Source organism: Rhodococcus sp. NPDC049939 (assembly GCF_040656415.1).
Taxonomy (GTDB): Bacteria; Actinomycetota; Actinomycetes; order Mycobacteriales; family Mycobacteriaceae; genus Rhodococcus_F.
Map to the genome: position 1 here is coordinate 1596747 of NZ_JBFAMC010000001.1, position 97865 is coordinate 1694611.

The 97865-nt window shown below is 63.7% G+C and carries 83 protein-coding genes and 6 tRNA genes (1 of these 89 only partly in view); 56 read left to right on the plus strand and 33 right to left on the minus strand.

Annotation, left to right across the window (positions count from 1 at the left end; genetic code table 11):
* From AB0I57_RS07335 to AB0I57_RS07345, 3 genes are all read right to left on the minus strand, one after another.
* On the minus strand, positions 1-13 hold the 5' end (the start) of the coding sequence (locus tag AB0I57_RS07335; RefSeq protein ID WP_358331882.1) for a thiolase family protein. 1196 nt of this gene lie to the left of the window's left edge; 13 of the gene's 1209 nt are visible here — the first part of the coding sequence; the start codon lies at positions 11-13; its stop codon lies beyond the left edge, outside the window.
* Between the two features lie 168 nt (positions 14-181).
* Positions 182-1468: a ribonuclease D gene (locus AB0I57_RS07340; RefSeq protein ID WP_358331885.1), complete on the minus strand. Its 1287-nt coding sequence runs from the start codon at positions 1466-1468 to the stop codon at positions 182-184.
* 48 nt (positions 1469-1516) lie between these two features.
* Positions 1517-2920, minus strand: a complete 1404-nt coding sequence (locus tag AB0I57_RS07345; protein WP_358331888.1) for a wax ester/triacylglycerol synthase family O-acyltransferase — start codon at positions 2918-2920, stop codon at positions 1517-1519.
* 165 nt (positions 2921-3085) lie between these two features.
* Here AB0I57_RS07345 and AB0I57_RS07350 point away from each other — a divergent pair, with 165 nt between their 5' ends.
* Positions 3086-4348: an alpha/beta hydrolase gene (locus tag AB0I57_RS07350; protein ID WP_358331892.1), complete on the plus strand. Its 1263-nt coding sequence runs from the start codon at positions 3086-3088 to the stop codon at positions 4346-4348.
* A gap of 4 nt (positions 4349-4352) precedes the next feature.
* Here AB0I57_RS07350 and AB0I57_RS07355 read toward each other — a convergent pair whose 3' ends face one another.
* Positions 4353-4946 (minus strand): DUF3000 domain-containing protein, encoded by a 594-nt coding sequence (locus AB0I57_RS07355; RefSeq protein ID WP_358331895.1) that lies wholly within the window; start codon positions 4944-4946, stop codon positions 4353-4355.
* A 161-nt stretch (positions 4947-5107) separates the two neighbouring features.
* Here AB0I57_RS07355 and hemE point away from each other — a divergent pair, with 161 nt between their 5' ends.
* The 4 genes from hemE to AB0I57_RS07375 are packed head-to-tail and all read left to right on the plus strand — an operon-like array spanning position 5108 to position 10593.
* Positions 5108-6175 carry a uroporphyrinogen decarboxylase gene (gene hemE, locus AB0I57_RS07360; protein ID WP_358331898.1) on the plus strand — a complete coding sequence of 356 codons (1068 nt, stop codon included), beginning with the start codon at positions 5108-5110 and terminating at the stop codon, positions 6173-6175.
* Complete coding sequence (locus AB0I57_RS07365) at positions 6172-7533, plus strand: protoporphyrinogen oxidase (RefSeq protein ID WP_358331901.1); 1362 nt, start codon at positions 6172-6174, stop codon at positions 7531-7533. Before hemE ends, AB0I57_RS07365 begins: the two co-directional genes overlap by 4 nt.
* 4 nt (positions 7534-7537) lie before the next feature.
* A complete protein-coding gene (hemQ, locus tag AB0I57_RS07370) occupies positions 7538-8233 on the plus strand; it encodes a hydrogen peroxide-dependent heme synthase (RefSeq protein WP_358331904.1) in 696 nt (231 codons plus the stop codon).
* Positions 8234-8289: 56 nt separating this feature from the next.
* Entirely contained in the window at positions 8290-10593 is a 2304-nt protein-coding gene (locus AB0I57_RS07375; RefSeq protein WP_358333279.1) for a molybdopterin-dependent oxidoreductase, read from the plus strand.
* On the opposite strand, the gene msrB is transcribed toward AB0I57_RS07375, so the two are convergent.
* From msrB to AB0I57_RS07395, 4 genes are all read right to left on the minus strand, one after another.
* Entirely contained in the window at positions 10553-10993 is a 441-nt protein-coding gene (gene msrB / locus AB0I57_RS07380) for a peptide-methionine (R)-S-oxide reductase MsrB (RefSeq protein WP_358331907.1), read from the minus strand. The two genes, AB0I57_RS07375 and msrB, sit on opposite strands and share 41 nt — an antisense overlap.
* Positions 10990-12333 (minus strand): glycosyltransferase family 87 protein, encoded by a 1344-nt coding sequence (locus AB0I57_RS07385; RefSeq protein WP_358331910.1) that lies wholly within the window; start codon positions 12331-12333, stop codon positions 10990-10992. The genes msrB and AB0I57_RS07385 overlap by 4 nt, the downstream gene beginning before the upstream one ends.
* Before the next feature lie 72 nt (positions 12334-12405).
* A complete protein-coding gene (locus AB0I57_RS07390; RefSeq protein ID WP_358331913.1) occupies positions 12406-13968 on the minus strand; it encodes an alpha/beta fold hydrolase in 1563 nt (520 codons plus the stop codon).
* A gap of 23 nt (positions 13969-13991) precedes the next feature.
* Positions 13992-14759, minus strand: coding sequence for a pyrimidine reductase family protein (locus AB0I57_RS07395; RefSeq protein WP_358333281.1), 768 nt, complete (start codon positions 14757-14759; stop codon positions 13992-13994).
* 36 nt (positions 14760-14795) lie between these two features.
* Here AB0I57_RS07395 and zapE point away from each other — a divergent pair, with 36 nt between their 5' ends.
* Positions 14796-15812 carry a cell division protein ZapE gene (gene zapE, locus AB0I57_RS07400; RefSeq protein WP_358331916.1) on the plus strand — a complete coding sequence of 339 codons (1017 nt, stop codon included), beginning with the start codon at positions 14796-14798 and terminating at the stop codon, positions 15810-15812.
* Between the two features lie 9 nt (positions 15813-15821).
* Here the strand turns inward: zapE and AB0I57_RS07405 are convergent, their stop codons facing one another.
* A complete protein-coding gene (locus AB0I57_RS07405; protein ID WP_358331919.1) occupies positions 15822-16352 on the minus strand; it encodes a GNAT family N-acetyltransferase in 531 nt (176 codons plus the stop codon).
* A gap of 535 nt (positions 16353-16887) precedes the next feature.
* On the opposite strand from AB0I57_RS07405, the gene AB0I57_RS07410 reads away from it, so the two are divergent.
* Positions 16888-17388, plus strand: a complete 501-nt coding sequence (locus AB0I57_RS07410) for a 2-isopropylmalate synthase (RefSeq protein ID WP_358331922.1) — start codon at positions 16888-16890, stop codon at positions 17386-17388.
* Positions 17389-17457: 69 nt separating this feature from the next.
* On the opposite strand, the gene AB0I57_RS07415 is transcribed toward AB0I57_RS07410, so the two are convergent.
* The 5 genes from AB0I57_RS07415 to AB0I57_RS07435 form a co-directional block, all read right to left on the minus strand.
* Positions 17458-17532 (minus strand) — tRNA-Val (locus AB0I57_RS07415).
* A gap of 16 nt (positions 17533-17548) precedes the next feature.
* Positions 17549-17621 (minus strand) — tRNA-Gly (locus tag AB0I57_RS07420).
* 55 nt (positions 17622-17676) lie between these two features.
* A tRNA-Val gene (locus tag AB0I57_RS07425) sits at positions 17677-17751 on the minus strand.
* 1 nt (position 17752) lies between these two features.
* A tRNA-Cys gene (locus AB0I57_RS07430) sits at positions 17753-17823 on the minus strand.
* A 24-nt stretch (positions 17824-17847) separates the two neighbouring features.
* Positions 17848-17920 (minus strand) — tRNA-Gly (locus AB0I57_RS07435).
* 241 nt (positions 17921-18161) lie between these two features.
* Between AB0I57_RS07435 and AB0I57_RS07440 the strand changes: the two genes are divergently transcribed.
* From AB0I57_RS07440 to AB0I57_RS07485, 10 genes are all read left to right on the plus strand, one after another.
* Positions 18162-18233: transfer RNA gene (locus AB0I57_RS07440), tRNA-Val, on the plus strand.
* A gap of 236 nt (positions 18234-18469) precedes the next feature.
* A complete protein-coding gene (locus AB0I57_RS07445) occupies positions 18470-18862 on the plus strand; it encodes a TIGR02611 family protein (RefSeq protein ID WP_358333284.1) in 393 nt (130 codons plus the stop codon).
* Between the two features lie 94 nt (positions 18863-18956).
* On the plus strand, positions 18957-21014 hold the full coding sequence (thrS, locus tag AB0I57_RS07450) for a threonine--tRNA ligase (protein ID WP_358331925.1): 2058 nt from the start codon (positions 18957-18959) through the stop codon (positions 21012-21014).
* A 5-nt stretch (positions 21015-21019) separates the two neighbouring features.
* Positions 21020-21601, plus strand: coding sequence for an HIT domain-containing protein (locus tag AB0I57_RS07455; RefSeq protein ID WP_358331928.1), 582 nt, complete (start codon positions 21020-21022; stop codon positions 21599-21601).
* Positions 21602-21672: 71 nt separating this feature from the next.
* Complete coding sequence (gene pgsA / locus AB0I57_RS07460; RefSeq protein WP_358331931.1) at positions 21673-22338, plus strand: phosphatidylinositol phosphate synthase; 666 nt, start codon at positions 21673-21675, stop codon at positions 22336-22338.
* Positions 22335-23237 (plus strand): phosphatidylinositol mannoside acyltransferase, encoded by a 903-nt coding sequence (locus AB0I57_RS07465; RefSeq protein WP_358331933.1) that lies wholly within the window; start codon positions 22335-22337, stop codon positions 23235-23237. The genes pgsA and AB0I57_RS07465 overlap by 4 nt, the downstream gene beginning before the upstream one ends.
* Positions 23234-24361 carry a glycosyltransferase family 4 protein gene (locus AB0I57_RS07470; RefSeq protein ID WP_358331936.1) on the plus strand — a complete coding sequence of 376 codons (1128 nt, stop codon included), beginning with the start codon at positions 23234-23236 and terminating at the stop codon, positions 24359-24361. Before AB0I57_RS07465 ends, AB0I57_RS07470 begins: the two co-directional genes overlap by 4 nt.
* Entirely contained in the window at positions 24358-25380 is a 1023-nt protein-coding gene (locus AB0I57_RS07475) for an NUDIX domain-containing protein (RefSeq protein ID WP_358331939.1), read from the plus strand. The genes AB0I57_RS07470 and AB0I57_RS07475 overlap by 4 nt, the downstream gene beginning before the upstream one ends.
* Positions 25381-25530: 150 nt before the next feature.
* Positions 25531-26433 carry a pyridoxal 5'-phosphate synthase lyase subunit PdxS gene (pdxS, locus tag AB0I57_RS07480; RefSeq protein WP_358331942.1) on the plus strand — a complete coding sequence of 301 codons (903 nt, stop codon included), beginning with the start codon at positions 25531-25533 and terminating at the stop codon, positions 26431-26433.
* Between the two features lie 80 nt (positions 26434-26513).
* Positions 26514-27335: an acyl-CoA thioesterase II gene (locus AB0I57_RS07485; RefSeq protein ID WP_358331945.1), complete on the plus strand. Its 822-nt coding sequence runs from the start codon at positions 26514-26516 to the stop codon at positions 27333-27335.
* Positions 27336-27379: 44 nt separating this feature from the next.
* On the opposite strand, the gene AB0I57_RS07490 is transcribed toward AB0I57_RS07485, so the two are convergent.
* Positions 27380-28003, minus strand: coding sequence for a hypothetical protein (locus AB0I57_RS07490; protein ID WP_358331948.1), 624 nt, complete (start codon positions 28001-28003; stop codon positions 27380-27382).
* A gap of 57 nt (positions 28004-28060) precedes the next feature.
* On the opposite strand from AB0I57_RS07490, the gene AB0I57_RS07495 reads away from it, so the two are divergent.
* Both AB0I57_RS07495 and pdxT read left to right on the plus strand, forming a co-directional pair.
* Positions 28061-28285, plus strand: coding sequence for a hypothetical protein (locus tag AB0I57_RS07495; protein WP_358331951.1), 225 nt, complete (start codon positions 28061-28063; stop codon positions 28283-28285).
* The gene (gene pdxT, locus AB0I57_RS07500; protein ID WP_358331954.1) at positions 28282-28890 is read left to right on the plus strand and encodes a pyridoxal 5'-phosphate synthase glutaminase subunit PdxT; all 609 of its coding nucleotides are present in this window, start codon (positions 28282-28284) and stop codon (positions 28888-28890) included. Before AB0I57_RS07495 ends, pdxT begins: the two co-directional genes overlap by 4 nt.
* A gap of 8 nt (positions 28891-28898) precedes the next feature.
* Here the strand turns inward: pdxT and AB0I57_RS07505 are convergent, their stop codons facing one another.
* Entirely contained in the window at positions 28899-29822 is a 924-nt protein-coding gene (locus AB0I57_RS07505; RefSeq protein ID WP_358331957.1) for a hypothetical protein, read from the minus strand.
* On the minus strand, positions 29819-30175 hold the full coding sequence (locus AB0I57_RS07510) for a GntR family transcriptional regulator (RefSeq protein ID WP_358331960.1): 357 nt from the start codon (positions 30173-30175) through the stop codon (positions 29819-29821). Before AB0I57_RS07510 ends, AB0I57_RS07505 begins: the two co-directional genes overlap by 4 nt.
* Before the next feature lie 143 nt (positions 30176-30318).
* On the opposite strand from AB0I57_RS07510, the gene AB0I57_RS07515 reads away from it, so the two are divergent.
* The 11 genes from AB0I57_RS07515 (at position 30319) to AB0I57_RS07565 (ending at position 42610) form a co-directional block, all read left to right on the plus strand.
* Positions 30319-31071, plus strand: a complete 753-nt coding sequence (locus tag AB0I57_RS07515) for a YebC/PmpR family DNA-binding transcriptional regulator (RefSeq protein WP_358331962.1) — start codon at positions 30319-30321, stop codon at positions 31069-31071.
* 123 nt (positions 31072-31194) lie between these two features.
* Complete coding sequence (gene ruvC, locus AB0I57_RS07520; RefSeq protein ID WP_358331965.1) at positions 31195-31764, plus strand: crossover junction endodeoxyribonuclease RuvC; 570 nt, start codon at positions 31195-31197, stop codon at positions 31762-31764.
* The gene (gene ruvA / locus AB0I57_RS07525) at positions 31761-32363 is read left to right on the plus strand and encodes a Holliday junction branch migration protein RuvA (protein WP_358331968.1); all 603 of its coding nucleotides are present in this window, start codon (positions 31761-31763) and stop codon (positions 32361-32363) included. The genes ruvC and ruvA overlap by 4 nt, the downstream gene beginning before the upstream one ends.
* On the plus strand, positions 32360-33466 hold the full coding sequence (gene ruvB / locus AB0I57_RS07530) for a Holliday junction branch migration DNA helicase RuvB (RefSeq protein ID WP_358331971.1): 1107 nt from the start codon (positions 32360-32362) through the stop codon (positions 33464-33466). Before ruvA ends, ruvB begins: the two co-directional genes overlap by 4 nt.
* A gap of 134 nt (positions 33467-33600) precedes the next feature.
* Positions 33601-33954: a preprotein translocase subunit YajC gene (gene yajC, locus AB0I57_RS07535; protein WP_358331974.1), complete on the plus strand. Its 354-nt coding sequence runs from the start codon at positions 33601-33603 to the stop codon at positions 33952-33954.
* A gap of 135 nt (positions 33955-34089) precedes the next feature.
* Positions 34090-35784: a protein translocase subunit SecD gene (gene secD, locus AB0I57_RS07540; protein WP_358331977.1), complete on the plus strand. Its 1695-nt coding sequence runs from the start codon at positions 34090-34092 to the stop codon at positions 35782-35784.
* The gene (gene secF / locus AB0I57_RS07545) at positions 35781-37019 is read left to right on the plus strand and encodes a protein translocase subunit SecF (protein WP_358331981.1); all 1239 of its coding nucleotides are present in this window, start codon (positions 35781-35783) and stop codon (positions 37017-37019) included. Before secD ends, secF begins: the two co-directional genes overlap by 4 nt.
* 2 nt (positions 37020-37021) lie before the next feature.
* Positions 37022-38764, plus strand: coding sequence for an ABC transporter substrate-binding protein (locus tag AB0I57_RS07550; protein WP_358331984.1), 1743 nt, complete (start codon positions 37022-37024; stop codon positions 38762-38764).
* A gap of 167 nt (positions 38765-38931) precedes the next feature.
* Entirely contained in the window at positions 38932-41307 is a 2376-nt protein-coding gene (locus AB0I57_RS07555; RefSeq protein WP_358331987.1) for a RelA/SpoT family protein, read from the plus strand.
* A gap of 208 nt (positions 41308-41515) precedes the next feature.
* Positions 41516-41842 carry a putative quinol monooxygenase gene (locus AB0I57_RS07560; RefSeq protein WP_358331990.1) on the plus strand — a complete coding sequence of 109 codons (327 nt, stop codon included), beginning with the start codon at positions 41516-41518 and terminating at the stop codon, positions 41840-41842.
* A 120-nt stretch (positions 41843-41962) separates the two neighbouring features.
* Positions 41963-42610 carry a nucleoside/nucleotide kinase family protein gene (locus AB0I57_RS07565; RefSeq protein ID WP_358333287.1) on the plus strand — a complete coding sequence of 216 codons (648 nt, stop codon included), beginning with the start codon at positions 41963-41965 and terminating at the stop codon, positions 42608-42610.
* Here AB0I57_RS07565 and AB0I57_RS07570 read toward each other — a convergent pair.
* Entirely contained in the window at positions 42588-44063 is a 1476-nt protein-coding gene (locus AB0I57_RS07570) for an FAD-dependent monooxygenase (protein ID WP_358331993.1), read from the minus strand. The genes AB0I57_RS07565 and AB0I57_RS07570 overlap by 23 nt on opposite strands.
* Positions 44064-44173: 110 nt before the next feature.
* On the opposite strand from AB0I57_RS07570, the gene AB0I57_RS07575 reads away from it, so the two are divergent.
* Positions 44174-44734 carry a TetR family transcriptional regulator gene (locus AB0I57_RS07575; RefSeq protein ID WP_358331996.1) on the plus strand — a complete coding sequence of 187 codons (561 nt, stop codon included), beginning with the start codon at positions 44174-44176 and terminating at the stop codon, positions 44732-44734.
* Between the two features lie 101 nt (positions 44735-44835).
* Complete coding sequence (locus tag AB0I57_RS07580; protein ID WP_358331999.1) at positions 44836-45912, plus strand: M48 family metallopeptidase; 1077 nt, start codon at positions 44836-44838, stop codon at positions 45910-45912.
* Between the two features lie 6 nt (positions 45913-45918).
* Here AB0I57_RS07580 and AB0I57_RS07585 read toward each other — a convergent pair whose 3' ends face one another.
* The gene (locus tag AB0I57_RS07585) at positions 45919-46503 is read right to left on the minus strand and encodes a TetR/AcrR family transcriptional regulator (protein WP_358332001.1); all 585 of its coding nucleotides are present in this window, start codon (positions 46501-46503) and stop codon (positions 45919-45921) included.
* 102 nt (positions 46504-46605) lie between these two features.
* Between AB0I57_RS07585 and AB0I57_RS07590 the strand changes: the two genes are divergently transcribed.
* The 10 genes from AB0I57_RS07590 to AB0I57_RS07635 all read left to right on the plus strand — a co-directional run bounded on the left by AB0I57_RS07590 (position 46606) and on the right by AB0I57_RS07635 (position 58661).
* Complete coding sequence (locus tag AB0I57_RS07590) at positions 46606-47748, plus strand: acyl-CoA dehydrogenase family protein (RefSeq protein ID WP_358332003.1); 1143 nt, start codon at positions 46606-46608, stop codon at positions 47746-47748.
* Positions 47749-47984: 236 nt separating this feature from the next.
* Positions 47985-49616, plus strand: a complete 1632-nt coding sequence (locus AB0I57_RS07595; protein WP_358332005.1) for a methane monooxygenase — start codon at positions 47985-47987, stop codon at positions 49614-49616.
* Positions 49617-49702: 86 nt separating this feature from the next.
* Positions 49703-50746 (plus strand): 2Fe-2S iron-sulfur cluster-binding protein, encoded by a 1044-nt coding sequence (locus AB0I57_RS07600; RefSeq protein WP_358332007.1) that lies wholly within the window; start codon positions 49703-49705, stop codon positions 50744-50746.
* A gap of 50 nt (positions 50747-50796) precedes the next feature.
* Positions 50797-51903, plus strand: coding sequence for an aromatic/alkene monooxygenase hydroxylase subunit beta (locus AB0I57_RS07605; RefSeq protein ID WP_358332010.1), 1107 nt, complete (start codon positions 50797-50799; stop codon positions 51901-51903).
* A complete protein-coding gene (gene mimD, locus AB0I57_RS07610) occupies positions 51900-52244 on the plus strand; it encodes a propane 2-monooxygenase effector subunit MimD (protein WP_358332013.1) in 345 nt (114 codons plus the stop codon). Before AB0I57_RS07605 ends, mimD begins: the two co-directional genes overlap by 4 nt.
* 59 nt (positions 52245-52303) lie before the next feature.
* On the plus strand, positions 52304-53350 hold the full coding sequence (locus AB0I57_RS07615; RefSeq protein WP_358332016.1) for an amidohydrolase family protein: 1047 nt from the start codon (positions 52304-52306) through the stop codon (positions 53348-53350).
* Positions 53347-54093, plus strand: a complete 747-nt coding sequence (locus AB0I57_RS07620) for an iron-sulfur cluster assembly protein (protein WP_358332019.1) — start codon at positions 53347-53349, stop codon at positions 54091-54093. Before AB0I57_RS07615 ends, AB0I57_RS07620 begins: the two co-directional genes overlap by 4 nt.
* Positions 54090-55115: an NAD(P)-dependent alcohol dehydrogenase gene (locus AB0I57_RS07625; RefSeq protein ID WP_358332022.1), complete on the plus strand. Its 1026-nt coding sequence runs from the start codon at positions 54090-54092 to the stop codon at positions 55113-55115. The genes AB0I57_RS07620 and AB0I57_RS07625 overlap by 4 nt, the downstream gene beginning before the upstream one ends.
* A gap of 42 nt (positions 55116-55157) precedes the next feature.
* Entirely contained in the window at positions 55158-56807 is a 1650-nt protein-coding gene (gene groL / locus AB0I57_RS07630) for a chaperonin GroEL (RefSeq protein WP_358332024.1), read from the plus strand.
* 102 nt (positions 56808-56909) lie between these two features.
* On the plus strand, positions 56910-58661 hold the full coding sequence (locus AB0I57_RS07635) for a helix-turn-helix domain-containing protein (protein ID WP_358332027.1): 1752 nt from the start codon (positions 56910-56912) through the stop codon (positions 58659-58661).
* Positions 58662-58699: 38 nt separating this feature from the next.
* On the opposite strand, the gene AB0I57_RS07640 is transcribed toward AB0I57_RS07635, so the two are convergent.
* The 6 genes from AB0I57_RS07640 to AB0I57_RS07665 all read right to left on the minus strand — a co-directional run bounded on the left by AB0I57_RS07640 (position 58700) and on the right by AB0I57_RS07665 (position 64468).
* Positions 58700-60055 carry an MFS transporter gene (locus tag AB0I57_RS07640; RefSeq protein WP_358332030.1) on the minus strand — a complete coding sequence of 452 codons (1356 nt, stop codon included), beginning with the start codon at positions 60053-60055 and terminating at the stop codon, positions 58700-58702.
* Positions 60056-60090: 35 nt separating this feature from the next.
* Positions 60091-60603: an RpiB/LacA/LacB family sugar-phosphate isomerase gene (locus tag AB0I57_RS07645; RefSeq protein WP_358332033.1), complete on the minus strand. Its 513-nt coding sequence runs from the start codon at positions 60601-60603 to the stop codon at positions 60091-60093.
* Positions 60600-61541 carry a ribokinase gene (locus AB0I57_RS07650; RefSeq protein ID WP_358332036.1) on the minus strand — a complete coding sequence of 314 codons (942 nt, stop codon included), beginning with the start codon at positions 61539-61541 and terminating at the stop codon, positions 60600-60602. The genes AB0I57_RS07645 and AB0I57_RS07650 overlap by 4 nt, the downstream gene beginning before the upstream one ends.
* Complete coding sequence (locus tag AB0I57_RS07655; RefSeq protein WP_358332039.1) at positions 61538-62560, minus strand: LacI family DNA-binding transcriptional regulator; 1023 nt, start codon at positions 62558-62560, stop codon at positions 61538-61540. Before AB0I57_RS07655 ends, AB0I57_RS07650 begins: the two co-directional genes overlap by 4 nt.
* Before the next feature lie 182 nt (positions 62561-62742).
* Entirely contained in the window at positions 62743-63534 is a 792-nt protein-coding gene (locus AB0I57_RS07660; protein ID WP_358332042.1) for a peptidylprolyl isomerase, read from the minus strand.
* A 55-nt stretch (positions 63535-63589) separates the two neighbouring features.
* Positions 63590-64468, minus strand: a complete 879-nt coding sequence (locus AB0I57_RS07665; protein WP_358332044.1) for a peptidylprolyl isomerase — start codon at positions 64466-64468, stop codon at positions 63590-63592.
* 197 nt (positions 64469-64665) lie between these two features.
* Between AB0I57_RS07665 and AB0I57_RS07670 the strand changes: the two genes are divergently transcribed.
* The 3 genes from AB0I57_RS07670 to AB0I57_RS07680 are packed head-to-tail and all read left to right on the plus strand — an operon-like array spanning position 64666 to position 67255.
* Positions 64666-65346 (plus strand): MBL fold metallo-hydrolase, encoded by a 681-nt coding sequence (locus AB0I57_RS07670; protein ID WP_358332046.1) that lies wholly within the window; start codon positions 64666-64668, stop codon positions 65344-65346.
* Between the two features lie 15 nt (positions 65347-65361).
* Positions 65362-66636: a histidine--tRNA ligase gene (gene hisS / locus AB0I57_RS07675; protein WP_358332049.1), complete on the plus strand. Its 1275-nt coding sequence runs from the start codon at positions 65362-65364 to the stop codon at positions 66634-66636.
* Positions 66623-67255 carry a hypothetical protein gene (locus AB0I57_RS07680; protein ID WP_358332052.1) on the plus strand — a complete coding sequence of 211 codons (633 nt, stop codon included), beginning with the start codon at positions 66623-66625 and terminating at the stop codon, positions 67253-67255. Before hisS ends, AB0I57_RS07680 begins: the two co-directional genes overlap by 14 nt.
* 12 nt (positions 67256-67267) lie before the next feature.
* On the opposite strand, the gene AB0I57_RS07685 is transcribed toward AB0I57_RS07680, so the two are convergent.
* Positions 67268-68602 carry a hypothetical protein gene (locus AB0I57_RS07685; protein WP_358332055.1) on the minus strand — a complete coding sequence of 445 codons (1335 nt, stop codon included), beginning with the start codon at positions 68600-68602 and terminating at the stop codon, positions 67268-67270.
* Positions 68599-68925, minus strand: coding sequence for a type VII secretion target (locus tag AB0I57_RS07690; RefSeq protein WP_358332058.1), 327 nt, complete (start codon positions 68923-68925; stop codon positions 68599-68601). Before AB0I57_RS07690 ends, AB0I57_RS07685 begins: the two co-directional genes overlap by 4 nt.
* Before the next feature lie 307 nt (positions 68926-69232).
* On the opposite strand from AB0I57_RS07690, the gene AB0I57_RS07695 reads away from it, so the two are divergent.
* Together AB0I57_RS07695 and AB0I57_RS07700 are read left to right on the plus strand one after the other, a co-directional pair.
* On the plus strand, positions 69233-70153 hold the full coding sequence (locus AB0I57_RS07695; RefSeq protein ID WP_358332061.1) for an HNH endonuclease: 921 nt from the start codon (positions 69233-69235) through the stop codon (positions 70151-70153).
* A 115-nt stretch (positions 70154-70268) separates the two neighbouring features.
* Positions 70269-70511 (plus strand): hypothetical protein, encoded by a 243-nt coding sequence (locus AB0I57_RS07700; RefSeq protein WP_358332064.1) that lies wholly within the window; start codon positions 70269-70271, stop codon positions 70509-70511.
* A gap of 167 nt (positions 70512-70678) precedes the next feature.
* On the opposite strand, the gene AB0I57_RS07705 is transcribed toward AB0I57_RS07700, so the two are convergent.
* From AB0I57_RS07705 to AB0I57_RS07715, 3 genes are all read right to left on the minus strand, one after another.
* Positions 70679-73657, minus strand: a complete 2979-nt coding sequence (locus AB0I57_RS07705) for a Z1 domain-containing protein (protein WP_358332067.1) — start codon at positions 73655-73657, stop codon at positions 70679-70681.
* Positions 73658-73730: 73 nt separating this feature from the next.
* On the minus strand, positions 73731-75263 hold the full coding sequence (locus AB0I57_RS07710) for an ATP-binding protein (protein WP_358332070.1): 1533 nt from the start codon (positions 75261-75263) through the stop codon (positions 73731-73733).
* Between the two features lie 494 nt (positions 75264-75757).
* Positions 75758-76264 (minus strand): N-acetyltransferase, encoded by a 507-nt coding sequence (locus AB0I57_RS07715; protein WP_358332073.1) that lies wholly within the window; start codon positions 76262-76264, stop codon positions 75758-75760.
* A gap of 261 nt (positions 76265-76525) precedes the next feature.
* Between AB0I57_RS07715 and recC the strand changes: the two genes are divergently transcribed.
* The 3 genes from recC to AB0I57_RS07730 are packed head-to-tail and all read left to right on the plus strand — an operon-like array spanning position 76526 to position 85157.
* Positions 76526-79792, plus strand: a complete 3267-nt coding sequence (gene recC / locus AB0I57_RS07720) for an exodeoxyribonuclease V subunit gamma (protein WP_358332076.1) — start codon at positions 76526-76528, stop codon at positions 79790-79792.
* Positions 79789-83172 carry a UvrD-helicase domain-containing protein gene (locus AB0I57_RS07725; RefSeq protein ID WP_358332079.1) on the plus strand — a complete coding sequence of 1128 codons (3384 nt, stop codon included), beginning with the start codon at positions 79789-79791 and terminating at the stop codon, positions 83170-83172. The genes recC and AB0I57_RS07725 overlap by 4 nt, the downstream gene beginning before the upstream one ends.
* On the plus strand, positions 83169-85157 hold the full coding sequence (locus tag AB0I57_RS07730) for an AAA family ATPase (protein ID WP_358332081.1): 1989 nt from the start codon (positions 83169-83171) through the stop codon (positions 85155-85157). The genes AB0I57_RS07725 and AB0I57_RS07730 overlap by 4 nt, the downstream gene beginning before the upstream one ends.
* A 5-nt stretch (positions 85158-85162) precedes the next feature.
* On the opposite strand, the gene AB0I57_RS07735 is transcribed toward AB0I57_RS07730, so the two are convergent.
* Positions 85163-85846, minus strand: coding sequence for an SIMPL domain-containing protein (locus AB0I57_RS07735; protein WP_358332084.1), 684 nt, complete (start codon positions 85844-85846; stop codon positions 85163-85165).
* A 192-nt stretch (positions 85847-86038) separates the two neighbouring features.
* Here AB0I57_RS07735 and AB0I57_RS07740 point away from each other — a divergent pair, with 192 nt between their 5' ends.
* From AB0I57_RS07740 to AB0I57_RS07760, 5 genes are all read left to right on the plus strand, one after another.
* Positions 86039-87088: a LacI family DNA-binding transcriptional regulator gene (locus tag AB0I57_RS07740; RefSeq protein ID WP_358332087.1), complete on the plus strand. Its 1050-nt coding sequence runs from the start codon at positions 86039-86041 to the stop codon at positions 87086-87088.
* A gap of 93 nt (positions 87089-87181) precedes the next feature.
* On the plus strand, positions 87182-88801 hold the full coding sequence (locus AB0I57_RS07745) for a CoA-transferase (RefSeq protein ID WP_358332090.1): 1620 nt from the start codon (positions 87182-87184) through the stop codon (positions 88799-88801).
* 29 nt (positions 88802-88830) lie between these two features.
* Positions 88831-89634: an enoyl-CoA hydratase/isomerase family protein gene (locus AB0I57_RS07750; protein WP_358332093.1), complete on the plus strand. Its 804-nt coding sequence runs from the start codon at positions 88831-88833 to the stop codon at positions 89632-89634.
* 52 nt (positions 89635-89686) lie between these two features.
* Positions 89687-91135 carry an MFS transporter gene (locus AB0I57_RS07755; RefSeq protein WP_358332096.1) on the plus strand — a complete coding sequence of 483 codons (1449 nt, stop codon included), beginning with the start codon at positions 89687-89689 and terminating at the stop codon, positions 91133-91135.
* A gap of 123 nt (positions 91136-91258) precedes the next feature.
* A complete protein-coding gene (locus tag AB0I57_RS07760; RefSeq protein WP_358332099.1) occupies positions 91259-92293 on the plus strand; it encodes a LacI family DNA-binding transcriptional regulator in 1035 nt (344 codons plus the stop codon).
* A gap of 49 nt (positions 92294-92342) precedes the next feature.
* On the opposite strand, the gene AB0I57_RS07765 is transcribed toward AB0I57_RS07760, so the two are convergent.
* Positions 92343-93500, minus strand: coding sequence for a dihydrodipicolinate synthase family protein (locus AB0I57_RS07765; RefSeq protein WP_358332102.1), 1158 nt, complete (start codon positions 93498-93500; stop codon positions 92343-92345).
* Positions 93501-93652: 152 nt separating this feature from the next.
* On the opposite strand from AB0I57_RS07765, the gene AB0I57_RS07770 reads away from it, so the two are divergent.
* Complete coding sequence (locus AB0I57_RS07770) at positions 93653-94411, plus strand: SDR family oxidoreductase (RefSeq protein WP_358332105.1); 759 nt, start codon at positions 93653-93655, stop codon at positions 94409-94411.
* A gap of 380 nt (positions 94412-94791) precedes the next feature.
* On the opposite strand, the gene AB0I57_RS07775 is transcribed toward AB0I57_RS07770, so the two are convergent.
* The coding region (locus AB0I57_RS07775; protein ID WP_358332108.1) for a tetratricopeptide repeat protein at positions 94792-97865 on the minus strand (3074 nt) is incomplete at its 5' end.

Consider the following 97865-nt stretch of genomic DNA (forward strand, 5'->3'; position numbering starts at 1 on the left):
TGGATGGAGCCACGCGAATTCCTCCTGGTGGAGCAGTTTGGTCCCGGATCACGACAAGGTGTCCGGCCTCCTGGCCAGCTTACCCCTACCTTACCCGCGGGTAACTTGGCGGGGCGCTGCCGGAAACCTCAACAGCGTACCGAGCATCCGTGTCGGGCGACCAGTGCGCCGCTATCGGAATTCAGCTGCCCTCGGCGCTTTTCGGTTGGGTGGAGGCGAGCGCTGCTCCCAGTACGGGGACAGTCAGCCGGCGTTGCCACGGCCGCGCACGGCCGGCAGCGACAACCTGCTCGATCGCGGCCTCGAAGTCACCGTTCTCGGGTGCCGTCCAATCCCAGCAGAGCCGTCGGACGAGTTCGGGCGAGAGCAGATTCTCCACCGGAACCGATACGTCTTCAGCAAGTGCCGAGAGGGCGGTTCGGGCGGCTGTCAGTCTCTCGGCCGCATCCGGATTGTGCCGCGCCCACCGGCTTACCGGCGGCGGACCCATTGAAGGTGGGTTCTTGGTCGGGAGTTCGGAGTCGGGCAACGCCCGGGCGGCTTCGAGTGCCTGAAGCCAGACTCGGGACAGTCGCCGTTGACGGGGGCCGCCGAACACCGGCAGGGCTCGTAGGGCCGCGATGGTCTGAGGATCCTTGCCCGAGGCTTCGATGATCGCCGAATCCGGCAGGACCCTGCCAGGAGAAATGTCGCGTTTTCGGGCGAGGTCCTCCCTTGCGTGCCACAGCGAGCGAGCGGAGGCGAGTTGCCGTTGCGTCTTCAGCGACGTGATGTGTGACGTGCGCCGCCAGCGATCGGGTTTAGGCCTCGGCGGCCCGCCGAGTCGGACGTGCTCGAACTCCTGCTTCGCCCAATCGCTCTTGCCCTGCTTGTCGAGTTCAGCGGCCATCTCGTTTCGTAGTTCGACGAGCAATTCGACGTCGAGTGCCGCATAGTTCAGCCACGACTCTGGTAGTGGACGCTTCGACCAGTCCGCAGCTCCGTGCCCCTTGCGAAGTTCGAAGCCCAGCATCCGATTGACCATCGCGGCGAGGCCGACCCGTTCGAAACCGGCCAGGCGCCCCGCGAGTTCGGTGTCGAACAGGGTCGCCGGTGCCAGCCCCAGCTCCGCAAGGCCCGGCAAATCCTGGTCGGCGGCGTGCAGGATCCACTCGAGCGGGTTGATCGCCTCGGCGAGCGGGGCGAGATCATCGGCGCAGGGTATCGGGTCGAGGAGAATGGTCCCGGCGCCCTCGCGCCGCAGTTGCACCAGGTACGCCCGCGACGAATACCGAAAGCCCGATGCCCGCTCGGCGTCGACCGCCAGGGGGCCGGTGCCCCGGTTCAGTGCCGAAGCGGCTTTCTCGACCGACTCGGCGGTGGCCACCACATCCGGCGCGCCGTCCCTCGGAGAGAGCAAGGGTGTGATGAGTCGGCCTTGCTCTTCGTAGGGATCGTGTGACGGGCTCTCGTCGGTGACTTCGGGCATGGAAACTGACTCTACGTCCCTCCGGAGCAGCCGCATGAAAGGTTGGATTCACACACAGGCCTGGGTGGCCTCCAGGAGTTCGTCGAGCGCGGCAGGAAAAGCGTCGACCAGATCCCACAGGTGCGGAGCGAGTTCGGGGCAACTCATGAGGCCGACGTTGAGCTGACCGTCGAGCGACATCACCGTCACGTTGAGAGCCGCGCCGTGGAAGATCGGACCGAGTGGATACATGGCCTTGATCAGGGCGCCGAGGAAATACATCGGGACAGGTGGTCCGGGCACGTTGGAGATGACCAGATTGTGAACCACGGGATGTCGTTCGGCCAGACCGAGCGTCGAGTAGAGGCGCATAGCGGTGCCGAACACCGCCTGGCCCGCGAACTGGGACCAGTCATGGAGCAGGCTCGCGCCGAGCTCGTCGTTGTGCCCCTTGGAGGTTGAGTTTCCTTCTGCGATCTCCAGTAGGCGTTCGACGGGGTCCGCCATGTGGGTTCCGAGTTCACTCAACATCACGGATACCTGATTGGTTCCGGGACGGTCTGTCTTTCCGTGCACCGAGACAGGCACTGCCGCGACGAGCGACCTGTCGGGCAGCTCCCCCCGATTCTCGAGGTAATGACGCAGGGCGCCCGAGCACATGGCGAGGACCACGTCGTTGACTTTGACACCGAAGGCATCCTTCACCTTCTTGACCTTGGCGAGGTCGACTTGGGCGAATGCCATGTTGCGGCGGCCGGTCAGTGTTCCGTTCAAAGAGGTACGCGGCGCGGTGAACGGCGCGGGCATCGCATCCCCGCGGCGGGCGCGGTCCATCCAGCGAGGTAGTACGGCGAGGCTCTCCGGGAGGATCCTGAGCAGCTTCGCGGGCCGTGAGGCCACCGCCAACAGTCCGTCGAGGGCGATGTCGAGAGTGCTCGCCCGGCCTGTGCCCCCCGAGTTCTCCGGAGACTCATCGGGGCTCGACCACGCCGCTTCCGGAGAGAAGCCGCACAGATGGGCGATCATGTTCGCGCCGCTGACACCGTCGACCCCAGCGTGGTGCATCTTCGCCATGACAGCGACTGAGCCGTCCTCGAGCCCCTCGATCACCCACATCTCCCACATGGGCCGAGTGCGGTCGAGTTGAATCGCCGCGATCTCTCCGCACATCCGGGCCAGCTCGTCACGGCCACCAGGGGACGGAAGGGCGACTTGATGGAAATGCCTGCCGATGTCGAAGTCGGTGTCCTCGACCCACACGGGATGATCGAGGTTGAATCGGGAGTCCTGCAACTTTCGGCGGAACGCCGGTATGCCTCGGATGCGCGCGGTGAGTTCGACCTCGAGTTCGGCGAACGAATATCCGCCCGGAATCGTAGAGACGTCGAGAACGACGAGCCCGCACACATGCAGCGGTTGTGTCGACGTTTCGAGGTAGAGGAAGGATGCGTCGAGTCCGCTGAGTCGTTGCATGACCCAAATAGTAGAACACGTTCTAGAGAATGGTCCAGTCCGATGGAAAATTCAGTGGTGAAAGCACGATTTTCTACTTGAACCCCTGGGCCTTCTTGTTCTCGATTCGTGGCGGTATCGCAGGCTGCACATTCGAGAGATCGGAACATGTTCTACGGTGAGGGCATGATTCGAGGCTTCGTTCTCCGGCAGATGGCCGGGGCAGCGCTCACGGCCAACGCTTTGCGTCCAGTGCCTGGTGCGCCCGCGTCGGTGGTCGCATTCTTTTCGGGGTGGCTGACCACGGAACTGGCACCGCATCTGCTCGTGGCGACGGCCGCGGACGCCGCCCAGCACGCCGCCCGACGCGGGGCACGAACCCGCGCCGACCGTGTAGGGCTCGCGCTGGCCGGGGCATCTGTGGCGGGCCTCGCCGCGGTCATCGCCACTGGACGGGGTGCCGGTCGGGAAGCTGAATCGGCGCTCGTCGATGCACTCGGCGAGGGCTACGCGGATCGCGACGGCGCCGTCGGACGCACGGGTCGACCCATCTGGCGTCAGCTCCTCAATCCGTTCTGGATGCGGGACAAGACGGTCACAAGGGTCAGAGACATCGCGTACCTGCCAGGCGGACGAAGGACTCGTCTGGACATCTACCACCGGCACGATGTGCCGACGAAGAGTCCCGTACTTCTGCAGATTCACGGTGGGGGATGGGTTTTCGGCAACAAAGACCAGCAGGGACTGCCGCTCATGCTCGAGATGGCTTCTCGGGGATGGGTCTGCGCAGCCGTGAACTACCCGTTGTCACCGAGGGCGAAGTGGCCGGCGCACCTGATCGCGATCAAGCAGGCGCTTGCCTGGCTTCGGGAGAACGTCGAGGAGTACGGCGGCGACCCCGATTTCATCGCGGTGACCGGCGGGTCGGCAGGTGGCCATCTTGCGGCAATGGTCGCGTTGACGGCCGGGGACGCGCGGTTTCAGCCGGGATTCGAGGATGTCGACACCTCGGTGCAGGCGTGCGTGCCCTACTACGGCGTCTACGACATCGCCGGCGATACGGGAATCAAGCTGGTTGTCCAACGCGTGCGCTCGGGCCTGATGCCGATGGTCTTCGGCAAACGGGCGAGGTTCCCCGAGGACTACAGGGCCGCATCGCCGCTGTCCCATCTACGGGCCGACGCGCCGCCGTTCTTCGTGATCCATGGCACGAGCGATTCGCTGGTGCCGGTCGAAGAGGCGCGGGTGTTCGTCGACGAGTTCCGGAAGGTGTCCGGCAACCCGGTCGCATATGGTGAGCTGCAGGGGGCGCAGCACGCGTTCGACGTCTTCCCCTCGATCCGCAGCATCGGTGTCACACGTGCCGTCGGTCGCTTTCTCGAGTGGTCACGTAGAGGGAAACCAGCGCCTCTGGCAGCGGTGACCTCCACGGAGGCGACGTCCGCGTAGCGGACTAGTGGTCGCCGGGCGTGTGCAGTTGCGCGGTGCCTGCCGGTGGCAGGCCTGCGGCATATGCCAGGACCTCGCAGAATGCTTCGACGTGCGGTTCCAGTTCAACCGACGTCGCAGTCCAGGAGGCCCGCAACTCCAGTTGGTGAGCTTTCGGAGGCCCCACGATGTCGCCGTAACGGAACGACGCCGTCGCGGTCACGGTTCCGCCGAGCGCATTGAGGGGTTCGTTGCGTGACTCGAGCGCGTCCACGAGCCAACTCCACGCCACCTCCGGAAGAAGCGGATCCTCGGCCACCGCAGCATCGAGGTCGGCCTGAATGTAGGCGACGAGCCGCATCGTTCCATTCCAGGCTTCGTCGCCTTCGGGATCGAAGAGGAGGATCAATCTGCCGAACGCGTCACTGTCGCCCTGCCCGACGACATCACCGCTGTCGGCATGACCGACCTCTGCCATTAAGGCGTAGCTGTGCGGCGCAAGGCGCTGTGGGGGCCGGGTGGGGCCGATGTCGATGTCAGCACGAACTCGAGCCGAGTTCATCGCGGCGACGGCGCTGCGGAACTCGGCCGGTTCGACGGGCGATCCCGAAGTCGTCACAGTCCGCGACGGTAGACCCGGATACACCCATCTGGTCGGAGGCGCGCCGAGTGGGGCCGATCCGAGGCGAGGTCCCGGCATGGCAGCATGAGAGCCGCCGACAAAGAGTTGGGCAGAGAGTGCGAGGGTCGATGAGCGGGTTGGAAAATACCAATGCGGGCATGAGTGAGCGGGCGGTTTACGCCTCGAAACGGGTGCTGTCGGATTCGCCATTCCTGGCGGCTGCGGAAGGCCGTACTCCTCGCCACCGCCCGGTGTGGTTCATGCGGCAGGCGGGCCGATCACTTCCCGAGTATCGCGAGATCCGTGCAGGGATCGGCATGCTCGAGTCGTGCTTCGATCCGGCGCTCGTCTGCGAGATCACGATGCAGCCCGTGCGCAGGCACGGTGTCGACGCGGCGATCCTGTTCTCGGACATTGTGGTGCCGCTGAAGGCTGCGGGCATAGACCTGGACATCGTTGCGGGAACCGGACCGGTCGTCGCGAACCCGGTTCGGTCGATTTCAGATGTCGCCGGGCTGCCGCGCCTCGTTCCAGAGGAGGTTGGGGCAGTCGAGCAGGCGGTGCACTTGCTCACCGAGGAGTTGGGCTCGACGCCGTTGATCGGTTTCGCGGGGGCGCCCTTCACCCTGGCCTCTTACCTCGTCGAGGGTGGTCCGAGCCGCAACCACGAGCGCACGAAGGCGCTCATGTATTCCGACCCGAAGACGTGGCACGCGCTGCTGGGCACTCTGGCCGACACCACCATCACATTCCTTCAGGCCCAAATCCGAGCGGGAGTCGACGCGGTACAACTGTTCGACTCGTGGGCAGGAGCGCTGTCCTTGGCCGACTACCGGGAATTCGTTCTTCCGCATTCCGAGCGAGTGTTCGTCGAGTTGGCGAACGCGAAGGTGCCACGCATCCACTTCGGTGTCGGCACCGGTGAACTACTCGGCGTGATGGGTGAAGTGGGAGCGGACGTGGTGGGCGTCGACTGGCGGATTCCCCTGGACGTGGCGGCCCGCAGAGTGGGCCCCGGCAAGGCGCTGCAGGGCAACCTCGACCCCGCCGTGTTGTTCGCCGGGCCGTCCGCCGTCGAAAAGCAGGTCCGCCGCATCGCCGCCGAGGCAGATTCCGCTCTTGCCGGCGGAATGACCGGTCATATCTTCAATCTCGGCCACGGGGTCTTGCCGGACACCGATCCGGGAGTGCTGACCGCAGTCGTCGAGTTGGTGCACTCGTTGTGACCGCGACGTCGCCGAATCTGCTCGTCGTCGGTGGCGGTGTGTCCGGGCTCGTTGCCGCGTACCGACTCCGGAAGAGATTCGGCGCGGCGGCCCGCATCACTCTGGCAGACGGTGCGGCCCGACTCGGCGGCAAGCTGCGCACGGTAACGATGGCGGGCGGACCCGTCGACGTCGGTGCGGAGGCGTTCATCGCGCGTCGCCCGGAGGTGCCTGCTCTTCTGGACGAACTCGGGCTGTCCGATCAATTGGTCTATCCGGCGGGGCTGCATCCGCTCATCTGGTCCGAGAACTCGCTACACCCCCTGCCGCAGAACACCTTGATGGGTATCCCTGCCGACGCCGACAGCCTCCGTGGCCTCGTCGACGAACGGGCACTCGAGCAGATCGCGGGTGAGCGGGCGTTACCCCTCGACTGGACCCCAGGTTCGGATATGTCGGTTGGCGCCCTCGTGGGCGAACGGTTCGGTGCCCAGGTGGTCCGACGGTCCGTGGATCCGCTTCTCGGCGGGGTCTATTCAGGTCTGGCAGACACCATCGGCGTGCGTGCTGCGATACCGACCCTGGCCGAGGCCCTCGACCGCGGTGCCACGAGCCTGTCCGCAGCCGTGGCCGACGCACTGCCCGCTCCGACTGCAGGTCCCGTGTTCGGGACCTTGCGCGGGGGCTACGAGGTCCTCCTGGAGGCGCTGTCGGCGGCTGCTTCGGTGGAGTTCGTGCCCGAACACATTCGTTCGCTTCGGCGAGACGGGGAAGGCTGGCGGGCGGACCCGGTAGGACGAGTGGACGGAGTGATCCTGGCCGTACCTGCCACCCAGCTGAGCGGCTTGCTCGTCGACATCGCTCCGAAGGCCGCCGCTGCGGCCGAGAGAATCCCACTGGCGTCGTCGGCGGTGGTTGCGTTGGCACTTCCGATCGATGTGAACGTTCCACCCAACTCGGGGATCCTCGTCGCCACCGACGCGACGCTCGAAGCGAAGGCATTCACGCTGTCGAGTCGCAAGTGGGCACACCTAGCCGAACGTGGGGTGACATTGGTGCGGGCGTCCTTCGGGCGGTTCGGCGACGCCGGGATCGTCGATGCCACCGACGAGGACTTGGTCGCCGCGGCCCGACGTGACCTCGCAATCGTGACCGGTGTGTCCGACATGCCCGTCGCTACACACGTGCAGCGTTGGCACGGCGGGCTACCGCAGTACGGTCCCGGTCACCTCGACCGGGTTGCGGCGATCGAAGAGGAAGTGGCAGGTCTCGACGGTGTGGAGGTGGCGGGGGCTCTGCTGCACGGGGTCGGTGTGCCCGCTTGCATCGCCGCTGCCACGACGGCCGCGGCGAGGCTCTCGGGGCGAGTGGCACCATAGACCCATGGCACGCCTCGACTTCGACGCATTGAACTCTGAAATCCGCTACCTCATGTTCTCGGTCTTCCAGGTGCAACCCGGTGTCCTCGGGGACGATCGGGAAGCTGTCGCCAAGGAAGCACGGGTCTTCTTCGAAGGACAGGCAGAAAAGGGTGTCGTGGTACGCGGTCTCTATGACGTAGCCGGACTGCGTGCCGACGCAGACTTCATGATCTGGACTCATTCGGGAAGCATCGAGGCGCTTCAAGCCGCCTACTCCGATTTCCGCCGTACGACCGCGCTCGGGCGCGCGAGCGCCCCGGTATGGAGCAACGCCGCGTGTCATCGACCCGCGGAATTCAACAAGAGTCACATCCCCTCGTTCATCGCGGGCGAGGATCCCGGTGACTACGTCTGCGTGTACCCGTTCGTCAGGTCCTACGAGTGGTACCTGCTCCCGGACGAAGAGCGTCGCAAGATGCTCGCCGATCACGGTATGGCAGCTCGTGGATACAAGGACGTGCGCGCCAACACCGTTCCGGCGTTCGCGCTGGGCGACTACGAATGGATTCTCGCGTTCGAAGCCCCCGAGTTGTATCGCATCGTCGATCTCATGCGTGATCTGCGCGCCACCGAGGCACGACTGCACGTGCGCGAAGAAGTGCCGTTCTTCACCGGCCCGCGGGTCGACGTGGACAAGCTTGTCGCCACTCTTCCGTGATCGGCGAGACAGTGCCGGACGCTAACCGGGCACAGCAGGTGGTCCGCCGCCAACATATGTCGCACTGGGGCATGTTCGAAGCCGAGGCGGCGGGGGGTGAAGTCGTCGCCGCGCACCCGCACACCGGCGACGCGGACCCGTCACCAGTGCTCGGCAACATAGCCGGGTCGGTTCGTCACAAGGCGCGGATCACGGGGCCCGCAGTGCGTCGGGGCTGGCTCGAGAACGGTCCGGGACCGACCAGCGAACGCGGCAGCGACGAGTTCGTGTCGGTTGAGTGGGAAGAGCTGACCGAGCGCCTGGCGGACGAATTGCGAAGGGTCGTAGACACTCACGGCAACAGCGCCATCTACGGCGGTTCCTACGGCTGGGCCAGTGCGGGAAGGTTTCACCACGCCCAGAGTCAGGTTCACCGGTTCCTCAACACCCTGGGCGGTTACACCCGTTCGGTCCACAGTTACTCGTTGGGTGCGACGGGTGTCGTCATGCCGAGAGTCGTCGGCACGCACTGGAAGATGTTCGCCCGCTCGACATCCTGGAAGATCATCTCTGCGCACACCGATCTCATGGTGTGTTTCGGGGGCGTCCCGCTCAAGAACACCGGCGTCAATCATGGTGGCACCAGCGATCACCCCACCCGTGGTGCGCTCGATGAGCTTCGCCGCCGTGGTGGGTCCATCGTCTCTTTCAGTCCGTTGCATGACGACCTGCACGGAGCCGGAGAACGGCACACCCCGGTGCCAGGGACCGATGTCGCAATCATGCTCGCCCTCGCTTACGTCCTCGCGACCGAAGGCCTGTGTGACGCGGCCTTCCTGGACAGTCACTGCGTCGGCTACGACCGCTTCGAGCAGTACCTGCTCGGGCGCACCGACGGTGTACCGAAATCACCGAAGTGGGCCGAGCGGATCTCCGGGATCGGCGCCGCGGAACTGGTGGCACTCGCCCGGCGAATGGCGGCGGGACGCACGATGGTGACGGTTACGTGGTCCCTGCAGCGCGTCCGGCATGGTGAGCAGGCGCCGTGGATGGGCGTAACACTCGCGGCGATGCTGGGTCAGATCGGTCTTCCAGGCGGCGGGTTCGGCCACGGCTATGGTTCCATGAACGAACCCGGGCTGGCGCCCGTTCCCTACCCACTGCCTACGCTTCCGCAGGGGCGCAATCCCGTCAGCGACTTCATTCCGGTGGCCGCCGTCTCCGACATGCTCCTCAACCCTGGTGCATCGTTCGACTACGACGGCCGGCGGCTGACGTATCCCGACATTCGGATGGTGTACTGGGCGGGCGGAAATCCATTCCACCACCACCAGAACATCGGACGACTGCGCCGTGCACTCGCCAAGCCGGACACGATTGTCGTCCACGACCCCTACTGGACGCCGATGGCCAGACACGCGGACATCGTGGTCCCGTCCACCACTTCCCTCGAGCGGAACGACATCAGTTGCACCCGCAACGACCCCCTGCTCGTTGCCATGCATGCCGCGGTCGAGTCGTACGCCGACGCTCGAGACGATTACGACACGTTCGCCGGCCTGGCCGAAAGACTCGGGGTGGGTGAGAAGTTCACGGAATCTCGGTCCTCCGAACAGTGGCTCGAGCACCTGTACGGTCAGTGGCGGGACTTCGTCCACGCAGACGGTGTATCCGCGCCGAGTTTCGACGAGTTCTGGGCTCGGGGACACGTGCGGATGAGGACCGAGGACGATCTGATCCTGTTCGGTGACTTCCGGTCGGATCCGGAGCGCAACCCCCTCGACACCCCCAGTGGGAAGATCGAGATCTTCTCGGAAGACATCGACGGGTTCGGCTACGAAGATTGTGCAGGCCACCCTCGCTGGTACGAGCCGGAAGAATGGCTGGGAGGTCGTCGGGCACAGCACTTCCCGCTGCACCTGATCGCCAACCAGCCACGCACCCGTCTGCACAGCCAACTCGACCACGGCACCGCCAGTCAGAAGTCGAAGGTCCGGGACCGTGAACCGCTACGGATCCATCCCGACGACGCCGAGGCCCGGATGCTCGAGACCGGAGACGTCGCGCGCGTGTTCAACGATCGCGGTGCGTGCCTCGCCGGTGTGATCGTCGATGACGGGGTCCGCCGCGGTGTGGTGCAACTGTCCACGGGCGCCTGGTACGACCCACTCGACCCAGGTGACCCCGATTCACTCTGCGTGCACGGAAACCCGAACGTGCTGACTGCGGACGTGGGGACGTCATCGCTTGCCCACGGCAGCACGGGTCAGCATGTGCTCGTCGAGATCGAACGATACGAAGGCGAATTGCCGCCGATCCGCGCGTTCGACCCTCCCACGATCATCGGCCGGTCGGCTGTAGAACCAGTGAGATCGAATTGATGCAGTACCGCTGATCTGTGGGGGTGGGGTAGCCCTCTCCCTCGAAGACGTGCCCGAGGTGGCTGTGACACCTGGCGCAGACCACCTCGGTACGCCTCATGCCGAGCGAATTGTCCTCGCGGAGGACGACCGCATCCGAGTCCGCGGGATCGAAGAACGACGGCCAACCACAGTGGGATTCGAATTTCTCCGTGCTGCGGAACAATTCGGCGTCACACGCCCTGCAGCGGTAGACGCCCTCCGTCGTCGTGTCGGTGTACTCGCCGACAAAGGGGCGCTCGGTACCGGCCTCGCGTAGCACCGCGTACTCTGCGGGCGTCAGTTTCTCGCGCCACTCACGGTCGGAGAGGACGATCTCCGGAGACGACTGCGCGGAGCCGTCCTGCGGCTTCGAAGTCATGGTTCCACGCTAATACTTTTGGCGGCGCTCGGCTGTTTCTCCGAGCTTGCCTTCGACGATGGCTGGTCGCCGGCCGACTCGGCTGCGGGCTGTTCGCCCGTTTCGGAGGTGCGGTGCTTCTCGTTCGGTTCGAGTAAGAAGGCCGGGTCGATTCCCTGGTCGAGTCGACCTTCACGCCGCGCGAGGACATAACGGACGCCCAGCACGCCGAAGATCACCAACAGAAGCAGGCTCCACCCGAGTGTGGTCTTCATGTACTCGGCAGTACGACCGGCTTCCGGGAACCGATTCGACAGCCAGCTGTCATAACTCATGAACCCGTATACCGCCAGCCACGCCGGCCAGTTCCGCATCACCGAATTCTTGAGCACCACTGACATCAGGAGTGGGAACAGCATCATCGAGTAGTACATCTGGCCGAGCGACAAGAGCAGGAACGACGCCGTCAGTAGAACGCCCGACGTGGTGACCACGAAGAACAGTTCGTCGTGTCGGTAGTAGCGGTAGAGCAACCACAGAGACGCGAGCACCATGGCGGCGAAGGCGCCGCGGAGTCCCCAGATCATGGCGGTGGGGAGGCCGTAGTACTTCCCGTTGCCGACTATCGAGCTGTTGAAGTAGTCGCGCGACTCCATCAGGTACGGCAGCGTGTGGCGCACGAAGTCCATCGGATCCGCGGACAGCGGCCACGCCACGGCAGTGAGGATGACCGGGATGCCGATGGCGGTGACGAAGACCTTCCACTGCCCCCGTACCAGTGGTAGGAGCATGAGCGGGGCCAGGATCGGTTTTACCGCGAAGGTCAGCCCGATCGCCGCCCCGGACCAGAGGTCCTTCCGCTTCATCAGCAAGACGAGGAATCCGATCTCGCCGAGCAGCACGAGGCCGTTGATGTTGGTGAAGACGAGCGTGTTCGTGACCGTCTCGGAAGAAAATGTGCCGAGCAACAGGATCGGGGCCGCAATAGAGTCCAAACCCAGGCCGAACATGCGCAGAAGCAGATACAGGGCGATGAGAATGGCGATCGCGTTCGCGAGGATGAACAACCAGCGAGATCTCTCCGGGTCGATCACCGCGATAGGTGCCATCAGCAATGTGCCGGACGGGGGGTAGAGGTAGTGCGGATCCACCCAGTCGAAATTGGCGGTGTACACGGGGCGTCCGTTGAGGAATGCCAGCGCCGCGTTGTAGACGGGTCGGAAGTCGTCGGTGATGTAGCCGTTGACCGCCTTGACGAATACTCGATGCAGCACGGTCATGATGGCGATCGGCCACAGCGCGAAGCTGATTACCTCGGTGGCGGTCCGCCCGGTGCGTGGTTCGAGTCGTCGAAGGAACACTACGGCACGGTACACCGAGAACCTCTGACGTGCGGCGTCGCACCCCCATTGGAGGGCTGAGCGGCCCTCGATCTATGCGGGACAGACGCCACCGTCCGGTGGCAGGACGCCGTCGGCCAGGTAGGCGATGATCGCGTTCTGCGCGCAGTCCGACTGTGTAGCCGGGTGGCCGCTGCCGTGCCAGGTCAGTGTGGCTGTGGTTGCCCCCGCGCCCGACACGACCCCGGTTACGAGTCCGGTACCTGCGTTCCCGACGAGTGGGTCGGCGACGCCGTCGAGCACCAGTACCGGCATGTTCAGTTCACCGGGCAGTGCAGGTGGCGCGGTCGCAGGCCACGACGAGCATTCCAGCAGCGCGACGGCAGCGCTCGGTCCGAACAGGGGGAATTGCTCTCCCCACTGATTCTGCAGTTCCCTGGCTCGGTCGGGCCCCGGCCACTGCTGGCCGTCGGTGCATCGTGTGATCAGCTGGCCATCACTGTCCAGCAGGTCGTCGGCCTGGCCGGCGAGTGCAAGCAAAGATGTGGGGTCGCCCGCCACTGCGCTCGACACCGCGTCGGACAGCCCGCGGACGCGAGCGAGTCGGTCGCCACCGGGAGCGGCGAGGACGCCGGTCACGGCGCTCAGAAGTGTGTTCGTCGAGACACGCGGGATCTGCCCGTTCGATGCGCGGGCCACGGCATCGCTCATCGCTGCGCGAGGATCGGCGCCGAGGGAGCAGTTCAGCGCTGTGCACTGACTGACGAAGACGTCGAACGCCGATTCCAGACCGGTGAGTCTTTGCTCGGTGGCGGTTGCGGCATCCACGGCGGTCGCCGCAGGGGAGTCGAGGACGAGTCTCCCGACGCGGTCCGGGTATTTGGCGGCGTAGCTGAGTGCGACGGCACTACCGTTGCCTGCGGCCAGAAGCCCGATGGAGTCGACGTCCCAAATTCTCCTCAGTGCCTCGATGTCGTCGGCGGCGTGGGTGCTGTCGAACGCCAGTTCCTGTGGTTGCAGGTAGTCGGTGCACACGATGGTTGCCTCCCGGCCGAGAGCGGCCACCTTGTCGACCTGGTCACCGGGTGCAGGATCGAACTGTCCGAGATCGGCCAGGCCACGCCGGAGCTCGGGTGTGAGGCATTCGATCTCCTGGGAGGCCCCTATGCCGCGCCGGTCGAGGGCGACCACCGGGCGCGTGGATAGCAGCGGCCTCAGGTCGCCGGTGCTCATCGCAGCGAGTGTTGCGGTCGATGGTCGATCCGATCCGGAAGTGAACACCAGCGGTGCTTCGTTCTCGGGTGTATCGGCGAGCCGCGCCCGCAGCGCGCCCATTGTGAATGTGCCGGGCAGGGCGCCGCTCTCGTCGACGGCGGCCTGGTACGAGGCACATTCGAAGATGAGGTCGGACGGTGGCGTGGTTGGCTGGTCCAACGCCTCGATGGTGCTCTGTGTGCAGTCGAACCACGTCAGATCAGTGTTCGGGATCTCGAGATCCGGCAGCGCAACCCTGGGGTTCACGGTTTCGGGCGCCGTAATGGCGGGCTCACTGCCGCCGCCTTCGTGCTCAACGGCCACGTGCGGCCGGATGGACGGCCCTGCACCGCATGCGCTGGACACCAAGAGAACTATCGCGAGCATCACCGGTCTGCGCATGCGGAACACCCTGCCAGGTTGCATCACGGTAGGGGCAGCCGCACCCACTTCGTGAGGACGGTGCCGTCTGCGTCGGTGAGAACATGCGCTGGAGTCATCGCGGTGACCTGGGCATGCGGTGAGGTGGCGATACGGCCTGCGGTTCCGCCGGCGAGCACTGGTGCGGTGGTGATGCAGAGCTCGTCGACGGCACCATCGACGGCAAGCCGGCCGAACAGGCTCGGCCCGCCTTCGCAGAGCACCCGGCGCATCCCCAACCCGTCCAGTGCGGTGATCAGCCCGGCGGTGGTGACCTCATGTTCGCCGGCCGTCACCACGTGTGCTCCCGCGTTCGCCAGGTCGGCTATCCGTGCAATGTCGGCGTTCGAGCAGGTGATGACGATTGGTGCGACCTCGGGTTGGTCGAACAGGCGTGAGTGCAGGTCGAGATGGGCGCGGGCAGAGACGACGGCGACCGGTGGCGATTCCGACATGCCCGACTCGATTCGACGCCTTCGACCCTCGGGGCCGATGCGCACGCTTCCGTAGTCCTCGGCTCGCACTGTTCCAGCGCCGACGACTACGACGTCGGCCAACTCGCGCAGCGTGTCGTAGACCCGCTTGTCAGCGGGGGTTCCGAGCGGTCCGCTGAGACCCTCGACGGAGACGGCTCCGTCGATGCTGCACACGAAATTGGCGCGGATCCACGGACGGGGGAGATCCGCCGGGTAACTGTAGAGGTCGCGCAGATCACCATCGGTCAGCTCATCGCTGCCTGATGTGAAGTGCGTCCCAATATTTGCACGGCGCATGTAATTGATCTCATCACGTCGCATACGCTTTCGTGTATGCATGCACGCCTCGTCGATCGCAGCCCGGTGGTGCCTGCGGATCAGTTGGTAGCTCAGATGGTGCCGCCGGCCACGTTCGACGAGGTGAGCTTCGCTTCGTATATACCGGATCCCGCAGAACCGAGCCAGGCCGCTGCGGTCGAGAAGACTCGGGAATTCGCGAGGAAACTGGCAAAGGTTCGCGGCGGCGCGCGACGAGGCCTGTTCGGCCGGAAGGCTCAGGCAGTCGGTGCCGGTCTCTACCTCGATGGCGGTTTCGGTGTCGGGAAGACCCACCTCCTGGCGTCGATCTTCCACAGTGCCCCGGCGCCCAAGGCGATGGGCACCTTCGTCGAGTTGACCCATGTCGTGGGCGCGCTCGGCTTCAACAAGGTTGTCGAGGAACTGTCTGAACACAGCGTCGTCTGTATCGACGAGTTCGAACTCGACGACCCGGGCGACACCATGCTGATATCTCGGTTGTTGTCGGAGCTGTCGGCCCGCGGCGTCTCTATCGCCGCGACCTCGAACACGCTGCCGGGTCAACTCGGCGAGGGCCGGTTTGCGGCGCAGGACTTCTTGCGCGAGATAAAGAAGCTGGGCTCGATCTTCGAGACGATTCGGGTCGACGGGCCCGACTATCGTCACCGCGATCTACCGCCGGCCCCTGACCCGCTGACGTCGGCGGAACTCCTCGAGCGCGCCGAGAGCATCCCAGGCGCCACCTTCGACGATTTCGACGAACTGTGCAAGCACCTCGGCACGCTGCATCCGTCCCGCTACAACAAGCTCGTCGAGGGCATTCCTGCCGTCTTCCTCGACGAGATCCACCCCGCGGAGGACCAGTCGGTGGCTTTGCGACTGGTAGTCCTGGCTGACCGGCTGTACGACGCGGGCATTCCGGTCGCCGTGTCGGGCGCCAAGCTCGACACGATCTTCACACCAGAGATGCTTGCCGGTGGATATCGGAAGAAATACCTGCGCGCCACCTCGCGACTTCTCGCTCTCTCACGCTTCGAAGTCGCCGCCGGCTGAGTCTTCGCGTCACACTGCCCGCTGCATGACGAAGTCATGGTGCAGTTGGGTTCCCACACCGAACGTTCTGGTTCCTACCTTCACGAATCCGTGTTTCTCGTAGAACTTCTGTGCGCGAATGTTCTGCTGGTTCACGCCAAGCCACAGTCCAGCACACCCGGCGGCGGCGGCGCGTTCGACGATCGCGTCCATCATTGCGGACGCCACTCCGGTCCCGTGACTGCCGGGGAGCACATACAGCTTGCTGATCTCTTGGGTCGGACGCAGTGACACCATCTTGCCCAACTCAGGGTCGGACGGCTCGCCTGCGATCAGCATGGCATAGCCGACGATCGATCCGTCGTGTGTGACCTTCAGGACCGTGCGGTTCGGGTCGGTGAGGTACTCGGAGAACCGTTCGGCCGACAGAACGTCGTCGATGAACGTGGCGACGTCGTCCTGTGTCGCGTGGGGCGGACAGGCAAGCGGGAAGGTGGCCGCGGCGACATCGGCAATCGCTTCCGAATCCCAGATGCCGGCCGGGTTGATTTCGACAGTCACAACTGATTTACCATGCCCTTCGGTTCCTTGAGTGCCGTTCCTCACTGTCCACTAGAAGCGTCAGCGCCGCAACCATTCTCACTCTCGCTGCCGGTTCGTGGGTTGTTCGCCGGGTGATGACGGGCAGATCCGAAATCCGGACCGACTCGTCGGTGCCTTCCGGGCCTGCGGCCGAACCCGCGTTCGAGTCGGCCAGGAAGGGTGACGTGAGTCACTCCATCCACTACACTTCGGGATTGCAATTATTAGCAACACTCATTAGCAACCCTAGGAGAGGAGACGATCCGAGAAGAAGGAAATCGTAACGCAGTGTTCGGTCAGCGTCCGGTCAGAGCTGATCGATGGGGGGCACACGGTCACTCCAAAAAGTGAACGCACGGGCTTGTCTTGTCGGCCGGGTGTCACCTACAGTGTCACGCATGCAGCTCATCCTCGTAGTACTCCGCCGTAGCGGGGTCTGATTCGGACCGACCCCTCGCTGCGGGTCGTTGTGAGCTACGAGTTGGTCCTCTCTTCGTTCAGGAAGACCGTGAGCATGAGCACTTCTAATACCAATTCCGCTATATCTTTCCCGTCGGCCTGTCTGTCGAGTCGAGAAGCCGACCCCTTTGCTGCACGCCACCACAAGTCGTTGCCTGAGGCGCTGCGGAACGAATCGGCCGGAATGAACTGGTCGTCGTTCGAGCACACGTATGCGCCGGCGAACGGATCGTTCCGACTGGGCCGTTGGTCGGAGACGAAGTGTGGTTCGGGGATCTCGGACTTCGAGGCAACTCTCGGGATCGGCGAATCGATCCGCAACCTCGGAGCACGCGCGTGCGGCCCTGTCGCCGCCATGACCTCGATGTTGCACGATGTCGGATGCTCGATCGAGATCTTGTCGTTCCACCAACACGAGATCGGGCACCGCGTTGCGACTTTTCTTCTCTGCGAGTGCGGCGGAACCAGACTGTGGGCGATGGGAATCGACGAGTCCTGTACGGGATCGACTCTCCGCGCGATGATTTCCGGCGCCAACCGGTTTCAGTCGGACTGACGAAAAACGGAAAAAAACAGTTCAGCTCCTCGCGATGACCTGGAGCTGAACTGTTCTGTCGGTCTGAAATGGTGCGCAATACTGGGATTGAACCAGTGACCTCTTCCGTGTCAGGGAAGCGCTCTCCCGCTGAGCTAATCGCGCAAGATCATGAATGGAGAGCGGACGACGGGATTCGAACCCGCGACCCCAACCTTGGCAAGGTTGTGCGCTACCAGCTGCGCCACGTCCGCAGTCACGAAGCCCCTGTCACAGAGTCTCCGCTGTCGAGCTGTCCTACATCCATCTTGGTGCGCGATACTGGGATTGAACCAGTGACCTCTTCCGTGTCAGGGAAGCGCTCTCCCGCTGAGCTAATCGCGCGAGGTGGAGACGGGAATCGAACCCGTGTGCACGGCTTTGCAGGCCGTTGCCTCACCACTCGGCCACTCCACCGTGAAGGTTGAGTCCAACCTCTCGAGCGGACGACGGGATTCGAACCCGCGACCCCAACCTTGGCAAGGTTGTGCGCTACCAGCTGCGCCACGTCCGCATGCACCATGTCGATCAGCGAGGATGTTCTCCGTGGTGCGGTTGAGAACATTAGCCGACCATCCGTGAATCTCACAAATCTGCAGGTCAATGGATTGTGCACCGAGCTTGCGTGGACGCTGCCCGGTTGTAGCCCCTCCAGGCGGGTGCCGCTGTGAATCTCGGCGCCAGGATTTTCGTTCGGCCGCTCGGCCGTGTTAGTGTTCCAACTCGTTCGAGCGTGCGCTTTTGGAGCGTCTCGAGGTCCCGTGGCTCAGTGGAAGAGCGTCCCGTTCACACCGGGGAGGTCGCTGGTTCGATCCCAGCCGGGACCACCGAGTGGAAAAACGAGGGCGTTTCCGGCATCGGGATCGTCCTCTTTTTACTTTCGTGTGCAATCAGCCGAAAGGCGACATGGATTTAGTCCGGTCTGGAGACCGGCACGCCGACGGCGCAATGATGTACCGTCGCAAGTCGCGCTCGGTAAGGTGAATAGGTGACAGGTGGTGAAACAGGGCGGGGACCCGCGCTCGGGAACGCGGATGACTCGGACCTTTCCCCGTTCAATGAGGTGAAGGGCCGCTGGCACCGGTGGCGGGCGCACATCGCCGCCACACCGAGCCTCAACTTGGCGTATCGCATCGCGGTGGGCGTCATCGGTGTCCTCGTACTCGCCGCCGGCATCGTGGCGATTCCCTATCCGGGGCCCGGTTGGCTGATCGTGTTCACGGGCCTCGGAATCCTGGCGTCCGAATTCGCGTGGGCCCATCGTCTGCTGCATTTCGCGCGCGAGCGCTACGACACATTCATGGAATGGTTCTCACGAAAGTCGTTCGTAATCAAGGGAGTAGGCGTGCTGCTGACGAGTGCTGTCGTCGTCGCTACGCTGTGGCTGCTCGGAACCTTCGGTCTGGTCGGAACCTGGATAGGTCTCGACTATTCATGGTTGGAGAGCCCGCTCTGACAGGACGCGTCGTTGGACGTCGATGCTGGGCCGATAACATGGGCTGGCGCATTCACAGTGTCTGCGCCGCGTACCCACCTAGGAGAGAATCGCCGTGACCACCCCCGTACCCGTTGCCCCAGCCAGCCTCGTCCGGGTGCCGGCGGGGACTACGGTTGGAACGGCGGTTCGTGAGGCCGGCTACCCGGGTAAGGGACCTGACGCGATCGTCGTGGTCCGCGACGGTGACGGCCAACTGAAGGATCTGTCCTGGGTACCTGATGCCGACATCGAGGTCGAACCGGTGGCGGCGGATACCGAAGACGGACGGAGCGTCATCCGGCACTCTGCGGCGCACGTGCTCGCGCAGGCCGTACAACAGGAGTTTCCCGAGGCCAAGCTCGGTATCGGTCCGCCGATCAAGGACGGCTTCTACTACGACTTCGCTGTCGATCGCCCGTTTACTCCTGAGGATCTCGAGAATCTCGAGAAGCGGATGAAGAAAATCATCAAGGGATCGCAGCGTTTCTCACGGCGTGTTGTTGCTTCTCTCGAGGAAGCCCGCGCCGAGTTGGCGTCGGAGCCCTTCAAGCTCGAATTGATCGACGACAAGTCTGGAATAGACGATCCGGAGATCATGGAGGTGGGCGGCAACGAGCTCACCATCTACGACAATCTGGATCCGCGGACCGGCGAGAAGGTCTGGGGCGACCTGTGCCGTGGCCCGCACATCCCCACCACCAAGCACATCCCGGCGTTCAAGCTCACTCGCAGCTCCGCCGCGTACTGGCGCGGCAACCAGGACAACGCCGATCTGCAACGCATCTACGGGACCGCCTGGGAGTCGGTGGAGGCGCAGGATCAGCACCTCGAACTTCTCGCGGAGGCCGAGCGCCGCGACCACCGCAAGTTGGGGTCGGAGCTGGACCTGTTCAGCTTCCCGGACGAACTCGGCTCCGGTCTGCCGGTGTTCCACCCCAAGGGCGGCATCATCCGCACGGAGATGGAGGACTACTCGCGCAAGCGTCATGTGGAGGAGGGGTACGAGTTCGTCAACACCCCGCACATCACGAAGGGCCACTTGTACGAGGTCTCGGGTCACCTCGACTGGTACCGCGACGGCATGTTCCCGGCGATGCACATCGACGAGGAACGCAACGAGGACGGCACCGTGCGCAAGCCGGGCCAGGACTACTACCTCAAGCCGATGAACTGCCCGATGCACAACTTGATCTTCCGGTCCCGCGGGAGGTCGTATCGAGAACTGCCCATGCGGCTGTTCGAATTCGGCTCGGTGTATCGGTACGAGAAGTCGGGCGTCGTCCACGGGCTGACCCGGGTGCGCGGCATCACCCAGGACGACGCGCACATCTACTGCACTCGTGAACAGATGCGCGGCGAAATCGCCACCACACTTCAGTTCGTTCTCGGTCTCTTGAAGGACTACGGCCTCGACGACTTCTACCTCGAGTTGTCGACCAAGAACCCGGACAAGTTCGTTGGGGACGATGCAGCCTGGGAGGAAGCGACGGCAACACTGGCCGAGGTTGCGGAAGCATCAGGGCTCAATCTCTTGCCCGATCCGGGGGGCGCAGCGTTCTACGGTCCCAAGATCTCTGTGCAGGTCAAGGACGCCCTGGGGCGTACGTGGCAGATGTCGACCATTCAACTCGACTTCAACTTGCCTGAGCGTTTCGGCCTCGAGTACACGGCGAGCGATGGCACCAAGCAGCGTCCGGTGATGATCCACCGAGTACTCTTCGGCTCGATCGAACGGTTCTTCGGTGTGTTGACCGAGCACTATGCGGGTGCGTTTCCGGCCTGGCTCGCACCCGTTCAGGTTGTGGGCATCCCGGTGGCGGAGACCTTTGCCGATCATCTCTTCGGCGTGGTGGAGCAGTTGAAGACGGCCGGAATCCGCGCAGAGGTCGACGCGAGTGACGACCGGATGCAGAAGAAGATCTTCAACAACACCGCACAAAAGGTGCCGTTCATGCTCCTGGCGGGCGCCCGCGATGTGGAGGCCGGCGCAGTAAGCTTCCGTTTCCGTGACGGCACTCAGGTCAATTCGGTGCCTGTCGATGATGCCGTTCGCATGATCACTGATTGGGTCGCTCGTCGCGAGAATGCTTCGCCGACAGCGGAGTTGCTGCGAGCCGGTGGGGAAGCGTGACGCGCATGGCCGAAGGTGAAGAAGTGAGTGCCGACGAAATGTCGGGTGGCGTAGGGCCGCTCGTGGACCGAGGCCCGGGGGAGCCCGATCACCTTCAGCGGATCTGGTCGCCCCATCGCATGTCGTACATCGCCGAGGCCCCGAAGTCCCAAGAAGCCCTCAACGAGCCGTTCATCGCAATCCCGAAGATGGACGACGAAGAAGGGTTGATAGTGGCGCGCGGAGAGCACGTCTACGCGGTGCTCAATCTGTACCCGTACAACCCGGGTCACCTGATGATCGTGCCCTACCGCAAGGTCGCCGCGTTGGAGGACCTCACCCCTGAAGAGAGTGCCGAGCTGATGTCGTTCACTCAGCAGGCTCTGCGAGTGATGAAGCGGGTCTCACGGCCCGACGGATTCAACGTCGGCCTGAATCTGGGTCAGGCAGCCGGCGGCTCACTCGCCGAACACCTGCACCAGCACATCGTTCCTCGATGGCGCGGTGACGCCAACTTCATCACGGTACTTGCCGGGGTCAAGGTCATGCCGCAGCTGTTGCGGGAGACCAGAGAACTACTGGCACGGGCCTGGATGAGTGACCGATAAATGAATGGCGTGCGAGTTCACAGGCTTGCGCGTACGGGGTTTTGCCATGAGGTGGAGAATGGGGTGGAGCGGTGCTGAGCTTCTTCGGACGGGCATCCGTTTCCAAGGTGACGGCGCCATTGGGGAAAGCCCTTGTCAAGACCGGGCTCACCCCTGACGCGGTCACCGTAATCGGAACCGTCGCGACGGTGGCCGCGGCGGTAACGCTGTTTCCCAGCGGACATTTGTTCTGGGGAACGATGGTCATCTGGTTGTTCGTGATGTTCGACATGCTCGACGGAGCGATGGCCCGTGCCCGCGGCGGCGGGACTCGCTATGGTGCGGTGCTCGACGCCACCTGCGACAGGGTGGCTGACGGTGCAATATTCGCCGGTCTTGCCTGGTGGGCGGTGTATCACGAAAACAGCAAACCGCTGCTGGTCGCGACGCTCATCTGCCTCGTCACCTCGCAGGTGATCTCGTACGCGAAGGCGCGTGCCGAGGCGAGCGGCCTGTCCGCAGACGGTGGGCTCATCGAAAGACCCGACCGCCTGATCTTGGTGCTGGTCGGTGCGGGTGTGACCGGACTCGGAGTCCCATGGGCGATTCACGTCGCGATGTGGGTGCTCTCCGTAGGAAGCGTAATCACAGTGTTCCAACGTGTTCTCGCCGTTCGCCGGTCGGACGGGGCACGGGACGTTCTGCCCTTGCCGGCCACGGACACGACACCCGAAGACGGACGGTCGGCCTCGCAGTGAACGTCTCGGAGCGTCTGACCGACTTGGGCTACGCGACGGGCTGGCGACTGGTACGTGCTCTTCCGGAGCGAGCGGCCGTAACCGTGTTCGACAGGGCAGCGGACTTGGTCGTTCGCAGGGGTGGACCCGAGCAGCTGCGCCGAAATCTCGGCCGTGTCTTGGGCGTGCCTGCGCAGGAGGTACCGGATGCGCTCGTCCAAGCGTCGGTTCGGTCCTACGCGCGTTACTGGCGGGAGGCGTTCCGGCTTCCGTCGATGGACCTCGTGAAGACCGGAGCCGCGCTGGACTCGCTCGTCGAGGGACAAGAACACCTCGATGCCGCGATGGAAAACGGCAAGGGGGTGGTGATGGCGCTCCCGCACAGCGGCAACTGGGATATGGCCGGGGTGTGGTGTGTACAGCACTGGGGCGGACTGTCCACTGTCGCCGAGAGGTTGAAGCCCGAATCGCTGTACCAACGATTCGTGGCCTACCGGGAGGGACTCGGATTCGAGATATTCCCGCTCAGCGGGGGAGAGTCGCCTCCATTCGAAGAACTGTCGGCGCGCTTGCGAGACAACAAGATCGTCTGCCTCCTCGGTGAACGCGATCTCGCGAAGAAGGGCGTGCCTGTCACCTTCTTCGGTGAGCCGACGAGGATGCCCGCCGGTCCTGCCAGGCTTGCGATCGATACCGGGGCGCCGTTGGTGTCCGTGCATTGCTGGTTCACCGACGGTGGGTGGGGATTTCGGATCGATCCGCCGATCGACACGTCGAAAGGCGTGGCCGCTGCCACACAGGCGCTGGCGGAGAGATTCGAGACCAACATCGCGGCCCACCCAGAGGACTGGCACATGTTTCAGCCACTGTGGCTCGGCGATTTGTCGCAGGACAGGCGCTCACGCATGGAGAAGCAGTGAAGATCGGAATGGTCTGCCCGTATTCGTTCGATGTGCCGGGCGGAGTGCAGGCCCATGTCGTGGACCTGGCCGAGGTGCTGATCGAACGTGGACACAAGGTGAGCGTCTTGGCCCCTGCCTCCGACGACGTCGACCTTCCTGACTTCGTAGTCTCGGCAGGAAGAGCGCTCGCCATTCCCTACAACGGGTCGGTGGCCCGGCTCAGTTTCGGCCCGACCGCCAGCGCGCGGGTCCGACGCTGGATCTCCGACAACAATTTCGACGTTCTGCACATCCATGAGCCCAACGCGCCGAGCCTGTCGATGCTGGCGCTTCGAGTCGCCGAAGGCCCGATCGTGGCCACCTTCCACACCTCGACCACGAAGTCGTTGGTGCTGAGCACGTTCCAGGCCGTTCTTCAGCCCTATCTGGAGAAGATCAGTGGGCGGATCGCCGTATCGGAACTGGCGCGTCGCTGGCAGGTGGAAGCGCTCGGTTCCGACGCGGTCGAGATCCCCAACGGGGTCGACGTCCAGGCTTTCGCGAATGCCGAACCGCTGCCTGGATATCCGCGCGCCGGGCACACTGTCCTGTTCCTCGGCAGGTACGACGAGCCGCGCAAGGGCATGGAAGTGCTACTGAGAGCGCTTCCGACGCTCGTGGAGAAGTATCCGGACCTCGAGGTGTTGGTGGTCGGCCGCGGTGACCGGGACAAGTTGCGCCGCGCTGCGGGGCCCTTGTCCAAGCACTTGCGTCTCCTCGGCCAGGTGGATGATGCGGAGAAGGCTTCCGCATTGAGGAGCGCCGACGTGTACTGCGCGCCCAATCTCGGCGGTGAGAGCTTCGGAATCGTGCTCGTGGAAGCGATGTCAGCCGGAGCGGCGGTCGTCGCAAGCGAACTCGACGCGTTCCGGCGGGTCTTGCGGGACGGGCAGGCCGGGGTGCTGGTACCGGTAGGTGACGCGTCGGCACTCGCCGCCGGGATCGACTCGGTGCTCGGTGACCCCGAGCGCCGTGCCTCGCTCGTCGATGTCGGACGGACGATCGTCAGCGAATACGATTGGCCGGTGGTGGCCGAACAGATCCTGCGCGTATACGAGACGGTCACCGTCGGCCGCGACAGTGTTCAGGAGGTCGGTTCGTGACGCTGTCCGTGCTGACGATTCTCGTTCTCGTTCTCGTTGTAGCGGTCTTGATCGTGATCGGGCTATGGGCATACGGAACGGCGAACCGACTCGACCGTCTGCACGTGCGCTCAGATCTGAGCTGGCAAGCTCTCGATGCCGCACTCGCCCGACGAGCGGTGGTCGTGCGCGCAGCAGTCGCGGCATTGGATTCACCCGAGGGGCAGTCGCTCGCGGCGCTTGCGGTCCAGGCCGAACGGTCGGATAGGGACGAGCGAGAATCTGCGGAGAATGCATTGTCGAGCGCACTGTCGTCGTTCGACTTCGAGAGACTGCGACCTCAGTTGGTGGCCGAATTGGCGGACGCAGAAGCCAGGGTTCTGATCGCCCGCAGATTCCACAACGACGCCGTCCGTGACACGCTGGCGCTGCGGACCCGCAGGCCGGTTCGGTGGCTGCATCTCGGAGGCATGGCTCCATTGCCGACATATTTCGAGATCACCGAACGGTCGTCGTCTCCTGCGGTAACCGACGGGTTGGCACTGGATTCGGTCAGGACGTCCGCGAGAGTGGTTCTTCTCGACGACCAGGGGCGGGTCTTGCTGCTCAGGGGGCACGATCCGACCGTCCCCGACGTCTATTACTGGTTCACCGTCGGTGGTGCCGTCGAGCAGGGGGAGAACCTGCGTGCCGCGGCGGTTCGGGAGATGGCCGAGGAGACCGGGTACGTCGCCGCTGTCGATTCGCTCCGTGGACCGATGTGGCGCCGGGTGGCAGTGTTTTCCTGGAACGGTCAGCTCATCCGTTCGGAGGAGTTGTTCTTCGCGCTACGCGCAAACGGATTCGAGCCACGCCACGATGGTTTCACCGATCTCGAGGAGCGCTCGATAGCCGGCTACCGGTGGTGTACTGCGGACGAAATCCGTGAACTGTCCGAATCAGGGGAAACCGTCTATCCACGTGATCTGCCAGACTTGCTGGACGAGGCAGGTGTGGTGGCCTCGGCCGCACACGATCCAGAGGTGCGCGCGATAACGTGAGCCCGGCCTGCGCAGCCCGAGAAAGCCAGAGAAAGCCGACTGGCTACGGCTCCGCGCGACCCGTGGTCCTAGAATCAGGTACTGCAGCGTGAGTATTGCCTGCACGCATGCCGTCATGAAGCCAATCAATGCCCCAACCAGGAGATCGTTGTGAGCACCCCCGACACCACCCCCACCACCGGTACTGCGCGCGTCAAGCGCGGCATGGCCGAGATGCTGAAGGGTGGGGTCATCATGGACGTCGTCACTCCTGAGCAGGCGAGAATCGCCGAGGATGCAGGTGCCGTGGCGGTCATGGCGCTCGAGAGGGTGCCCGCCGATATCCGGGCCCAAGGTGGCGTCTCCCGGATGAGCGACCCGGACATGATCGACGGCATCATCTCCGCCGTGTCCATCCCGGTGATGGCCAAGGCACGCATCGGCCACTTCGTCGAGGCCCAGATCCTTCAGTCCCTCGGTGTCGACTACATCGACGAATCCGAGGTTCTCACCCCCGCCGACTACACCAACCACATCGACAAATGGGAGTTCACGGTCCCCTTCGTCTGTGGTGCAACCAACCTCGGAGAGGCACTTCGCCGGATCACCGAGGGTGCGGCGATGATCCGCTCCAAGGGTGAGGCGGGCACAGGTGACGTGTCCAACGCCACAACCCACATGCGCACGATCGGCGGCGAGATCCGGCGTCTCACCTCACTGAGCGCGGACGAACTCTACGTGGCGGCCAAGGAACTGCAGGCCCCCTACGATTTGGTCGTCGAGGTCGCAAGGGCAGGCAAGTTGCCGGTCACCATGTTCACAGCAGGTGGAATCGCGACCCCGGCCGACGCCGCGATGATGATGCAGCTCGGCGCCGAGGGCGTATTCGTCGGCTCCGGTATCTTCAAGTCCGGCAACCCCGCCGAGCGGGCTGCCGCGATCGTGAAGGCCACCACATTCTTCGACGATGCGGATGTGCTCGCGAAGGTCTCCCGGGGGCTCGGTGAGGCCATGGTCGGCATCAATGTCGACGACATCCCCGTTCCGCACCGCCTTGCCGAGCGCGGTTGGTAACCCACGCGATCAACGCGTGATTCGAAGGCTCTCATCGCTTGTGGGAGCTTTACTGAAGTGAGCTCGGGAAGGGGCCGTGGATGGCGACGATCGAAGAGATTCTCGAGGTGGAAGGCCTCGAGGAGAACATCTTTCGAGGAATTGCAACCGAGACCACGCTTCCCCGGACGTTCGGTGGCCAGGTAGCAGGCCAAGCGCTGGTCTCTGCCGTTCGTACGGTCGACCCCCGGTTCTCGGTGCATTCGCTCCACGGGTACTTCCTGCGGCCCGGCAACCCCACGATGCCGATCGTGTATCTCGTCGACAGGATCCGGGACGGTCGGTCGTTTGTAACCCGGCGGGTAAGCGCCGTGCAGGACGGGCAGGCGATCTTCACCATGGCGGCGTCGTTTCAGGTCGTGGACGAGGGCATCGAGCACCAGGACGAGATGCCCGTGGTACCGCCGCCGGACATGTTGCCCTTCGCCCGCGACTCCGATGATCCGGAGACTGCATGGCTGGCTCGGGAGTGGTCGGATTGGGATATTCGGATGGTCGGGGACGGTGAGCTGGCGCGTCGTTCCGGCGCGGCCGCGCAGCAGCAGGTATGGTTCCGCTCTCGCAGGAAGCTACCCGACGACCCCGTCTTCCACGTTTGTGCGCTGACCTACATGAGCGACATGACGCTTCTCGGTGCGTCCAAGGTGCCACACCCCGATGTTCAGACACAGTCCGCGTCGCTTGATCACGCATTGTGGTTCCTGCGCCCGTTTCGGGCCGATGAGTGGTTGCTCTACGACCAGACATCGCCGTCCGCGGGGTTCGGACGCGCGCTGGCTCAGGGGCGGATCTTCGATCGGGCGGGAAACCTCGTCGCGGCCGTCGTTCAGGAGGGATTGACGCGGTTTCTCCGCTCCGATTGACCCGTCACCGACTGACCCGGTCAGCGCCGAGCCGACTGACCCAGTCAGGGCAAATCGCGCACCGCGGGTTTCGCCGGATGGTCGTAGCGCACGAGAAGGTTTGGCGTTTCGGTGATCTCGGCGTTGTGGCACAACAGTGCAGCGATTGTCCACTGGCGACTGGGTGGGGTGTGTCGCCGTAGGGCACCCTCGCTGAGGTGGAGTTGTACCGTGACGTCGAAGCCGAAGTCTCTGCCGAGCAGCATCGGTCCGGTGACCAATATCACTTGTTCGCCGGCAGCGAGTTCCTGAGGGCAACGGGCTGACCTGTCCTCGTCCTCGTCCCATAGACGCGGCAACCACCTCCGATCTACGCGGATCGACTGCACTACCTCACGGCGGAGAGCCTCATAGTCGAACCATAGAGTGCGGTAGCTGAGTTCGTTGTCACGTCCGTACTCGAACCGAAGTGATGCGGGCCGGACGAAATCATGAAGTGACACGACAGCACAGGGACGGCCCCGCTCCCGCAGGAACGATTGCACCGCACCGGCAAAGGAGATCGGATGTGCGGCTTCTGGTGCGTCGATCGCGGCGACGACGACACCGTCCACGGCAAGACAGCGCTCCGCGACGAGTGCGACGAGAGCTTGCGGACTCGTCGGCGTGTACTTCGTCATGGCACCCATGGTGCCTCGAGGCAGATGGCGGCAGATAACCTTGACTTGGCACGAAGAGGAGGGCCGATGGCGAGAATCGGGGACATCCTCGAACTCGAGAAACTGAAGAAGAACGTGTTCTGTGGAACTGCTCATCTCGATCAGGAGTGGAAGGATTGGTTTATGCCTATCGTTCCAACCGATTCCACCGACAGGAATTCCCGCAGTGGCGCCGCTGTTGTTCAGGAGGGGTTGACCCGCGTCCGGCGTCATCAGAGTAGGCACGGCATCGAGATAGGAAACATGGCATGATCCGACCCCTTGTCGGAGTACTCGCCCTCCAGGGTGATGTACGTGAACACATGGCCGCACTGAATGATTCGGGTGCGGATGCCATCGGTGTGCGTCGTCCGGAGGAGCTCGGGAAGGTAGACGGCCTGGTCATTCCCGGAGGGGAGTCGACGACGATGAGCAAGCTGCTGCAGGTGTTCGAACTCCTCGAACCCTTGAAAGAAAGCTTGCGCGAGGGACTTCCGGCCTATGGGTCGTGTGCCGGAATGATCCTGCTTGCGAGTGAGATCCTCGACACTCGGCCCGATGCGAAGCACCTCGATGCGATCGATATGACGGTGCGCCGCAACGCCTTCGGTCGTCAGGTCGATTCCTTCGAATCAGACCTGGACTTCGACGGCATCGTCGGCGATGCGGTGCGGGCCGTCTTCATCCGTGCACCCTGGGTCGAACGGGTCGGTGACGACGTCGAGGTCCTCGCCCGCGTGCCGGAGTCGGCCGGAGCCGCGGCCGGGCACATCGTGGCTGTGCGGCAGGGGTCGGTAGTCGCCACTTCCTTCCACCCCGAGGTGACCGGCGACCGCCGAGTGCACGAACTGTTCGTCGACATCGTTCGCCGCGGATAGGCTCGGTTTCAGCGCTGCGGGGCCGTGATGAGCGAGTTCAGCAGCGCGGCCCCGATGGCGGGAGAGTCGACGGTGACTGCGAACTGTCGGCCGTCCTGCCGGGTGAGGACGAGGCCGTCCCCGCCGTGGACGATGACCGCGGTCCCGCGCGGGCTCACTCGGTACCCGAATCCGCCCCACTCGGCGGGCCGGATTCGCGCAACCTGTGCTTCGCTGATCGCATCGAGCGGAATCCGCCGCCACTGCACGCCCCAGGACGACAGGGTGAGTCCGGTCCGGTCTACCTGGACCCCGATGGAGGCGAACACGCCACTCGCCAGGGCGACGAGGACGAACAGCAGCACCAGCCAGGGCGCCCCCAGCAGTCCCGCGACGACTGCGGCAACGACCATGATCAGCCCGAGAACCGCCGCCCACGGACCCCTGGCGTATCCGGTCCACACAGCGCGTTCGTCCTCGGACAGTGGGACGGACAGGGTCGGGGCCGGGCCGTACCGGCGCACGTTCGTGGACTTCGGCGCAATTGCGTAGACGGCCACGGCCCACGGGATGCCGAGCAGAGGGATGACGATGGCCCACCCCAGCGATGCGGCCTCGGGCGCACCCGCTTGCCGGGTCGCAGTGACACCGGCGATCCACGTCGCCGCGGTTATCCAGGAGATCAGCGCGGTTGTCGGAAGCCACAGTGCGGCGTCTCCCCGGCCGCGGACCGCGGAGACGACCGCAACCACGGTGACGATCGCACACACCGCAATGACAACCGCGAAGAAGGTGCCTGTGTCGCTGAACCCGTCGGGTCCATCGGCGGACCAATGTCTCGCGACGGTCTCAGGCAGGTCTGGGCCCCAGGCCAACCGGGCCACTAGCACCACGAGTAAGGGAAGTGCGGTCGCAGCGACGGCTGCCGACAGGCGGTATCGGGTGGTGGTCATTTCTCGGCAATCTCCTTCAGTACGTCGATCATCTGGGGGGTGTCCAATCCGAGGCGTCGAGCCTCGGTTACGAAGACCTTCGCGGCCTCGGTCAGACCGGTTCTGGCGGGTGTCGAGTCGGCGCGGACGACAGCTCCTCGCCCGCGGCGGAGGTCGATCAGCCCCTCATCGCGCAGTGCGGCGTAGGCGCGCAGGACGGTGTGCAGGTTGACATCGATCGATTCCGCGAGCGCCCGAGCAGAGGGCAGTCGATCGCCTGCGTGGATCTCGCCGCGCAGAAATGCACCACGTACGTTCGCTGCGATTTGATCACCCAGTGGAGTGCTCGATCCGTGGTCTACGCGCATCAACATGTTCGCATTGTATGCAAACAACGCGATTAAGAGCAAGCAATGACACCGGAACGGGCAGCGCACCGAACAAGGCGGGTAACATCGGCGAAGCTGAAACCGCGCATTCGGCGTGCAAATGGCAGTACGAAAGGGGCTTGAATCGCATGAGCGGCCACTCCAAATGGGCCACCACCAAGCACAAGAAGGCCGTGATCGACGCCAAGCGTGGCAAGGCCTTCGCGAAGCTGATCAAGAACATCGAGGTGGCGGCCCGTACCGGTGGTGGCGACCCCGCGGGCAACCCCACCCTGTACGACGCCATCCAGAAGGCGAAGAAAACGTCGGTCCCGAACGACAACATCGAACGCGCGCGCAAGCGCGGTGCCGGTGAAGAAGCAGGCGGTGCCGACTGGCAGACCATCATGTACGAGGGCTACGGCCCGAATGGTGTCGCCGTTCTGATCGAGTGCCTGACCGACAACCGCAACCGTGCGGCCGGCGAGGTTCGTACCGCGATGACACGCAACGGGGGAAGTATGGCCGACCCCGGGTCCGTGTCCTACCTGTTCACCCGCAAGGGTGTCGTCACTCTCGAAAAGGGTGACCAATCTGAAGACGACGTCTTGATGGCTGTCCTCGATGCGGGAGCGGAGGAGGTTACCGATCTCGGCGAGACGCTGGAGGTAGTGAGCGAACCCACCGATCTCGTCGCGGTGCGTACTGCTCTACAGGAAGCGGGAATCGAATACGACTCCGCCGAGGCCGATTTCCGTGCCTCCGTCGAGGTTCCGGTCGATGTCGATGGTGCCCGTAAGGTCTTCAAGCTCGTCGATGCGCTCGAGGACTCCGACGACGTCCAGAACGTCTATACCAATGTCGATCTCTCCGACGAGGTGCTTGCGCAGCTCGAGGGCTGATCGTGGACCCGTAGGGCTGGGGCCGGGCTCGACCGCCCAGCGACTGCGTGTTGGTGCAACGACTCGTCCGACCCCACGGCTAGGCTATCGAACAGCTGTTCGGCATCGGAGAGGTGGCTTTGCGTGCGTGTGCTGGGTGTCGATCCTGGTCTGACCCGGTGTGGCTTCGGCGTGGTCGACGGCGGAAGTGGCCGCACCGTCGCTCCTGTGGCAGTCGACGTGATCCGCACCCCTGCGGCTCTCGACTTGTCGTCCCGGCTGCTGAGGATCTCCGAGGCAGCCGAAGAATGGATCGAGTTGTACAGACCCGAGGTGGTGGCAATCGAGCGGGTCTTTTCCCAGCACAACGTGCGTACCGCGATGGGTACGGCCCAGGCGGGTGGTGTCGTGGCGCTCGCCGCCGCGCGCCGTAGCATCCCTGTGTGCTTCCATACTCCAAGTGAAGTGAAAGCAGCGGTCACGGGCAGTGGTTCGGCCGAGAAGGCTCAGGTGACGGCCATGGTGACTCGCATTCTCGACTTGTCGACCGTACCCAGGCCCGCTGACGCAGCGGACGCACTGGCGTTGGCGATCTGCCACTGCTGGCGGGCACCCATGATCGAGCGCATGGCCCGCGCCGAGGCCGCGGCCGCCGAGCAGAAGCGCCGCTACCAGGCCCGGCTGGCCGAACTGAAAAAGGCAGGTCCATCATGATCGCGTCCGTCCGTGGTGAGGTGCTCGAGATCGCCCTCGACCATGTGGTGATCGAATCCGGGGGAGTCGGGTACCGCGTCAATGCGACGCCGGCGACCCTCGGCGGTCTACATCGCGGAACAGAGGCTCGGCTGGTCACAGCGATGATCGTGCGCGAGGACTCGATGACGCTGTACGGGTTCCCCGATTCCGAGTCCAAGGATTTGTTCGGGCTCCTGCAGACCGTATCGGGAGTGGGTCCTCGACTGGCCATGGCGACCCTCGCTGTACTCGAGCCCGAAGCCTTGCGCGCGGCGCTCGCCGACGGCAATGTCGGGGCGCTTACGCGGGTACCGGGTATCGGCAAACGAGGCGCCGAGCGGATGGTTGTCGAACTGCGTGACAAGGTCGACTCGGTGTCGTCGAGTGCCGGGGCGGTAGTTTCAGGGGGGAATGGCAGAAGTTCGATTCGCGACCAAATCGTCGAGGCGCTGATCGGACTAGGCTTCCCGGCCAAACAATCCGAGCAGGCAACGGATTCAGTTCTTGCAGACACACCGGGGGCGACCACTTCGTCAGCGCTGCGGTCAGCACTCTCACTCCTCGGGAAGACACGATGAATCTCGAACCGAGGGAAGGCGCGGAAGACTACGACGCAGGATCACCGGTCTCTGCTGAACTCGTCACCGGCGACGGCGACATCGAGGCAAGTCTTCGGCCGAAGAATCTTCGGGACTTCATCGGGCAGGCGCGCGTGCGGGAGCAGCTGCAACTGGTACTCACCGGCGCGAAGAACCGTGGTGGCACACCCGATCACATCCTGCTGTCCGGGCCGCCGGGACTGGGCAAGACCAGCATGGCGATGATCATCGCCGCCGAGTTGGACTCCTCGCTCCGGCTCACGTCCGGGCCTGCGCTCGAGCGAGCAGGCGACCTGGCTGCGATGCTCAGTAACCTCGTCGAGGGTGACGTACTGTTCATCGACGAGATCCATCGGATCGCCCGTCCCGCCGAGGAGATGCTGTACCTCGCGATGGAGGACTTCCGTGTCGACGTCGTGGTCGGCAAGGGTCCCGGTGCCACCTCGATCCCGCTGGAAGTCGCGCCGTTCACGCTGGTCGGTGCGACCACCCGATCAGGCGCGCTGACCGGGCCGCTTCGCGATCGATTCGGCTTCACCGGACACATGGACTTCTACGAACCCGCAGAGCTTCAGCGGATCCTCATGCGCTCGGCGGGCATTCTCGGAGTTCGGTTGGGGGAAGAAGCGAGTGCCGAGATCGCCGGCCGGTCCCGGGGCACGCCCCGAATCGCGAATCGCCTGCTCCGTCGGGTCAGGGACTACGCGGAGGTCAGGGCGGACGGCGTCGTCACCCGTGAGATCGCTCGTTCGGCACTTGCGGTGTACGATGTCGACCAGCTGGGACTGGACCGGCTCGATCGGTCTGTTCTCAGTGCTTTGGTGCGAAGTTTCGGTGGTGGACCAGTTGGTGTGTCCACTCTCGCCGTAGCAGTCGGTGAAGAGCCGTCCACTGTCGAAGAGGTCTGCGAGCCCTTCCTGGTGAGAGCCGGGATGATCGCTCGAACGCCGCGCGGACGTGTCGCCACCGCGGCGGCATGGATCCAGTTGGGGCTAACGCCTCCGCCGGATGCGGTAGCGGGGGGAATCGACGTCCGGGTCAACGAACCCCAGTCCTCGTTGTTCGATCAGGAGGGCGCTTGATCGGGTGGGCGAAATGCCCGCATCAGCCGGCTCGAACCGATGGTTGGGCCGGTAATGGCACACTGGTGTCCTGCATCGGCCCACCCGGGGTCGATGCTAACGACCATTCGACATACCTCGAGGTTGACTGACTGATGGATTTTCTCTTCCCGCTCCTGATCCTGGCGCTGCTCGTCCCGATGTTCCTGGGGATCCGCCGTCAGAAGAAGGAGGCGGCAAAGACGGCCGCTCTCCAGGATTCACTCTCTGTGGGCGATCGCGTCTTCACCACAGCAGGCCTGCACGCAACTGTCGTCGGCCTGAACGACGAATCGATCGAACTCGAGATCGCTCCCGGTGTGGTTACCACCTGGTCGAGGCTGGTCGTCCGCGAGCGGATCGAGGACACTCCGATGCCGGATGCCGGACCCATCGAGCACGAGTCGATCGAGGCCGATACCAGCGGTGAGGACCGTGGGAACGGCGAGGGCAAAACGCCGCGTTTGTGAACCGACCAACCGACGCCTGTTGCATCGCGTCGAGGGCGTACCGGGCCGGCAGCCGGGGTTCGGGCCCGAGTTCGCCGACTTGGCGTACCTGAACGTTCCCACTCGAACTGTACGTACTGAGGAGACATAGAGATCGTGGCACCTTCCACAGGATCGGTGCATCCCGTCCGCTCCCTCACCGTTTTCGCGGTGCTCGTGGCGGTTCTGTATGCCCTGGTGTTCTTCACCGGTGACAAATCCACTACACCCAAGCTGGGCATCGACCTGCAAGGTGGGACCCGAGTCACCCTCACCGCGCGCACTCCGGACGGCAGTAGCCCGACACCGGAGAGCCTGCGGCAAGCACAAGAGATCATCGAGAGCCGTGTAAACGGTCTCGGAGTCTCCGGCTCGGAGGTGGTGATCGACGGCGACAATCTCGTCATCACCGTCCCCGGCGACGATGGCGCCCAGGCTCGCTCATTGGGCCAGACTGCGCGGCTTTACGTCCGCCCGGTCCAGACGTCCCAGCTGGCGGCCGCCCCTGGAACGGCGGCACCGGCCGGGGAGACGCCGGCTGGAACAGAGACGCCGGCGGGCGACGGAGCCCCGCCGGGAACCGAGGCACCGGCACCACAGAACCGGCCGTTCCCGGCGCAGGAGCCGTCGCCAACGCCGGCACCGGCCCCGACGGAGGAACAGACGCCTACCGGGACCGACGGAGCCACCACCGCTGAAGCTGCGGCCGAGATCGCTGCTGCCCGGGCCACGCGCCAGAGCACCGACCCGGCCGTCCAGCAGCAGGCGATGGCCACGCTCGACTGCTCGGTGCCAGATCCGCTCCGCGGCAACGACGACCCGACACTGCCGCTGGTCGCGTGTTCCACCGATGGTCAGGTGGTGTATCTGCTCGACCCGGCGATCATCGACGGTCAGGAGATCGACGACGCCACGGCCGGGTACAACCCCCAGCAGTCGCGCTACGAGGTGAGCCTGACGTTCAAGTCCGGGGCCAGCAATACCTGGGCTTCGTTCACAGCACAGAACATCGGGAGGCAGGCAGCCTTCACGCTCGACTCGAAGGTGGTCAGCGCACCTGTCATCCAGGGCGCCACCCCGGCAGGCAGTGCGACGTCGATCACCGGTCAGTTCACCCCCGACGAGGCGAACGAACTCGCGAACACACTCAAGTACGGTTCGCTGCCGCTGTCGTTCGCGTCCTCGGAGGCCGAGACCGTGTCGGCGACGTTGGGTCTCGCTTCGCTGGAGGCCGGTCTCGTCGCGGGCATCGTCGGCCTGGTCCTCGTCCTCCTCTACTGCTTGCTCTACTACCGGATGCTCGGCATACTCACCGCGCTCTCCCTGGTGCTCTCGGGTGTCATGGTGTACGCGATCCTGGTGCTGCTCGGGCGGTACATCAACTTCACCCTCGACCTCGCGGGCATCGCCGGTCTCATCATCGGTATCGGTATGACGGCCGACTCGTTCGTGGTGTTCTTCGAGAGAATCAAGGACGAGATGCGGGAGGGGCGCAGTTTCCGGTCCGCGGTTCCTCGGGGCTGGGCACGGGCACGTCGTACCATCCTCTCGGGTAACGCGGTCAGCTTCATCGCCGCCGCGGTGTTGTACACCCTCGCGATCGGCCAGGTGCGCGGCTTCGCGTTCACTCTCGGCCTGACCACCATCCTCGACGTCGTCGTCGTCTTCCTGGTGACATCCCCGCTGGTCTACCTCGCCTCCAAGTCGCCGTTCTGGTCCAAGCCGGCGGTCAACGGGTTGGGTGCGGTCCAGCAGATCGCCAAGGAACGTAAGGCTGCCGCATTGGCGGCGGCGAAGGAGTCACGAGTATGAGCGAATCGACCACGTCGTCCCCGTCTGCGGACCAGACGGTCCCCGACCCTTTGCTGTCCGATTCGGGTGTCGACCAGAGATCGATGCCACATCACAGTCTGCTGTCGCGGCTCTACACCGGAACAGGCGGATTCGAAGTTGTGGGTCGTCGCCGCTTCTTCTACATCCTGACCGGCTCGATCGTGCTGATCTCGCTCCTGAGCATCCTCATCCGGGGGTTCACCCTCGGAATCGACTTCGAGGGAGGGTCGCGAATCCAGTTCCCCGTCGGGGACGCAGGCGTGAATACCTCGCAAGTCGAGAGGGTGTATTCCGACGCGCTGGGGATGGAACCGGTATCGGTACAGACGGTGGGCTCGGGTTCGGGCGAAACCGTGCTGATCCGTTCCGAGTCGCTCGACATGTCTCAGGTCGCGACGCTGCAGGACGCGTTGTTCAATCAGTTCCAGCCCACGACCAGTGACGGCACGGTCAGCAGGAACGCGATCAGCGTCGCGGAGGTCAGCGAGACGTGGGGCGGCCAGATCACCGAGAAGGCGTTGATCGCGCTGGTTGTGTTCCTCCTGATCGTCAGCGTGTACATCGCCGTGAGATTCGAACGGGATATGGCGATCGCCGCGATCGCTGCGCTGTTCTTCGACATCACTGTCACCGCCGGCGTGTATTCGCTGGTCGGCTTCGAGGTGACACCGGCAACCGTCATCGGTCTGCTCACAATTCTCGGATTCTCGTTGTACGACTCCGTGGTGGTGTTCGACAAGGTGGAAGAGAACACGCGGGGAGTCCTGCACCTGCACCGACGCACCTACGCTGAGCAGGCGAACCTGGGTGTCAACCAGACTCTGATGCGGTCGATCAACACGACCGTGATCGGCGTGCTCCCAGTGATCTCGCTGATGGTGGTCGCGGTCTGGATGCTCGGAGTCGGAACTCTCAAGGACCTTGCGTTGGTGCAGCTCGTCGGGATCATGGTCGGCTCGTACTCGTCGATCTTCTTTGCGACGCCGCTGCTCGTGACCCTCAAGGAGCGGTGGGGACCTGTGGCCGCCCACACGCGCAAAGTGCTCGCCAAACGCGCGGCGCAAGCGGAGGAGGGACTAGTGCGAGCTGAGGCCACGGCGGCCGCGGGCGTGTCGTCCTCTCCGAACGGGGGTGTTCCGCGTCGGCGGACTGCGGCAACCGCGCCCTCACCGGGGTCACGTCCCACCGGAAAGCAAAACAAGAAGAGGCGCTGACATTGCCCGTATCGCACAGCACCCGGCACGGTGTGTCCGCACGATTCGGCAAGACTGGCGTCGTTGTTGTTGCGACGGCGCTCTTTGCCGGGGCGGTAGCTGGGTGTTCGGAGGAGGGTGAGCAGATTCCGACGATCGGGTACGCGATCGACAACACCGTCACCACGTACAACGCCAACAGCGTCGCCGGTTCCGTCTCGGGTGCACGCCAGGCATTTGCGAGGGTGCTGCCGGGCTTCACCTACACGGGACCGGAGGGTGGGCCTGTCGCCGATACCGACATCGGAACTGCCCACCTGACGCCCGGTGAGTCCCTGACGGTTCGGTACGAGCTGAACCCGAATTCCGTTTACTCCGACGGCGTCCCGATGTCGTGCGACGATCTCGTGCTCGCGTGGGCGGCGAACAGCGGCAACTTCACGCGGACGAACGACGAGGGCGCAACCGTCCCGATGTTCGATGCGGCGAGTACAGCCGGCTACTCCGACATCGATCGGATCGACTGCCGGACCGGGGCGAAGGACGCGATCGTCACCTTCAAACCTGATCGGAACGTCACCGATTGGAAGTCACTGTTCGGCGCGACGGAGATGATGCCTGCTCACGTAGCCGGCGATGCCGCCGGCGTACCCGATATCGTTGCTGCAGTGCAGAATGCGGACAACGAGGCCATGAGCCGCGTCGCAGACTTCTGGAACTCTGCATGGACGATGTCACCTGGGGACCTCGACCTCGCCCTGTTCCCGGCATCCGGGCCCTACAAGATCGAATCCTTCTCCGAAGCCGGCGGTCTCGTGCTCGTTGCCAACGATCGATGGTGGGGGAACCGCCCTGCTACGTCCCGGATAGTCGTGTGGCCCAAGTCTTCCGATGTGAGCTCGAAGGTCGCAAACGGCTCGGTCGAGGTCGTCGACATCGCAACGGGATCGGTGCCGGACGTCAACCTCGACGGCTTCGACGTGGCGGAGGTGCCTTCCTTCAGCGTCGAGCAGTTCATCCTGTCAACTTCCGGTGTGTTCGAGAATCCAGCCGCGCGACGGGCGTTCGCATTGTGTCTGCCGCGTGAGGAGATGGCGTTGAAGTTCGGCGTTTCCCCCGGCAGGGGAGGAACCGGCGGAGTGGCTGAGACACGCTTCATTCCTCCGGACAGTCTTGTCTACCAGTCGGCGGCGGGCACAGTGGGCGACCGGTACAAGGCGCCGGATGCGCAGGCATCGACGGCCGCGTTGGCCGAGATCGACAACCCGTCGGTGACAGTGCGTATCGGATATCTGGGGCCCGATGAGCGGCGTGCCGAGATCGTGGCGGCCACGGCAGAAGCTTGCGCCCCGGCGGGGATCACCGTCGAGGACGTCGGATCCCCCGAGTTCACACCGACCATGCTGCGTGACGGGCAGGCGGACGCGGTGCTCGCGGGTACCGCCTCCGCGTCCGGTGCGGCGGGTACCGCGGCAGTCACCACGGCGATGTACGCACTGCGCAGTGGTATCGGATCGAATTTCGGTGACTACACCAACGGCCGGATCGACGAGATCGTCGACCGACTTGCTGTCGACAGTTCGATCGCCGACCAGCTTGCTCTGTCGACTGAGGCAGAGAACATCCTGTGGTCCGAGATGCCCACGGTGCCGTTGTTTCACCAGCCGCGGACCATCGCCTTCGAAGCAGGCCTGCAATCGGGGTCGCCCAATCCGACACGCTCTGGCGCCGGCTGGAACATGGACAGGTGGATTTTTGTCAAGTGATCGATCAATTGACACGGAATTGACGCCGCTGCCCGACCCAACCAGTAGGCCGGGAAACTTCTGAGTACTAATGTTGTTGCTGGTGGCGTCTTGCGGTCGCCGGGCCGCTTGTCCGAGACGAACCAAGCCGGCGAGGCCTGAGTTGTTCACTGGTAGGAGGTGACGGCATGACTTCCAATGTTGATCGGTCGCGGAACTCGGAATCAACATCGTCCAAGCAGTCCGATGCCGAGTCACCTGTCGTAAGTCCGGCTCCCGGAGACAATCGCGGAGCACAAGGAGCCGCCGTTCCGGCTTCCGCTTCGCGACGGGTACGGGCGCGCCTGGCCAGGCGGATCACGGGGCAGCGGAACACGGCCATCCGTCCGGTTCTCGAACCTCTAGTCAGTCTGCACAAGGAGCTTTACCCCAAGGCCGACCTCGCGGTTCTGCAGCGCGCCTACGACGTAGCCGAGGAAAGGCACGCCGACCAGCGCCGCAAGTCGGGCGATCCGTACATTACGCACCCACTCGCGGTGGCCAGCATCCTCGCCGAACTCGGGATGGACACGACCACACTGGTCGCGGCTCTTCTGCACGACACCATCGAAGACACCGGGTACTCCCTCGAACAACTGACCGCCGAGTTCGGTGAGGAGGTGGCCCACCTCGTCGACGGGGTCACCAAGTTGGACAAGGTGGTACTCGGCAACGCCGCCGAGGGCGAGACGATCCGCAAGATGATCATCGCGATGGCCCGTGATCCTCGCGTCCTCGTGATCAAGGTGGCCGATCGGCTTCACAACATGCGAACCATGCGGTTCCTGCCGCCTGAGAAGCAGGCGCGAAAGGCTCGCGAGACACTCGAAGTGATCGCCCCCCTTGCGCATCGGCTGGGTATGGCAACGGTGAAGTGGGAACTCGAGGACCTGTCGTTCGCGATTCTGCACCCCAAGAAGTACGAGGAGATCGTGCGACTGGTCGCAGACCGGGCACCCTCGCGGGACACCTACCTCGCAAAGGTGCGCGCGGAAATCAATGCGACTCTGACGGCTTCGCGCATCGAAGCGGTCGTCGAGGGCAGGCCGAAGCATTACTGGTCCATCTACCAGAAGATGATTGTCAAGGGCCGTGACTTCGACGACATCCACGACCTCGTCGGCGTGCGGATCCTGTGTGACGAGGTCCGGGATTGCTACGCGGCGGTCGGCGTGGTCCATTCGCTGTGGCAGCCGATGGCGGGCAGGTTCAAGGATTACATCGCTCAGCCCCGCTACGGGGTCTACCAATCCCTGCACACCACTGTCGTCGGGCCTGAGGGCAAACCCCTCGAGGTTCAGATTCGCACCCACGACATGCACCGGACCGCGGAGTTCGGCATCGCCGCACACTGGCGATACAAGGAGACCAAGGGCAAACACTCCGGCGATGCCGCCGAAACCGACGATATGGCGTGGATGCGCCAGTTGCTGGACTGGCAGCGTGAGGCCGCCGACCCCGGGGAGTTCCTCGAATCTCTCCGCTACGATCTCGCGGTCAAGGAGATCTTCGTTTTCACACCGAAGGGCGACGTGATCACGCTGCCCACCGGGTCGACGCCCGTCGATTTCGCATATGCCGTGCACACCGAGGTGGGACACCGATGTATCGGTGCTCGGGTCAACGGCCGCCTCGTGGCGCTCGAGCGCAAGCTCGAGAACGGTGAGGTGGTCGAGGTCTTCACGTCCAAAGCGGTCAACGCGGGTCCCAGTCGTGACTGGCAGATGTTCGTCGTCTCGCCCAGAGCCAAGACGAAGATCCGGCAGTGGTTCGCCAAGGAACGACGAGAAGAAGCGCTCGAGACGGGCAAAGACGCGATCGTCAAGGAAGTGCGGCGCGTCGGTCTGCCATTGCAACGACTGATGAACGCCGAATCGATGTCGTCCATCGCGCACGAACTGCACTACGCCGATGTGTCCATGCTCTACACCGCCGTCGGCGAGAGTCACGTGTCGGCCCAGCACGTAGTACAGCGCCTGGTCGCACATCTCGGTGGTGTCGGAGACGTCGAGGAGGAACTGGCAGAGAGGTCCACCCCTTCCACCATCGCTATTCGCTCGCGGGGTACCGGTGATTCCGGTGTGCTCGTCCCCGGGGCCGAAGGCACGGTCGCGAAGTTGGCGAAGTGCTGTACGCCCGTCCCTGGCGACGAGATCATGGGCTTCGTGACCAGAGGCGGGGTAGTGAGTGTGCACCGCACGGATTGCACCAATGCCGGATCCCTGCGCGAGCAGTCCGAGCGCATCATCGACGTCGAATGGGCGCCTTCTACCGCGTCGGTGTTCCTGGTAGCGATCCAGATCGAAGCACTCGACCGGCACCGCCTGCTCTCGGACGTGACGAAGGCGCTCGCGGACGAGAAGGTCAACATCTTGTCGGCGTCGGTGACCACATCCGGTGACCGGGTGGCAATCAGCAAGTTCACATTCGAGATGGGTGATCCGAAACATCTCGGGCATGTCCTCAACGTGGTCCGCAACGTCGAGGGCGTCTACGACGTCTATCGAGTGACCTCCGCGGGCTGACGGCTAGAGGTCGTCGGCTTCGACGGTGCCTACATCGATCGAATGTGCTGCAGCGGTAGGGGTAGTACTCATGACCGCTCGTGGCCCCCGTCGTGGAAGAAGTCATGGTCGACTCCGGTGCTATCGTGGCACCAGTGTTCGGTGACCTGGCCGTGGGAGTGATCCGCCCTTCGAACATCTGCTGGCGGCCGACGAATCGAGGTTCGCGATGATTTTCATTGTGGTGAAGTTCAACGTTCTCGACAGCCATCGGGACGGCTGGCTGGACCTGACAAGAGACTTCACTGAAGCGACGAGGGCAGAACCCGGGAATCTCTGGTACGACTGGTTCCACAGCGTCGACAACCCCAACGAGTTCGTTATCGTCGAAGCATTTCGGGACGCGCAGGCCGGTAAGGATCACGTCACTTCGGAGCATTTCCGTCGGGGCATGGACGCGATGCGGCCTGCGTTACGTGAAACGCCACGGATCATCAATACCGAGGTTCCCGGAGTCGAATGGTCGCGTATGGGTGAACTCGAGGTCACCGGGTAGTCGGTCTCCATCTGGTGGCCGAGTGAGGTCGTCGACCGATTCTGTGGTCGTGTCGTCAGGATTCGCGTGTGCGAACTGTGGAGCGAGGGTGACGTGAAGCGACTACGACCCCCGAAGGGCATGGCAGGCGCTACGGTGCGGCGTGGCGGTGAACTCGACGGCCTCATCGCTCGTGCTCGGGCACTCACCGAGTCGGGGGAGCGGCGCCTTCTCGGTATCGCGGGTGCGCCCGGGTCCGGTAAAAGCACAGTGGCCCGGGAGGTCTCGGCAGCACTCGGTGGAAGTGCGGTCGTCGTTCCGATGGACGGGTTTCATCTCGCCGGGTCTGAACTGGTCCGGCTCGGCAGGGCCGGTCGCAAAGGGGCGCCGGACACCTTCGATGCTGCCGGATACGTCGCGCTGCTGCGCCGATTGCGCGAGCCGGACGGCACGACGGTGTACGCGCCGGAATTTCACCGCGAGGTCGAGGAGTCATATGCGGCGGCGATTGCCATCCCACCGCAGGTTCCTCTCGTGATCACCGAAGGCAATTACCTTCTCGTCGACGACGGACCGTGGTCGTCTGTGCGCGACTTGCTCGACGAGGTGTGGTTTCTCGCCCCAGACGAGGACGACCGTATCGCCGGGCTGGTCGAACGTCATGTGCGGCACGGAAAGACGGTCGAACAGGCCCGTGCGTGGGTGTCGGGCAGCGACCAACGGAACGCGGTGTTGGTTCTGTCCACTCGCGAACGCGCGGATATCGTCATCCGCGGGTACCCCTGGTGACCGGACCATGGTGGGCCGATTCCGACCCCGCACGGTCCGCATCGGCTGTCCACAGCCGGAGAACGTCACGCCACCCGTCCGAGGCGCTGTCGCCGACCCAGGCGATGTACCCGTCGGGGCGGACAAGTAGCGCCGGACCGTCGTCGGTGCGGGAAACCGCGCGAACGCCGTCGATAGGTGCAGCATCCTGCTCGGTAACGAGAACCGGTCTGTCCGAACGCATCACCTCGTACAAGCGCCCGCCGTTGGTGCGGAGATCAGGGGCCCGCCGACCCACCAACGCATGCTCGCCCCGCCTGCGGCCGTAGTCGAGGCCAATGCCCGAAAATCTGCGGGCGATCGCGTCTCCGGTCGGCGGAAATCGGAGCACGGCGGCGACGGCGATGTTGCGGAGCTGCCGGAGAATCCACGGGCGCACCGTCATCATCCGGATCGTGGCACCGCTCGTGCGCAGAACGAGCTTTCCGATCGGATGTCTCTCGGCGTGGTAGCTGTCGAGCAGTGATTCGTCCGCGCCATCGAGTACAGCCGCCAGTTTCCACCCGAGGTTGACCGCGTCCTGGATGCCGGTGTTCATGCCTTGCGCCCCCGCGGGCGAATGGACGTGTGCGGCGTCGCCGGCGAGGAACACTCGGCCGGTGCGGTACTGCAACACCTGTCGTTCGTCGCTGTGGAAGCGCGACGACCAGCGCACCCTGCCCAACCCGTAGTCGGTGCCCATCGCGTTTCGGATGGTGCTGCGCAACTCCTCCGGGTCGACCAGGGCGCTGTCGTCGACCTGGTGATTTCGGTTCCAGGCGATGGCGCGAAAGAGTCCGTCGCGGTAGGGGGCCAGGAATGCGAACCCGTCGCGGACGGCGTTGACGGCTAGCACGCTCTCGGGCGGATTCGCCAACTCGACGTCGGCGAGCATGATGGACCGCAACACGGCCTTACCCGGAAATGGTTGCCCGATCAGTGCGCGCACGGAGCTGTGCGCACCGTCCGTCCCAACCGCGTAGGTCGCGTGGAAGGTGTGCTCCTGCCCTGTTGTGTCGAGCCCGCGGACATGCACGCCGTCCTCGTCCTGTTCGACGGAGATCACGGTGATTCCGCGGATGATGTCGGCGCCGCACTTTCGTGCGTGCTCTTCGAGGAGACGGTCCACGTTCTCCTGAGGTGTGACAAGAACGAACGGGAACCGGGACGCGAGTCTGCCGAGGTTCAACGTCGCCCCTCGCCACAGCTTCAGTCCCGGCAAGGGGGCGCCGGTGGCCACGAGCTGATCCGCGAGTCCGCGTGTGTCCAGGGTTTCCAAGGTGCGGGCGTGGACTCCGAAGGCTCGGCTGAGCTGTGACGGTCCCGGACGTTTGTCCAGCACGGTTACCGATCGGCCTGCTGACGCCACCTCGCTGGCGAGCATCGTTCCGGTGGGTCCTGCTCCGATCACCACAACGTCGACGTGCCGTCCCATGACCTCCTCCTGTCGATCGCCGCCGCCGGTACATCCGGTCAACAACTGTTGACTTCAAAGGTAGTCCTGTCGGCATGTCCTAGTCAACACTTGTTGACTACACTTGTGTGATGCCCGCACGACGCCCCCGTTCCGCTGCCGCCACCCGCGCCGCCATCCTCGACGCCGCTCGCGTTCGATTCGGCGCCGAGGGCTACGAGCGCACGACACTGCGCGCCGTAGCGTCGGATGTTGGGGTCGATCCGGCGATGGTGATTCGCTACTTCACCAACAAGCAATCGCTCTTTGCCGAGGCGGCCGAATTCGAACTGGACCTACCCGACCTCCGCGGCGTCGCGATGAAGGACCTCGCCGCTGTGCTGATGCCGCGGTTCATCGCCGTGTGGGAGAAGGACGGCACGTTCCTACCCCTGCTCCGAGCGTCGGCGACCAGCCCGCAGGCCGCGGAGGCGATGGTGCGGGTGTTCGCCGGCCAGGTGGTGCCGGCGCTCTGCGTTGTTGCAGTCGATCGAGCGCAAGAGCGTGCCGCCCTGGTGGGGTCACAGATACTCGGACTTGCGTTCTCTCGCTATGTTCTTCGCGTTCCGCCGTTGGCGGAGATGGCGCCCGAGCAGTTGGCGCGGTGGATCGGCCCGGTGCTCGAGCACTACCTCACCGGCGATCCGGGGTAACGCTCGGCGATTGCGAGGCGCGAACGTGGATACAGTGGTCGAAGACGGGATCGGACAGTTCCCCTGGCGAACTTCGCCAGGGTCGAGGCGAGGGAGGCGTCGTGCCCGAAGCACCTGACCGCACCAGGACAGTGTTTCCGGAGATCAGCTCGCGCGCGTGGGAGCATCCGGCCGACCGGGCCGCTCTGGTCACCCTGCGCACGTTGAAGGGGTTCGACACCGTCTTCCGCTCCCTGTCCGGGCTGTTGCGCGAGCGCCAGCATCGGCTGATGTACCTGGCGACGTCGGTTCGGGTCGACAGTAGCCAATTCGCCGATCTCGACGATCTGCGCGCGGACTGCGTCCGAATCCTCGACGCCGACGAGACGCCGGAGATGTTCGTGCTGCAGACACCGGTGGTGCAGGCGTTCACGATCGGCATGGACAAGCCGTTCATCGCGGTCACCACCGGTCTGCTCGACGTCATGAACTACGAGGAGCAACGGTTCGTCATAGGCCACGAACTCGGGCACGCACTCTCCGGGCATGCGGTGTATCGGACCATTCTGATGCATTTGATGCGTCTGGCCGGGACGATTGGCTGGATGCCGGTCGGCGGGTGGGCCTTGCGCGCAATCATCGCTGCGCTGATGGAATGGCAACGGAAGTCCGAACTCTCAGGCGACCGAGCCGGCCTGCTGTGCTGCCAGGATGTGCACACCGCGCTTCGCGTACAGATGAAACTGGCCGGCGGCAGCCGCGTCGGTGAGATCGACACGGAATCGTTCCTCGCTCAGGCGGCAGAGTACGAGGCCAGCGGCGACCTACGGGACGGCGTCCTCAAACTCCTCAACATCGAACTGCTCGCGCACCCGTTCTCGGTGCTGCGGGCGGCGGAGCTGAAGAAGTGGGTCGACAGCGGCGCCTACGCGGCGATCCTTCGTGGCGACTACCCGCGCCGTGGCGAGGACGACGACGCCAATGTTGCCGACGAGTTCCGCACGGCCGCCCGGACGTACAGGAAGAATTTCGACGCCTCGACCGATCCGCTGATCCGGCTCCTGCGCGAGGTGGGCGGCGGCTTGGGTGGAGCAGTCGAGGCGGTTGGCACCGGTGTCGGGGACGTCGCCTCAGATATCAGGGATCGGTTCATACGCCGACGCCGGAACCCCGGAGACCGGGACGGAGCCGACGAGTAGATCCCATCAGGCGCGAATCCCTGCGGTGAGGATGGTAGCCAGTTCCCGATAGGCGGCGGCGGCGTCGAGTCCGGTGGCCTCCCGCACTCCCCGTCGCTGGATCCGCGCCATCATCGTGGCCACGAGATCCGCGGCGAAAGCCGCGTGGACCCTCCGGAAATCGCCATCGGCGACGCCATCGTCGATCAATTTCCGTACTCGCCCGGCCGCGATCTTCGTGTTCTGCTCGTACACCTCGCGGGCGGGTGGAAAGGCATCGAGGTCGGCCATGAATTGGTCGGATGCAGGGGCCAGGGCGGAAGAGACCGCCGACAGATACTCGATGATCCGCTCGTGGGCACCGGTGGTTGCCGCTACGCGCGTTTCGACGTCCTCGGTGGCGCCACGGAAGAAGTGCACAGTGGCCGTGCGGACGAGTTGTTCCTTGCTGCGCGCCAACGCATACAGCGTCGATTTCGAGCACCGGAGCCGAGACGCGATGGCATCGAGTGTCAGATGCGCGAACCCCTCGGACAGGAACAAATCGACCAAGGCGTCGAAGAGTTCGGTGCGTCGGCGGGTAGCGAATCCAGGTCTGCTCGGCTCCTCCATATACACGAACAGTACTGACGTGCTTCTTGCAGTACCATCCCACGCAGTACTCTGAACCGTACTTCAGTACCATCTCTTGCAGATCTTCCCGAGGAGAACCCCGTGGCCGTCGATCGCCTACTGCCCACCGACGAAGCCCGTGACCTGATCCAGCTCACGCGTGACGTCGCCGAGAAGATCCTCACGCCGATCGTCGACGAACACGAGAAGTCCGAGACCTATCCCGCCGGTGTCTTCGCCACTCTCGGAGAGGCCGGGCTGCTGAGCCTGCCCTACCCGGAGGAATGGGGCGGCGGTGGACAACCGTACGAGGTCTACCTTCAGGTGCTCGAGGAACTCGCAGCGAGGTGGGCAGCGGTGGCCGTGGCGGTGAGCGTGCACAGCCTTGCCTGTCACCCTCTGATGGTGTTCGGCACCGACGAGCAGAAACAGCGGTGGTTGCCGGACATGCTCGGCGGCAACACCATCGGCGCCTACAGCCTCTCCGAGCCGCAAGCCGGTTCGGATGCCGCAGCGCTGGCGTGCAGGGCCACGCCGACTGACGGCGGATATGTCGTGAACGGCACCAAGGCGTGGATCACCCACGGGGGTATCGCTGACTTCTACAACCTGTTCGCGCGCACTGGCGAGGGTTCGAGGGGCATCTCCTGCTTCCTCGTGCCCAAGGAGACGAAGGGGCTGACCTTCGGCAAGCCCGAGGAGAAGATGGGCCTGCACGCCGTCCCCACCACCTCCGCGCACTACGACGACGCGTTCGTCCCAGCCGAGCGGCGCATCGGCGCCGAGGGGCAGGGCCTACAGATCGCCTTCAGCGCACTCGACTCCGGGCGCCTCGGTATCGCCGCGGTCGCTGTCGGCCTGGCGCAGGCCGCCCTCGACGAGGCGGTTGCCTATGCGCGGGAGCGGGCCGCGTTCGGGAAGAGAATCATCGACCATCAGGGCCTTGGCTTCCTGCTCGCCGACATGGCCGCCGCGGTCGATTCGGCACGTGCGACCTATCTCGACGCCGCGCGTCGACGCGATGCCGGTCTGCCATACTCCCGCAACGCATCCGTGGCGAAGTTGGTGGCCACCGACGCCGCGATGAAGGTCACCACCGATGCCGTCCAGGTCCTCGGCGGCTACGGATACACCCGCGACTTCCGAGTCGAGCGGTACATGCGCGAAGCGAAGATCACCCAGATCTTCGAAGGCACCAACCAGATTCAGCGGTTGGTCATAAGCCGCGCCCTCGCCGCGGACTGACCGGAAGCCACGCGTTCGCTACGTCCCAGCTGAGCCGCAACAGCGGTCTCGATTTCGGCCGAGGACGTTCGGCTTGCCGACGGTTGCTGTGGAACCGTCGTCGTCGGCGGCGATCTCCGCGACGGTGCGCGCGGAGGTGCAGACTGTCCGTCTCAGACTGAGACGGTTGTGGCCTCGATCACTCGATCTAATCGAGTTACAGGATGCCCGCCACAGTCGGATCAAGGAGGCCCACGTTGAGTAGACAGAGTCTGACGAAGGCCCACGCAAAGATCACCGAGCTGTCCTGGGAGCCGACGTTCGCGACCCCAGCGACCCGGTTCGGGACCGACTACACATTCGAGAAGGCCCCGAAGAAGGACCCCCTCAAGCAGATCATGCGGTCCTACTTTCCCATGGAGGAGGAGAAGGACAACAGGGTGTACGGCGCCATGGACGGGGCGATCCGCGGAAACATGTTCCGGCAGGTCCAACAGCGTTGGCTGGAATGGCAGAAGCTCTTCCTGTCGATCATCCCGTTCCCGGAGATCTCGGCGGCCAGGGCGATGCCGATGGCCATCGATGCGGTGCCCAACCCGGAGATCCACAATGGGCTCGCGGTTCAAATGATCGACGAGGTTCGGCACTCGACGATCCAAATGAATCTCAAGAAGCTCTACATGAACAACTACATCGACCCCGCCGGGTTCGACATGACGGAGAAGGCGTTCGCAAACAACTACGCGGGCACCATCGGCAGGCAGTTCGGCGAGGGATTCATCACCGGGGACGCGATCACGGCCGCCAACATCTACCTGACCGTGGTTGCGGAGACAGCCTTCACGAACACCCTGTTCGTGGCGATGCCCGACGAGGCGGCGGCCAACGGTGACTATCTGCTGCCCACCGTCTTCCACTCGGTGCAGTCCGATGAGTCGCGGCACATCTCCAACGGCTACTCGATCCTGCTAATGGCGCTCGCCGATGAACGGAATCGTCCGCTCCTCGAGCGCGATCTTCGGTACGCCTGGTGGAACAACCACTGTGTTGTGGATGCTGCGATCGGCACCTTCATCGAGTACGGCACCAAGGACCGCCGCAAGGACCGCGAGAGCTACGCCGAGATGTGGAGGAGGTGGATCTACGACGACTACTACCGCAGCTACTTGATCCCACTTGAAAAATACGGCCTGACCATCCCGCACGACCTGGTCGAGGAGGCGTGGAAGCGCATTGTCGACCAGGGCTACGTGCATGAGGTGGCCCGGTTCTTTGCCACCGGTTGGCCCGTCAACTACTGGCGGATCGATGCGATGACCGACAAGGACTTCGAGTGGTTCGAGTACAAGTACCCCGGTTGGTACTCCAAGTTCGGCAAGTGGTGGGAGGCATACAACCGCCTGGCCTACCCGGGGCGAAACAAGCCCATTGCCTTCGAGGAGGTCGGGTACCAGTACCCGCACCGCTGCTGGACCTGCATGGTGCCGGCACTGATCCGTGACGACATGGTCGTGGAGAAGGTGGACGACCAGTGGCGGACCTACTGCTCGGAGCCCTGCTACTGGACCGATGCGGTCGCCTTCCGCGGCGAGTACCGGGGTAGACAGACTCCGAACATGGGTCGGCTCACAGGCTTTCGTGAATGGGAAACCCTGCACCACGACAAGGACCTCGCCGACATCGTGAAGGACCTCGGGTACGTGCGAGACGACGGAAAGACCCTCGTCGGGCAGCCGCATCTCGACCTGGACGACCCGAAGAAGCTGTGGACCCTCGACGATGTGCGAGGAAACACGTTCCAGAGTCCGAACGTGCTTTTGAACGAGATGTCCGACGCCGAACGCGAGGCCCACGTAGCGGCGTATCGGGCAGGCGCCACACCGAGGTGACACAGGACGCGGGGGTGGCACCGGGTAGCACTCGGTGCCACTCGCCGCTTCCAGCGCAATCCGCGCCCGAGTACAGGAGCTGCTCCGTGGCCGACATTCACCGAATCAGTTTCGAGCCCGTTGACATCGAGATGGAGGTCGGGGAGGACGAGAGTGTCCTCGACGCCGCCTTCCGGCAGGGCATTCGGCTGATGCACGGCTGCCGCGAGGGACAGTGCTCGTCCTGCAAGTCTTACGTCCTCGACGGTGACGTCGAAATGGAGAACTACTCGACCTTTGCGTGCAACGACGCCGAAGTCGAGGAGGGGTACGTACTTCTGTGCCGCTCGACTGCGTACAGCGACTGCACCATCGAGCTGCTGAACTTCGACGAGGACGAACTCCTCAGCGGTGTCCCCATCCAGGATGTTCACACCCGTGTGGTCGCGATCGAACCGATGACCAGGGACATCGTCTCGCTCCGCCTTCGCCCCGTCGAACCCGCGGCGTTCGACTTCAAACCAGGCCAATACGCCGACCTGCAGATCCCGGGCACCGAGGAGCACCGTTCCTTCTCCATGGCGACGACACCGTCGACGGCCGGCGAGGTGGAGTTCCTCATCAAGAAGTATCCCGGCGGAAAGTTCTCCGGACTGCTCGACGGAGGTATCGCGGATGGTGACGAGATCTTCCTGACAGGCCCCTACGGGACGTTCACGCTCAAGCAGGGTCACGTACTCCCCGTGGTCTGTATCGGAGGCGGGGCGGGGATGGCCCCCATTCTCTCGCTGCTCCGGCACATGAGTGAGACCGGCAACGAACGGCCGGTGCACTTCTACTACGGAGCGCGCACCCCGGCCGACCTGTTCTATCTCGACGAGATCCTCGAACTCGGCAAGAAGTTGACGGACTTCACGTTCGTGGTCTGCCTGTCCGAGTCGATGGAACCTGCGCCTCCGGACCAGATCACCGTCGAGGAAGGCAACGTCACAGATGTCGTGAGTCGCCGGGAACCGGCTCTCGGAAAGGTCGAGGTCTACCTGTGCGGGCCACCACCGATGGTGGACGCCGCGCTCGCACTGCTCGAGGCTGGGGGCACCCCGAAAGACCAGGTCTTCTACGACAAGTTCACGAGCCCGGCGTTCGAGTAGCCGCCGCGGTACCGACAGTCCTACTCCACCGACAGGAACCGAGAAGAGACATGACCGCCACCACCGGGAGCAAGAATCGCAGCTTCCCCACAATCGAATTCACCGACTCCGAGGCCGGCGCGCTCGACTTCCCGAGTTCGAAGAGCCGAAGCTACAGCTACTACACGCCGGCCAAGCGGCGGGCCACGATGTACGAAGACGTGACCGTCGACGTCCAGCCCGACCCCGAGCGCTACCTGACGCAGGGCTGGCTCTACGGATTCGGCGACGGACCGGGCGGATACCCGCAGGAGTGGACGGTCGCGAAATCGTCGAACTGGCACGCCTTCCTCGATCCGAACGAGGAATGGGAGCAGACCATCTACCGCAACAACTCCGCCGTGGTGCACCAGGTGGAGCTGTGCTTGAGCAACGCCAAGCGCGCACGGGCCTACGACGGATGGAACTCGATGTGGCTGAAGTTCGTCGAGCGCAATCTGGGCGCGTGGATGCACGCCGAAAGCGGCCTGGCGCTACACGTGTTCATCGCGATTCAACGCTCGGCGCCGACGAACATGATCAATAACGCCGTCTCGGTCAACGCTGCCCACAAGCTGCGCTTCGCGCAGGATCTGGCGTTGTACAACCTGGACTTGTCCGAGGCTGTCGACGGCTTCGACGGTCTCGCGCACAAGCAGGCCTGGCAGGCGGCACCCGAATGGCAGCCCACCCGTCGGGTCGTCGAACAGCTCACCGCGGTACCGGACTGGTGCGAGTTGCTGTTCGCCACCAACATCGTCTTCGAACAATTGGTTGGGTCGCTGCTGCGCACGGAACTGGTGATGCAGATCGCCGCTCGCAACGGCGACTACATCACGCCGACGATCGTGGGTACGGGGGAGCACGACTACGACCGCGACCTCGCATACACGCGGAACCTCTTCTCGATGCTGATTCGGGATCCCGAGCACGGCGAGTCCAACAAGGCTCTGTTCGGGACATGGCTGTCGACCTGGGTGCCGCGCTGCCTCGACGCGGCGCGCGCTCTTCAACCGATCTGGTCGCAGCCGGTCGACAAGGTAATCACCTTCGCATCGAGTCTCGATGCAGCTTCCGTGAAGTTCCGCTTCCTGCTCGACGATCTCGGGCTGGACATCCCAGAGGAGTTGGACGTATGAGCATGCACTTCGGCTCGGACACCGAGTCATCCAACATGTGTGGGGTCACCTTGATGAACACTCCGATCGGCCGCGCCGTCGCGGAAGTCATGGGCGCCAAGGATGGGGTCGAGCTGACCGAGTACCCCTCGATGATTCGCGTCGACGGCGAACGCCTGCTCGACTTCGACTACGAGGAGATGGCCGAGGCGTTGGGTGAGGAGTTCGACGGCTCCACGTTCGAGGAGATCAGCTCAACCCACTACGGACGAATGGTCCACCTCGACGACAAGACCATCATCTTCGCAAACCCCGAGGACGCCGCCGAGTACATCGGTTTCGATCTCGCCGCGCAATCGTAACGGAGATCAGCTTTCCCCCAACCAATTCGACGCGATCGAAGAAATCGGAGCATGGCACCATGTACGAGAAGAACGGCGAGAGGTACTTCGTCGTGGACGGGCACATCGCGCTGTGGGACGCCCGAGAGTCGAATCACAGGAACGTGCACGGCAAGCAGTTCATCGACTGCTTCTACGACTACCACGAGAATCTCAGCCCCGAAGACGTCGTGTGGGACTACGACACCTACACCTACTACGGCGGCGATCGCCTGCTCCGGGACGTATTCGTCGAGGGGTATGTCGATCACGCGATCTTCCAGCCAGTGCTTCTGAAGGACTTCTACGTCAACGGGTTCGGGCAGACCGAGGAGGCGTTGGCGCTGACGCGCAGTCACCCCGACAAGCTGACGTACAACCATTCCTACGACCCTCGTTACGAGGAGGCGGGCCTTCAGCAGCTACGCGAGGACGCCACCAGGATGAACTTGCAGGGCGTCAAGCTGTATACCGCCGAGTGGCACGGCGACTCCCGCGGCTACAAGCTCGACGACCCGTGGTCCCGGCGGTACCTCGAGGAGTGCATCGAGCTGGGAATCCGAAACATTCACGTACACAAAGGCCCCACCATCCGGCCCCTGGATCGCGACGCCTTCGATGTGGCGGATATCGACATTGTCGCCACCGACTACCTGGATCTGCGTTTCATCGTCGAACACGTCGGCCTGCCACGGTTGGAGGACTTCTGCTGGATCGCCACCCAGGAATCGAACGTATACGGCGGATTGGCGGTGGCCATGCCGTTCATCCACAACCGCCCAAGATATTTCGCGCAGATCATGGGCGAGCTGCTCTATTGGATCGGTGAAGACAAGATCCTCTTCGGCAGCGACTACGCGCTGTGGACCCCGAAGTGGCTGATCGAGAAGTTCGTCGACTTCCAGATCCCCGACGACCTGCTCACCGACTATTCCCAGATCACCGTCGAGCAGAAGAAGAAGATCCTCGGGCTCAACGCCGCTGCCCTCTACGACATCGAGGTGCCCTCCGGGCTGGGACTGACCGAGTCGACTCGACAGGATGGTGCCGAGGTCACCGCGAGGGCGAGGGAAGCCGCGCCGTCATGACCGCATCCGCCCTCTGTGTCCAGGACGAGATCCTCAGCGCACTCGCGAGGGTGACCGATCCAGAGCTCGACGAACCTATTACCGAACTCGGTTTCGTCCGTACCATCACTCTCGCCGACGACGGGGTGACCGTGCACCTGCGGTTGCCGACCGCGTTCTGCTCACCGAACTTCGCCTACCTCATGGCATCCGACGCTCTGGACGCCCTGCGGGCAGTACAGGGAATCGGGCAGGTGCAAGTGCTGCTGGACGATCACCACGACAGCGACAAGATCAACGTCGGGTTGGCCGCCGACGCGGGATATCTCGGAACCTTCGGCCAGGAAGCTCAGGAGAGTCTGACAGAGCTCCGGAATACATTCCTGCGCAAGGCACATGCCGCAGCGATGGAGCGCTGTATCGCAGCACACCTCGAGCGCACGGGTATGGATGTCGAAGAGATCCACACCCTGACACTCGGCGACCTTCTACCCGGCAAGGACAGGGACGCGTTGCTGCGTCGGCGCACCGCCATCGGTCTGAGCAGTTGTCCGAACAGTCGTGTGCTCGTCGACGACGAAGGGCAACCGGTTCCAAGTGAGTCGGCGCCCATACGCCTGCGTTTCGCAAGGTCCGTGCGTATCTCGATGGAAGGCAACGCGCACTTCTGCCGAGGGCTGCTCGCCACCCGCTACGCCGACAGTGATCTTGTCGGTACAAGCCCGCGAATTACCGATGTCAGAACCGACAGGAGCGATCGATGAAGGCCGTGCAGGTGGTGGGATATCACACGAAGTTGCAGCTCGCCGACATTCCCGAGCCTCGGATAGAGGGGCCGTTGGATGTCATCGTGCGGATCGGTGGCGCGGGTGTGTGTCGTACCGATATCCATATTCTCGAGGGGCAGTGGAAGGACAAGAGTGGGGTCGCGCTGCCTTACACGATCGGTCACGAGAACGCGGGGTGGGTGCACGCGGTCGGTGATGCAGTCACCAACGTCGGGGTGGGGGACAGGGTGATCCTGCACCCACTGCTCACCTGCGGTCTGTGCCGTGCCTGCCGGGCGGGTGATGACGTGCATTGCCAGAACAGCCAGTTCCCGGGTATCGACACCGACGGCGGCTATGCCGAGTTCCTGCGTACGACTGCTCGCAGTGTGGTCCGGATCGATGATGGGCTCGAGCCCGCCGATGTTGCCGCGCTTGCCGATGCCGGCCTGACCGCCTACCACGCGGCGGTGAAGGTAGCGAGGACGACCAGGCCCGGCGACGTGTGCGTGGTGATCGGTGCTGGTGGGCTCGGACATATCGGAATTCAGGTGCTCGAGGCGATTTCCGCGGTGACGGTGATCGTGCTCGATCGCAATCCCGACGCTGTCGATCTTGCCGTGAGTGTGGGTGCCGACCGAGGGATCGTCGCGGACGGTACCCACATACAGCAAGTGCTGGATTTGACCGGTGGGCGCGGGGCGGAGGCAGTGCTCGATTTCGTCGGAGAGGGGGGCGCGACCCGGGAAGGGATCGCGATGCTGCGTCGTGCGGGTAGCTATTACGTGGTCGGGTATGGGGAGAACATCGACGTCCCCACGATCGATGTGGTGTCCACCGAGATCAATTTCATCGGGAATCTGGTCGGCTCGTACAACGATTTGCAGGAACTCATGTCCCTTGCCTCACAGGGCAAGGTGAACCTGCATACGACGAAGTATCGACTCGAGGAGTTCCAGCGGGCTCTCGACGACCTCGGCGCTGGACGTGTACGCGGCCGGGCAATCCTCGTGCCCTAGAACGCGTCCGGCTCGAAAAACAGCACGAAAGGAACTTCAGACATGGCCAAGGAGTTGCGGTACGACAAGGACGCGCGGTCTCGTCTCGAGCAAGGTGTCAACGCCCTCGCTGATGCGGTAAAGGTGACCATTGGGCCGAAGGGACGCAACGCGGTGCTGGAAAAGCTCACGGGGCCGCCCACCATCACCAATGACGGGGTCACCATCGCGCGGGAAATCCAGCTGCGCGAGCCGTTCGCGAACATGGGTGCCCAACTCGTCAAGGAAGCGGCGATGAAGACCAATGGTGTCGTAGGTGACGGCACCACCACCGCGATCGTGCTGACTCAGGCGATGGTGCGTGAGGGACTGCGCGCCGTCGAAGCCGGCGCCAACCCGATGCGCTTGCGTCGCGGTATCGAACAGACCGTTCCGGTCGTGGTCGAGGGCCTACGCGGACAATCGGTACGGGTGGGTGACCTGGGTGACCTCCAACGAATCGCGAGCTTGGCAGCCAGTGATGACGACGCGATCGGCGAGACCATCGCCCATGCGGTGGACTACGTCGGCAAGTCCGGAATCGTCACTACCGAAGAAAGCGACACCCTCGGGATGTCCGTCGACATCGTCGACGGTATCGAGTTCGATCACGGCTACATCTCCGGCTACATGGTCACCGACCTCGAGCGGATGGAGGCCGTTCACGAGAACCCACTGATTCTGTTGACCAACAAGAAGGTCACCAAGGTGCAGGACATCATGCCCAGCATCGAGGCAGCCAAGCGCGCCGACAGGCCACTGGTAGTGCTGGCGGAAGACGTCGACGGTCCTGCTCTGCAACTCTTGGTCGGCGGAAACATGCACCAGACGATGCAATCCGTGGTCGTGCGCGCACCCGGCTTCGGTCACCGCCGGGTCGCCGAATTGCAGGACCTCGCGGTCGCGTTGGGTGGGCACGTCATCGCCAAGGACACCGGTATCGAGTTGTCGGAGGTGACGCTCGAACATCTGGGTTCGTGTAACCGCATCACCGTGACCGAGAACGAGACGACAATCGTCGGCGGGCACGGCGACCAGAGTCTGGTCGACGCTCGAATTTCCCAGCTCCAGGCGCAACTCGAGCGGGCGAGGATCGAAACCGACCGGGACAGCCTCGAGTTGCGCATCGCCCGGCTGACCGGCCGGGTTGCCGTCATCCGCGTCGGCGGCGCGACCAGCGTGGAGCTCAGGGAGCGGATGCTTCGAGTGCAGGACGCCTTGGCTGCCACACGGGCGGCACTCGAGGAAGGCATCTTGCCCGGCGGTGGCAGCGCTCTGACCCAGGCTCACCGCGCACTGGCTGGGCTCGATCTCCCGGGGGACGAGGGGATCGGGTGTGACATCGTCCGGCGTGCCCTGGCCGAGCCGCTGCGCTGGATCGCGATCAACGCCGGATTCGATGGCGACGAGGTCGTCGAAACCGTCGCACAGTTGCCTCTCGGGCATGGCTTCAACGCGCTCACCGGCGAGTACGGTGACATGTTCCGTGATGGAGTGATCGACCCGTTCAAAGTCACCCGCGCCGCTTTCGTGAGTGCCGCATCGATCGCGGCACTGCTCATTACCACCGAGACCGCGATCGTGGAGGAGATCATGGGCAATCCCGGTGCCATCGTGGCACCCGGGTTCGGCGACCTGGCCGAGGGCATGATCCGCCCGTCGAACATCTACTGACCGTCCCCAGCACCCACGTCGGGCGCACGCCGTCATGTATCAGGACCAGACCTGACTCACAGGTTTCGGCGTACCCTCGAGGCGACAACGAAGGATCGGCTCATGGCGACCACAGACGCGCGGCGGGCACGGGAACGGTTCTTGACCGAACAGGATCTCGACACCTCTGTACGCGAAAGTATCTCGACGTCCTGGAAACGATCGAAGGCGCTCAACGTGCGGTTCGATCGTCTCGATCTCCCCTTCGTGCGCGAACCGGACCCCGGCAGCCCTCTCATGGCGGCGGCCGCACCCGTGCTCGAGCAACTGGCCGACGGGCTGGCCGATGAACCTGTCAGCGTCATCCTGACGGGTCCAGACGGAGTAGTGCTCACGAGAATTGTCGCCAGCAGAAAGCTCAACCAGGCGCTCGACGTCGTCAATCTCGCGCCGGGCTACAGCTACTCCGAGGAATTCGTCGGAACGAACGGAATCGGCACAGCATTGGAAACGCGTGAACCGACACTGGTGACCGGGGCCGAGCACTACTCCGAATGTCTCGGGCATTTGGCGTGCGCAGGCGTCCCCATTCTGCACCCGGTATCGGGCACCCTCGTCGGTGTGCTCGACCTCACCGGATGGGTAGATGATGGAGGTCCGCTTCTCGCCACGCTCGCGAGATCCGCCACGAAACAGATCGAGGGGCGACTACTCGCGCAGGCCAGCGCGGCGCAGACCGATCTGTTGAACGCATACCTGCGAGCGTGCCGGCGGTCACCACAATCCGGAATCCTCGCCCTCGGCGACGACGTCGTCCTGATCAACCGGCGACTCCGGGGGACCCTGGACGCCATGGACCAGGCCGCGCTTGTCGAACTGGGCCTCGACTCCATGGGCCGCACCGTCGACCACAGTTCGGTCGCCGTTCTTCCCAGCGGGCAGATGATCCGCCTGTCGCATTCGGACGATTGTCCCGACGGAACGCGAAGGGAGATGGCGCTACTGCAGGTACACCTCGTCGACACCGAAGCTTCGGCGATTCACGCTGGGGGAGTGAGCGCGGGTGCATTGCCTGGACTCGCCGGCACCAGCTCGTCGTGGCGCCGCAGTTGCGAGCAAATCGTGCGCTGCGTACGGGAAGGGCAGTGGGTCGCGGTCTCGGGCGAGCGAGGATCCGGCCGCGGCCACGCGCTGAAAGCAGCAGCAACGCAACATCAGTCCAGCATCACTCGCGTGTTCACGCCGGAAGATTTCGAAACCGGAGCAGACGGCCTGGAAGCGCTCGCTCGAGAGCTGGAACAAGAGAGGTTTCAGATAATCCTCCGTGATGTCGACTGTCTCGGCGAGGCCCAGCAAGCTGCTATCGCGGAATTGATCCGGGGTCGTGAGCACGCCGGATGGATCGGTGCCACCGTCGGCAGTGTTGGCGAGGACACGGTGGCCAGTTCTCCGATCCTGCCGCTCTTCGGGCGCACCGTGCCCGTTCCAGCGCTGCGTCACCGGATCGAGGATCTCCGCGCCCTGGTTCCGCTCCTGCTCCGTCAGCTCAGCCGCGGCTCCGAGGTGACGATATCTTCGCAGGCGATGCGGCAACTGTGTAAGTACAGTTGGCCCGGCAACGTCGAACAGTTGCGAGCGGTTCTTCGGACAGTGGTGCAACGGCAACGTTCCGGAACTATCGAGGCCAATCAGATTCCGCCGGTGTGCCGAGCGCTGAGCCGGCGCACACTCACTCGGATCGAGGCTCTCGAACGAGACGCCATCGTTCGCAGTCTCGAAGAGAACCAAGGCAACAAGAAGGCAGCCGCCGAAGCCCTGGGAATCTCGCGAGCCACGATCTACCGAAGAATCAGGGAATTCGGCATAGACCTCTGACTCCGGCGTCCGGCTCGGTTGCTGTATGCCGCCGCCTGCTATTGCCGAGTTTCGGATTGCAGTGCAGTACTCGACTTTCCGGCGATGATGGCGTTGACTTCTGCCTTTTCCTTGGGACCCCAGGTTTCACGGGTGTTCAGCGCGCCGAGGAGTCCTATGACGCCCACGAGGACATACAGGGCGGCTCCGCCCGCCCACCCGAAAATGGATGCCAGGAGGACGGCCAGGAAGGGTGCGAATCCAGAGATCGAGGCTGCGACCTGGTACCCGATGGACGCGCCGGAGGTTCTCGTGTTCGTCCTGAACAGCTCCGCGAACCAGGCACCTTGGGTGCCGGTAAACGTCGCGTGGATTATGCCGATGCCGATGACGAATACGAGGACGATCACGAAGGCGTTTCCCGAGTTGCTGAGAAGGAACATCGGGAAGCCGAATACGATGACGGCGATCGTGCCGGCGAGATACATTCTGCGCCTGCCGATGTGGTCGGTCAGGGCTCCAGCCAGCAAGGTTACGGGTACGGCAATGAGGCTCGCGATCACGATGCCAGTGAGGCCGACCGTGTGCTCGTGGCCGGTGTTCTGGGTGATGTAGGAGAGCAGGAAGGTCGCAGTGACGTAGTAGGCGCAGCTTTCGACGACGCGCAGCGAGATCACTCGCAGGATGTTCTGCCAGTCGTTCCGAATGACTGTCGTCAGTGGGTTGTCGACGATCGCGCCTGCTTCCTTGGTGTCTTCGAATTCGGGAGATTCCTCTAGCTTCATCCGTACCACGAGGCCGACGACGATCAGCACCGCGCTGGCGAGGAAGGGTAGCCGCCACGCCCAGTCGGTCTGAAGGGAGGCCGAGAGGAGGAAGGCGGCGTTGGCCAAGGTGATGCCGAGCGGGTTTCCCGCTTGTGGGATCGCGGTGAAACGGCCGCGCTTCTTCCACGGCGCGTGTTCGAAGGTCATCATGACGGCGCCGCCCCACTCTGCGCCGAATGCCAGGCCCTGGATCATCCGGATGGTGACCAGGAGTATGGGAGCGAGGATTCCGACGGTCTCGTAGGTGGGGAGGAATCCGATCAGGACGGTGGCGATACCCATGGTCAGCAGGGCGCCGACAAGCACGGGCTTGCGGCCGTATTTGTCACCGAGGTATCCGCCGATTGCTCCGCCGAGAGGCCTCATGACGAAGCCGACGGCAAGCGTGGCAAAGGACAGCAGGGTGCCGACCAAGGGGTCCGTACTGGGAAAGAAGACATCGCCGAAGTAGAGGGCTGCGGCCGTTCCGTAAGCCACGAAGTCGTAGTTCTCCACACACGTTCCGGCGGCCGAAGCCATCGCCGTCTTGATCTTGGTCGGCGACCCGTGGGCAGCCTGTCGCTGCAGATCGGTGACTTCGGGGGCCATGCTCGAATCTCTCCCTAGATATTTCTGTGCGGTCCTCAGCGCGCCGCCGGGGGACCCGGTAGGTGGTGCTGGTCCGTTCCGATCTCGCCCGAGAGTTCCCGAGCCCCTTCGAGTTCCATTTCCCGCAGCTTCTGAACTCGTCTGATCGTGTCTTCGTCGTTGTCGAATTTCGCTTCGAGGAAGGATTGGAGGACCTCCCTGACCGTGGCCTGGCCGACGAGCCATGCGCCCAATGCGAGGGCATTCGCGTCATCGTGTTCGACGCTCTGATGCGCTGAGTAGACGTCGTGGCCCAGTGCGCAGCGGATGCCCGGGATCTTGTTGGCGGCCATGACGGCCCCGACTCCGGTTCCGCAAACGAGAATTGCACGATCCGCCTCGCCCGACTTCACGAGTTCGCAGGTGGCCCGGGTGACGTCGGGGAAGTCGACGGGTGTCTCACTGGGTGCTCCGCGGTCTGTGACCTCATGGCCGAGTTCTTCGAGAACTGTGCGGACGAACGCTTTGAGCGGGAAGCCGGCGTGGTCGTTGCCGAGTGCGATCTTCATGGACATCCTTGGGGCGGAAGGGGAGACGGGGAATCGAACGCTTGGAGAACCTCTCCACGGTGCGGAATCGACTCCATGGCGCCGCTGCGGGCGACGGTCAGTGCCGAGGCTCGGGTGGCGAGTTCCATCGCCGCGACCAGATCTCCGCGATCGGCCAGGAGGGACGCGGCCAGATAGCCGACGAACGTATCGCCGGCGCCGGTGGTGTCCTCGGCAATCACCGCATGGGCCGGCACATGGACGAGGTCGCCGTCGACTACCGCAAAGGACCCTTCGGCCCCGGCGGTGAACACGATCGCGGGACCGAGCACTGGCGGCAGTGAGCGCACGAGATCTCGATGGTCGGTTGCACGCACCCCGGCCGTTTCGGCCAGGAGCGAGATTTCCTGCTCGTTGACGATCAGCAGATCGACGTCGTCGAAGAGGTTCTCGATTTCGTGGGGTGCCGGGGCCGCGTTCATGACGACGTACAGCCCACGGGACTTCGCGCGGCGGGCAGCGTGCCGGACCAGTGGGGCTGGGATCTCGAGCTGCAAGACGAGGATGTCTCCCTCTCGGCCTTCGGGGATATCCATGTCTTCGGTTGTCAGGCTGGAGTTCGCGCCGGGACTGACGAGGATCTGATTCTGCCCCTCGTCATCGACCGCGATGACCGCTGTCCCTGTGGGGACTGCATCTACGATCCTTGTGTGCCGGCAGTCGACGCCGGCATCGGACAGGAACTCGAGTATCCGGTGTCCATGGGCGTCGTCCCCAACCGCTCCGGTGAACGCCACGGCCGCTCCGGCGCGGGCTGCGGCGACGGCCTGATTTCCGCCCTTGCCGCCGGGCCCGTAAACCGCGTCCGACCCGCGGACGGTCTCTCCCGGCCCTGGTAGGGAGCGGACGCGGATGGTTTGGTCGATGTTGAGGCTTCCGACCACGAAAACAGTGCTCACGAGACCTGCCTTCTCGGTGGTGTACCCGTCGATGCGCGCACGATCAGTTCGCTGGGGAGAACAACTGATTCGGGTCGACGCCCGTCGATGACGTCGAGGAGTAGTTGAACGGCCGTGCGGCCCATGACTTCCACGTCATGGGCGATGACCGTCAGTGGCGCGTCGAGCAAGGGAAACCACTCGAGGTCGTCGAACGCGATCAGTGCCATGTCGGAGCCGATGCGGATGCCCTCGCGAGTCAAGGTGGACAGGGCTCCCACTGCCATGGGGCTGTCGGCGGCCAGCACGGCTGTCGGCCGCTGGGGGAGGGCCAGCAAGTGTCGTGCGCCCGCCGCACCGCTGGCTGGTTGAAAGTCCCCGATGAATGTCAGTGCGGGATCCTCGCTGAGCCCGAAGTCGTGTGCCGCCTGGGCGAAGGATCGGAGTCGCTCGCGCCCGGTGGAAGTGGTCTCGGGTCCGGCGATGTATCCGACACGTGAATGGCCCTGCCGTGCGAGATGCTCCACCGCCTGTCGGATACCGGAGTCGCTGTTGGTCGTCACGCTCGGCACATCGATGCCGTCCACTGTCCGGTCGACGAATACGGTGGGTATACCTCTTTCCAGCACGGCCCTCAGGCTGGGACTTCCATCGCCCTGTGGTGCGGCGATGACCCCGGCTACACGCTGGGAGATGAAGGTGTCGAGATACCGGTCCTGCTGCTCGATGCTCTCGTTCGCGTTCCCCAACAACGTGACCAGCCCCTTGCTCAGTGCCGCCTGTTCAGCAGCATGTGCGAGGTTGGCGAAGAATGGGTTGCGGACATCGGAGACCAACAGTCCGACGACGTTCGTCCTGGTCGATCGCAATGCACGGGCTTGAGCATTCGGGTGATAGCCCAACTTCGATGCGGCCGCTATCACCTTTGCCATGGCCTCTGACGACGTCGCGGGGTTGCCCGACAGCACCCGCGAGGCAGTCGCCGGTGAGACACCGGCCAACGCCGCCACGTCCTTGATAGTGATGACCGGACCAGTCAAGTCTTCTCCCTAGGGCCGTGGAATCGATTCCATGGAATCGATTCCACGCAGTATGTGACAGGTACCGGCAATGCGTCAACGGTCAACCGGGAGGCGACTTGGCCAGGCAAGGCGTCGAGAGACTCCCGGTGCGTCGCTCAGTGCGTCGCACCGGGTGACTCGATGGGCCAGGTGTGGTTCGGTCAGCTGACCACTGCGGTCTCGATTTCGACCGGGATGTTCGGCGCTCCTCCACCCGCAGGCATGGAGCCGTCGTCGCCGGCGGCGGCGATGTCCTCGACGGTGACGAGGCCGTCGTCGTCGATCGAACCGAAGATGGTGTAGCTGGGCGGCAGAACCGAATCGGCGTAGACCAGGAAGAACTGGCTACCGTTGCTGCCGGGGATGCCGCTGTTCGCCATTGCCACGGCTCCGCGCGGGTAGATCACCGGCTGCGACAGTTGCGGATCGCCCGGCGCGAACGCGGTCTCGGGGTATTCGGTGTCGAAGCCGTAGCCAGGTCCGCCGGTTCCGGTCCCCGTGGGGTCTCCGCACTGCAGCACCTTCAGGCCCTCGGAGGTCACGAGCCGGTGGCAGGGTGTGTCATCGAAGTAACCCTGCTGGGCCAGGCTGACGAAGCTGTTGACCGTGCAGGGGGCCTCGGTGCGGTCGAGGTAGAGGCCGATCGGCCCGGCGCTGGTCGTGAGATTGACAGAGACGTTGCCCTCTGTGGGCACGCCCGTGGTCGGCGGTGGTGTTACGTCCCTGGCTGCAGGCCGCCCCTCCGCGTACGTGCAGTCCACTGTGGCCGCAGCGGGTGCCGGGACGGGTGGCAGAGGACCGAACTGGGACAGATCCAGCGACGGCGCCGCAGCGCTGGTCTCGGCCGCTTCGGGTGTAGTCGTCGGCGGACTTCCGGATTCGGACGAACCGGAGCAGCCGGCGAGAACGACCGCGAGGCTCACGCCCGCGACGAGGATTGGGGTGCGTTTCATTTGTCCATCCTCACACGGGTCCATCCACACATCGTTCGGCCCTCACACCGTGCCGTCAGTCCATGAGGACGGACGTGATGTCGATCGGAAGGTTGGGCGCTCCTCCTCCTGCAGCCATCGATCCGTCGTCACCGGCCGCTGCCACCTTCTCGATGGTCTCCAGACCGGTCTCGTCGATGGTCCCGAAGATCGTGTACTGCGGGGGTAGCTGGGAATCGCCGTAGACGAGGAAGAATTGGCTGCCGTTGCTGTCGGGCAGACCGCTGTTGGCCATCGCGATCGTGCCCCGCGGGTAGGTGACCGGTATCTGCAGCGCCGGGTCTCCCTGGGCGTACTGGTCGGTGGGGAACTCGTTGGCGAAGCCGTAGCCCGGCCCGCCTGTTCCGGTCCCGGTGGGGTCTCCGCACTGCAGCACCTTCAGGCCCTCGGACGTCACCAGCCGGTGGCACGGGGTGTTGTCGAAGTATCCCTGGCTCGCCAGGGACAAGAAATTGTTGACCGTACACGGCGAATCCGCGTTGTCGAGGGTGAGACCGATGTTGCCCTGCGTCGTCTCCATGCTCACGCTGACCGTGCGCACCGTCGTGTCGATGTCGTCGGTACGAGGAGGATCCACCGGCCGCGCAGGCTCCTGGCCGTCCGGGGTGTAGGTGCACGAGACCAGCTGGGGAAGTGGCTCGGCCCGGCCCGAGGGCATCACGCCGGGCGCCTGTTCGGAAGCCGTGACCGACTCGGCGGCTGACGCCTCGCTGGATTCCTCGTTGTCTCTGGTCAGCGTTACCACCACCGCAACCGCACCGACCAAGAGCACGACCCCCACTGCCGAAGCGGCGATGGTCAGCTGCTTGCGCTTGCGCGCCCGGGCGGCTCGGCGTTCGAGTTGGCGCTCGAGCTTTCTCTTGGCTGCTTCCCGGCGTTGCTCGTTGCTCGGCACTGAGGTGGTCCTCCCGTATCTGTCTGTCTGCCAGTCGGTCGATACTGCGGTAGGTCGGTGTGATCTACCTCCTCGCGTACGACCCTCAAATTCTGCCATCCGAACCTGAGATCATCGCCTCGGGGCGACGGCTTAGTCTGTAACAACTGCAATGATGCTGTAACACAGCAATGATTACTCGAACAGGAGCGGCGCGCGTGCTCGTCACAGGATTTCCGGCCGGGATGTTCCAGACCAACTGCTACATCCTCGCGCAGGATGATGCCCGCGAATGCGTCGTCGTGGACCCAGGGCAGGATGCTGCCGAACCGCTGTTCGAGTTTCTGGCCAAGTCGACACTCACCCCGACGGCGGTTCTGTTGACCCACGGTCACCTCGACCACGTCTGGAACGCCTACGACGTCTGCGAGAAGTTCGGAATTCCCGCCTACATCCACCCCGAGGACCGGTACATGCTGTCCGATCCGGGCCGTGGCATTGGCCCCACGATGCAGCCGTTCATCGCGGGCTTGGATTTCATCGAACCGAAAGAGGTGATCGAACTGGCGGATGGTGACTCGATCGAGCGGGCAGGCATATCGTTCGCCGTCGATCACACACCCGGCCACACCCAGGGGTCGGTGGTATTCCGGACTCGTGTGGAAGGTGAGAATGGGCCTCTCGACATTGCCCTAACCGGCGACACCTTGTTTCAGGGGTCGATCGGTCGGAGCGACCTGCCGGGCGGCAATCACGAGCAGTTGTTGCAATCGATCGCGGACAAACTCCTGATCCTCGGTGACGAAACGGCGGTCCTGCCCGGACACGGCGGATCGAGTTCCATCGGCGCCGAACGCAAGTCCAACCCGTTTCTCGCTGGACTCTCGGGATCGAAATAGGGAAAGGTGGCGACAGTGAGCAAATCCAGCACCTTCTCCGCACCGAAGGGCGTTCCCGACTACGTCCCGCCGCAGTCTTCCGAGTTCGTCGCGGTCCGTGACGAACTCCTGCGCGCCGCGCGATTGGCCGGGTACGGGCACATCGAACTGCCGATTTTCGAGGACACAGCTCTGTTCGCGCGCGGCGTCGGCGAGTCCACCGACGTCGTCAGCAAGGAGATGTACACCTTCGCGGACCGCGGCGACCGGTCGGTGACGCTACGGCCCGAGGGCACGGCGGGGGTGATGCGTGCGGTGATCGAGCACGGACTCGACCGTGGGCAGTTGCCGGTGAAACTGAGCTACGCGGGTCCGTTCTTCCGCTACGAGCGACCGCAGGCGGGCCGCTACCGTCAGCTGCAGCAGGTCGGGGTCGAGGCGATCGGGGTCGACGACCCTGCCCTCGATGCCGAGGTCATCGCCGTCGCCGACGCGGGATTCAGGGCGCTCGGCCTCGAGGGATTCCGGTTGGAGATCACCTCGCTAGGTGACGACACGTGCCGACCGCAGTATCGGGAACGGTTGCAGGAGTTCTTGTTCGGACTTCCGCTGGACGAGCAGACACGTCGGCGGGCCGAGATCAATCCGCTCCGCGTGCTCGACGACAAACGCGAGGAGCTACGCCAGATGACGGCGGACGCGCCCTTGATGCTCGATCACCTCTCGTCCACCGCGAAGGCGCACTTCGACCAGGTGCTCGCGCACCTCGACGCGCTGGGCGTGCCCTACGTGATCAACCCGCGAATGGTGCGCGGATTGGACTACTACACGAAGACCACGTTCGAGTTCGTCCATGACGGTCTCGGGGCCCAGTCGGGTATCGGCGGGGGCGGACGCTACGACGGCCTGATGGCGGAGCTCGGCGGTCAACCGTTGTCCGGCATCGGTTTCGGAATCGGCGTCGACCGCACGGTGCTCGCGTTGGCAGCCGAAGGTAAGACGGCGGGTTCGACCGCCCGCTGCGAGGTCTTCGGGGTGCCGCTGGGCGACGAAGCTAAAGCACGACTGGTGGTGATCGCCCAGCAGTTGCGCGCCCAAGGAATTCGTGTCGACCTCGCCTATGGGAACCGCGGAGTCAAGGGTGCGATGAAGGCCGCCGACAAGTCCGGTGCCGCGCTGGCTCTCGTGCTCGGTGACCGCGACATCGCAGAAGGCACGGTGGGAATCAAGAAACTCGCCACGGGGGATCAAGAGTCGGTGTCCCTGGAGAACGTTGTCGTACGTGTCGGAGAGATCCTTGGCACCGGATGACGACCCACCGGTGTCACTCGATCTCGTTCCGATCGAGCTGATCGCACCTCGGCTGAAGCGGGTCGCGATGATCGCAGTCCTGATCGGTGTTCTGATCGGGGTGGCGGTCGGGCTCTTCACCTCGCTCTGGGTCGGGGTGTTGGTGGGAGCGGTGATCGCGGTTCCGACCGCCGTTCCGGCACTCATCTCACTGCGGCGTCGAATCACTCTGCAGCAGGGGAGAATCCGTTCGACGGGCGGGATTCGAAGTCGCCAGGTCAATGCGACGAGGGCGGTGGGGGCCGAAATCGTGATCCGGTCAGCTCGGGTCAGTGAGGTCAGCGTCCGGATCACCGACCCGAACGACAGCCTCACGATCCCGCTCGCCCTCTACACGAGCAACGGGGGACGCGAACTCGAAGTGCTCGGGCTTCGTCGATTGGCAGACGCCTTGGAGACCGGCGAACTGGTCCCAGCGGCCGCGATTGCGTCGGTGCTCATCGAGCAGCTGCGGGCCGAGGCGCGTGGTGCCCCACTGCCCGAGAGGCCCCTGTTCCGGGCGGTGGAACTGGTGCGCTCGGAAGGCCGCGTACCCACTACCACGCTCACCGATCACGAGGTTGCCTCCCTCGTCGACTGAGCGTCAGATCCGTTAGTCGAACGGGTTGTCGTCGAAGTTCTCTTCGCCGATCACGGCGGGCGTGACCATCGGGAGGTCACCACCGAAGGCCGAACTGTCGCCGGCATTGACAAGGTAGCCAGGTGTGGACCGTCCGGATTCCTGATCGTCTCCGCTGCGGCCGGCACCGGCCATTCCCGCCCCGCCCACCGGGCCTGTGGAAGCCACGGGCGGTGTGGGCGTTGATGTCACCGGCATGGTCGCTGGTGCAGACGGACCCGTGCCCGACGGAGCCGCACCGGGGACGACTCCGTTCGGCGCGCCATTCACGAAACCGCCTGCGCTGCCTTGCATGCCGAAGCCTGCCGAACCGCCCGTGGGACCGAAGCCGGTCCTGGAGGAGAGGGCATCGGCGGGCATGCTGCCCGTGGACACCCCTGCCGCCTGCGTATTCGCCGCCACCAGGTCATCGATGCTGTCGTTCACCGTCGAGATGATCGGCTTGCCTACCTGCTCGATTACCTGGGATGCGATCTTGAAGGGGGAGTTCGCCCCTGCTGGGCCGAAGCCGACGGACCCCGGTGGGGACGGCACAGAAATTGGGGTGGTGAGGCTGTTCATCGTGACGATGTGCTCGGTCAGTTCGGTACGTGTCTGCGTCACGACCCCGATTGCGGCCTTGATGTGCTCGGTGGCAGAAGCCAGGAGCATGGCCTGCCCCGGCGGCGTCAACAACACCGGTGCGGCGGCGACGGCGGTGGCCGCGAACGACTCCGCAATGGCGATCAGGTTGGCGTTGCCGCGGGCCACGGACGCGGCCGCCGTCTGTGTGGTGCGCGAGATCGCGGCGCCGCGTTCACTCAACTCGGCGCCGCTCGTCTGAGCCTGCACGCCCTGCGATCGTGCGGCCTGGGCTGCTTCGCTCTGCCAGATCTGATCGAGGATCTTCAGCCCGGACATACCGATCGACATGGTCTGGTCGAGCACCTTCGAAGACATGTCGAGGATCGACGTCGGATCGAAATCCCCGAACGTGCCGGTGCCGAAACTGCTGGCGAGATCCCTGAGCGGCGCCAGCAACTCGTCGATTCCGGGTAGCGCAGGCAATCCTTCGCCGTTCAACAACGCCTCGACGGGGTTCGGCGGAAGTGGGGGCAACGCAGGCAAGGGCGGGAGTCCGGGCAGGTGGCCGGCGGTCAGGTCAGCGACCGGGGTGTCGAGCAGGGGTCCGAGAGGCGACTCCTGGAGTGCCTCGAGGGGTGTGCTCGGCAGTGGGGTTTCGAGGGCGTCGCCGACGGCGGTTCCCTGGATCAGATCGAGGATGGATTCGGATGCTGCGGGAGATCCGCCGGGGTCGGGGTACGTCATCCGATGTCTCCGATGCCCTCGCGGATTCCACCGAGCGCGGCGCTGTTGGCCTCATCGACGGATTCGTACGAAGCTGCGGTGGCCTCGGCTGCGGCCGCTGTCTGCGCGTAGTGGAGCGAGAGCTCGGCGACGGATTTCGCGTGAGTGGCTTGCGCGGCGACGAAGGCCGCGAGGAAGTCGGCCCCGATCGGACCGAACACTGGCGCCAGCGTGGCGAGATCAGTGCCGAGATCAGCTGCGGCACTACCGATCTGCTCAGCGACCGTCGCGGCGGTGGCCCCGTACTCCCTGATGCCGTCAGCGACGACGAAGACATCGCTCAAGATGACCCCCCAAGGTGATAAGCGTTTGGCAGACCCTATCTCACGCGTGGGGGCGGTACGGCTGGTGGTCCAGCTGCGAAATGGTGGGGTGGTTCAGGTGCGGCGTTGGTGATCAGCGAGGCGTTGGTCCGCGCGGTGCCCTCGCTGATGTATGCGATTGGAATCTTGACAACCGCTCGAGTGGCCGGCAGCGCGCTCTGCCTTTTTGCTTGACACTCCGAATCACGCTATACATTCCCGTGCATCAAGGATTGTCCAGTTGTCCGGATAGTCCCTTGGTCGCTTGTTGGATCAGAGAGGAAGACCTGTGGCTGCGGTGATGGGAACAGAAGATGACGCTCGACTGAGGCAGGAGGCGATGCGATTCCTTACCATCCGCACAAATGACGGACTCGACTCGATCACGCGCGAGGAACTGCTCGACTTCACGTTTGACGGCAAGATGTTCCGCTTGGTTGACCCGACACGCGGAATCCGTAAGCCCAGAGAGTTGAGTTCCGCGCTGTCGATTATGACGACCTATCGGGCGGAGGGCTCGGACCGACCGTACGAGGATGAAGTCGGAGGCGACGGATTCCTGCGATACAAGTGGTCTGGGATCGACCCTGATCACATGGACAATCGGGGACTGCGGGCGGCAATGGTTCAGCAGGTGCCTCTGATCTGGTTCTATGGTGTGGGTGTCGGTAGGTTCCAGCCGATTTACCCGGTGTATCTCGTTGACGAGGAACCCGAGAAGCACCAGTTTGTGGTCGCTATTGATTCGGCGCGCGACCTACATCGTCCTGATTCGCCGGTTGAAGCGACGTTGCGCCGGTATGTGATGGCCGAGACTAAACGACGGCTTCATCAGCCTGTCTTCCGTGCGACGGTCATGCGTGCATACGAGACGCGATGCGCAGTCTGTGCGTTGGGTCACGGCTCCCTCTTGGATGCTGCGCATATCGTGCCGGACGGGCATGACGAGGGGATCGCATCGGTACGGAATGGTCTGGCTTTGTGCAAGATTCACCATGCTGCTTTCGATGTGAATATCCTCGGTATCAGGCCTGACTATGTTGTCGAGATCCGCGAGGACCTCCTCATTGAAGTCGACGGGCCTATGCTCGAGCATGGACTCAAGGAGCGGCACGGGCAACGATTGATGGTTTTGCCCCAGAAGAACTCGGAACGTCCAGATCGAGAGTTGATGGAACTGAGTTATGAGAGGTTCCGGGCTGCTGGGTAATGTGCGACTAGCGTGACGCGGGAGAGCCCTTTGCTCTTGGCTGGTTATAGATCCGTCGGTTAATATCGCCGGCGATGAACACCTGATCCGACCCCTCCGGCACGGCGGAGCACAGGTGCGGCGACCGCATGGGGCTGGGGTCCTGCGCGTCGCCAACCGCGCGCGGTACGGCTTGTTGATTGGCCCGCCGACCAAAGCTGTCAGCGAGCACGCCTGCCGCGAACTGAAAGCAGCCACGTCCTGGACTCTTTCGAGGGCTGCCTCGAGCTCGGGCAGCCGCGCCGCTCCCATCACCGCCATATGCCCGCTTCTCACCAGCCTGCCGTTGTTCGACCTGAAAGCGGATGCGTATGGCTGATTCCCTACGGAATCGTTGGCGTTATCAAACTCGCACTTGCCGTCCGGATCAGGACCTGCTCACTGTCGCACCGCAGCTTGCCGATCAAACAAGGCGATACTTCCAGTACAGATGCAGCGGCTTGTTGATTTCGGTATCGGCACCAACGAGGCACGTCATACACCCAATCATTCATCCCTGTCATTGATGTCGATGATGGCCAACTCCTCACGTTCGGAATCGACGGTCGTGAACCGGACCGGACTTCCTTCGCGAGCATGGCTGACGGCTGTGGCGGGAGCCACGAAGGTAAACGCCATGACGAGTTTTCCAGGATCTAGGTGACCGTCGGATCCGATATGTGTTCGCTGTGCAGATTCGATGAGGGGGTACAGGACGATGGCACCCCGGCGGTCATCAACGAGCCTCTCGGTCTCGACGTCTCCGGAGTCAGGCAAGGCTCCGGCTATTCGTAGCGGCACTGCACGGTGCCTTGGATCGCGAACTGCGCCGAACAGTGGCCCACGACGCCGGTCGCGCGCGAACCATGAATACGAACGCCTCGTGCCTCCGAAGGTGATGAGACTAGTGAGCCTGGAGTTCCGTGGCGCGAAAACAACCCAATCGTTGACACCTGGCGAATCTCCTGTGCTGATTCGGCGCAGGTACTCGAGGTTAGGCGCAAACTGCGAAGGAGCGTGCCAGCGTAGGTTCTCGGCGATCTCGAGGAATGCACTAGCGGTGAGATTGCCAATCTGGGCATCGAACCGATGCGTGATTGTGCTTCCGTCCTCGGAGAAGTTGTAAGCAACTGACGTTGTGTTCTCGGACAAGGAATCCAGAACCGGTGTCCAGAGGCCGGTATTGTGTCGAAGATCCGCTTCCCTTGTCGGGTATGCCGTTGGCTCCTGCCATTTCCCGGGCGAACTCACCTCCACTAGACGCGCATTGAACATCTTGGTCGGACTTGTCGGCTTGAGCCACGGAAGGTGTTGCGAGACGAGGGGTGGGATTTGTGCGGGAAGAATCTGAGGCTGGCCGTCGACCATAACGGAATACTGTTCCAGTTCGGAACGGAAGCTCTCTTCATCGAGGCAGATCGCCTCGAATGCCTCGTAGAGGTCGATCTCCTTGCTCCCAACGGATTCCGAGCGGCTGAGATAGAGTCGTACGAGATCTCGGTATCCTTCCCGAAAACCGAACCAACGTCCCATCTGCATTAGCGTGGATGCATTCCCGGCCCGCCGGCGGAAGTACGTAACGGTCAGCCCGTCCACCGTGAAGCCACGGGAGAGCTTTTGGCCGCCGATAAGGATCTTCCAGATCGATCGTTTGTCGAAGTCAGCCTCGCCGGTTTCGAGATCCTTGTCTCCGTTGACGACGATGATTGGGCGGTCGTCGCCGCCGATGCGAATGTAAGCCGGTCCGACGAACCGCATGAGTTCGTCATACGAGTTCGGCACAGCGTATCCGTCGGCCCGGACGGCAGACACTGGTGCGACATCGGTATCGAACAACTTGCGGAGCCGCTCGTGCCCGCTCGGGCCCATGTAGCCGGAATTCCACCACATGCGAGTGACGCGACCCAGAAGCTCTTTATGTGCTTCGGTGAGCATGGACTCGTGTATGAGCATGGTGTGGTGTTGGAAGAAGCGGTCGCCGAGCCCGCCCTTGTCTTCGCGGTAGAGCTTGATCGCTGCGGTAAGGACGAACATGTCCATCGCACGCTGTAAACAGCTGTCGTCTTCGTCGCCATCGATCAGGATGTCGCGGACATGAGCCTTTTCGTTCGAGTTGGCGGGGTTTCTTTCCTCGACCGGAACGATCGTGTCGAGGTCGTGGAAGTCCGGTGCGCCCATGTATCCATCCGGGCGTGGAAGCGAGACGATGAAATCCTTGGGAAAGATATCTTCGCTGTCACTGGGGTCGATGAATACGTTGGCGAACGGGGTCGCCGTGTACCCGACGTACTGCGCGCGCGGCAGCATGTTCAGCAAGTCGGAGATCTTCTGGTTTATCGCAGTTCGCTCGGCGTTCGGTTTCGCCAAGTCTGATGTGTTGACCGAAGCCTCGTCGGATTCGTCGTCGATGATCAGGACCGGAATCTCGGACAGAGGAGTCTTGATCTTCTTCAGGTCTTTGACCAAGTTGGTCAGCACGGTCTTGTTCTTCTTGACGACCATCAGACGGGCTGATGAACGGTGAAGATTTTGTGAATCATACAGGGGGAGTGCGGGTTCTCGCTTCTCGAATTCGAGCGCAACGATCCCTTGACGCAGACTCTTATAGTCGTTGTCCCGGGTGGTCATTCGGACGATATCAAAGGCGCCCAAGGTGGAAGGGAGACCGCCGAACTCGAGAAATTTCCCCTTACCCCATGCCGGATCATCGGCATAGTCTGACTCGTCCTCATGTGCACCCCTGAGGATATTCTCTCGACCCACGAGTTCCATGTCGAGGCGGCGCTGGGTCTGCCCGCGCAACAGGTTGAGTGTGCCGCCGAGGACAATCACGAGGCGATACCCGGCGTCGACTGCTTTCGCGATGACGCCCGTGAAGTTGGCTGTCTTGCCGGATTGCACATAGCCGACAACCAGGCCCTTCGACTGGTACGCGGTGGGACTGGACGGGTCAGCCAGGCGCTCTACGACGCGGTCTGAGGCGACGTCGAGTCCAGCCACGGCGTGCTCCGGCCAGCCCTTGTTCGTGAGAAGTTGTCGATAGGCAGGCCAGTACCAGGAGCGGCCCTGCTGCGACTGCGGCGTGTACCACGGGGTGAAGCCTGTACTTATTACTACCGGTGGCGTTGTCTTGTACACGGGCAACACCGAGGTGAGAAGCTCACCGGTAGCCGGCTCGAGCCCCAATAGCCGGTACACGTCCTGACGCCGTTCTCCGGTGCGTGGCTCGGAGGTGGACCAGTCGGGCGCCTCCTCGAAATCCCACCGCGTCAGTTGTTTACGCCACACCTCGACGAGCGGATCGGTCGTCGACGCAGCCTCGATGTACTGCTGGAAATCCTGCTCGGTGGCGTAGATTTCCGCGCCTGCGGGAAACTCTTCGGCCTGGTAGGAGAGTGCACGGACAAGCCGCTTGGGTCTGCTGCCATTCATGTCCGACAGGGCGGCATTATGGAGATCGAGCCTCAGGGAGTCGGCGTTCGTCATTGAAGATCCTCGGTGTCTTGTACGGCAGAAAGGCAAATGGGGCGAGGGACGGATCGTTCGGCCACTTTCGGCGTCACTCGCTGTCAGCCATCCGATCGAGTTCTGCCCGTGCGGCGGAAACCAGCACTGCCTGCCACAGTTGTAGGTTGTCCTTTTCCCGTCTTCCGCTGTATTCCTTCTCGAAGAGCTGATGGAGAAGTAGATACATGAGTGACTTGAGCATCGGTGCATCGTTGAGCGTGCCAGTTCGACCGCCCAGAATTGCAGCACGATAGTACTGATTCAGATAGATCGTTCGATTCTCTCGGTCCAGGTCGAAGAAGATACTGTTGTCGAGCGATTGCCATCGGATGGCGATCGGCTCTTCCCCCGGAATGATGGGTAGCTCTTCCTCGATGGTTTCGCGAACGGCGGCGTCGACACCTTTTCCAGGAGCGATTACTGGCTTTCGAACGGTTCCTGAGGTCTTGCGAGCCTCTCGGTAGGTGGTTTCTCCGTCGTTCAAGTACTGCGTGAAGAGTCGTCCGTTGTGGTCCCGCGCGTCCTCGAGTGCCGCCACTACCTCGGGCGACATCTCGATGCCTTCCTTTTTGACGCTCAGGCGGAACACGTCTTGCGAGTTGTCCGGTAGGTCGACGGCGATGCGAGCCAAGGCGAGGTGTTGATCTGGTTGCCGAAAGTTGTTCCACCCACCCGCTTGAACGAGGCGATTATGGCGATAGAAATAGAAGCCCTGCCTTTCGATTACCGACCCGACCGCCTTGTACTCGTCGAGGTTGGATTTCGGTGGCCAGATATGGGCGTCGAATCCCACTGAACCAATTGAGGGCACCTCTGCGACAAACGGGCGTGGGTACTCCGGGTGACCGGAGACTGGGTACGCGAAGGGATTCAGAGGCACCACACCGAAGTTCATGTATTCCATGCCGGTGCGGACATCTTCGACTGCGATGGTGATATTGAAGTCGTCGCGGTTGAGGAAGCGATGGAAATGAAGGCCGAGATGGAAGCCGAGCTTGTTGATGGTGCGATGCAGGTACCGGTCCGTCTGACCGCCCCCACCGGTCCGGGGGAAGTTCTTGACACCATCCCACCGAATGACGGTGCCGGACCAGGTGATCGGGCAGCCGGCGTAGCGGTCCATCAGCAACTGTGCGTAGTTCGGTTCGACAATGTCGCATTGGAAATCAGCTGTTGCGCGTTCCATCAGCCACCGGCGTCCCGCGGGACGCGAGCGTTTGGTCTTGCTGACTACCGTTACCGCGGAGGCATGGCTCAGCGAAGCAGACTTCAACCCGGTGCCGAACATGCCGAGGGCCTGGGCGTCATAGTTTCGCCGACCGCCTACGGTCATGGCGATGTCCAGCTCTTCCTCCGTCATCCCGCCGCCGTCGTCAATGATGAGGAGGCTGACCAACTGGTCGCCATCGCGCAAGAAGTGGATGACGACGTCCCGTGCACCGGCATCGATCGAGTTGTCGACTAGATCTGCGATTGCGACTTCGAAGCCGTATCCCTGACTACTCAGAGCCTCCATGTACCGGGCGTCCGGCGGTAGGTGCTTTGTACCTGTTGTGGGGACTTCGAACTTCCAGTCGCCTGCCATACCTGTCCTGAAACTTTGATGTGTCGAGTGATCGCGGCAGAGGATAGCGGAGTACCACGACGTCGAAGAAATTTGGACTTCCACGACTTTGGTTGCCCTGCTCACCTGCTCTGGTGTTTCCCGCCCCTTTCTTTCTGAAGATCGAACCCTGTTGGGAGGCTTCGATCCGCGTCGCGGCGGTACTTACCGGAGTTCCCTTGCCGGGCCGTGACACCTGTTCACTTCCGGACCACCCGTACTGTCACGCTGCCATGCGGTTCGGTGGGATCAGGCGCTCCGGTTGTTAGTGCCCGCGGCGACGAAGAAGTCAACCAGTCAACAGTGTGCTGGAGGTGGGGGAACTTCCTCGAGCGGCGCAAGCGGCCCGCTGTGGCGCCGGACCCGCGGACCCGCTCCAGTTGAAACTCCGTCCTGCGGTCGTGCAACGCCGCGACGGCGTCCTGTCTGGGTGGGCTCGTGACGCCGTGGGGAAATATGCGGCCGTCACGGGTGGGTCAGATGCCGAACGGAGCGGCGTAGCGGATGGTGCCGGTCGGGAGCGGGTGATTGTGGTCCAGGGTCATGACCATGAGGGCCTCGTCGGGGACATCGATACTCAGTCCGATGCCATGAGCGGAGGCGCGGGTGAACCCGAACTTGGGGTAGTAGGTGGGGTGCCCCATGACGGTGACGTAGTACTCGCCCATGTCCTTGGCGGCCGTCAGGGCGGCGCGGATGGCGGCCGAGCCCGCGCCGCTGCGCTGATGGTCGGGCAGGACCGCGCACGGGGCCAAGCAGAGGGCTGGCGTGTCGCCGATGTGGCAGCGGGTCAGCAGCGCGTGGCCGACGATGGTGCCGTTCTGGTCAGTGGTGACGAGGGACAAGCCCTTGATCCAGGAGGAGTCGGCGCGCAGGGCGTCTACGAGGTTGGCCTCGTCCGCGGTGTCGAAGGCGGCGAGGTTGACCTCGCGGATGGCGGAGATGTCGTCGTTAGTCTCGGGGCGGGTGTTCCAGGCTGTCATTGTGCTTCCGTTCGTCAATTTGGGGGTGTTGCTTTCAAGGCGGACGAGTAAGCGGCGTAGTTGTAGTCACCGCTGGGGCATCGGTGGGGTGTAGTTCTCGTCCACCAGCCGCTATCCGGCAGCGGCCAGTGCGTCACGTTCATCGCGCTCGAATCAGCTCCTGCCGACCTGCTTGTTCAGCCGATTGGATAGCCTCCCATGCCTGGGAGGTGTGATACTCCTTACGGCACACGGACGGTCATCACGGAGAAGGTAGGGAACTTGCTGACATTGCACCGCGCCGGCAGCGCGGGAACGCTCGCGTCCGCACTAGCCGACGTAATGGTTGAGCCCCTCGCCGATCCGTTCCAAAACGAGGTGATTGCGGTCCCGGCCAAGGGCGTCGAGCGGTGGCTGAGGCAACGTCTGTCCCACGTCCTCGGGGCGCGCGACGGTAACCACGGTGACGGTGTCGCCGCCAACATCGACTTCCCGACGCCCACGCGCCTGGTCGACCAGGCGCTAGCTGCGGCCACCGGATACGACGTCGAAGACGACCCCTGGCATCCGTCGCGGATGCTGTGGACGCTGCTGCAGGTCATTGACGACAGCGTCGACGAGCCGTGGTGCTCGGTGCTGGCCCGTCACCTTGGGCGGGGCGCTGACGATCACCGCGTCGGCCGCCGCTACGGTACCGCCGCACACCTGGCCGAACTCTTCCGCTCGTACGCCTCGCAGCGGCCCGCAATGCTTGTGGACTGGGCCGACGGACGCGACACCGACGGCGCCAATCCGCTCGACGCAGATCTGCAGTGGCAGGCCCAGCTGTGGCGCTGCCTGCGGGAACGGATCGGCAGTCCGAGCCCCGCCGAACGGCTCGAGGGTGTTTGTGTGCGTCTCCGGGACGAGTCCGACCTCCTCGACCTGCCGGAGCGACTCTCTCTGTTCGGGCCCACCCGACTGGGAACTGACCAGATTCAGGTGCTGTCCGCGATCGGCGCTGAGCGTGATGTGCACCTGTGGATTCCGCATCCGAGTATCGCGATGTGGCGTGCTTTGGCCGGCACGCCCTCTCCGCGGCTCCGGGCCGATGACCTACGGGCCCTAGACGTCACGCATCCTCTGCTCGCCAGCCTGGCTCGGGATGTCCGCGAACTGCAGTCCCGACTAGCCACCGTGGAGAAGAGCGACGATCCCCTTCCAACACCGTCGAAGCCATCGACACTGTTGGATTGGCTCCAGTCGGACATCGCCGCCGACCGCTCGCCATCCGCATGTGCACCCGACGACACCGTCGAGATTCACGCCTGTCACGGGCAGGCCCGGCAGGTCGAGGTGCTGCGCGAGCGGCTGCTGCACTTGTTCCAGGACGACCCCACGCTTGAGCCGCGCGACGTAATCATCATGTGTCCCGATGTCGAGACGTACGCGCCGCTGGTACGGGGCGCGTTCGGTCAAGGCATCCGGGGGGAGCGCAGTCACCCCGGACACCGGCTGCGGGTTCGACTCGCAGATCGTGCACTGCACCAAACCAACCCGGTTCTCGACGTTGTCTCCGCGCTGCTGGATCTTGCCGACTCGCGGGTCACGATCAGCCAGGTGATCGATCTCGCCGCCTCCGGCCCAGTCCGGCGCCTCTTCAAATTCGACGACGACGCCCTCGAACGAATCCGGGAGTGGACTGCGGCGGCGGGGGCACGGTGGGGCATCCAAGCTCGTGAGCGGCGGGCCTTCGGGCTCGACGGCTTCGGCCAGAACACCATCAAGGCAGCACTCGACCGGATTCTGCTCGGCGCTGCCGCCGATGACACGAACGGAGAATGGCTCGGGCTCGCCTTGCCGCTCGACGACATAGAGAGCAACGACATCGACCTCACCGGACGTCTCGCCGAGTATATTGACCGGCTCGACGCGGTCCTACAAAGACTAACTGGACCGCAATCCGCCGAGCAGTGGTCAGCCGAGTTGTCAAAGGCGCTTGATCAACTCGTGGATGTGCCCGACATCGACGCGTGGCAGCTCGAACAGGCACATCGAGAGCTGACCGCTGCCTTCGAGCATGGCGGAGACACTCGGCTGCGCCTCGCCGACGTGCGGGCGATGCTCCGGTCCCTGCTTGCCGGCCGCCCCACTCGCGCCAACTTCCGCACCGGTGAACTCACGGTGTGCACGATGGTTCCGATGCGCTCGGTCCCACACCGTGTGGTCGTGCTCCTCGGGCTCGACGACGACGCCTTCCCCCGCGGGACCAACATCGATGGCGACGACGTCCTCGCCCGCGATCCGCTTCTCGGAGAGCGTGATCCACGTAGTGAGGACCGGCAGCTACTGCTTGATGCCATCATGTCCGCAACTGAGCGGCTGCTGATGTTCTACACCGGCGCCGACCCGACCAACGGCACCGTCCAGCCGCCCGCGGTGCCGCTCAGCGAGGTGCGCGACGTTCTCGACGCAATGACAGGTCGGGGCGCAGTCGTAACGAGGCACCCGTTGCAGCCGTTCGATGTTCGCAACTTCGGCCGGGAGCCGTTCAGCTTTGACGAAGCGGCGCGGGAGGGTGCCCTCGCCGCTCAGGAGCCGTCGGTGCAGGTGCCCAAGTTCCTGCCGGAACCGTTGGGTGCCGCCAAACTCGGCGACGGCGTCATCGATCTCGCTGAACTCATCTCCTTCCTAGAACATCCTGTCCAAGGCTTCCTTCGGCAGCGCCTCGGGTTTCGGGTGCCCGAGTTGGACGAGGATGTCGCCGACGCCCTGGATCTGGAACTCGATTCCCTCGCGCGATGGGGGATCGGCGACCGCATGCTCACCGCGCGGCTCGTCGGCAACGAACCGACCAAGTTCCGCGGGGCCGAATGGCGCCGAGGGACCCTGCCACCAGCGAAGCTCGGTCAAACGGTGCTCGACGAAGTAGAGCGGGACGTCGAACCGCTCGCCCGTGCCGCTGCGCCAGTGCATGCTGGGCGCTCGGAGACCATCGACATCGACATCGACCTAGGTGGCAAGCGTCGGCTGGTGGGCACGGTGGACGGGATACACGGCAACGTCGTAGTGCGCACGACGTTTTCGCGGCTCGCCCCGAAGCATCGGATCGCCGCATGGGTTCGCCTGCTTGCCGTCGCCGCCACTAGACGATTCGGCCTCACTGCCGTCACCACCGGCCGCGGCAGGGGGCGGCGGCCTGTTATGCGGTCGACGCTCGTGGCGCCCGGGAATCCGACCGAGATCCTGCGGCAGCTCGTCGAACTGCGTGAGAGCGGCTTGAAGAGCCCGCTGCCGGTGGCCCCTGCCGGGTCGGCCGCATACGCGGAGGTGCGGTTCCGCGGCCGCTCTATCGAACTCGCCCTGTTGGCCGCCGAGAAAGAGTGGGCTGGAAAGTTCGGGGATGGTATGGACCGGCACATCGAGTACGTGCACGGTTCCGGTGCGAGCCTGTCAGTGCTCACCGCCGAGGACGCGCCGCCCGGAGCTCACGAGCCGACCCGCTTCGGTGACGTGGCCGAAATTTTGTGGAGTCCGCTTCTGGCGGCTGAGACCTTGGGGGAACCATGACCGCAGGAACCGCTCCGGGGATGAGCAAGACCGCCTTCAGCCTGCTCGCTCCGCTTCCGACGGGCACCACCGTCCTCGAGGCTAGCGCCGGTACCGGCAAGACCTACGTAATCGTCGGCCTCGCGGCCCGGTTCGTCGCGGAGGAGGACATCGACCTGTCGCAGCTGCTGCTCGTGACGTTCAGCAGGGCCGCGACGAAGGAGCTGCGCGAGCGCACCCGCGAGCGGTTCACCACGGCCGCAGCGGGATTAGCGGACCCGACCGCGGCGCGCAGCAGTGACGATCCGCTGGTTGCGCACCTGGCGAACACGGACGACGAAGAGGTGACAAGGCGGCGCCGACGGCTGATGCAGGCGCTGTCGGACTTCGATGCCGGCACCATCGTCACCACACACAGCTTTTGCCAGCGCATGCTCGACGGACTCGGCATCGCGGGGGAACGCGATCCCGACGCAGTCCTCGTGGAGGAGGCAGAAGATCTCGTCGAGGACGTGATCGCCGACCTGTACGTCCGGCACTTCGGGCGTGTCGACACCCGCACACTCGCGCCAGGCGATGCGCATAAGGCGGCGCGGGCGGCGATCTTCGATCCCCTGGCTGTGCTCGCGCCCGAATGCGCGGACGGCAGTCGCGCCGGCGACGCAGTCGCTTTCGCTAGCGCTGTGCGCAAGGAGACCCGTCGCCGTAAACGGTTGGCCGGCATTCGCGATTTCGACGACCTGCCTGCCCTGCTACACGGGGTGCTCACTGACCCCGAGCACGGCGAAGCCGCTTGTCGCCGGATGCGCGAACACTACCGGGTGGTGCTCGTCGACGAGTTCCAGGACACCGACCCGCAGCAGTGGGGCATTCTGCGGGCGGCGTTCCACGGTCACTCGACGCTGGTGCTCGTCGGTGACCCAAAGCAGGCCATTTACGCGTTCCGCGGAGCCGAGGTGCTCAGCTACCTTGACGCGGTCAAAGCCGCCGACCGCCGTCAGGAGCTCACCTGCAATTGGCGCAGCGACGCAGATCTGGTTGCGGCACTGCATTATCTGTATGGCAGCGCCAGACTCGGGCATGAAGACATCGTCGTACACGCCGTCGACGCAGCTAGGCAGTATTCGCGGCTGCAAGGCGCGCTGCCGCTACGGCTGCGATACCTGCCGCGGGCGGGAGCCGGTCGGCTGAACAAGTCCGGCTTACCCGCCGTTGGGAAGGTCCGGGAACGCATTGCTGAAGACGTCGCCGCCGACATCGTCAGGCTGCTCGACAGTGGCGCGATGCTCAAGTTGGATGGCACCCGCCGACCGGTCGAACCCGGGGATATTGCGATCCTCGCCGGTACGAACGCACAGATCGCCCTCCTCCAGGAGGTCCTCGACCACGCCGGTGTCCCGTCTGTGCTGGCTGGTGGCAGCAGCGTGTTCGAGACACCCGCGGCGCGGCACTGGCTGCGGGTTCTGCAAGCGCTCGAACAACCCCACCGGCCCGACCGGGTGCGGCTCGCCGCGCTGACCCCTCTGTTCGGGTGGACCGCGGAGCAGATCGACGCTCGCGGCGACGACCTGATCAGGGATGTGTTCGGTCAGCTGAGGGATCTGTCGGCGCTGTTCGCGCAGTCGGGGTTCGTGGCGGTGTTCGAGCAACTCGTCACCAACGAGCAACTCGTCACCAACGAGCAACTCGTCGCCAAAAGGGAGCGGCTCCAGAAAGGCCTGCTGGCGGTCGCCTCCGGCGAGCGCACCCTCACTGACCTGCGGCACATTGCCCACCTGCTCGGCGCCGTTGCAGCGGAAAGGTCCTTCGGCCTTACTGCGCTCACCGGGTGGCTCACCGACCGCATCAAGGACCCCAAGTCCGGCGGTGGCGATCGCAGCCGCCGCCTCGACAGCGACGCCGCCGCGGTTCAGCTGGCCACCGTGCATGCGAGCAAGGGCCTCGAATATCCCATTGTCTATGCGCCATTCGCATGGAGCACCGGCCGCTCCTCCGACAACGACAAGCTGCTGTTGCACGACGAGAGTGGCCGAAGGATCCTCGACATCGGCGGCGATCGCAGCCCCGGGTACGGCGACCGCCGGCGTCGCCGCGATGAAGAAGCCGCGGGCGAAGACCTGCGACTGCTGTATGTGGCGCTGACCCGGGCAAAGTGTCAGCTGGTGCTATGGTGGGCGCCTGCTTACGGGACGAGCGGGGGTCCGCTGCATCGGATCCTGTTCGGCAGGAGTCCCGGCGAGGCAGAAGTGCCGCAGAAAGTGGGCGTGCCGGAGGATCCGGATGTCGCGCAACACTTGATGCAATGGGCTAGCAGGGCAGCGATCCCGATTGCGGTCGAAGCCGTAGGCGCCGAACCTATCCCACGGCTGTCGTGGACGGCGCCCCAGCAGGGGTCCGGGGAGCTCGAGGCGGCGAAGTTCAAGCGCGAACTCGACGAGGAATGGCGGCGCACGTCGTACACGGCGCTTACCGGGTCCTCGCATGAGCGTCCCGGTGCCGTCAGCGAGGCAGAGGATCAGGGGAAAAACGACGAACCGGCGGAACCTGCCGCGACTTCCCAAACGGTCTCGGGTGGGATTTCGTCGCCTATGAACGGTATGTCGTATGGCCCGGTCTTCGGCACCCTCGTGCACGAAATCCTCGAGCATGTCGACACGTCCGCCAACGATCTAAAAGCTGAGCTGCTGCGGCACTGCCGCGAGTCAGTCGAGACGCGGATGATGCAGGATGATCCGGAGGCGCTGGCGGCGGCGCTGCTGGCGGTGCTGCGCACTCCGCTCGCCGGCGGTGGCACTCTCGCCGCTGTCCAGCCGCGAGATCGGTTGCCGGAGTTGGAGTTCGAGTTACCGCTCGCCGGGGGTGACTTTCCAGCCGGGCTCGAGGTGACATTGAGGAAGATTGTGGGGCTACTGCGCAAATACTTGCCGACTGACGACGTCCTCGCGTCGTACGCGGACGTGCTCAAGGACCTGGGTCGGACACCTCTCCGGGGCTATCTGACTGGCAGCATCGACGCGGTGCTGCGCGTTCCTGGTCCTGCCACCCCTGACGATCCGCGATTCGTGATCGTCGACTACAAGACCAACCGGCTCGCGCCCGGCGATCTGACTACCGCCGACTTCACTCGCGAAGCTATGGCAAAGGAGATGATGAGGTCGCACTATCCGCTGCAGGCGCTGCTGTACGCGGTTGCGTTGCACCGGTATCTGCGCTGGCGACTGCCCGGATACGACCCCGAGACCCATCTCGGTGGGGTGCAGTACCTGTTCGTGCGCGGCATGGTCGGCCCAGAAACACCGGACGGTGCCGGTGTGTTCGACTGGGATCCACCCGCGCAGTTGGTGGTGGAGCTGTCGGATCTACTGGCGGCGTCGACTGGTGAGACCGGGGTGGGTGCATGAAAAGAAAGAGGCTGATTACGGAGTTTTGCGGGGGCTTGCTGCGCAAGTTTCACGAGGCCGAGGTGCTCGAGGTCGCCGACGTGCATGTCGCGCGCCGGCTCGGGAAGCTCGGCGGAGAGACTCGCGAGGAAGTACACCTGGCGACCGCGTTCGCGGTGCGGGCCGTGCGGAATGGGTCTGTATGCATGAATCTGGCCGAAATTCATGACGTGACGGCCCGCATGAAAATAGAACTCGATCCTGACGAACGGAAACGCCTCGATGCCGTCGCAGAGGCACTGCGGTCGAGTCCGCTCGTGGTCGGTGGCGACGAAGGGCCGCTTTGTCCACTGCGGCTTGAGGACGCGGTTGACGACGACGGCCTGCCGGAGCTGTACCTGTACCTGGACCGGTACGACCGGCAGGAACAGACGGTGAAACGGATCCTCGGCGTACGCGCGAAAGGATACCCCGCAGTCAAGGAGGGTCTGCTGCGCGACGGGCTGGACGAGTTGTTCCACGATCCAGCCCCGGCCCGGCAGCGCATCGCGGCGGCTGTCGCGGCAACGCACTGGACGTCGGTGATCGCGGGCGGTCCCGGTACTGGCAAGACTAGTACTGTCGCAAAGGTACTCGCGTTGCTTGCCCGTCAGGATCCCGGGCTACGGATCGGGTTGGCCGCGCCGACTGGCAAGGCGGCCGCTCGGCTGCAGGAGTCGGTACGGAGTAAGGCCTTCGATGTCGGCCTGTGGGGCCGGAAGGAGGCCGACAAGGTAGGCCGGGGGCCGGAGCTGTCGGCCATGACGTTGCACCGGATGCTCGGGTGGCAGCGGGGGGCCAGCCGGTTCCGCTACAACGAGAACAACCATCTGCCGTATGACGTGATCGTGGTGGACGAGACGTCGATGGTGTCGCTGACGATGATGTGCCGGCTGCTTGGGGCCGTACGCCCCGAGGCGCGGCTGGTCCTCGTTGGCGACCCCGACCAGCTGGCGTCGGTGGACGCCGGCGCGGTGCTCAAGGACCTGGTGGACCGCACGGCTACTGGTGTCGAGAATCCGGTGCTGGCGAGGGTGGTGGGTGCGGACCTGTCGGCCTCCGACGGCGAGGAGGCGCTGTCTGAGACCGATCGGGACCGGTTGCGTGGGGCCGTGATTGAGCTCACTAAGAATCACCGCTTCGGCGAAGGCCAGGATGAAGACGAAGACGAGGACGAAGACGAGTATGAAGACGAGGACGAAGACGAGTATGAAGACGAGGACGGTGAGAGCATCGCGGAGCTAGTGGGGGCGGTGCGCGAGAGAGACGCTGATCGTGTTCTAAAAATCCTCCGAAGTGGTGTGAAGGGCGTTTCGTTCATCGAGATCAAAGACGATGCGTCAACCATCGACATCAAGGATCTAACCGAGTTGTGCCAGGATGTGGTGTCAACGGCACAAAGGGTTGCGGCGAAGGCTCGCGTGGGTAATGCTGTCAAAGCGTTGAAGGCGTCGCAGAACCACCGTCTGCTGTGCGCGCACCGAGACGGCCCGTTCGGGGTGTCGTGGTGGGCACGTGAAGCGGTGGGCTGGATCGCCGAGGAGCACCCCCACATCCCTCTCGACCCCGGTAGTTGGTACGAAGGACAGCCTCTGCTGGTGACGGAAAACGATCATGACTTGCGGGTCTACAACGGCGACACCGGTGTTGTCGTCGCCGATGGTAGAAACGGACTGATCGCCGCAATCGATCGCGGCAAGAAGCAAAAGCCGTTGCGGGTGCACCCGAGCCGCCTTGCGTCGGTGCAGACCGCGTACGCGATGACGATTCACCGCAGCCAGGGCAGTGAGTACAGGCGAGTCTCGGTGATTCTGCCCGAGGCTGGGTCCTTGATACTCACCCGCGAGCTTCTGTACACCGCTATCAGCCGCGCGAGAAAACACGTGCGGATCGTCGGAACTGAAGAAGCCGTCCGGGAAGGTGTGGAGCGACAGGTTCCACGGGCGAGTGGGTTGCAGCGCGGGTAGCAGATTCAGTACGCCTCGAACCGTGCCTCGACGTCCGCGGTGACGCGAAGCCGTTCCGGCTTCAGCGCGAGCCCTTCGTGCTCGTGAACCTGCTCCGCGGCCGAGGCGGCCAATGCCCGCACGACGGGTTGGCCGACGTCGGGGCGCTGCCCGGCGTTGAGCATGCCGGGGTCGGCCAACGCCACGGCCTCGATCCGGGTGCAGCCCAGACGCCGGCCGTAGTCCTCCGCCTTCGTTAGCGCGTCGTGGACCGCTAGACCTCGGACCCCGGATACGGCCTCGGCATGGGACTTGCGAGTGAGCTTCCACTCGAGGCGACCGACGCCGACACCGTCGATCGCCGACGCCTGATCGACGAAGGTGGCTACGGAACCGAGGTCGCGGAACGTCACTGATCCAGTCGCTGTCGAACGGTAGTTCCACGGCAGCTTTTTGCCCTGTGGATGGTACGGCCGGTACCGGGTGTGCTGGATCTGATCGAGTGACCACCGCCGGACGGGACGTGCAGGTGTCCGGTCGAGAGACCGGATCAGCTGGGTAAGCGTGGCCGCAGATTTCGACGAGGCGTCGGCAGCCTCGGCGCGGGTGGTGCCGTCGAAGGCGATATTCAGATGGACCACACAACGATTGGGCGCGAAGGAACGCTCGGCGTGGCCGGTGACCGTGATCGCGATGGGATTGGTGGGCATGAGGCCAGTGTCTCCCGTTTGAGTGTCTTGGAGAATTGGAGCGATCCAACAAGAATCCACAGTCAGGTCCTCTGAGCGGTGCGGTGCTGCCCCTGGAGCGCAGTACACAGGCAATTTGTGGGGTTGGATCGATCCAATTCTTGCGCTATCGTGTGTGTATTGCTGCTCACGTCGTCGGAAGCAGGCACGGTCATGAAGCGAGTCACCTTGAGTGATGTCAGCCGGCATGCCGGCGTGTCTCGCTCGACAGCCTCGCTCGTGCTCAACGGCAGTCCGAGTGTCGCCCCGGAAACCAGTCGACGCGTCCGTGAGTCGATGAAGGCGCTCGGCTACGTCTACAACCGCCATGCGGCAATGCTCCGCAACCCCAGGTCGATGACTCTGGGTTTGGTCGTCACCGAAGTGCAGAACCCCTACTTTGCGGAACTTGCGATGACGCTCGAAGACGTCGCCGACCGCAGCAACTATGCGGTATTCGTCGGTTACAGTCGCGACGATCCCGCGCGGCAACGTCGGCTGCTCGACCGGTTCGTCGAGCGAAGCATCGACGGCCTGATCCTCCTGCCTGCGGACGATACCGAGGCCGTCGAGATCGACGACTTGCTCGCCACATCGGGAATTCCCCTGGTACTTCTGGCTCGTCACTTCAACCTGGGTCACGATTACGTCGGTGCCGACAATGTGGAAGCGGGCCGCCTGCTCGGCGAGCATCTTCGAGCGATGGGTGTTCGTACAGTTGCAATGGTCGGCGGGCCACAGCACACTTCGGCCCGCCGCGAACGTGAAGAAGGGTTCCGCGCTGCGATCGCCGGCGGAAAGATGTCTATGATTCCCGCGGACGGCCTGTTCGGGGAGGCGACTCCCGGCGGTGGGGCCGAGGCCACACGGCTGCTACTCGACCGAGGAACGATTCCTGATGCAATCGTGGCCTACAGCGACATCGTGGCGGTCGGAGTTTATGCGGAGTTGAGCCGTCGGGGGCTGGAGCCGGGCCGAGACATTGCAGTCGGCGGATTCGACGACATAGCGGGTTCTGCTCATCGGACGCCACCGCTGACCACAGTGGCAACCTTCCCCACAGCAATCGGGGAAAAGTGCGGGGAACTCATTCTCGAGCGCATCCGCCAGTCAGTGGACGGAAACGGTGGTCCAGCCCTCGACACCCGTCTGTACACCCACGACCTTGTCGTGCCCGCGCTGCGGGTACGTGGCTCCACAGCCGCGTGGCGGCCTCGTCGCTGAAGTCGGTCCGTCCGACTGAGACTCGTCCGTCCGACTGAGCACAGAAAAATTGAACCACGCCTATCGAGTAAGCGCTTACAGTTTGGAGTCGACGTGCATACCCCTCGAGTTCTCACCCCGCGGCAGGCTGCCGACCTCGTACATGACGGCGACATCATCACGGTCAGCTCTTCCTCAGGTCTGGGATGCCCCGATGCGGTACTCGCCGGCCTGGGACGGCGGTACGAGGAATCGAACTCGCCAACAGGTCTGACAAGTGTGCATCCAATCGCTGCGGGTGACATGTGGGGCATCAAGGGCATCGATCACATCGCTCGACCTGGGTTGCTCGCCCGTGTTGTCGCAGGCTCGTATCCGTCCGGCCCGTCGTCCGCGGAGCCGCCCAGGATCTGGCAGATGATCGAGAACAACGAGGTCGAGGCTTACAACTTCCCGTCCGGCGTCCTGTACCAACTGCACCGCGCCGCCGCCACCAAGCAGCCCGGCGTCCTGTCCAAGGTCGGGTTGGACACCTTCGTCGACCCACGGATCGGGGCTGGTCGGATGAATGCGATCACACCCGATGCCATTGTTCGAGTTCATGAGCTCGATGGTCAGGAGTGGTTGTTCTACGAGGCGCTGGTACCGAATGTCGCGATCATCCGAGCCACCACCGCCGACACTCACGGCAATTTGACCTTCGAAGAGGAGGCGTCTCCGCTCGGCGCACTCGATCTTGCTTACGCCGCGCACAACAACGGCGGTGTTGTCATCGCGCAGGTGAAGTACCTCGCCGAAGGCGGGAGCCTCGACCCGAGGACAGTCCGCGTCCCCGGCGTCCTGGTCGATGCCCTCGTCCTCGCACCGGACCAGCTGCAGACCACTCACACGCAGTACGACCCCGCTCTTTCGGGTGAACTACGGCGACCGCTCACCACCATCGAGCCGGTTCCGTTCACGCTGGAGAAGGTCATGGCGCGCCGCGCCGCAGCTGAACTGCAGTCGGGCGAGATCGCCAATCTCGGCTTCGGTGTATCAGCCTTGGTGCCACACGTCCTCGTCGAAGAGGGGCTTGCCAACGCGGTGTCCTGGGTGATCGAGCAGGGACCAGTCGGTGGTGTTCCATTGCTCGATTTCGTCTTCGGAGTCGCGCAGAATCCCGATGCGATCATGCAGAGCTCCGATCAGTTCACCCTCCTCCAGGGCGGTGGGTTCGAGCACTCGCTGCTCTCGTTCCTCGAGATCGACCGGCACGGCAACGTCAACGTTCACAGCCTGCCCAAGCGCCGGCACGTCACTGCCGGAGTCGGCGGATTCGTCGACATAACGTCCTCGGCGCCGTCGATCGTGTTCGTCGGTTCCTTCACAGCGGGGCGGCGCGACATCGCGATCGAGGACGGTCGCCTCGACATCCGTGCCGACGGCCCTCACACCAAGTTCGTGAAGGAGGTCGACTCACCGACCTTCTCAGGCCAACGCGCAATTGCCAACGGCCAGAAGGTCCACTATGTCACGGAACGCGCCGTTCTCGAACTGCGGCTGGAAGGGTTGACAGTCACCGAAATCGCCCCCGGCGTCGACCTGCAGCGCGATGTTCTGGACAAGTCCGAGTTCGAGCTTCTCGTTGACCCGAACCTGAAAACGATGAGCGGCGAGCTGTTTTCGCCGAAGTTGCAGAACCTGCGGCTTTCGCCACTGCCCGAGCATCCACGGGTGCAGGCACTTCAGGCATGACGAACCCCACTAGAACCGAGGACCCTCACGTGAATACCTCTGAATCATCCAGTGATGCAGGGCAGATCACCGTCACTCATACCCGTGGCGGCCGTGTCGCGACTGTGCTGATCGACCGCCCCGGAAAGCTCAATGCACTGACACTCGAACTGCTGGACGATCTCTACTCCGCACTGCGGGCCATCGATCACTCCGATGCTCAGGTCGTCCTTATCACTACGGCAGGGGAGAAGGCGTTTTGTGTTGGCGCAGACGTCGCCCAGTTCTCTCGTTTCAGCCCCGCCCAAATGTGGAGACGCTGGATCAGAGAGGGGCACAGGGTCTTCAACTATCTCGCACAATTGCGGCAGCCCACGATCGCAGTCGTCGACGGCATCGCGTTCGGTGGCGGTCTCGAACTCGCGCTGGCCTGTGACCTGCGGATCGGTGCGAGTACCGCCCGTCTGGGGCTGCCGGAAACCGGCCTCGGAACGACCCCGGGCTGGGGAGGCACCGAACGCCTTACACACGTTGTCGGGGCCGCTCGCGCCAAGGAGATGATATTCGCCCGCCGCCAAGTGCCCTCCGTTACGGCGCTGGACTGGGGGCTGCTGAACGCCATTTCCGAGCGCACCATGCTCGCGGGCACGGTGACAGAGTTCATCGATCGAATTCTCGAGGGCGCCCCCGCCGCAGTACAGGTCAGCAAGCAACTCGTCGACGCCGCAGCCGCCGGCGCCCCCTCCGCTGTCCTCGAGGCACTCGGCAGCGGATTCACAGCAGGAACAGACGATTTCACCGCGGGTATAACCGCCTTCGATAACAAGTCCACACCGACATTCACCGGCTCATGAACTCCACCCCAGATTCCGGCCCGTTCAGGATCCTCTATCGGATTGGCAGACCATGACTCTCGACTCTCCCCATCTGGGTGACAACGTCAATGACGCCCGGGCGACGGCCTCCGATCATCCAGAGGTAACGACCGCTGACCTTCGCAGGGCCGCATGGGGAGCCTCCGCAGGCAGCGCCCTCGAGTATTACGACTTCGCGCTCTACAGCCTTGCGGCGGCGCTGGTATTCGGCCCGCTGTTCTTCCCCAGCGACAACCCGTCAACCGGATTGATTCTCAGTTTCGCCACCTACTTCATTGGATTCGCGGTCCGCCCGTTGGGTGGCATCTTCTTCGGCCGGCTCGGTGACCGGATGGGCCGAAAGTTCGTGCTGTTGGCCACCATTATTCTGATGGGTGTTGCCAGCACCGGAATCGGCCTTCTGCCCACATACCACGGCAGCGAAGGCGACTGGTACTCCGGTGGAGCAGGCATGCTGGCGCCGATCTTGTTGATCGCACTGCGCATTTGCCAGGGCCTGGGCGCCGGCGCCGAGATGGCTGGAGCTTCGATCCTGATGACCGAATACGCTCCGAAGAACAGGCGTGGATTCTTTGCCTCGCTGCCTTTCCTCGGAGTGCAGGTCGGAACTGTTGTTGCGGCCTTGGTCTACTTCGTCGTCTACTTCGGGCACGGCCAGATCACCGACACCTGGTTCTGGCGGATTCCCTTTTTGGCCAGCGTTGTCATCCTCGGCGTGGCGATGTATCTGCGCGTCAATCTGAAAGAGTCGCCCACATTCAGGAAGATCGAAGCCAAGCACCAGATCGACGATCGTCCCTTGCAGCACTTGCTCGAGAATTCACGCCCCTCGTTGCTGCGCGGAATCGGCCTACGGCTCGCCGAGAACGGCTCCTCGTCGATGTATCAGGCACTTGCGGTCGCCTACGTCACCAGCGCGGCGGTCGGTGTCACGGGCCCCATCGGCGCACTGTCGTTGGTCTTCGCCGCAGCGCTGGGCGCCATCGTCGTTCCGATCGCAGGCAAACTCACCGACCGGTACGGGCGAGTCAGGACATACCGCGCCTTCGCGTACTTCCAGTTGGTGTCGGCGTTCCCGATCTGGTGGGCGCTCTCGAAGGGCAGTGTGGTGCTGACGATTGTCGTGATCTCACTCGGCCTCGGAATCGGGACCTGGGGCATGTTCGGCGCCCAAAGCGCTTTCCTCAGTGAACTCTTCGGGTCCCGGCAACGCTATCTCGGCGTGTCCGTTGCCAGAGAGGTATCCGCCGTTCTGTCCGGAGGTCTCGCCCCACTGATCGGGGCATGGATCATCGCGATGGTCGTGGCCTCGGATGGAGGCGCGGGTGTTCCGGGCGCCGGCCTCGGCGCATGGGTCTTCATCGCTGGATACCTGTGCATCCTGACCTTGATCACGATCGGAACCACCTACATCACACCGGATCCGATCGACCGGGACCTCGACGATCCGCGAGATGCGCTCACCGCGACGAAGGTCTGACACGCCGGAACATTCCGTGGTCACGTTCTGGGCGGCTGGTCCAGCGAAATGGGAAGCCGGGCGATACGATGTAAGCGGTTGCAGAGTGATTTTTAGATCTTACTCGGGGAGTCGACAGGAGGCATGAGCTTGAGCGAAGTGCGAACAACCTCCGGTACTCGCCGACCAACGATTTCCATGGTTGCCAAGGCAGCTGGTGTGTCGACCGCAACTGTGTCCCGCGTGATGAGCGGGAATCCCGCCGTGAGCCCCGAGTTGGCTGCACGGGTCCATGCAGCTGCCGAGGAGATGGCGTACCGGCCAAGCGGAGCCGCGCGAGGTCTGGCTCTGGGATCCCTTCGCAACGTGGGAGTGATACTTCCCGACCTCGTGAATGCCTACTTCTTCGACGTGGTCAAGCAGATGCACCATGCCGCACGCGCCGACGGCTACAGGATGCTCGTTGCTGACTACTCAGGGGCTGCGGATGACGAGTACGCGACCGCCGTCGACTTACTCGGTCAGGTCGACGGGTTGATACTGCTGTCCTCACGAATTCCGGTCTCCGGTCTGAAGGATCTAGCGATGCAGTCGACTCCGGTCGTACTGGTGAACAGGGTTGAACTCGGGGTGGATCTGCCCATGGTCGCGGTCGACAACTTCACGGCAATGATGGAATTGTGTGGGCACCTGGCCCAATTGGGTCATCGTCGGGTTGTGTATGTCGCAGGCTCGGATCTGTCATGGCAGAACCGCGAGAGGTGGCGAGCCGTTGAAATGTCCAAAGTGCTTGGTATCGAGGCGTTCAAGGTTGATTCGGATGGGACGATCGATGGCGGTTTCAACGTCACCGAGAGCGCACTCGTTCACGAGCCGACCGCTCTGATCTGCTTCAATGATTTGACAGCGGTCGGGGTGATCTCGAAGCTGCGCGATCTCGGGGTACAGGTGCCCGCAGATGTCTCGGTGGCGGGATTCGATGACGTCGAGATTGCACGCCACATCGCCCCGCGCTTGACCACCGTGCAGAGTCCGAAGGCGCAACTCGGCGATCAAGCCTGGAGGCTGCTGCAGGAGACGCTGCGGAATGAACCCGGCACTTCTTTACCGGCGCTGAACGCGAAGGTCGTCATCCGGGATTCGACGGGCACTATCTCTACGGGCATGGCCCGAGACTGATCCGTTCAATTCACATGGCGGAGTTGCGACTGCACTGCGTGAGATCTAATCAGTCGATGCCGTGTACCGCAAAATATGCGGACGCACGATCGGCAGTGAGGTCAGGGTTGGGGAACAAGCCGATCGCGTCGGCTGCTCGAACAAGATCGGCGAGGTGAAGCAGGCTTCGTCCGGTTTCGAAGCCGCCGATCATTCGAAAATGGTTCTGCTTACCGGTGAGGTAGGCGAGCCACGCGACACCGACCTTGTAGTACTGGGTGGGTGAGGCGAAGATCAGACGACTCAATGACTCGGTGGGCCGCAGAATGGTCTTGAACCCCTGAATATCGTCGGCGTCGAGATGGGCGAAGGCCGCGGATGCGAACGGTCCGATGGCGGCGAATGCACCAAGGAGTGCATCGCTGCTGTGGGTTCCATCTCCTGCGATGAGGTCGACGTAGTTGTAGTCGTCACCGGTGAACACGCGGACTCCGGCCGGCATGCGCTCTCGTAGCGCAATTTCCAGAGACTGATCGAGAAGAGACACTTTGATGCCGCGGACCTTGTCCCGATGAGCGACGATGATCTCCACGACGGTGTCTATTGCGACAGAGCGATCTTCGGCACCCCAGTACCCGTCGAGGGCTGGATCGAACACGGTGCCCAGCCAATGCAGAATCACCGGACGTCGCGCAGCCGACAGGACCGCGTCGTACACCGTTCGATAGTCGTCCGGTCGCTCCGCAGCTCGGGCGAGGTGCCGGCTGGCCATCATGACGACGTCACCCCCGTTGGACTCGATCGCGTCGATCTGCTCGATATAGGCATCGCGGATCTCTGCGAGAGATGGCCGTTCGGATTTGAGCTGATCGGTGCCGACACCAACGACGGCCCTGCCGCCTACGGACTTGGCCTCCGCGAGGGTTCGGACGGCGAGTTCCTTGGCAGCAGTCCAGTCCAGGCCCATGCCTCTCTGAGCGGTGTCCATGGATTCAGCCACCCCAAGTCCGAGTGACCACAGATCCCGGCGCAGCCGCAGCGTTGCCTCCCAGTCGATCTGGTCCGATGCGTTCCCGGCCGAAGCACGAATTGGGTCTGCCACGACGTGGGAAGCCGCGTAGACCTCGCGGCTGGTCGGCGGGGTTGCCCGGACGTTCAGCTTCGCTGGCTCACCGAGAACCAAGTGCATGACCGCACGGTCCGCGGCGGGAAGGGATACGGATGGCACGAGACTCCTGTAAGCGCTTGCTTGCTTCGTGGTCATTCAGTGTATACCGTGATGAACAGCAAAGCTATGCCTCATTTCGAAGCCAACCTTCTTCGAGAAAGCAGTTTCACAACCATTGATGGCATAGCTCGTCTGAGGTCGAAGGGAGTCCAGTGGGCGCAACAGCACAGACCTCGGTGTCCGGTCAGTTGGCTGAGCAGGTAGCACTAGTTACGGGCGCAGCCGGCGGAATCGGGTCATCAATCGCTCGAACGCTCGCTGCACACGGGGCGACCGTCATTGGTGTTGATGCAGATCCGAAAGTGACCGAGGTGATGAGTCGGCTCGGTGGCGCAGGCCTGTGTGGGGACCTTACCGATCCAGACCTGAGTGCTTCCGCGGTCGACCTCGCGCTAGAGACCGCCGGTCGCCTGGACATCCTGGTCAATGCCGCAGGTATTCAATTACGCACGGCAGCTGTCGATGTCGAAGACGATGGATGGCAGCGATTGGTAGATGTGAACCTCTCGGCCGTGTACCGGCTGATCCGACAGGCGATGAAGTCGCTCATCGCAGCACGAGGAAGCGTCGTCAACATCGCCTCGCTGTCAGCGGATCGAGCGGTGCCAGGCATCGTCCCTTACGGTGCGACCAAGGCCGCGCTGACCCAACTGGGTAAGGGGCTTGCCGTTGAGCTCGGGCCACAAGGGGTCCGAGTGAACACAATTGCGCCAGGCTACGTCGAAACGCCGATGACCGCTGAACTCCTCGACCAACCGGAGATCCGAGCCCAGAAGCTGAGCCGAATCCCGCTGCAGCGCTTCGCAGACGGTGACGACGTAGCTGATGTCGTACTCTTCCTGGTCTCGAACGCCGCCCGCTATGTGACCGGTGTCGTCTTGCCCGTAGATGGGGGTTACTCGATTACGTGAGTGGCACGGCGCCCATCCAAGCAGTCGGCTGAGCAGCGCCACTCCCGTTCCAGCCATCGGATTGGGGCTCTTTCAGATTCCCGAGTCGGCGATGCCGGTGAAGACCAGGTCCAGACGTCGGCGAAGCTGGTCGAGGGGGCAGTGTTCGGTTGCAATCCGACCACTCTGCGCCTGCGCTATCCGCAGACGTTGGGGGAGTTGGGCGGGAGAGCACCTCGACGGTAGGCCCCAACTTCGCGTACCGTTCCCTTTCCAATATGTGCCCAACACATCTGCATCAACATGATCAGTGCAGTGGCTCCGGACGCCGCGCGTCTTCGTAACATCGCATTCCAGAGGTAATGCACATATCAGCGGCTCTGCGATACGACGACATCGCTTCAGTCGGTATTCCGGAGTCTATCGCCCGCGTCAGTCGATTCCTGGGTCATGGCCTCGTGCTCACTCAGCAGTGTCCAGAGTAGATCGTCCGCTTCCCGACTACCGGCCTCGGCCGCTTCAGAGAACCAGCTCTCAGCTTCATCCAGGTCACCACGGTCCTCCAACAGATTTCCGAGACTGACCATGGCGTGGACGCTGCCGGCCTCTGCGGCTTCGCGATACCACGACTCTGCCTCAGCGGGCTTGCTGTGATCATGGAGGAGATCTCCCAGCATCACCATTCCAGCAACGCCGCCAGCTTCGGCGGCCTTGCGACACCACCTTTCCGTCTCCACGAAATCGTTCTTTCTCGCGCCCAATTTCGCGAGCTTCGTCATCCCTGACGTGCTACCCGCGACCGCTGCCTTGCGGAACCAGACTTCAGCGACAGAGAATTTTCCTCGATTCTCGAGCAGTTCCCCCAGGCTGACCATGGAGTACCTGTTGCCAGCCTCGGCGGCTTTGCGGTACCACGACTCCGCTTCGACGAACTGACCGCGGTCTCGCAGCGAATCACCTAGATAGTCCATACCTGAAACATGTCCTGCGTCTGCCGCCATGCGGTACCAAGTCTCCGCTTCCTCGCGCCGATCCACATCCACGAGAAGATGCGCGAGCTTCATCATTCCACCCGTATCGCCCAACTCGGCGGCCTCCTGAAACCAAGACTCGGCTTCGTCGACATCGTCGGTGTCGACAAGCAGTTCCCCTAGGTTGACCATGGAGTATCTATTGCCGGCTTCGGCGGCTTTGCGGAACCACCTCTCTGCCTTACCTTTGTCGCCCTGCTCCATCAGCATTCGACCGAGCCGTACCATTGCAGCGGGGTTGTTCAATCTCGCACTCCTGCGAAACCATGCCTCTGCCTCCGTACGATCTCCACGGTTCAGGAGAATCTCTCCCAGATCGACCATTGCCGAGTCGTCACCGTTCTCGGCGCGCCTGCGACCTAGTTGATCGAGATGCTCGTCCGCATCTTTGTTGCCCTTACTGGCGGCTTGGCGTAGCCATTTTTCCGCATCTTCTATCAAATTGCGTTCGAGGAGGAGTTCCGCGAGACTGACCATCGAATAGGTGTTGCCGGACCCGGCTCCCTTGGTGTACCAGATTTCGGCCTGTGCTAAGTCGCCGCGATCGCGCAACAGATCTCCGAGCAGGTCCATTGCTTCCGCGAGGCCGGCAGTCGCGGCTTTTCGGAACCATTTCTCAGCTTCGATGAGATCGTCATGTTCATATAGCAGTGCCCCTAGGCTGTGCATGGAGTACTCGTTGCCGGCTGCCGCGGCCTTTCGGTACCACGTCTCCGCCTCGGCTAGGTCGCCGCGATCGTGGAGGAGGTCGCCGAGGTAGTCCATTCCGGAGACGTGTCCCGCGTTGGCGGCGGCGCGAAGCCATGTCTCGGCTTCGTCGGTGTCGTTGCGGTCGAGGAGTAGCAGCCCGAGGCGGTACATGGCGTTGCGGTTATTGGAGTCTGCTGCTTTGCGGTACCACTTCTCCGCCTCAGTTGACTCGCCTCGTTCCCGGAGTTGATCGCCGAGACTCATCATGCACCAATCGTTGCCGGCGTCCGCGCCGCGCCGAAACCATGTCTCGGCTTCCTGGGTGTCGTTGCGGTCGAGAAATAGCAACCCGAGGCGGAGCATGGCGCCTATGTTCTCGGAGTCTGCTGCTTTGCGGTACCACTTCTCCGCCTCTGTTGACTCGCCTCGTTCCCGGAGTTGATCGCCGAGACTCATCATGCACCAATTGTTGCCGGCATCTGCGCCTCTGCGGTACCACGTTTCCGCCTCGGCTACATCGCCCCGTTCCCGGAGCTGGTCGCCAAGACACATCATGCACCAATCGTTGCCGGCATCTGCGCCTCTGCGGTACCACGTTTCCGCCTCGGCTACATCGCCCCGTCCCTGGAGCTGGTCGCCGAGATTTAGCATGCACCAATCGTTGCCGGCATCCGCACCACGCTGAAACCAGGTCTGGGCTTCCTGGGTGTCGTCAAGGTCGAGAAGTAGCAGCCCGAGGCGGAGCATGGCGCCTATGTTTTCGGAGCCTGCTGCCTTGCGGTACCACTTCTCCGCCTCGGTCAGTTCGCCTCGTTCGCGGAGTTGGTTGCCGAGGCTCAGCATGGACCAATCGTTGCCGGCGTCGGCTCCTTTGGTGTACCAGATTTCGGCCTGTGCCAAGTCGCCGCGATCGCGCAACAGATCTCCGAGCAGGTCCATTGCTTCCGCGAGGCCGGCAGTCGCCGCTTTTCGGAACCATTTCTCGGCTTCGATGAGATCGTCATGGTCGTATAGCAGTTTCGCCAAGCTGTGCATGGAGCACTCGTTGCCGGCTTCCGCGGCCTTTCGGTACCACGTTTCCGCCTCGGCTAGGTCGCCGCGATCGTGGAGGAGGTCGCCGAGGTAGTCCATCCCGGAGATGTGTCCCGCTTTGGCGGCTGCCCGAAGCCATGTCTCGGCTTCGTCGGTGTCGTTGCGGTCGAGGAGTAGAAGCCCGAGGCGGTACATGGCGTTGCGGTTGTTGGAGTCTGCTGCTTTGCAGTACCACTTCTCGGCCTCGGCCAGTTCGCCTCGCTCGCGGAGTTGGTTGCCGAGGCTCAGCATGGACCAATCGTTGCCGGCATCCGCGGCCTTTCGGTACCACGATTCCGCCTCTGCCAGCTCTCCGCGATCGCGTAGGAGATCGCCGAGGTAGTCCATCCCGGAGATGTGTCCCGCTTTGGCGGCTGCCCGAAGCCATGTCTCGGCTTCGTCGGTGTCGTTGCGGTCGAGGAGTAGAAGCCCGAGGCGGAACATGGCGGTACTGTTGTCGTTGTCTACGGCTTTGCGGTACCACTTCTCGGCCTCGGCTAGGTCGCCGCGATTGCGCAGTTGTTTACCGAGATTCACCATGCACCAATCGTTACCGGCATCTGCGCCACGCTGAAACAAGGTCTGCGCTTCGTCGGTGTCGTTGCGGTCGAGGAGTAGAAGCCCGAGGCGGAACATGGCGGTACTGTTGTCGTTGTCTACGGCTTTGCGGTACCACTTCTCGG

What these genes read in the sequence shown, in the direction of transcription:
- AB0I57_RS07555 (WP_358331987.1), top strand. Translation starts at nt 38,932, where the DNA reads ATGACTTCCAATGTTGATCGGTCGCGGAACTCGGAATCAACATCGTCC.
- AB0I57_RS07560 (WP_358331990.1), top strand. Translation starts at nt 41,516, where the DNA reads ATGATTTTCATTGTGGTGAAGTTCAACGTTCTCGACAGCCATCGGGAC.
- AB0I57_RS07485 (WP_358331945.1), top strand. Translation starts at nt 26,514, where the DNA reads ATGGCGACGATCGAAGAGATTCTCGAGGTGGAAGGCCTCGAGGAGAAC.
- AB0I57_RS07510 (WP_358331960.1), bottom strand. Translation starts at nt 30,175, where the DNA reads ATGTTGATGCGCGTAGACCACGGATCGAGCACTCCACTGGGTGATCAA.
- AB0I57_RS07685 (WP_358332055.1), bottom strand. Translation starts at nt 68,602, where the DNA reads ATGACGTACCCCGACCCCGGCGGATCTCCCGCAGCATCCGAATCCATC.
- AB0I57_RS07740 (WP_358332087.1), top strand. Translation starts at nt 86,039, where the DNA reads ATGAAGCGAGTCACCTTGAGTGATGTCAGCCGGCATGCCGGCGTGTCT.
- AB0I57_RS07575 (WP_358331996.1), top strand. Translation starts at nt 44,174, where the DNA reads ATGCCCGCACGACGCCCCCGTTCCGCTGCCGCCACCCGCGCCGCCATC.
- AB0I57_RS07455 (WP_358331928.1), top strand. Translation starts at nt 21,020, where the DNA reads ATGGCCGAAGGTGAAGAAGTGAGTGCCGACGAAATGTCGGGTGGCGTA.
- AB0I57_RS07395 (WP_358333281.1), bottom strand. Translation starts at nt 14,759, where the DNA reads ATGCGCCGTGCAAATATTGGGACGCACTTCACATCAGGCAGCGATGAG.
- AB0I57_RS07705 (WP_358332067.1), bottom strand. Translation starts at nt 73,657, where the DNA reads ATGACGAACGCCGACTCCCTGAGGCTCGATCTCCATAATGCCGCCCTG.
- AB0I57_RS07375 (WP_358333279.1), top strand. Translation starts at nt 8,290, where the DNA reads ATGTCGCACTGGGGCATGTTCGAAGCCGAGGCGGCGGGGGGTGAAGTC.
- AB0I57_RS07410 (WP_358331922.1), top strand. Translation starts at nt 16,888, where the DNA reads ATGAGCACTTCTAATACCAATTCCGCTATATCTTTCCCGTCGGCCTGT.
- AB0I57_RS07660 (WP_358332042.1), bottom strand. Translation starts at nt 63,534, where the DNA reads ATGAAACGCACCCCAATCCTCGTCGCGGGCGTGAGCCTCGCGGTCGTT.
- AB0I57_RS07710 (WP_358332070.1), bottom strand. Translation starts at nt 75,263, where the DNA reads ATGGCAGGCGACTGGAAGTTCGAAGTCCCCACAACAGGTACAAAGCAC.
- hemE (WP_358331898.1), top strand. Translation starts at nt 5,108, where the DNA reads ATGAGTGAGCGGGCGGTTTACGCCTCGAAACGGGTGCTGTCGGATTCG.
- AB0I57_RS07505 (WP_358331957.1), bottom strand. Translation starts at nt 29,822, where the DNA reads ATGACCACCACCCGATACCGCCTGTCGGCAGCCGTCGCTGCGACCGCA.
- AB0I57_RS07495 (WP_358331951.1), top strand. Translation starts at nt 28,061, where the DNA reads ATGGCGAGAATCGGGGACATCCTCGAACTCGAGAAACTGAAGAAGAAC.
- msrB (WP_358331907.1), bottom strand. Translation starts at nt 10,993, where the DNA reads ATGACTTCGAAGCCGCAGGACGGCTCCGCGCAGTCGTCTCCGGAGATC.
- mimD (WP_358332013.1), top strand. Translation starts at nt 51,900, where the DNA reads ATGAGCATGCACTTCGGCTCGGACACCGAGTCATCCAACATGTGTGGG.
- yajC (WP_358331974.1), top strand. Translation starts at nt 33,601, where the DNA reads ATGGATTTTCTCTTCCCGCTCCTGATCCTGGCGCTGCTCGTCCCGATG.
- AB0I57_RS07345 (WP_358331888.1), bottom strand. Translation starts at nt 2,920, where the DNA reads ATGCAACGACTCAGCGGACTCGACGCATCCTTCCTCTACCTCGAAACG.
- AB0I57_RS07730 (WP_358332081.1), top strand. Translation starts at nt 83,169, where the DNA reads ATGAAAAGAAAGAGGCTGATTACGGAGTTTTGCGGGGGCTTGCTGCGC.
- AB0I57_RS07625 (WP_358332022.1), top strand. Translation starts at nt 54,090, where the DNA reads ATGAAGGCCGTGCAGGTGGTGGGATATCACACGAAGTTGCAGCTCGCC.
- AB0I57_RS07565 (WP_358333287.1), top strand. Translation starts at nt 41,963, where the DNA reads ATGGCAGGCGCTACGGTGCGGCGTGGCGGTGAACTCGACGGCCTCATC.
- zapE (WP_358331916.1), top strand. Translation starts at nt 14,796, where the DNA reads ATGCATGCACGCCTCGTCGATCGCAGCCCGGTGGTGCCTGCGGATCAG.
- pdxT (WP_358331954.1), top strand. Translation starts at nt 28,282, where the DNA reads ATGATCCGACCCCTTGTCGGAGTACTCGCCCTCCAGGGTGATGTACGT.
- AB0I57_RS07755 (WP_358332096.1), top strand. Translation starts at nt 89,687, where the DNA reads ATGACTCTCGACTCTCCCCATCTGGGTGACAACGTCAATGACGCCCGG.
- AB0I57_RS07340 (WP_358331885.1), bottom strand. Translation starts at nt 1,468, where the DNA reads ATGCCCGAAGTCACCGACGAGAGCCCGTCACACGATCCCTACGAAGAG.
- AB0I57_RS07620 (WP_358332019.1), top strand. Translation starts at nt 53,347, where the DNA reads ATGACCGCATCCGCCCTCTGTGTCCAGGACGAGATCCTCAGCGCACTC.
- AB0I57_RS07390 (WP_358331913.1), bottom strand. Translation starts at nt 13,968, where the DNA reads ATGCGCAGACCGGTGATGCTCGCGATAGTTCTCTTGGTGTCCAGCGCA.
- AB0I57_RS07725 (WP_358332079.1), top strand. Translation starts at nt 79,789, where the DNA reads ATGACCGCAGGAACCGCTCCGGGGATGAGCAAGACCGCCTTCAGCCTG.
- hemQ (WP_358331904.1), top strand. Translation starts at nt 7,538, where the DNA reads ATGGCACGCCTCGACTTCGACGCATTGAACTCTGAAATCCGCTACCTC.
- ruvB (WP_358331971.1), top strand. Translation starts at nt 32,360, where the DNA reads ATGAATCTCGAACCGAGGGAAGGCGCGGAAGACTACGACGCAGGATCA.
- AB0I57_RS07640 (WP_358332030.1), bottom strand. Translation starts at nt 60,055, where the DNA reads ATGGCCCCCGAAGTCACCGATCTGCAGCGACAGGCTGCCCACGGGTCG.
- AB0I57_RS07645 (WP_358332033.1), bottom strand. Translation starts at nt 60,603, where the DNA reads ATGAAGATCGCACTCGGCAACGACCACGCCGGCTTCCCGCTCAAAGCG.
- AB0I57_RS07605 (WP_358332010.1), top strand. Translation starts at nt 50,797, where the DNA reads ATGACCGCCACCACCGGGAGCAAGAATCGCAGCTTCCCCACAATCGAA.
- secF (WP_358331981.1), top strand. Translation starts at nt 35,781, where the DNA reads ATGAGCGAATCGACCACGTCGTCCCCGTCTGCGGACCAGACGGTCCCC.
- AB0I57_RS07350 (WP_358331892.1), top strand. Translation starts at nt 3,086, where the DNA reads ATGATTCGAGGCTTCGTTCTCCGGCAGATGGCCGGGGCAGCGCTCACG.
- AB0I57_RS07760 (WP_358332099.1), top strand. Translation starts at nt 91,259, where the DNA reads ATGAGCTTGAGCGAAGTGCGAACAACCTCCGGTACTCGCCGACCAACG.
- AB0I57_RS07585 (WP_358332001.1), bottom strand. Translation starts at nt 46,503, where the DNA reads ATGGAGGAGCCGAGCAGACCTGGATTCGCTACCCGCCGACGCACCGAA.
- AB0I57_RS07490 (WP_358331948.1), bottom strand. Translation starts at nt 28,003, where the DNA reads ATGGGTGCCATGACGAAGTACACGCCGACGAGTCCGCAAGCTCTCGTC.
- AB0I57_RS07615 (WP_358332016.1), top strand. Translation starts at nt 52,304, where the DNA reads ATGTACGAGAAGAACGGCGAGAGGTACTTCGTCGTGGACGGGCACATC.
- AB0I57_RS07715 (WP_358332073.1), bottom strand. Translation starts at nt 76,264, where the DNA reads ATGACAGCCTGGAACACCCGCCCCGAGACTAACGACGACATCTCCGCC.
- AB0I57_RS07635 (WP_358332027.1), top strand. Translation starts at nt 56,910, where the DNA reads ATGGCGACCACAGACGCGCGGCGGGCACGGGAACGGTTCTTGACCGAA.
- AB0I57_RS07515 (WP_358331962.1), top strand. Translation starts at nt 30,319, where the DNA reads ATGAGCGGCCACTCCAAATGGGCCACCACCAAGCACAAGAAGGCCGTG.
- AB0I57_RS07735 (WP_358332084.1), bottom strand. Translation starts at nt 85,846, where the DNA reads ATGCCCACCAATCCCATCGCGATCACGGTCACCGGCCACGCCGAGCGT.
- ruvA (WP_358331968.1), top strand. Translation starts at nt 31,761, where the DNA reads ATGATCGCGTCCGTCCGTGGTGAGGTGCTCGAGATCGCCCTCGACCAT.
- groL (WP_358332024.1), top strand. Translation starts at nt 55,158, where the DNA reads ATGGCCAAGGAGTTGCGGTACGACAAGGACGCGCGGTCTCGTCTCGAG.
- AB0I57_RS07570 (WP_358331993.1), bottom strand. Translation starts at nt 44,063, where the DNA reads ATGGGACGGCACGTCGACGTTGTGGTGATCGGAGCAGGACCCACCGGA.